The sequence below is a fragment of the [Chlorobium] sp. 445 genome (assembly GCA_002763895.1).
GTDB lineage: Bacteria > Bacteroidota > Chlorobiia > Chlorobiales > Thermochlorobacteraceae > Thermochlorobacter.
Genome location: NSLH01000004.1, coordinates 1 through 115,343 on the forward strand (window position 1 = coordinate 1; position 115,343 = coordinate 115,343).

Here is a 115,343-nt window from a genome sequence, read left to right on the forward strand (position 1 = left end):
GACTTGCGCGAAAACTGATAATCCTGAAAGCGTTGCCAAAAAAGCACATAACGACCTGACCGAGTGGTTTGAAGGAAATGTTATGAGCAATTGGCAAATCTGTCGTGAAATGCACAGCCGTATTCAGCACAGTAATTCAGTCATCTAAATTTCTAAACTACTAAAAGGAGGCGACTATGCCCATCAACTATTCATCACTGCAAACAGCGTTGCAGGAGTTCGTAACCTCAGTCAGCAATGTGCAAGGTGCAGCAATTATTTCACCTGACGGCTTGGCACTGGTATCATCCTTACCTGCCGGTATGGAAGAAGAGCGTGTGTCAGCAATGTCGGCGGCAATGCTGGCACTCGGCGAACGCATCGGACGCGAACTGGCACGCGGCGCAATTGAGCGCATCTTGGTGGAAGGAGAAAAAGGCTATGCCATTGTCAGCAACTGCACCGACGACGCCGTACTGATTGTGCTCACGGACGATAAAGCCAAATTGGGTGTCATTAACCTTGAAATCAAGCAACTGATTGCTCGCCTGCAGCCATCGCTATCGCTGACCAAAAGCAGCGTTGCCTAACATGAAGGAGCCTTAGCATGAGCCAAGCTCGCAAACAAATTATGCGCGTGGTGGTAACAGGACCAGTGGGTGCTGGCAAGACCACATTCATTAACACCATCAGTGAAATTGAGACCGTAGATACAGACCGACGTGCCACTGATGAGACCGCCGCTCTGAAAGCCTCCACCACCGTAGCGATGGACTTTGGGCGGCTTAATTTCGGACCAGATATGTCGCTGCATCTGTATGGCACACCCGGTCAAGAACGCTTCAATTTTATGTGGGATATTTTCTTGCGTAATGCGCACGGAGTTGTGGTCTTGGTGCCAGCGCATCGTCCGAAGGATTTTTATGCGGTGTCGCGGATTATGCGCTATGCCACACAGCGTGCGCCCAACGCCCCCATGCTGATTGCCGCCACACACAGCGATGTAGAGGAGGCTTGGCCCGTGGAGGATATTTTGCCTGCATTAGGGATAGACCCTGAGACAAGTAAAATTCCTACGCTGCCAATCAATGCAACTGCCATCAATGACGTTGCAAAAACGCTGATTGCATTGGTGCAAATGTATGAAGCAAATATGCTCTTGGCAAACTCCGCTTCGTTGCGTTAGGTTGATATGCCTGCGCATGAAGCCCGATTGCCGATAAAGTTAGGCACGGTTTGTATGCAAAGTTGAGGCGCAGGTGGCAGCCCGCTGCACCCTGCGCTATCCCAAAGAGATGTCCTCCCTGCAACAGGATGAGCACACTCTGCCTGAGCCCCATTCGCCGCGCAATGACACTTGCATCGTTCCCGTGTTGTATCAGCACATTTTGACTCCTTGACGAAGCCCTTTTGAATTTTATGCTAAAGCTGCTCAATGCTGTAGCACTTGCCTTATGCAACTGTTGCACATGCACAAATAGCTCATTGTTCAGCTACTGCTTTAGCAAAGTGTAAGAGTTTTTCAGCGACTTTCTCAACGAACACATCCGGCAAGCCGTTGTAGTGCCTCGACTTGATGCGCAGGTCAATCTGGTCATTGACATAATCAACTACCACCAGCCGTTCGTGGATATCAAGGACGATTTCGCTGGAAAAAAAATCCATCTCTGACACCTCTGCAATCCGTTGCATCACTTTCACCATGTCGTCAAATTTTATTCGTGGTTTATCGCTCTCGGAGAGCATGCGATAGAGATGTTGCTCATCATCCCACCATAGCACCTCAACTTCACCAAAGAGGTAGTACGCACGAAACCAGCATCGCCAGCCATAGAGATACTTCGGGTAGATTTTTTCCTGTGCAAGATATTTGTCCCACGGGATAATTTCGCGCCAGGCGGAGGCATCGTAGGGCGAGTAGACGGATTTAACCACGCCTTCGCCGCCACCACCATTTGCTGGCTTTAAGACGAAAGGGATTTGAAGTTTTGCAAGTTCTTTAATTAACACATTGTCGAGCTTGCGTGCTTCGTCAAACGCTGGCAGCACAATGGTGTAAGGCACATTAACATTTGCTCGTATCAATTCGTAGTGCATGAAGGCTTTGTCCATCGTGCGCTGTGAAATATGATATGGATTGATGATGCTTGTGCCATGCTCTGCCAGCAGTTGCTGCAACGGAAAAAACAGTTCATTGGTATCGCTGGCGCGGTCGAGCAGCGCATGAATAACTAGCGCACCTGACTTCAATGCGTCCAGTGTGCTTTCTAAGTTGTAAGCCGAAATATCCAGGAATTGTACGCCAAGTCGTTTGGCTTGCCGCTCCAAAATTCGAATAAAGTCATAATCATACTCCCAGTCCCATGCTACAGCAAGATGAACCTGTTTGCGTACGGCTGCTAATGATGTTTCAGGCATTCAGCAATTTCTTTACTTTCGTTTGATGCAAAGATAGGCGAGCTTGCTAAAAATTGCCTTTGATGCTAGGCTCGGTTGCAGTTCGCCCTGCATCGAACCAAAATAATGCTTGCAGCAAATAAAAAGCGCCGTGTGTAAGGGCTACAGCACGGCGCTCTTCCAATTAACTATGACAATGAGAAGTAAAGAACAGAAAGAACACTGCACAATTAGTAAGCAAAATTTCGGACTTTGCCAAATTTTGCGAGAAAAATTCACATAAACCTTAAAAAGTTAGCAACTTTTCTCAAAAAAAGCTTAAAAACTTAGCTTTTATGCCTAATTTTATTCATCTGCACACCCACACGCATTATTCCATGCTCACTAGCCCGATTTTGCCTGCCGACCTCTTTCACAAATGTCTAGACTTAGGTATGAACGCCGTAGCTATCACCGACCATGCTACGCTCTTTAACATGCCTGAACTTTTCAGCGAAGCTAAAAAAGTTGCGCAGGCTCGCAGTCAAGCATTTAAACTTATCATCGGCGCAGAACTTTTTATTGCACCTACTTCACGGCACGACAAATCCACCACCGAAGCACATCACCTTAATGTCTTAGTTAAAGATGCCACAGGCTATCGCAATCTCTGCAAAATTCTTTCTCTTGCTGCCAAAGAAGGATTCTACTACCGCCCACGCGCTGACAAAGAAACACTTTTCAAATATGCTGAAGGGCTCATTTGCACCACCTCATGCGACCGTGGCGAACTTGCTAAACTTGTGCTCAAAGATGATGAGCAGGGCGCTGCACAGTTTATCCAAGCCCATAAGGAAGTCTTCGGCGATGACTTCTACATTGAACTCGAGCGCCACCACGCTCCCGACGATTTACGGCTTAACGAAGGGTTGATTCACCTTGCTAAGAAGTTTGACGTCAAGCTCGTTGCTACGAACGATGTGCACTACCTTGAGCGAAAAGATGCAGAAATTCAAGAAGTGATGCTTGCTATGAAAAGCAAATCAACGCTCTCTACACCCAAGCGCATGCGCCTGCCTACCAATGAATTTTATCTCAAATCGCCTGCTGAAATGGCACTACTTTTCGACAACGCATACCACGAACTTTCTCACACGCTCGAGATTAGCGAAAAATGCACCTTTCAGTTCAGCGACAGTGCGCCACAATTGCCTCACTTCAAAATCCCTGACGGTTTCAAAGACGATTCAGATTATCTGCGATACCTTACCTATCAAGGGGCACGGCGCAAATATGGCGATCTTGATGCACTTGGCGAACGAGGCGAAAAAATTCGTAACCGCATTGAGTATGAACTGACCACCATTGCCAAAATGGGCTTTAGTTCCTACTTCCTCATTGTCAGCGACCTTATCGCCGCCTCACGCAAACAAGGCTACTCGGTCGGTCCCGGGCGCGGCTCGGTTGCCGGTAGCATCGTCGCCTACCTTACCGACATTACGCGCGTAGAGCCGCTTCAATACGACTTACTCTTTGAGCGTTTTCTTAACCCTGAGCGCATCTCCATGCCCGATATTGATATTGACTTTACGCCTGTTGGCAAACAGCGCGTCCTGGATTACACCATTGAGCGCTATGGCGAGCAGAGTGTCTCAAAAGTCGTGGCTATCTCGACCTTAGGTGCAAAAGCTGTTATCAAAGATGTAGGGCGCGTTTTGGAGATTCCGCTCGAGGACGTAGCGCGCATCACGAAGATGGTGCCCAGCAAACCGATTGGTGCTACACTGCGCGATTTTATCTATGGCAAGCGCGATAAACATGGCGGCTTTGAAATTGAACCCGTCAAAGAGTTGCAAGACTTGCTTAAGCACTCGGATGCACGCCTCAAAAAATTGATAGAGTATTCACTTGCTCTTGAAGGACGCGCACGCAATGTTTCAGTTCATGCCGCTGGCGTCGTGATTACCAATGGCAGTCTTGATGATTATGTACCACTCTACATCTCCGACAAAGTCGAGACCGAAGAGCGCCGCTATGCCGATGAAGATACTGATGAACCTATCTCTCGCATAGCCTTTTCCAGCAAAGGCAAAGATGACAAGCAGGTCGTTACGCAGTTTGATAAAGACTGGATTGAAAAAGCAGGTCTTCTCAAAATTGATTATCTCGGGTTGGAGACACTGGCTGTGATTGATGAAACGCTGCGTCTCATTGAAAAACGCTACAAAGTTAGGCTTGACTTAGAAAATCTTCCGACTAATGATGCCAAGACTTACAAGATTTTCCAAGATGGCAAGATGGCAGGCATTTTTCAGTTTGAGTCGCCGGGCATGCAAAGTTATATGATGCAATTGCGTCCGACGTGTATTGACGATATCATTGCGATGAATGCGCTCTACCGTCCGGGACCGATGGATCTGATTCCACGCTACATTGAGCGCAAGCATGGTCGTGAAGCCGTCGAGTATCCGCATCCTTTGCTTGAGCCGATTTTGAAATCCACTTACGGCATTCCAGTCTATCAAGAGCAAGTTATGCAGATGGCACAAGTGATGGCTGGCTATACGCTCGGCGGTGCTGATATTTTGCGGCGCGCAATGGGGAAAAAGGAAAAAGAAAAAATGGCGCAGGAGCGCGAAAAGTTCGTCAAGGGTGCTGCAGAGCGCGGGATTGATGCTGCTAAAGCCAATGAGGTCTTCGATATGATGGAAAAATTTGCAGGCTATGGCTTCAACAAATCACATGCGGCAGCATATGGATTACTGGCGTATTGGACAGCTACTTGAAAGCACATTACACAGCTGAGTTCATGTGCGCCATTCTTAACAGTGAAGCTGGCGACACTGAACGCATGCGGCACTTAACCGATGAAGTCAAATCAATGGGCATTAAAATTTTGCCGCCCAATATCAACAAAAGTGATGCACTCTGCACGGTTGAAGACCTGTCCAACGGCTCCAAAGCGATTCGCATCGGGTTTTCAGCTATCAAACATGTTGGCGCAGCTGCAAAAGAAATTGTTGCTGCACGCAAACGCAAGAAAAAATCGTTCAACAACCTCTTTGATTTTTGCGCCTCCGTAGATTTGAGAGTCGTCAATAAAAAAGCCTTGGAATCCCTTGTCGAAGCTGGGGCGTTAGATGAATTTGGCATTGACCGCGCAACGCTGCTGGCTAACCTTGAACGCGCTGTGGAATTTGGTCAGAGACAAAACCGCAGTGTTACACTCGGTCAAGAGGGCTTCTTCAATGATGAAAAGTTTGCACCCTTGCAGCAGCTCGTCTATCCTGAATTGCTCAACGCTGAGGCATGGAGCGATGCCGAAATCCTGCAGCGAGAAGTTGCTCTCTTGGGCTTCTATCACTCTCGCCATCCACTTGACGCCTACAAGCGTGATTGGGATGCCTTCGCTACGCTTAAATTGGGTAATAAATCCTTTGAGCCCAAACGTCTTTACCGTGTGATTGGCATACTGAGCGAGATTAAACAGCACTTTGACAAGAAAGGCAATACCATGCTTTTTGGCGTCATTGAAGATTTTGAAGGCAAAGCTGATTTCACGGTTTTCGCCAGCACTTATGAACGGTTTGAAAAAGACTTGCAAAAAGACGCTATTGTGATGCTGATTGCAGAAGCAGAGCGCAAAGACAATCAAACTAAACTTTTGGTTCAAGAAGTTATTCCAATTCGCAAAGTGCGCCACAAATTTATCCAGCGCATTGTGCTGAGCTTAGATGCCAATGATGCCGAGAGTTTGTCAAAAGCAAAGGCTATCAAGGAAATTTGCGACATGCACCGCGGCACTGTGCCAATTGATTTTGAACTCTCCTACCTTGAACACGGTCGCATAGAACGCCTGCGTCTCTTTGCGCGCAAAGCAACTATTGAGCCCGATAATGACGTCTTGGAGAAACTTGAACTGGCTTTAGGCGTAGACGCCGTGCGGCTTTTATCGTAATTTTACGATAAAGCAAGAAATCGTATCTTTGCTATAAACTTTTACAAACTCAAAAATCTAAACGCCCAACCATGTCAAAGTATGTTACTGCTACTGACGCAAACTTTGAAGCTGAAGTCATTAAATCAGACAAACCTGTTCTCGTGGATTTTTGGGCAGTCTGGTGTGGTCCCTGCCGCATGATTGCACCGGCTATTGAGGAACTTGCTGCCGAATACGAAGGTAAAGCCAAAGTGGCTAAACTCAATGTTGATGAAAACCCGCAAGTTTCCATGAAGTATGGCATTCGCAGCATTCCCACGCTTCTTATCTTCAAGAATGGTCAAGTGGTTGATCAAATCATAGGCGCTGTGCCAAAAGGCGTGATTGAAAGCAAACTCAAACTTCAACTCGCCTGAGAATGACACGACGCATCATCATGTATTCAACCAGCTGGTGCCCTGACTGCCGCCGTGCTGAACGTGTGCTCAGCGAACAAAACATTACTTTTGAAAAAGTCGATATTGAGCGTGTTGAAGGCGCCGCTGAACTTGTCATGAAGCATGCAGGTGGTAAGCGTGTGGTGCCCACTTTGGTTGTTGAAGAGAATGGCTCTGAAACCGTGCTTGTTAATCCACGCCCGCTTGAACTACTGGCTGCCTTAGGCGTCGTGTAACCTGATGCGCTTTTGCCATGCCAGCATTCTTCTTGCAATACTGAAAAACTGAAGTTGCCTATGTCAGAAATCACAGACGTTGCGCACCACGAAGTCGTCATAATGGGCTCGGGTCCTGCAGGTCTAACAGCAGCCATTTATGCTGCGCGTGCCCTCCTAAAGCCGTTAGTTATTGATGGCAATCAGCCTGGTGGGCAATTGATGACCACTACTGAAGTCGAGAACTTTCCCGGCTTTGTGCATGGGGTCATGGGACCCAAGCTCATGGACGATATGCGTGAGCAAGCCAAACGCTTTGGGGCGACTTTTCTCTACGGCGAAGTTACTGCCGCTGATCTGTCTGAACGCCCTTTTACGCTCATTGTTGATGACAAGAAGCGGATTTTAGCTGACACGCTGATTATTTCTGCAGGTGCACGTGCTAAACTGTTAGGCTTGGAAAATGAGCGCAAGTATATGGGCTACGGGGTCTCGGCATGCGCCACTTGCGATGGCTTCTTCTTTAAGGAAAAGCAGGTTTTTGTGGTTGGCGGTGGCGATACTGCTATGGAAGAAGCACTTTTTCTTACGAAGTATGCAGCCAGTGTAACCATTTTGCATCGCCGTGATGAATTTCGCGCTTCGAAAATTATGCTCGATCGTGCCAGACGACATCCCAAAATCAAATTCATTACCAGTGTGGTCGTCGATGATGTGCTCGGCGATGGCAAAGTGCTGACAGGCTTGCGCTTGCGATACCTTAAAACAGGGCAAATTACTGAAGTGCCTGCTGACGGGCTCTTCGTTGCTATTGGGCACGAACCGAATACCAAATTGTTTGTCGGTCAATTAGACCTTGATGAAGCTGGCTATATCATTACGAAGAAATCGACAATGGAGACCAGTGTTGAAGGCGTTTTTGCATGCGGCGATGTGCAGGATAGTCGCTATCGGCAAGCGATTACAGCAGCGGGCACAGGCTGTATGGCGGCAATCGATGCCGAGCGCTTCTTAGAGCGCATCAAAGCTGAAGTTGAACGCACAGCAGTTCAATGATGTTATTGTAGAGCGTCAGCATATACCAGCGCGAAAATCAGAGGACTTATTTCGATAAGTGCACAGTCTGCGCTATTTTCAGACTTACCTTTTTTGCTTCAAAGACAACGGATTAGAAAATGGAAAGTCGTGAGACAACAGGCACCACGCCTACTGATGCATCTGCAGGGAGCAACGGCACCACTGCTCGCACTCCACAACTTAGGGATTTGTTTCAGAAGTGCTACGACTTCACGATTGCAGATGAGGTTAAAGCCAAAGGGCTTTATCCCTACTTTCGCCCGCTTGAGGAAAACGAAGGTCCTGTGGTCATGATTGAAGGGCGCAAAATCATTATGGCTGGCTCGAATAACTATTTAGGTCTTACTGCAGACCCGCGCGTGAAAGAGGCGGCTAAGAAAGCCATTGACAAATATGGTACAAGTTGCTCAGGCTCACGCTACCTGACCGGCACAGTGAAATTGCATGTTGAACTCGAAGAAAAACTTGCCGAGTTTTTTGGCACCGAAGACTGCATGATTATTAGCACTGGCTATCAAGCTGGACAAGCAATTGTGCCCACTCTGGTGCAAGGACGTGGTGAATACGTAGTTAGCGATAAGGATAATCATGCCTGCATTGTGGTGGCTAACTTGATGGCACGCGGCGCGACAGCAAATGTCGAGCGTTACAAACACAACGATATGGAAGACTTAGAGCGCGTGCTGCAAAAAATTCCGCTTGAAGCTCCTAAACTCATTGCGACAGATGGTGTCTTTTCTGTCTCTGGTGCGATTGTCAATCTGCCTGAAGTTGTGCGTTTAGCCCGCAAATACAACGCACGCGTGATGGTAGATGATGCTCACGCTGTTGGTGTGATTGGCAAAGGTGGTCGTGGCACAGCCTCAGAGTTTGGTTTGGAAAAAGAAGTTGATCTTACTATGGGGACATTTTCGAAAAGTTTTGCTTCGCTTGGTGGATTTATTGTCGGCGAGCGCGCTGTGATTAACTACATCAAACATCAATCACCAGCCTTGATTTTTAGCGCATCACCGACGGCTGCAAGCGTCGCCGCAGCACTCAAAGCCCTTGAAATTATGCAGCAAGAGCCTGAACGTATTGATAGACTTATCAAGAATGCCAGCCGCGTGCGCGAAGGTCTTAAATCTCTTGGATTCCGTTTGATGGATGCACGCACCGCAATTGTCTCTGTTATCATCGGCGATCAAGACAAGACTTTGCTTTTCTGGCGGAAACTCTATGATGCTGGAATTTTCGTTAATGCTTTTGTACGCCCCGGTGTGATGCCCGGTCATGAGATGCTGCGGACAAGTTACATGTCGACACATGAAGAGTGGCAACTCGATAAAATCGTCTCAGAGTTTGGTCGAATTGGCAAAGAACTTGGTATCATCTAAACGCTTAGAGTTTTTCTTTACTCTTCTTTCTTGCTTTTTTGGTCTAAGTATTCTTGCAACTCATTCATCAATTGCTGAACACTCACCAGCAGTTGAATGCGCCGCTGTCTATCAATAGCGGCAGCGGTTTCAGGCATGGCGCCGCGCAAGAGATTATCTTCAAGTGTCGCAAGTTCTGTTGCCATATCGGTCATTTGTGCTACCAGATTATCTACCACTGGGTCTCGGAGCTGGCGAATTTCTTCACGCAGCAAGCGCATAATACATAGCAGATTGACTTCGGTAAGCCGTCGCATCAGGAGTGTTTGTTTATTGCAGTCCGCTGTATTGAAGGCGTTGATGGGACTGGGCGGCGTGGAGGGCAGAATGGTCTTTGGCGCCGAGACGCTGATGATTTGCGTTGCCAGTGCATTTCTGCCACGCTGTGCCAGTTGCTTTGTGTCGCGTAAGGCTTCACGATATTCTGGGCGTTCAGCCTCCACTACAACTTCTGGCGCAGCATAGACATAGAGCGAATCTTCTATGGTGCTTATCTTTCTTAACTTGCGTTTCTTAGGTTGATAGCCCAGTTTTCGTGCTAGGGTTGCATCGGCTAAACCTTCTTCTTTTCGTCCTATTTCAGTTTTGACTACGCCACGCATAAAGTACGCCTCTGCAAATGCCGGTCGCAATCGCAGTGCACGCTCTAAATCACTTAGTGCGCTGTTGAACTGCTTGAGTTTGCGATAGGCTAATGCGCGATGGTAGTAGGCTTCAGCTGTCTCTGCCAGCGAAAGCGATGCTGTGAAATCTTCTACCGCATCAAGCCATTTGTCTAAACTGAGTTTAGCGTAACCACGATAAAAATATGCTGAACTTGACTCTGCAACTTGCTTTAAGACTTCACTAAAATCCTCAATTGCAGCCGCAAATTCTTCAATTGCTAAACGGCTTCTGCCGCGCTGGAAAAAGTAGTCTGCGTTGTTTGCATTCAGAAGAATAGCACGCGTAAAGTCAACATTTGCGCGCGCATATTGCGCCATTTCATGACGAAGCAATCCGCGATAGTAGTATAGCTCCGCTTCGTTTGGAGCAAGTTCAATGGCTTTGGCATAATCTTGCATGGCGGCGGTAGTATCTTGCAAATAAATCCATTGCGTGTAGGCTCTGCCCCAATAAGCACGCCAGTAGGTCGAGTCTTTGTTGATTGCTTTATTAAAATCAATGAGTGCTGCACTGTAGGCTTCATTCGAGAGATGTGCGACACCTGAGGCGTAGAGTTCTTCAGCAGTTTGCGCCAGACTCGGCTGCATGCTTAGCAGCAGCACAAAAAAGAACGATGTAGCCATGCACTGTTTTGGCAGTCTATCACACTTCATAAGCTTCAAAAGTCTCAAATGAAAATGGCGCAACGGAGTGCTGCGCCATTTCAAGTTATCAAAGAAAGCAACTCACTACAAGATGGAGTTTCCGACCAATGCGGAAACGAGGTTGTCGTTATCTGCTGGCACATCTGGTCGACGCAAGCGTTCGTTGAGCGGATAGGTAAAGCGTAGCGGTGCACGTCCGCCGCCATCTGCACGTCGGGGCAAGGTGTTTGTGCGTCGCATATCGTGGTAGGCTTGCCCTTCGAGGAAGAGCGCAATGTATTTCTGACGCAGAATTTCGCGCACGACATCTAACTGCGTGTTGGCACCGCCGTAATTGCCCAAGCCTCCTGCAGCTCTCAACGTATTGAGCAAAGTTACAGCGTCATCAAGGCTACCTGTTCGGGCAAGGCACTCGGCACGAATGAAGGAGGTTTCCAGTGCGCTCATAATTGGGAAATCGGTGCCGATGTTGCCGTATCCTCCGGGTGCGCGATTCAAGAATGCTGCACCGGCTGGAGAACGCTCAGCAGAGTCGCGTTGTGTGTTACCTGTGCGTGCACTAAATCGGTTAGGCACGAGTGCAAAGCCAAAGAATGATCCGCGAGCTGGCGAAGAGGTTGGAGCTTCAAAGAAGCGTGGGATTCGTGTATCATTCTTTCTGTCATCGCCTGTGGCACGTGAGAGTGCATTGGGGCCCGAGATTTCATCACGGTTTTGCAAGATGTCCATAAAGTACTTGTCTGCACGCACGGGGAAGCCTTGCTCATTGGCAAGGAAGGTGCCGAAGAGTGCTTGCTCGTTAGCGTTTGCGGCATTTGCACGCGCTCTGACGCTGGGCACATTGCCTGAAAGCCCTGCATTCGCATTTGTCAAAGCGGCAGCATAATTTTTGACATGCAGGAAATAGCGCGCTTTGAGTGAGCGCGTTGCTGCAATCCAGTTGGCACGGTTCCCACCATAGATGAGGTCTTGCGGCAGTGCTGCGGTTCCAGCACTAAAGCGTGCAAGTGCAGAGTCCAAGTTTGCTTGTGCCTGTGCATAAGCTTCTGCTTGACTGACAAATGGCGGTGGGTCAAAGCGTTTGACAAAATCTCCCGCATCCTCCAAACTTTGAATTGGAATTGAGCCAAAGAGTGCAGCAAGTTCACCAAGCGCCAGTGCCTTGTACCAGAACGCAATCCCCATGTAAGTGTTGCGCAACTCTGCAGGCATGGAGACCGTTGGGGCAAGGCGCAAAATATCGTTGGCTGACTTAATCACCTGAAAGCCTTGTAGCCAAATGAGATTGAATTCTCGTGATGTGGATTCCACATAGTCGTTCCACTGCAAAATTTGTGCGCGTCCATCGGCATTGACAATTTGCCATGTCCAGATCGAGGCAAACATTGCACGGTCACCTGAATAGAAATCCCCACCACCTGAAATAAGTCCAACCGTCAGAGCGTTCAGGCCGTCGATTGTCCCAATCACACCTTCGTTTGGTGCATTGGGCGAGTTATTCAAATTTGGATCAATGGTGCATCCACTTTGCAAGCCAAGCACGATGGCAAGTGCAAAGCCTACAAGGCTAAGTTTGGGAAGCGTTTTGTGTTTGGTCATTGCTGTCTCAAAATTTTGTTGATTTGTGCTTGCCGTCTCTGTTGGAAGAGAAGGACAGGCGGATTTTCTCTTTTGTTTTTGTTGAATTTTAGTAGGTCAGTTGTACGCCAAAGCGCAGCGATCGAACTTGAGCGAACTGGAACCAGTCGATGCCGCGTGCATTTTGGTTGCCGAATGAGTTGACCTCAGGATCATAGCCTGTGTAGCTCTTGAAGAATGTGGCAAGGTTACGCCCAGAGAAGATGAATGAGATTTGGCTGATGCCAAAATTCTTCAAGATGTCCCAATTGTACTGCACCGTCACATCACGTAGGCGCAAGAAACTGCCGTCCTGAATGTGCGGCTCGGCAATGACAAAGCCGCTCAGGAAGCCGCGATATAGCACAGTTTTTTGCACTTGCTGTCCGGGCTGATAGGTTACGCCAAACGCGGTAAGTGGGGTTGTGCGTCTGGGGTCTACAATAATTGGTACGCCTTCAAATTCAGCAGGTTCTTCACGGTCGCGTGTCGGTCCCCATGTGCCAAAGTTGATGAGTCCGCCTTGTGTGCCGTTGAAGACACGATTGCCAAAGACCCCATCGAAGAGGATGCTCACAGAGAGATTCTTGAGGATTCGGAAATCATTGCGCAGCGAGAGTGTGTAAGCTGGCCATGGGTTTGCAAACCCGAACAGCGGTTGACCATCTTGTACAGGCGCTCCGACTAATCCATTGATTGCACCATTGTTTGCTACATCGCTTGGTCGGAAGGCACCTGACACCACCAGTCGAGAGTTTGGTGAATTTGGTGCCACGCTGATAACGCGTCCATTTTCGCGCACCATATTGCCGTTCGCATCCACTTGCACCCAGGTCTGACCCGAGCGCACAATGTTGCCATTTTGATCACGCAGCCAGCCTGAGACTTGCAATGCACCGTAGGGTTGCCCGGCGTTGATAAAGGCTTGCGAGCCGGCAAATCCGCCTAAAGAAATCGGCGCTGCACCCGAGAGCGTGTTGACAATGTTGTTGAGCCGTGCGTAGTTCAGTGTCGCATTCCAAGTAATTTCAGGCGTGTTGAGAATCGTGCCTTGAATCGAAAGCTCAAAGCCTTCGTTGGTCATTGCTGCAGCATTTCTTAGCACAGAGTTGTAACCTGTAGATGCTGGCACTGGAAATGACACAATGATATCAAATACGCTGGTCATGAAGTAGTTAGCCTCGACATTGATGCGATTGTTCCAGAAGCCCAAGTTGATCCCGACTTCACGCTCTACCAGCCGTTCTGGTGTTACATCTTGCGTTGCTCCTCCGACGGTTGAGGCATTCAGACCTGCATTGCCCAAGCGGTTCGACCATGTGCCACGTGCAAATGAAGCCACAATACCGCCCGTCGTGTAGAGGAAGTTTGTTGCATAAGGATCGGGTTGCTGTGGTGAGCCTGATTCACCATATGCAGCACGAATAATCACATTATCCAGAATGCCTTTCAAGCCTTCCATAAAGCTCTCTTGTCCCATGTTGTAAGACAAACCTGCTTTCGGGAAGAACGAGAAAGGCTGGCTTGTACCGAATGCAGATGAGCCATCACGGCGGATACTGGCTGTCAGTGCCACGCGGTCAAAGATGTCGGCAGTCAGTTGTACAAACTGTCCAATCAACACGGATTCTACTCTTGCCGATGAGGCAATCTGGGTTGCACCTGAATTGAGTTGGCTGAAAAAAGGCGAGATATCATTGGTTTGAACGTTGATTAAGTCGCGGCGCAGTGAAATGTACTGGCTACCAGCAATCAGCGTAGCACGAATGTCTTTGGTGAAATTATACTTTGCTGTCGCTGAGAGTTCCAGATTGAGTTGGTTATCGAAGCGTGGATCAGAGACAATCGCACCAGCACCGCCGGGACCAAAGTTTGCATCGCGTGCACCGCGTGCCAAAATATAGACATTGCTTTGATCATAGCGATCTAAGCCCAGCTGTCCTCTGACGCCTACAAATAGCCCGCTTGTTGGCTCTTGATAAATATCCCAATTGAGCGCAGAGTTGTGAATGAAGCGGCTTAGGCGTGAAGTGTAGGAGTTGTTTTCCTGCGTCCAAATCGGGTTGTCGTATGCGGCATAGCGTCGCTGTGTGCCATCAGGCTCAAGGTATCGTGTGTTATCGAAATCGGGCGGCGTACGCAAAGCAGAGAGGTAAATGCCTGAAATACTATTTGCTACCGTTGGAATCAGCGTCTGGGAGACAATGTAGTTATTCGTGGTGGTGTAACGCACACCGGGCAGCAGCGTGAAACCTACATTTGCACGAAAGTTATTGCGATTGAGATCAGAGTTACGAAAGACACCTTGGTTTTGATCGAAGGTGCCGCCGACATAGTAATCAAAGAACGATGTCGCCCCTGAAATGCTCACCGTTTGCTGACCGCTGTTGGGCGTGCGGAAAATCCCGTTGAGCTGATCATACACCGGCTGGTCAGGGCGCAGACGCGGTCCCCACGACAGCGTTGTACCGGGTGTCCCTCTGGTCTGTCCCGGTCCTGGTTCCCGATATGCGTTCGGACCACCGATGCCGTCAACACCTTGACCATATTCTTTTTGCAAATCAATGGAGCCGAGTGGACTTGAGGTTTCGTAGAATGCCGCTAGATTGATTTTGGTTGGGCGCTCACTGCTGTTGTATTTACCTTTCTTAGTGTTGATGATAATGACACCGTTACCGGCCACCGCACCGTAAATTGCAGCGGCTGCTGGACCTTTCAAGACCTCGATTGACTCAATGTCTTGTGGATTGATATCAATTGCACGAGAGCCGACATCTACAGCGGGTCTATTTGGACTTGAGGTCTCGTTGTCGATAATGACGCCGTCGACAATATAGACCGGTTCAGAGCTGCCTCGTGCCGACTTAGGACCGCGCACCGTGATAAAGGTTGAGCCGCCAGGAATCCCTGAAGCACGCGTGACTTGAATCCCTGTTACTTGCCCCGATAGACCGTCAATTGCAGCAGGTGTGGCAATGTTGTTGATGCGCTCACCAGCAACCGTTCCAACCGCTGCGCCTAACTTGCTACGGTCAATTTCTCCGGACAAGCCCAGCACCACCACTTCATCGGCTTGTGAAGCTTTGACCCTTAGAGAAAAATCCAGCGTCAAGGGCTCAGTCGCCGTGAGCGTAACGGTTTGCGACTTGGATTCATACCCAATGAGTTTGACTTCCACTGTGTGTGTACCCACAGGTGCTTTGAAGGAGTATTCACCATCAGCGTTGGTCGAGCTACCGATGCGTAACGCAGGAATAGAGACGACTGCACCTGCTAAACCTTCTTTTGTTTCTGCATCGAGTACTTTTCCAGAGATGGTTTGCGTTTGCTGTTGTGCTTGGCTAGATACACTAAGCCATAACCACGCTATACAGAGCAGTATAGGTTTCTTCATTGTTATTTGTTGTTTTGTTGATAGAAAGTATGACAGCAGCACTTCTCAGACCAGCCAGACTTTGCTTTGAAAATGTGAAGTGCGAAGAGTATAAGTAAAAAAGCAAAAGTTGCAACATGTTGGGCATTGAAGCAGGTGTCAGATTCGGCGAGAGCTCGGATAATTAAGTGCGCCCCGAGCACTGGTGAATAAATTTGAGTTCGTAGATTTGCACTTTTAATCAAACAGACGCACGGCAAGATGAGCCTTGACGAACACTACACCGAATTTCTCAAAGGCATTGAAGAATACAACGCCGCCATGTTCTTTGAGTGCCACGACACATGGGAAGAGATTTGGCATGAAATCTACGGAAGCGATAAAAAATTTTTACATGGCTTAATTCAAAGCTCAATCGGGCTTTATCATTTCACCAATCGTAATCCGAAAGGGGCTCGTTCGATGTTTGCTAAAGCATTTGCCAAGTTAGCACGCTATCAGCCTGTGTATCGTGGCGTTGCAGTTACAGATTTGATGCAGCACATTGAATTGCGATGCATACCGATCATTGAGCAAATGGAGCGTGGTGAGCCTGTCAAACTCTCTGCGGAGATACTGCCAAAAATTTATTTGCAACAGTAATTATGCCACTCAAAATCTACAATACGCTGACGCGTCAAAAGGAAGTCTTTGTGCCATTGGTGCCCGGTAGAGTTGGTATCTATGTGTGCGGTCCGACCGTCTACGGGCATTCGCACATTGGGCATGCCAAAAGTTATGTGTCGTTTGATGTCGTCGTGCGCTGGTTTAAGCACTTAGGCTACACGGTTAAGTATGTGCAGAACATTACCGATGTCGGGCATCTGACCGATAATGCTGACGAAGGCGAAGACAAGATTGCCGTGCAAGCTCGCCGCGAGAAGTTAGAGCCGATGGAAATTGCACAAGCCTATACGCGCTCGTTTTACGAGGATATGGATGCACTGGGGGTGCTGCGCCCAAACATTGCTCCTACGGCTTCAGGTCATATTCCCGAACAAATTGAAATCATCAAGACCTTGATTGCCAAAGGACACGCTTACGAGGTCAATGGCAATGTTTATTTTGACGTCAGTTCCTTTTCTGGGTATGGCAAACTCTCTGGCAGAACCAATCAAGAGGATTTGGAAGCAGGTGCACGTGTCGCCGTGCGCAGCGAAAAACGCAATCCGAGCGACTTTGCACTTTGGAAAAAAGCGGAGCCCAACCACATTATGAAGTGGCCCTCGCCTTGGAGCGTGGGTTATCCAGGCTGGCATATTGAGTGTTCTGCTATGTCTATGAAATACTTAGGCGAGACCTTTGACATTCACGGTGGCGGTTTGGAAAATCAGTTCCCGCATCACGAGTGTGAAATTGCGCAGTCTGAAGCAGCTACCGGCAAGCCTTTTGTGCGCTACTGGATGCATAACAACATGGTTACCGTGAACGGCGTCAAGATGGGCAAATCACTTGGAAATTTCACAACCATCAAAGACGCACTAAAAAAGGTTAGCCCACTTGTGCTGCGTTTCTTTATCTTGCAATCGCACTACCGCTCCACACTTGATTTTTCCGATGCCGCTTTGCAAGCCGCTAAGGCAGGCTTAGAAAAACTGCACGATACCTACGCCCGACTGCTTGATGCACCTCAAGGCAAATGCACTCTTGACCTAAAAAATTTGAGACCCGCTTCCATGACGCCATGAACGATGACTTCAACTCACCATTGGCTATCGCTACGCTCTTCGATCTTGCACGTGAAATCAACAGCGCACTCTCTGGCGATGGACTGACCGCAGAGAGCAAAACACAAACTCTTCAATTCTTGCATGATTACGGGCACGAAGTTTTGGGAATTCTGCCAACTGCTGCCTCAAGCCTTGCAAATGGGTCCACTGCAGAAGTCCTGCAAAAAGTCATGTCGCTCATCTTGGATATTCGCAAAGAAGCGCGTGCAAAGAAAGACTTTGCTACCAGCGACCTAATTCGCGACCGCTTAAGAGACGCTGGCATTGAGGTCAAGGATACGAAAGACGGGTCAACATGGAGACTCATAAAGTAGCGCTACAATTCAATTGCTGCAGCACGCGTAAAGTTGGCAAGTCGCAGAAAATCGTTATATTTGTTACTCTATTCTCAAAATTATTCACGAATTGCCATGTCAAAAGTTTGTTTGATTACAGGCAAGAAGCCGGTGTATGGAAATACGGTCTCGCATGCCAACAATCACCGCAGAACGCGCTTTGAGCCAAACTTGCAAGAAAAAACGCATCTGGTTGGAAGAGGAGAAGCGTTGGGTGCGCGTGCGTCTTTCAACAAAAGCCATCAGAACGCTGACAAAGAAAGGTACAGCCATGCTTGCAAAGGCGCTGAAAGCGCGTTAAGGCAAGCACCACTGCCTCGACATTTGCCATAGCAGCACTGCAACTTAACCTCACTCAGTATGACGCCTAAGACGCCTAAGAAAAAGGTTACCATCTACACCGATGGCGCGTGCAGTGGCAATCCGGGCAAAGGTGGCTGGGGTGCAGTGCTGCTCTATGCTGACAAGCAACTCGAACTCTCGGGCTTTGAAGCAGAGACGACCAACAACCGCATGGAACTGCTTGCTGCTATCAAAGCTCTCGAAGCCCTCAAAGAACCTTGCGAAGTTGATTTGTTCAGCGATTCTGCTTATCTCGTCAATGCGTTCGAGCAAGGCTGGATTGAGAGTTGGCAAAAAAATGGCTGGAAAACCGCCAATAAGAAACCTGTGCAGAATCAAGACCTTTGGAAGCGGTTAGTCGAACTCTGCAAGACACATCAGGTTCGTTTTCATAAAGTCAAAGGACACAGCGACAACGAGCACAACAATCGGTGTGATGCTTTAGCGACAGCAGCGATTCGCACTGCTGACTTACGCGCAGATTCATCGCCAGCAGGATTATAGGCCAAATTGATTGCGTCATGTTCATCTCGTAGTGTTTATTCGCTTATCTTGTGGCGTTTGATTGCGCGCTATTTTTTAGATTGCTCTTTTAGATGACTTAGCGCTCAACAAGCGCTTAACAAATAACCAAAGGTTTTACTTGTGCGTTGCGCCATCAAAGTACACCAAGTTGTAGAAGTTGAGCTAAAGGAGTTTTAGTATGCCTGAGGACATTAACAACGCCTCGTCTGCGGAGAATCCCGAAGATGCGTCGCAAAATGTGCCCGAAAACTTAGAGCCGCTGCCTGCCACAAGTGACCCCATGGCAGGGATGTTTCCCAAAAAAGGTCGAGGCATTGGGGCTTTGATTTTTGTTATCTGTGTCTCTGCACTTTTTGGCTATGCGGCGCTGCTCGCCAATTTGCCACGTGAGCGCCCACCAGCCGATGAATTGCCTGCATCAGTGCGCATGCGCCTTTCTGGCTTGCCGCTCAATGCGAATGTGCTGGTCTATCTCGGCTTGAAAGAAATTCGTCAGTCGGAGTTTTGGCAAACCTTTGTGCCCGATTCTCTTAAAGAACAATTGCTTGCCGATACTTCCACAGCTATCGGTCGCTTCGCTAACTTGATGCAATTTAACTTTGCACAAGATGTTGATACCGCTATCTATGCTGAAGTTAATCAGTATGGCGAAATCAATACCTCGCTAGCGATACTTATCGGGCGTTTCAACTCAGCACGCTTTAAGCATCTGGCTGCAACGGCGCTCGATAGCATTCGCTCTGGCGACAGACTCGCTTACCAACTTGACACTGTGCTCTGGTGTGCAAAAGTCAGCGAGAGCGAACTTGCCCTTTCAAGTCATGCAGATGTGCTTGCTAACTATCTTCAACCTAGAGCAAATTTTTGGACGACCGATTCCACGATGACGCCGCTTATTGAGCGCGTACAGCATAAATCTCACTTCTGGTTAGCCTTAGGCTCTGCACGCTGGGCATTTGGGGCTATGCGTGGGCTTACAACCGGCAATCAAGACATGCAAGGCATGGGCAACATTCGCAACATTCGCCAACTTGTGCTCTCGCTTCGACTTACGGATGGCATTGAAGGACAATCGGAATGGATTTATGAAAATCGAGCCGCTGCCTTCTTTGCAGGCGGCTTGATTGGCATCACACTCTGGGTTACAAAGAACTTCAGCCAGCGACAAAGTGAGAGTATTAAGCGCATCGTAGGCGCCATTGAGTTCAAACAAAATCTTGAAGCTCTGATGTTTAGTGCCAATTTTCCTAAAGCCTTGCTGGAAGAACTACGGCAAAGCAAACAAGACTGACTAGGATTTTTCATTTACTATTCAACACAGCTCATCACTAATTAACTTAAACTGCTTGCACATGTTATCAGTCTTTTCACTTCGCTTGCTTGTTAGCTCATTTGTCTTGCTTTACCTCACTGGGTGCGCTGCCAAACCTAATGATACCGCCTTGAAAGTTGGCGATATGGCACCTGACTTTGAACTCAAAGCAGACGATGGGCGCACTGTAAAGCTCTCTGATTACAAGGACAAAACCGTTGTGCTCTTTTTCTACCCCAAAGATGAAACACCGGGCTGCACGAAGGAAGCCTGTGCGTTTCGCGACACCTACGATGACTTCAAAGCTGCTGGCATTGAGGTCTTCGGTATTAGCGTCGATAACATCGACTCACATCAAGCCTTCAAGAAAAAGCAAAATCTCAACTTCACGCTGCTCTCCGATGAGACAAAAGACGTCTCCAAGAAGTATGGTGTCCTTGGTCTGATGGGCTATTCGCAACGCGTTACCTTTCTGATTGGTAAAGGTGGCATCATTAAGAAAATTTTCAAGGATGTCAACCCAGAGCAGCACGCCAAAGAAGTGCTGGAAATTGCAAAAGCGGTGTAACATTGGCGATGCTCTCTTCACATCCTCAATCCCACGGGCTTCAAATCACGCCAGTCTCTGATGCAACAACGGGCGCGAGCACTTACGCTGTTTTGAATGATCCTCTGGATGACACACTATGAGAAAAGTCATCATTTCAAATGGGCGCTTTGAGCTTATCGAAGTGCCTCTTCCTGACTTATGTGACGATGAAGTTGAAATTGAAGTCAAAGCAGCAGGCGTGAATTTTGCAGACATCAAAATCCGAAAAGGCTATACACCGAAACCTGACATTCCGCCGCCCGGCTTTGGCTACGAAGTCGCTGGCATTGTTACACGCACTGGACGCGATGCACATCGCTTTGCAATTGGCGACAAAGTCTTTGCAGTCTCGCACTATGGCGGCGGCTACGCAGAGCGCGTTGTGATGCCCGAGTTTAGCGTCTTTCGCTTACCTGTGCATATGAGTTTCGAGGAAGGTGCCGCATTTCCTGTTGCGTTTCAAACAGCCTATCACTTACTCAAGACTGCTGCACAGGTTCAGCCTGGCAACACCGTTCTCATTCATGCTGCGGGCGGCGCAACCGGCACAGCGCTGGTACAACTTGCCAAACTCTTCGGCTGCCGCATCATCGCACTCTCTAGCTCCGATGAAAAACTCACGCGCGTTGCGGCATTGGGCGCAGATTTTACACTAAATTCTACTCTAGCTAACCTTCATGACCGCATCAAGCAACTTTCGCCAGAAGGCGTGAATGTGATTTTTGATGGCAATGCTGGTGCACACTTTGCTCAAAATTTTGAATGGCTTGCTATGCGCGGTAAAGTGGTGCTCTTTGGTAATAGCGCTGGAATGCCACCGCCGTTCGATCCCTACGACCTTGTCTATCGCTCTGCGCACCTCATTGGGTTTTCCATGCGCTCAATCACCGCAGAACCTGAACTGTATGCACGCACCTACCAAGACCTGCTCTTGTGGCACAAAGAAGGAAAGTGGAAAGCGCAGATTGGTCATCGCTTTAACTTGGCGGATGTACAGCAAGCTCACGACTTACTGGAATCGCGCCAAAGCTATGGCAAAATTATCCTGATACCTTAGTCGTGCGCACCATCTATCGCAGTGGTAACAAAAAAGCCTCAGGATAACCTGAGGCTTTCTCGTTTCTTTTTCAGAAGCACTTCAAAATTCTCAATGCTTTTTATCGCCAAATTGGCAAGCAAAGGTTTGCTGCGCTTCACGACTGCATGTTGCACAGTCGATTTTGAAAAGTACTTCTCGTTGTCATAGTTGCCCTAACGCTTGAAAGAGCGCAAATGTGCGTACTGAAAATTAACAAAGGATTTGAAAAAACAAACGGACTTTGAAAAATTATGGCGCACTTTTGCTTATGAGCGCGCGGACTTTTTTTTAGATCTTCTGCTGTATCGACAGCTTGTGAATCGTGTGTTGTCAAAGCGCATTTAATCGCATACCCGTTTTCCAACAGCCGCAATTGCTCTAACCCCTCAATCTGCTCCAGCCTTGACGGACGCAAGCGGCTGAAGGCATGTAGCGTTTTGCGCGTGTAGGCATAAATTCCGATGTGCTTATAGAATTTTGCGTGTGCCATCACATGGCGCGGATAAGGAATTGCGCTGCGTGAAAAGTATAGTGCGTAACCATCTTTGTCCAGTACGACTTTGACGACACTGGGATTGTTCAGGAGCGTATTATCTCTGATTACCTTCACAAGTGTTGCACAGTCTGGCATCGGTGAAACAAGCATCTGTGCAATGACTTGGTCAATCATCTTTGGGTGAATGAGCGGTTCATCGCCTTGCACATTGACGATAATCTCCGCATTGAGTTCTGCTGCAAGAAATGCGACTCTATCCGAACCGCTTTTGAGACGCTTCGGTGTTAAGCGCACCTCACAGCCAAATGGAGACACCGCTTCAAGGATTTTTTTATCATCTACTGCCAGCACAACGGTGTCAGCTAGCTTTGCTTGCTTTGCGCGCTGATATGTGTGCACCACCAGCGGTTTGCCTGCCAGATCGGCAAGCATTTTTTCAGGTAAGCGTGTGGAGCGCAGGCGAGCGGGAATGACAATGGCAACTTTATGTTTCATTGCAAGGACTCGAGCAGAATTGTAACAGGACCATCGTTGATGAGTTCCACTTGCATTGCCGCACCAAACTTTCCTGTTTGAATGTTCAGCGGGGAGCGTGTGCGTAGGGTGGCAACAAAATGTTCATAGAGGGCTTCAGCATGCTCAGGACGTGCTGCATCTGTGAAACTTGGTCGATTGCCTTTGCGCGTGTCTGCATACAGTGTGAATTGTGAGACCACCAGCACGCCACCACGAATATCTACAACGGATAGATTCATCTTTTCGGCATTGTCCTCGAAGATGCGCAAGGCTAATGTTTTTTCTGCAAGCCGTTCTGCGTCGCGTCTCGTATCGCTATGTGTCACACCAAGCAGCACCAGTAAGCCCTGCTGAATCTGCCCTACACACTCACCTTGCACGACCACTGCAGCACGCCGAACGCGCTGAATTAAAGCTCTCATTATTCAATGCGAAATCCGCCCCTTTGACAAAAGGTTATGAATTTTTGCAGGTGTAGTTTTTCAGAGTGTGGCACTGCTCGAAGTGCAAGCGTCAGGGCATCGGCAAGTGTGCGGGCATCTCTGTCGGAAATGGTATAGCCATCGTTGGAAAAGTAGCAGCGTTCCCATTCCAAGCTCGGCGCATCAAGTGGTCGCCAGCCATGCTCTTTAGCAAGCAAGAGCGTCTCTTCCCAGTGATGATTTGAAAAGTAGAAGCGTTCGAAGTTTTGTACCAAGTCAATTGCCATCTGTCGCTTTATCGTCGCAACTGCCGAAGAATTGCACGTTCGTCTAATTCTTCTACCAAGTTGCCTTTGTCATCATAGCGCTTGACGTGAATTTTCTCACCCTCGCGGTAAGTGTTGATTTCCTCGAGTTTGCCCTCCTCAGAGTAGATGTACTCTTCACCATCACGACGCCCGTCTTTATAAGTTCGATAGATTTTCATCAAACCATTGGCAGCATACTGCCGCCATTCTCCTGTGCGCTCGCCGTTCACATAGTTTTCCTCGATTTCCAGTGCACCGCTGTTGTGGTAGGTTCGCTTGGTACCTTCAAGCAAGCCTCTGGCATTGATTGCTGTCTCCTCGCGCAGGCGACCATTAGGGTGATAAAAGTAATACTTCACAAAAGAAATCAGTGTGTCGTTGCGGTAGGTTGCGCATGATTGAATTTTGCCATTTTCATAGAACTCGCACACTTTGCCCTGCCGTAGCCCATTGCGAAAGCGTGCTTCCGACTTTAACTGTCCACTCTCATAATACTCACGGCGCACACTATCCATCTTGCCATTGATGTAGTATTCTTCTATGCGTACTTGTCCTTTCTCTGTGTATTCACGAAAGAACCCGCTCGGGGTCTCACCGATATAAACCATCTCAGCACGAAGTTTGCCATTCGGATAGTAAAGTTTTTTCACCGTAGGCTGCTGCGCCAGCACCAAGTCGTAGAGAAAGAAGCATAGCACAGCCAGAGCTAAAGTCCTCATTGGTCGTCAAAATTTTGTGCAGCGCGTCTATTCCGATTGAGCAATGACTTTTGGAACTTTAAAGAATCGATCTTGAAAATCAGGTGCGTTTTTGAGTGCCTCCTCATTCGAGATAGACCCCGTAGGCACGTCATCACGCAAGACATTGATACGCTCATTCATGTTTTGAAGGGGCTCAACATGCGTTGTATCAATCTCATTGAGCTTCTCAACATATTTGAGAATCGTATTGAGCTCAGCTGTCATTTTCTCTTTCTCTGCCTGCGAGAAAGAGAGCTTTGCAAGCATTGCAATGTATTCTACATCCTTTTTTGATACCGCCATATGCTCTGAATTTTCATAAAGCTACACATTTGCGCCTTTTTGCAAAAGTGCTCTAAGACAACATTACACGCAACAACTTATACGTGCAGTGCACAAAACGTTTGAGCAGCGCCGTGCCGTTAAGGGGCAAAAGAATAAAACATGAAGTATGCCTTTTCTCTCATCGCAGTTCATGGCAACGGCGGTGGTGGATTTCGCTTTGAGCGCATTCAGCCCTTCATTCCAAGTGAAGTGAAGTTTCTTGCGCCCACACTGCCCGGGTTCGACCATGTAGCGCAAGATTACTCGCTGCGTACGCTCAAAGATTACGCTTTCAAATTGCATGAGATGATATACCATGCTCCGCGCCCTATTGTCATGCTCGGCACTGGCATCGGCGGCTCTATCGCTTTGGAATTTGTACAACACTTCGAATCCGACGTGCGCGCCTTGATTCTGCATGCACCAGTTGGCACGCGCCTCAAAACGCGGCTTTTTCCAAACTTGATGAAACCTCTGTGGATACGACGCCTTGGACAGCAGTTGTTTTCGTCAAAACTGACTCGCCCGATTTTCTCCGCCCTGCTGTTTGAATCACCACAAAACATTCCACCTGACTATGTGCAGCGATTTTTCGAAGCCTATCGGCACTGCGCTGCCTTCGCACAAATGTTTGACATTATTACCGATGAGTGGTTTCGTTCGCTGCGCCCTGTGCAGATACCCAGTGCACTGCTTTGGGGCGAAAAAGAGCGCGTCCTTACGCCTGACCAAGCCGCAGACTATCAAAAACTCTTGCCCAATAGTGTGATTCGACTCGTGCCAAACTGGAATCACTTTCCTATGATTGAACAGCCTGAGGCATTTTCACGCCAAACGCTTAGTCTTGCGTATGAACTGCTTCGTAAGTAAAGCCAAAGTTCTCGTCTGCTATTGTCTGACCGAAGTGCGTTTTGAATTTGCTTTTCTAATGCTTGCACTATTGCGCTGCACCGCCGAGTCACGATAACAGAGAAAATCTCGACGGGAGTTATCTTTGCACTTCATTTCAATTTCGTTTCCTTCGGGCATTTGCTCGAGACACTATTTTGTAGGATAATTTCATTTTTTTTATGCCAGAGACTTACAAAGTTGCCGTGTTAGGCGCAACAGGCTTGGTTGGTCGCACCATGCTTGCCTGTCTATCAGAGCGTCATTTTCCTATCAGCGAGCTCGTACTGCTTGCCAGTGAGCGTTCGATAGGTCAAACGCTTGACTTCAACGGAAAGTCCTATCAGGTTCAGACGCCCTCTGCGGAAGTCTTTGCCAGTGTGGATATTGCACTTTTCTCTGCTGGTGCAGCCGCTAGCAAAGTCTGGGCGCCAATTGCTGCTTCACAAGGCGCAATTGTTATTGACAACTCTTCTGCGTTTCGCTTGCAGCCTGAGGTTCCGCTGGTTGTGCCCGAAGTCAATGCAGAAAAGATATTTGATGCTTCTGGGCGCGCTGCGCCTATCATTGCCAATCCAAATTGCTCCACGATACAACTTGTCGTGGTCTTGAAGCCTTTGCATGAGCGCTACAAAATTTGCCGCGTTGTGGTCTCGACTTATCAATCCGTTACAGGAAAAGGTAAGAAAGGCTTAGAGGCACTTGAAGCTGAACTTGCTGGAGCAAAGCCTGAGCAATATGTGCACTTTCACCCAATTGCGTTTAATGTTGTGCCGCAAATCGATGAGTTTGTGGAGCATGGCTATACCAAAGAAGAGATGAAGATGATTAACGAGACCCAAAAATTATGGGCGATGACTCGATACAAGTTTCGCCGACAACTGTGCGCGTACCCGTTTATGGCGGACACAGTGAAGCGGTCAACATTGAGTTTGAACATGAGTTTGAGCTTGACGAAGTGCGCTCACTGCTTGCCTCTGCACCGGGTGTTGTGCTCAAAGATAACCCTGCCGAGCGGCTCTATCCGATGCCCATTGACTGCTACGGTCGCGATGAAGTTTTTGTCGGCAGAGTGCGGCGCGACCTCTCACAGCCGAAGAGTTTGAACCTGTGGATTGTTGCTGATAACCTACGCAAGGGCGCTGCCACCAATGCTGTGCAAATTGCTGAACATCTTGTCGGAAAGTTGAAGCCAAAATCACAGTTAGATTAAACTTGCACACGATGATGCACGACGCATGAATTTGCTGCACACTTCTGCACACTTATAGTTGTCGTTCTGCCCACAGGTAGCCTGCGGCTATTACAAATAGCATGAAGAACCACCACTGTGGCACAGCTCGACGCACCTCTACCACATCAGTTTGAACGCTCTGCCGCCCCTGCGTTTGTGCAAAGTCGTGTGTTGCATTTTGCATTTCCGCTCGACGGCACGAGAGCCATTCGCCACTTGTGTGCACATAAAATGCAACCGAAGCACTATCAGACTCACCTATGCGCCAGATGCGATGCCATCCTTGTTCGCGTGGCCAAAATACCGTCTCCCAAAGTGATGACTCTACAAGCGATTGCTTGAAGAATACGCTATCGCTTTTGCCACTCGGATACGCAATGAGCCCAATTGGTTTCGGTGAGTGCGTGCGCAGTGTCAGCTTGCATGGTAAATCCACTGTTGGCAGTGATGTTACCATTCGCCACATGTCTGTTTGTGCTTGCGCTCGTGAGAGGTGTCTCAGGGTGTAACTCCAATACTCAGCGTAGAGCGAGCTTTTGCCTTCTAATGCCCAACGAAAGGTCTCTTCGACAATGCTTACAGCTACTTTGCCCAGCCCTCTTGTCCCCACTATCACTAACGGATGGCTTGCTTCATCGCGTATCCAGACTTCAGTGGCAAATCCGGCTTGCAGTCGAACTGGTGCAACTGGCAAGGCTGAACTTACCGAGACCTGAGATGACAAGCCGTGCAGTTTTGCAAAACGCGCTTGATTTTTTGCGGGCGTACTTTCAAGAATCCTAAGAAAAAATCATTTGCTTTGGCTTGACCTGCTGTTGGCGGTTCAGAGAGTGCAATCAAAAGTCCCAATCCATTTTCAATAGCTTGTTGCAATGCTGTTTGCTCTCTTGCACTGAGACTTGCAAGTGTCTCAAAATCCACAATTGCGACATCGAACTTATCGAGCACTGCTGTGCTCAAGCGCTCGAGTGCAAGAGGAGACATGTTCAAAAATTCGGTAAGTGCCTTGCCACGACTGATGGTGCTGCGCAGTGCCAACGCATTACCTGTTGCAGCTGCCCACTGTTTCAAGGTTCTGGTTTCAAAATTTGGTGCGCGCTCCACAATCAACATGCGTATTGGCGCTGGCTTGCGTACGCTGATGGGGATACTCTCTGCGCAGAGGGTATCACGTGCTGAGCGAATGGCATAAAGTGTGTAGCACCACTCACCAGCTTGCTTTGGCGTGGTTATAAGCTCAAATGGTAACTTTCCTTCACCTACAAGTAGCAGGGAATCGCTGCGCATGCCACTGCCTTCAAGATATAGCCAGAGTGAGTCGTAGCGCAGGGCGTGCCAAGTGCCTTGAATTTGTAGCTGCTCTCCGAGCGCAATGTGCTTCGGAAATGATACAAAGACCATCCCTTCTGGTAACGCATTCAGATGCAGTGTCAATGTAACAGTCTCAAGCGTCTCTAGTTCATCGGGACGCAAGCCGTCACCGAAGAGGTGTAAGCGCTGAAGTTGTGGATACTGACGTTGCAGCATCGCTACATTCGGGAGCAGTTTCACACCTGAAAGTTCATCTGTACTGCTTGCACGAGGAAGCATAAAAACGCTCTGCAGGTCGCAGTGAATCGGTAGCAGCTTGAACGTGCTTTGCTGAAACATGAGATGTCAGTAGAAATGCATCGCGCGGGCGTTCTTGGGTAAGATACATTGGTTCTAAACACAGCAGTGCCAGTGAGAGTATTGCTGTAAAAGTTGCTGCAAGACGCCATAGTAGTTGGCGCTTGTTTTCGCGCCGAATTTCTAGAAATGCAAGGTATGCAAACAGCATGGCTGCTATGAGCCAAATTGTCGACTGCCACATGCCGTTCAATACAAATTCCACAGCACTCACGGTGTCAGCGTCAGCTGTTGAAAATAGGATTTTGCGAGCAAAGAGTATGGTGAGGGTAGCGCTTCAGGACGGGCTTCGGCATCAGGCAAAAGTTCAAGCCATGCGCGCTCAACCGGCTCAAGATGCGAGAGCCTTGCACTGCCTTGTCGCTCTGCTTCATCAAGAAATCGGCGCAGCGCTTGCAGTGCATGCAGGTAACGCAGGGGTTCATTTTCAGCAGCATGCACCAGTGCCGTTGCACCGCGCTCTAACTGACGCAATGCTTGACCTGTAACATGCGCCTGTCCTGAGCGCAGTTTCATTGCTGTCGCAAGTGCTTGTCGCACATCGGCGTATTCATCTGGCAGTGCAACTGTGCGTGTATCGGTGCGCGATGCAACCTTTTCTAACTTGCCTGTAAGGCGTTTTTCATCAGGCTTCAAGGTTGGCGGTTCAAAGCCCATGCGTTGCACATACATTCTTGATTTTTGTTGCAAGTCTTTAAGCAATTTCAAGGCTTTGAGTTCATAAGGCAAGGCTTCTTCAGGTTTGTGCATGCGCAGATACAGTTCAGCATCCCACATTTCTGCCAGCGCTGCTTTGAGTTCAGCTTTAATAGCATCGGAGTAAAATGTTGCGCCTTCTTCGCTGTCGTGTTTGTGCACAAACTGGCTCATCAATTTTTCTACTGTCGCGTCATTTGGATTCTTTTCCAATGCGGCAATCGAGTGCTGCGAGAGATGCCCACAGTTTTCATCATGCACATGGCGCACAAATTTCAGTAGCGGATGCGGCGCAGAGTCTTTTGGTACAAGTTCCTTTTCAATTTCCTCGATATCGCTGCCACCAATTGCTGATTCGAATTCTTCGCCTAAAAATTTGCCGTAGCGCAATCTCAAGACTTTCTGCTCGACACCCAAGGCTTCAGAGCGGGCTTGGAAGTCAGCTACTGAAAGCGTTTTACGCTCACGCAAAAGCTTTTCTGTATCAATGATGATTTGCCGCTGGCTGCGAAAGTAATCAGGCTGCGCTGCTACAGGTAGCGACATGCTGAAATCGGTCTCAACTTCCGCTGTGTCTTTAATAGCAATGAAAATCGTCTCGGAGCGACTGCGATTTGGCTTTGGCTCTCGATTGTCGTGCGCTTCAATGGTGAGATAAAGTTCATCGCCGGGCTGAAGTCCTAAAGCAAGCACATCGAGTGTTTTAGCGTAATGTTCAGTGTGCGTGTGCTCATCAAAGTTCAGCATCAGCGTCTTGAACCGCACATTTTCACCTTTGCCTTGTGCCAGTGTTGCTTGCAACTGAGCGTGTGGCACAGCAAAATCGTCATGAATCTTTGCTAACACTTTCAGGCGCGACTGTTTGAGCACATTGACTTCTGCGCGCTGATTAGGCTCAAGAATCTCGATTGCAGGCGGCTCATCGCGCACAAGCGAAATTTTGTGATACTGGCTTCGCTCTACGCCTTGCTCAGTTTCTATTTCCAACACGTAGAATCCGCTACGCCAGAGTGTTGTTTGTGCCTGAAATGTGCCGTCTTGCGCAAGACAGTGCAGTGTATCGCGGTCGTTGAAGATAAAGCGAGCAGCGCGGGCTTGTGCTGAAAGTTCCATCATCCAGTGTGCTTGTGTGTGCTCAAAGGCGTTTAGGTCAAGTGACGATTGTGTTACTGGCACGCGCCCTGTGTAGCGCGGAGGCAAGAGTTTTACCTGCACACGCGTGATGAGCGGTGAGAGTATGTTGTTAGAAGAAACTGCAACTTGTTGCACAGCGCTCTCTTCACTGGTCTGTCCTTTTGGTACAAGCCAGAGCAGCAAGAGTGCACACAGGATGCTTGCTGCCGATAGTTTCCATGCGTGACGAAGTGGATTTGGCAAAATTGATGCTATTTGCAACGCACGCACCTTTTCTTGCACGCGCTTCATTTGCATAGCTTCCACAAGAGAGCATTCACTCAAAGGTTTAAGCAAAAGTTGTGCGCTTTCTTCAAGCTCAGGCACTATGCGGTTAAGATGCTCCGCAATCCTTTGCGCTGTTGCTAATCTGTGTCGTCCCACAATGAAGCTTAGCACGAAAATTACGCTCCATAAGACCAGCCAGAGTGAAACAATAGCCCAGATATCAAGCGCAAAGATTTGGGCAATTGCCACGACAAGCAGCAGTGCTATTGCTGCACTTGAGAGCGCAAGGCTTGCTGTCCAGAGTCGATTCCAGAGTGTTGCAAGTTGGTGCAGTAATGAACCTTGATTCACAGTAAGATGTGCAAAGTCAGATAGCTTATCACTTTGTAGTCCGTGTGCATTGTCGTGTGACATTGCTACGGACTTTTCGCTGCGCGCGTGCGTTGATGCGACACCATGCGCTCAATGATAAACAAAATTGCCACGAAAATCCATAGCGGCAAGTGTAAGGGAGTCATTGCCACTGGCTCTGGCTTGTGCGCATGTGAAGCATGAGTGCTGTCGTATTGAGGCTGGCGTTGAAGTGCTGTTGCTGCGCGTAGGTCTGGCACATTAAGCCATTGCTCATCGAGCACAAGTGTAGCCATCCATTCAGGGAAACTTGGTGAGAGTACAAAGTTATTCCATTCTGGCGCAAAGCGGCTGTAAAACACATACTCGATCGAGGATGATGAGGCTAAGTGCATATTACTGTGCTTTGTCAAAATCGGGTTGCCGAAGCCATCACGCCAAATTGCGCTATGATAAGACGGTGCCACAATACGGCGTTTGCACAAAAAGCTTGCGCCATCAGGCAGCACAACCATGCTTTGTGTGTCGGAGAATGCGCCTCGGGCATAACGCAAAACAAAGTGTGTTGAGTCAAGCCACTTTGGAATATCGCGCTCTGAAAGCCAGAAGAGCATATCCGGTGCCGCCGATTGTGTCGTTGTATCACGGCTGGGCAGTAGCGTCAGTTGCAGGTTTGCAAAAAATTTTTCTTGCACAGCCTGCAAGGCATAGCGAAGATAGTTGGCATCACGCTGCGTGGTTTCATCAAAGAAAATGGTGATACGCTTCGGTGGTGATAGTGGTGCTAGAGCTATGCGTTGTTGTGCAGCGTCGAGTGTATGCATGAGTTTGCGCTGAAAGTGCGTGCTCTCTCTTTGGCTTTCGACGGCGAGTGCAAGCACACTATCCTGACCCACTTGCTTTGCGGTGAGCACTTGTTCAATCCTGTCGTAATTTGGAACCGTGTACCATTTAACCTCATGAGCCAGCGTCGGACGCTGACCATGCAGTAAGTCTAAGCGCTCGCTTGTGAGCACTGTCAGATGCATTGCTTGTGGTAGTGTGTTATCGAGCTCTTCCAGCATTGACCATGCATTGACAAGTTGATTCTCGACACTATCCCTAGGCAAGGGTGGAAAATTTTTGGCAAGCAGTCGCAACTCGTAGCCTGCAGTGCGCAGTGAATCTGTTAGAGAATAAACTCGCGCATCTGTTGTGCGTTGCCAGAGATCGGGACTGACCAGTGCCCAGCCTTGTGCGGCAGGTTTGCTCGAGTGTGTGCGTAGAATCGGTTGTGATAAGGCAAATGTTGCCACACACAGCAGCAGTGCGCGTAGCAGAAATAGCCACCACTCTGAAAGTGCAGTACGGCGAAAGGTAGGTGTTTCTGTGGCTTTCAGGAATTTTATCGTTCCTACTTTAATCAGGCGTGGCTCACGCTGACTTAGCAGATGAATGATAATTGGCACAGCCAGCGATGCCAGTGCCATCAGCGCCAGTGGTGAAAGTAATTCAAGCATCGTTTGAAAAATGCGTGAGACTACACTTTAATGCAAGCTAAGACAGTTGTGTGCGTGGCGCTTGCTGCAGCATGTGTTACCTTGATTTTCAGTTCAAGATCAGTGTATTTTTTGCAAATTGTCCGAGCAGCAAAAACGGCTAATCTTGTTCGTTGTAACTGTATGATTCACATTGCGTAAGACAGCGCGCTATCTTAAGCCATCTCAAAAAGCCATGCATGCTAGAGCGCATTGACTCAGACATAGCCTCGCGTCTGAGACTGATAAGCCTGTGGATTGACACGCATCGTCAGTCTATACTGAAAGTGATTAATGTGTTTCTTGTTTTTTTGGCAATTGTAGCTGTCTCCTCACTCATTGCACGCCTTGGATTTTTTCTTTCTCCTGCAGAAGAACAGTGGGCGCAAGCCTTGGAGCAAATGATGCTTTATCTGTTCGCACTTCAAGCATTTTTGAAACTTGCACTTGCGCCGAACAGACTGCGCCATCTCAAAGAACGCTGGTTGGAGCTTGCTATCTTCACTGTAATTCTGCTCTATCTTATTTTTCCTTTTGCTGTCGAGCGCGTGCTGACTTCACTCAATCCACAACTGACCCCTGAAAACATTACGAGTCTTTACCTTGTCGTAACACAGTTTCTGGTAATTTTGGCACTCCTGCCTGCCACGCTGCGATACAGCGGACGCGTGATGACTGCCAATGTACAACCTGCCACAGTTCTACTTGTCAGCTTTATCCTTCTGACTATCCTCGGCACAGGATTTTTGCTCTTGCCGAAAGCTACCGCCGGCAAATCCGTTGCACTCGTCGATGCGCTCTTCATGGCAACCAGCGCCGTGTGTGTAACGGGTCTTTCAACAGTTGATATTACCACGACATTTTCTCACACTGGGCATTGGATTTTACTGGTGCTGATTCAGATTGGCGGTTTAGGCATTATGACTCTCACCACGTTTTTTGCAGCAGCTGCCGGCACAAGTGCGCGGCTCAAAGAATATATTGCACTGCGCGAGCTTATTGGTGAAGAAAGTCTGGGAAAAATTCGCACGATTTTGTTTCAAATCGGATTTTATACCATGGTCGTCGAAGCACTTGGTGCCGTGCTGATTTACTACACCTTAGAGCTTGACTCATCGCTGTTGCCCTCTTCGCCGGTCTTTTTTGCAGTGTTTCACGCTATCTCGGCGTTTTGCAATGCAGGATTTGCTTTGCTTTCAGATAATCTCGCTGCGCCCATGTGCAAATATAACTTTGCATTTCTCTATGTCGTGATGCTGCTTGTCGTTATTGGTGGCTTGGGTTTTCCTGCACTGTCGAGTCTGTCTGGATTTGTGCATGCCAAAATTTTGCGTAAACCTAATGCACGACTCTCCGTTCATGCTAAACTTGTCTTTTTCACATCAGCTATTTTGATTGTGTTGGGTGCAATTGGATTCTATGCGCTTGAATTTTCGCATGTGATGCATGGCATGACGCACAGCGAAAAAGTGATGTCTGCGTTCTTTCACTCTATCGTGGCGCGTACAGCGGGGTTCAATATGCTTGAGATTGGTGCGCTCTCTACACCGACACTCTTTTTACTCATTGCGCTCATGTGGATTGGTGCTTCGCCGAGTTCTACAGGTGGTGGTATCAAAACCACAACGGCAGCACTTGCACTTATGAACATCTGGGCAATTGCTTCGGGCAAAAACAAAATCGAACTTTTTCGCCGCCGCATTCCTGACCGTGTCGTTACGCGCGCATTTAGTACAGCGCTGCTCTCCTTACTCTATATCGCAATTGCCCTATTTTTACTGCTCATCACTGAACAAGAAAAAAATTTTAAGTTCGAAGCCTTGCTCTTTGAAGTCGTGTCAGCTGTCAGTACCGTTGGTCTATCGACAGGCATCACGGCTGAACTGAGCGATGCTGGTAAGTTGGTCATTATAGCTTCTATGCTGATTGGGCGTGTAGGATTTCTGACAGTCATCATTGCTTTGATTCGACCGCAAAACCATGGTGTGTATGACTATTCAGAAGAAAACGTTCTGGTCTCATAGGTTTGTGTCCCACTACCGCACTTGATGGCATCAGTCCGAGAATTGTCTGGTGCCGGTTTTCAATTTGTTAATGCAACCCAGCAGAAATGACTAAAAAAGTTGCCGTTATCGGTATCGGTAATTTTGGCTCGCACCTTGCAGTCACGCTGGCACATCAAGGCGCTGAAGTCTTGGCGATTGACTCCTCTATGGACCGTTTAGATGATGTCAAAGATAAAGTTACCTACACGGTTCGCTTAGATTCAACGGAGGAAAAAGCCCTGCGTGATCAAGGCTTGACGGAACTCGATGCGGTGATTGTTGCTATTGGCGATGACTTTGAAGCCACGCTGCTTACTGTTGCTGCTTTGCAAAACATTGGAGTAAAACGCATCATTGCACGCGCCACTACACAAACGCATGAGCGCATTTTGCGACACTTGGGCATCGAGGAGGTTATCTCTCCTGCTGTGGAAGCAGCAGAGCGACTGGCTGATAGCCTTATGTATCGTGGTGTCATTGATTCGCTTGAGCTTTCCTCAGATTACTCTATTGTGGAAGTTAATGCTCCTGAGTCCTTCATTGGCAAATCGCTAGGCGAACTGAAATTGCGTGAAACATTCGATGTCAACCTTATTACCATCAAACGCATCGAGCAAGAGCCACGACTCTTAGGTCTGCGCTCTCGCACAGTCGAAAAAATTCTCGGTATTCCAACGCCCGATATGATTGTGCAACGCGGCGACGTGCTCGTGCTTTTCGCCACTAAACCTGCTATCAGCAAAATGTGCAACGATAGTCTGGAGTAGCCTTATCAGATTCTTAGATACCCTGAGAGCGTTCCATCGCTAGGCCATAACGACCTCATGAAAGTAGCTTGAAACTTTTTCAATTTACATAGAGTTACTATGGCAACTCTCGCATAGCTTCTTACTGCTTGAGTCAAAGTTCTAGCACTCTACAACTCAGCATACATATTATGAAGGTAGCCGATTTGAAACAGGTAGGTTTAATTGCTTTTTGTTTAGTCTTTTTGCTTTTATCAAATGCAGCTGCACAGACCGTTACGCTTAGCGGTTATGTGCGCGATGCAAAGACAGGTGAGGAGCTCGTCGGTGCAACGGTTCAGCTTAAAGAAATTGCTAAGGGCGCCGCCACTAACGCTTCTGGATTCTACTCCATTACAGCTGAGCCAGGGGTTTATACGATCATCGTACGCAGCATAGGATATAACGAACTGCAGCAGAAAATCTCTCTTACCAGTAATCTTACCAAGAATTTCCTCTTGGAGCCAACTGACATTCAAGCCGAAGAAGTTACAGTATCTGCAGAACGCGCTTCGTCAAACGTTAGCAGTACAGAAATGGGCGCAACGAAAGTTGATGTTGAGACGGCCAAGCGCGTACCCGTTGTGCTCGGCGAGACAGACATTTTGAAGACGTTACAACTTTTGCCCGGTGTCTCTGCGCCTGAAGGCTCAACAGGATTCAGTGTGCGCGGTGGCAGCGCTGACCAAAACCTTATTCTGCTTGATGAAGCCACGATTTACAATGCGTCGCACTTGCTTGGCTTTTTTTCCGTTTTCAACTCCGATGTGGTCAAAGATTTCAAACTCTACAAAGCCTCAATTCCTGCTAATTTCGGTGGTCGGCTGTCATCCGTACTCGATGTACGCCAACGCGATGGGAATCTTAGCGAATTCGGCTTGACTGGTGGCATCGGTTTGCTGAGCAGCCGTCTGCTCATTGAAGCTCCTATTGCAAAAGACAAGGGATCTTTCCTCATTGCAGGTCGTCGTTCTTATGCCGACCTCTTTCTAAATCTCTCACCTAATTTCCGTGGTACTGTACTCTATTTTTACGATATCAATCTTAAAGCTAACTACACTTTTAGCGACAACGATCGCCTCTTTGTCTCTGGCTATCTCGGACGCGATGACTTTGGTTTAGCTGACTTTTTTGGAAATGCATACGGCAATGTGGCTTTCACTATGAGCTGGAATCATCTCTTTAGCCGTAGACTGCTTTCAAATTTTGCATTTCTCTACAGCAATTATGACTATGAACTGCGTATTTTTGCACCTGGCTCTGAAGTGCAAGTCACTTCCCGAATCCTCTCACCGAGTTTCAAAACAGATTTTGCTTACTTCATCACTGAAGACAATCAGATTGATGTCGGTGCTGAAGTTATCTACTATCGCTTTGTGCCCGGCAGAGTGCAACCGCTGAAAGATTCGCCTATTCGCCCCACCGCACTCGACGAAAAGTATGCGATTGAACCCTCGTTTTATGTTCGGCATGAATTTCCTCTAACAAAAGAATTGAGCTTAGACTACGGCGCACGCTTCAACTTCTTCTACCGCTTTGGTCCAGAGCCCATTCGCCAATACATCGATGGCAAGCCCCTCGTGTTCAGTCAAGTCACGGGACGCTATGAAAACGGTAGAGTTTTGCGCACTACTCAATTCAACCGCGGTCAATTGATTAGCTCATTTTTTGGTATTGAGCCGCGCATTGCCATCCGCTGGTTACTTGATGAGAGCACATCTCTCAAAGCCAGTTACAACCGCACACGCCAAAACTTGCATCTTGTCTCAAATACCGCTTCACCCACACCGCTTGATTTATACACGCCGAGCGGTCCCTTCTTCGAGCCGCAGGTTAGCGACCAGTTCTCCGTTGGTCTCTTCAAAAATTTGTTTGGCAATGACATCGAGATATCGCTTGAAGCGTACTACAGAGACTTGCAAAATCTCATTGATTTTGTCGATGGAGCTGACCTCTTCGGCAACAACAATATCGAAACCGAAGTACTCAGCGGCATCGGTCGCGCATATGGGGTTGAACTCTTTGTGCGTAAAAATTTAGGTAACCTTACTGGCTGGATTAGCTACACGCTCTCGCGCTCTGAAAGAAAAGTCGCAGGTGTTGATGGTGGACCAGGCATCAATCGTGGCGAGTGGTATCTTTCGCCGTTTGACCGTACGCACAACCTCAATGTTGTTGGCATCTACAAACTTAGTGATGCGTGGACGGTCTCAGCCGACTTTGTCTTGCAGACGGGTATTCCGTCTAATTTTCCGATTGGAGCATACGAAATCTCCGGGGCTATTATTCGGCAATTTCCCGATACACGCAATGCGGAACGCTTGCCGCTTTATCATCGCCTTGATGTCTCCGTGCGTTGGGATGCCAGTGCGCCTGATGCCCGCTTTAAATCTGCATGGGTATTTGGACTCTACAACATCTACAACAGACGCAATGCTGCCTCTATCACGTTTTCGTCAGAATCGTGAAAACCGTTTCCAAGGCGAAGCTGTACGCTTAGCATTTTTTGGTATTGTACCGAGCGTATCATGGGAGTTTAAGTTCTGAAATCCTTTCACTATTGAGCATGACTGGAACATCACTGCAAATTACGTATATTTCAAGAATCTGGCTTTCTCTTTCTCTGCTGCTGTCGCTGGCACTCTCAGCCTGCCAAGATGTCATTGATGTTACCTTGCAAAGTGAGCCGCCTCGTCTTGTGATTGAAGGCATTATTGAACGCAAGGCTGGTGAACCAGATTCTGCTTTTCAACGCATTAAGCTGACCAAAAGCATTGAATTTTTTGCAGGCGTACGCCCGCCGCTTGTACGTGATGCTGAAGTTCGCGTGATTAGTTCAACTGGTCGGGAGACGCGCTTTGTATTTTCAGAGCGTGACAGCGCGTTTATCACTAATGATCTTGTTGTCCAAGAAAATGTAGGCTATAAGTTGCAAGTTCGTTACAACGGTGACATCTACGAGACCGGATTTGACAGTGCACGACGTGGCGGTACCTTGGATTCTATCTATGCGCGCCCGCGCCGATCTTCACCCTTTGACACCACGCGTGGTCTGACTATCGCTGCAGATTTCACTGACCCAGCCAATACAAAGAATTTCTATTTCATCAAGCTCTTCAAGAATGGACGAGATGCACTTGAAATTCGCCCCGGCAATCAATTTGCAACCATTCGTGAGGATAGATTTTTCAACGGTGAAACTCTGCGCGGATTGGAGCCCCAAGCCAACATTGTCTTTCAGCCCGGTGACACTGCACTGGTGAAGGTCATCTCAATCGGCGAATCACTCTATGAGTATTTGCGTGCGCTCTTCATTCAAACACAAGGTGGCGGCGGCGGCATATTCAATCCTCCTCCCGCACCCATACGCTCGAATATCCTTAACCTTACCGATCGCGACCGCTTTCCACTCGGATATTTTGGTGTTGGCTGGACATCGCAGCGCAAACTCATTGTCCGAGAACCTTAACTATCTGCTGTGAGTGTAGCCTACTTCAGCACAGCGTAACGCGCACCGCGCCAGTCAGTTAGCGTATCCAGCGCTGCTGAATTTTGCCCGTTGCCCAGAGGTAATCACTAATAGCACGCAAGTAATCTGCTTGTGCGTTGACTAGGCTTTGCATTGCTGAGGCAGTTGCACGCTCACGCAAGTTCAAGATCAGCAGGGAGCTTTCACCTGCCAGAAATCGTATTCGCTCACCTTCTTGCACCAGATAAGCATAGCGTGTCTCGCGCTCTGCGGCTTCAATGCGTTCCAAAGCACGTCCGATAGCGGACAGTGCATCATCAATATCAGCTTGAATTTTGCGCTCGACTTCCAAGCGCTTGAGTGAGGCGCGTGTCGCTTTGATTTGTGAGAGCTGCAACTGTGCATTCGCCTCTCGGAAAAAAAGCGGTTGTGAAATCGAAAGACCGATGCGGTAGTCAAAACCTGATGCACCGCCGAAATACTGCAAGGCTTGAAATTGCGCTTCCAGATTCGGTCGCAAAAATTCGTAGGAGAAACGTACATCAACATCGGCAGCACGCTGCTCTACATCAATCTGCAACACTTCGGGACGATTTCTTAAGGCTTGCATACGGTCAAACTCAATCTGCGCTGGCGTCAGTGTGGGTGCAGGTGGCAGCGAGTACGGTACGGCGTTAAGTGCTCGTGGCGTCCCATCTTGATTCCACAGCAGCACACTAGCTTTGATGCTGCTGGCTTCATACTTGCGCTGCGCTTTCAGCACATCGCCTAAGCGTTTGGCAACTTCTTGCATTGCCTCAACGCTATCGAGTGCTGCGGTCTCGCCTCGTTTGACGCGCTCAGCAAGTGCTTGTGCGCGCACTACCGCAATCTCATAGACTTGCTGCGCTACACGAAGTTGCGAATAGGCTTCTGCCCAGTCCCAGTAGAGTTCCGAGGCAGTGAGCAGCAAATTGTTTTTGATTTGTATTTCGTTAGCACGCGAAAGGTCGGGGCGCAGCGCGGCTTTTTCGAACGTTGCACGGCGCTTGTCTAAAAAGATACCTTGCAAGAGTGGGACTTTTTACCCCAATCTCAGCTTCACCCTCAGCACCAGTCAGATCGACCGAACTGAGTCGTGAACCCGTGCCGCGTTTATATTTGGCAACGAATTTTGGACCGAAAAGTGAGCCAATAGGAAGTTCTAGCCCAGCACTCAAAAAATCCACTGTCGGTAAGCCGCTTTTCGTTTTACGCTCAATCTTGCCTTCAAAAATGGGATCGAATTCACCATAGGCATTGCGTAGGGTTGCTTCCGCTACATCGGCTTCGAGTTCTGCAGAAATGGCTGTGGGATTGGCGGCAAGCACAAGGTCTAAGTACTGTTCCAGCGAGAGTGAGTCACGCGTAGATGCGTCTCCTAACGGGCGCATCTGTGCTTGAGCACTTTTGTGCAATATCTGCAAAAAAAGAAGGTGAAAAGCAAAAAGAACTTTAATGGTCGCGCAATGCGCATGCTCCTTCATTCAGAGTTGATTTTAAACGAGAAATCTGCCTTACTTCTCATCACTGTCAGACGTATTTGATTTGCCTGACTTTTTCTCTTTATCAGCTCCACCTTTCTTTTTATCCATGCCGCCGGTGCGTACGGGAATAATCGGTGGGAAACCACAGAGCTGTCGCCACGCTTCATAAGCTAAGCTCACTTCGTTAAGCAAGATCCAGCCTGTTACCTCAGTGCCTTGACGTAAGTAGGAGCGGTTTGGCCATGGTTTGTCATTCGGGTCGGGGACCACGAGGACGCGGTATTTTCCAGATCCGTCATCGACAGCATCTACGACAGCGACTTTTCCGCCAAATGTACCCACTGACAGGTTTGGCCAGCCACCGCCCCAGACTTGAATTGCAGGGAAACCTGCAAATTGTAGCCGTACAGGGCGCCCCGTATCAATAATTGCAGCATCTAAACTGCCGACAAAAATCTCGGCCGCAATATCTTCTGAAGCGTTCGGTGTTACAATGCAGAGTGTCTCTCCTTTCTTGACAGTTTGACCTGGTCCAGCTTGAGCAATGCGTGTAATCTGGCCATCAATTGGACTCATCACTATGCCTAAGTTGCGACGCGTAGAGACATTACCAAGTTCCAAATCTGCTTTTGCGATTATGGCTTCCGCTTTGCGTTGTTTTGCTGCAAGTTCTGCGTTAGCATTACGCACGGCTTGTATTTCCACTTGCAAATCCGCCGCAGCTTTCGCCGAATCAGCAATAGACTTTTGAAGTTTAAGCGTCGCAGTTTCCAAATCTTTACGCGCCACAAGACCTTGTTTTTCAAGTTCTACTGCTCGCCAGTATTGGGTACGCGCAATTTGCACATCAACGTTGGCTTGCTCTACGATCTGCTTTGCGACTTTGAGCTTTTGTTCAGCTTGGCGCACTTTGTTTTCAGCTTGCACAATTTCAAGTTCGGCTTCTCTTGCTGTGTTATCGCGTACCGCTCTCTGATACTCCACAAAGTTCTCTGCAAGAAATTTGGTATCAATATCACGCAGCGTGGCAATTGTGTCGCCCGCCTTGACGATTGCACCTTCGTTGACATACCACTTGATGATGCGTCCATCAATTTGTGCATCAATCGTCTGCGGGCGTGTTGCTGGCACAAACGAAGTTACAGTACCTGAGCCTGCAATATTTTGCTGCCAAGTATTGGGAATAAACGCAATAAGAATGATTGTAAGAATCGTGATGCTAAATCCACGCGCCAATGGCTCCGCTGTCTTTGGCGTACTTGCCATGCGGAGTGCAGTCGTGTAGTAATATGGCACGGTCTCTTCAATAACGATTTTCTTACCATGTCCATTACCATGCCCATTTGTTGTGGCAATCTCCGTTTGGACTTTGACCATCTGAATTTTTTCTGCTGCCATCTTCTCCGTCTGCTAAAAGGTTATGTATTGCCATTGGTATCAGGACCAATACGCAGTTGAATCGTTTTGTCTGCAAGGTCCATCGCTTCTTTTTCGGAAATGACTTGACGCACAAGGTCAGGGAAAAGTTCCGCAAAACGGCTATTGGCGTGGAACGACAGTTCTCGTGGTGAGCCTTGTTCACAAATGATGCCTTTGTCGAGCACGAAGACCATCTCGGAGCGGCGAATGAGTTCCGCATCATGTGAGATATCAATAATTGTCCAGCATCGCTCTGCGTATAGCGACTGGATGAGCTGTAACTTTGTGCGTTCTTCCAAGCCACCAAAGGCTTCGTCTAAAATCAAGATGCAAGGCTTTGCGATAATGACGCGTGCAAAGATAATGCGGCGAATCAATCCTAGCGGGAGGTTGTTGCCCGCAGAGTTGAGCATCGTATCCAGTCGGTCAGGTAAGGCGCGAATAGCCTCGTAAATCTGTGCGGTTTTTAGTGCCCAGTCAATCTGCTCTTGCGGAAAGTGACGTCCCATCAAGATGTTTTCAGCTATGGTGCCATCAAAAATTTCGTTTTCCGGCATTACAATGCCGACCGTCCTACGAATGTCGCGCAAATCAAGGCGTGTAATATCGCTGTTATCAAACTCTATGATACCTTTGTCTGGCGGATAGATGCCGACAAGCAATGAGGCTAAGGTCGTCTTTCCTGCTCCACTTTCACCCACGAGACTGACTCGAGAGCCGCTTTTGATGAACAGCGATAAGCCTCTAAAAACTTGATGTCCATCAGGATAACTAAATGAGAGATTGGTGATTTTGATATTAGGTGGCACAGGTCTTTTCTCGAAGCTCTCGCCTTCTTCGCGCTCAAGGGGTTTGTCAACAAGGTAAGACAGTTTGTCAATGGCTGTGAGCAAATCGTAATGTTCGGCAAATTGCGAGACAAGTTTCTCAATAGAGCTTAGCATGGCAATAATAATCAACTCAGCAGCGACTAGCTGCCCAATCGAGAGTTGACCTTGAATGACCAAAGAACCACCAACGCCGAGTACGCCTACAATAGCCACGGCTCTAAAAAAGACTGAGCCTGCAATTTGACGCGCCAACACCATGAAGTGCTTGTGCCGTGCTTTGATATACTCTACAGCAATGCTATCGACACGCTCGTAGATGTACTCAGGTGTACCAAAAAGTTTGAAACTTGTCTGACAGCGCCCGACCTCTTCAAGCCACGAGGCTAATGCATACTTTTTCTTTGATTCTTTGATACTTGACACCAAACCACCGCGTCCTAAGACAAAAATCAGCACAGGCACAAACGCGATGAGACTGAGGTTAAAGAGAATGAAGAAGGGATGATAAATCGCAAGCAAAAACAGTCCAATCACCATCACCAGTGTTGCGCTGACGCCGTCGAGCAAGAATTTACCCACCGTCTTTTGAATCGTCAGCACATCGAAGAATCGATTGACCAATTCAGGTGTGTATTCATTCTCAAGTGAGGATTGCTTCATTCTGGGCAAGCGATGCGCAATTTCAAACGCCGTACGCACGAAGATGCGCCGCTGCAAGACATCGACCACATACTGCTTCATCACATCAAAGATGCCCACAATCAAAAGCCCAATAGCAACAATGATACATAGCCACACCAACTGGTTGGTAAAGACACCGAGCATGACAGAGTTTACAATTGCCGATGCCGAGAGCGGTACGACCAGCGAAAGCACACCTACAATCATTGCATAGGCGATCACGACACCAAAGTCGCGCCTTTCCTCTTTAAGCAGTTCGATAAGCCGATTAAATATCACGCTAAAATGATCCTTATGCTCAAACCCAATGCTGTGCGCATCTTGTGGCTTTTTGCCATGAACACTATAATCGTGCAGACTGTGCTTTGAGCGACGAGTTATGAAGGTTTGCAATGCACCATCAAAGGCAAGAATTTGAATTACATCTTTCCCTTGAAAAATTTCAGCTACAGAAAGTTCACTTTCAGTGTTGGTGCGAAAGTTCAGCAGTGTTACGCGCTCATTTTTGGCAATCTTTTTAACCAGCAGCAGATCGTCGTTATACAGCATAAGCGCATTGACTGGCAGGTGATGCACGAAATCTTTTGCAGAAATGCCCATTCGGCGCAGCGATAATCCATGCACTTGTCCTTCACGCTCCAATTCTTTCAGCACAGTCTCGCGCAAGAGGCCTACATGATGAAAGTGGTGGTGAACATCCGCCGCACTGATTGCTAAGTCAGCTTGTTCAGCAAGATACTCGAGTGCCCGTATCGCTTGTAGTTCAAGGTTGGCTTCTTGCATGTTCATGTCTCTATCTCTCACTCAATTTTCAATGTTTAGACTCAAGTTCAATGTGTAAAATCATTGTCTAGCACTGCTCTTCGCTAGAGCATATTGTTGCATATCCTAACTACAATTTTGGCTACAACTACAACAGAGTATAAGTGCAGGGAAGACAGTATCTGCCTTACTCGGAAACTATTCCAGAGAATAAGAAATTCCAAAAAAAAGTTTAATAATCTGACACTTTCTTTTTCTACGCGCCTTTATGAAGGTCGGAGACAAGTAAGTATTATTTTAAGGATTTTGGAATCTACCCAAAAATGCATATCATATCTACTAAATGCCTCGGCTTGTTCTTTTACAAAATTACTAACTAGGCGTCATCAAGAAAGGCAGAGGGACACACCCAATGAAGCCTTAGCAACCGCTTGATTTTGAGTACCAGGGTCCCTAGAAACTAAACTCAACAAGGGTAGTGCTCAGACTGCTTAGAGCTTAGGCTTAGAGCTTAGGTTAAACCGGGGCTAATTTGCACCTATCACTTCTCGATGGGAAAGATGCCAGAAAGCCTGCCAACACGCATGTTTTGAGCTACTTTCTGAACCTGTCAAAAAACGCTCAAGACATTTTTCGCTGTGCTACTCCTGCCTGTTTCATCCTTGAATGCGCACAAGCAAATTCAATGCAAATGGTACGTAAATGGTGACACACTATCCCTGCTCATCTTGATGCCGTCATCTTCCGACCTTTTGAGTTGTCTTTATTCATTTTCGTTTTTTTCTTTAACCTAAACACGGGAACGCTATGTCGCAAGCAAACGGTAAAACTCGTCAATATCGCTTCGAGACCCTGCAAGTTCACGCCGGTCAAGTGCCAGACCCAACCACCAACAGTCGTGCTGTACCTATCTATCAGACTACATCGTATGTGTTCAACAGTCCAGAGCATGGCGCAAACTTGTTTGCACTCAAAGAGTTTGGCAACATCTACACGCGTATTATGAACCCCACAAATGATGTCTTTGAGAAGCGAGTGGCTGCCCTTGAAGGCGGGGTGGCGGCACTGGCTACTGCCAGCGGACAAGCCGCACAACTCTTGACGATTGCTACACTTGCACAGGCTGGAGAAAATATCGTTTCTACAAGCTACCTGTACGGTGGTACATACAATCAATTCAAAGTCTCACTGCCCCGTCTTGGCATTGCGGTAAAGTTTGTAGAGGGCGACAATCCTGATGATTTCAAGAAAACTATTGACTCGAAAACGAAAGCTATCTATCTGGAGACCATTGGCAATCCAAAGTTTAATGTGCCCGACTTTGAAGCTATTGCCAAAATTGCCCACGATGCAGGCATTCCGCTCATCGTCGATAACACGTTTGGTGCAGCAGGGTATCTTTGTCGTCCAATTGAGTGGGGTGCCGATATTGTTGTACAATCTGCCACGAAGTGGATTGGTGGGCACGGCACCAGCATCGGCGGCGTCATTGTCGATTCAGGCAATTTTGATTGGGGCAATGGCAACTTCCCTATTTTCACTGACCCCAGTCCCGGCTATCATGGCTTGAAGTTCAACGAGGTCTTTGGGAAAGGCAATCCAAACGGGTTTCCAAACATTGCGTTTATCATACGCGCCCGCGTAGAAGCCCTGCGCGACTTAGGTCCTGCACTCTCACCATTTAACGCTTTTCTTTTCTTGCAAGGTCTAGAGACACTCTCGCTGCGCGTTGAGCGCCATTGCCAAAACGCCCTTGCACTTGCTCGGTGGCTCGAAAAGCATGAGGCAGTTGAGTGGGTAAGTTATCCCGGGCTTGAATCGCATCCCTATCATCACAATGCAAAGAAGTATTTGCGTAATGGATTTGGCGGCGTGCTGTCGTTCGGCGTCAAAGGTGGCTTTAATGGCGCCCAAGCTGTTATCAACAACTTGCAACTTGCAAGCCATCTGGCTAATGTCGGCGATGCAAAAACACTGGTGATTCACCCGACAGCTACTACGCATCAGCAACTCTCTGAAGCCGAGCAACGCTCTGCTGGCGTTACACCCGAACTTATCAGAGTCTCCGTTGGCATCGAACACATCGATGATATCATCGAGGATTTTGATTATGCGCTCTCTAAAGTTAATGTCTTCGCTCAGTGATGAAGTCTGCATCAATCCCTCTTTCAGTCTCGAAGGAGGGATTGTGCTTTGATCCAGATGCTTCAAGAGCAAAGACGCAACCGCGTTGTGCAAATCTGCACTGCTGTAACATGTATCTTTGAACGATTGAATGAATTACACTAAAATAGTTAGCATTTGAGAATTGACTTTGTAGACGATTATCTTCTTTTTCTAAGATAGCTTGACTACTGCCAGAGATAACACCGTCCCTGCGGCAAATCGCACTTCAAGGCTTGTGCCTCCTAGCAAGCCTGCTGTATCTTTTGCAGAACAGTTGCTTTCCAAAATTTATGCGCCGCATACCTTCCATGCTTTACCCGCAGAACCTTTTGCCTCACTGAATTATGCCGAAGAGCTTGCTCTTAAAAATGAGTCTCTTGCTGAGTTCTGGACTGTGCATCAACTCGATCATAAGCCACTACCGATTCTTCCATCACCAAAATCAAGGCAGTACCGCGCCACCACCAAACGCCGCGTTATTACGCAGCGCAGAGTTACCAAACTTTCAGTGAGCAGTGCTTATGCGCCTAAGTCTACCCCCGAGACTTACAGTTCCATTTTAGAGCCCGATACTCATCAGAGTCTCTATCAATTTCTTGAAGCCAAGCTAAATACTTCTGCTTATCGACAACTGGCTGAGCATCTGAACTTTGTTATTGTACGGAGCAGTGACGGGGCGCTTTCCGTTATCTTCAACATTGATTTTCTCAATGCTGAACTGACACGCAAACTCAAATTGCTTTCAGAGGCTTTGCAAGCGCTGCCACAGAAGATTGTATCGGCATTTGTCTTTCAAGACCCCTCACGCTCGCGCTACAGTTTTGAGCAAAAGCGTCCAGAAACGCAAGTACCTTTCAAACGGCTTTTTGGTCCTGAGAAGCTTTATCTAAAAATTTTAGGTAAAAAGTACAGTTATCACCCCACCGCCTTCTCGCAAGTCAATGTCTCTATGCTACCTACGATGTTGCAAACAGCAGAGAACATGCTTGCTCCTTTTGCTTCACGCCTGCTTGATTTGTATTGCGGCTATGGCTTGTTTGGCTTGTTTCTTGCGGAAAAATATGATGAAGTGCTCGGCTATGATGCGGAGGCGTTGCCATTCAATCTGCAAAGGAAAATGCGCTGCACTTCAAAGTCAAGAAGCGTATTGGGTTTTATGCCTGCCGTATCACTGGCGAAACGCTCCTGCGACGGCTGCCTGCTGTACATTCACATGAGCATATCATTTTAGATCCGCCACGACAAGGCACGCAAGCAGGCGTCTCACACATCTTAGCCATGCGCCAGCCTGAGCGTGTGTTACACATTTTCTGCGGGGTCGATGAAATTCCGCGTGAGCTTAAAGCGTGGAAGCAACACGGTTACAACCCTACGCACATTCAACCGCTCGATATGTTTGCAGGCACACCAAACTTGGAAGTCATGATTTTGCTTTCGCGCTAAATCGAAGATAATTAGCTTTGCGCTTGCATTAGAACATGTTGTATTCAAACCCATTTTTCTGTGACAATGAGAACCTACAAACTCAAACATATTGACGCCTTTACAGACCGTGCCTTTACAGGCAATCCAGCTGCAGTGATTATGCATGCCGAGGGACTTTCTGAAGAAGAGATGCAGAAAATCGCACGCGAGATGAATCTATCGGAAACAGCATTTGTGCTGCCGCCACAAGATGCCTCTCACGACCTGCAGCTGCGCTGGCTGACACCACAGGCAGAAGTGGACCTTTGTGGTCATGCGACCATTGCGGCATTTCACGCTCTGGCTGAAGCTAAGCTCTACGACTTAGATCAGGACAGCGAACATGCTCTGCGTGTGAAGACGCGCAGCGGCATTTTGCCCATTCGTGTGCGCCAAGAAAATGGCAAAGTACGCGTAACCATGGGTTTACCGTTGCCAAACTTTGTGCCTTACAAAGGGCAAAAATTTGAACTCTGTCAAGCCTTGACTTTGCCGATGGAATTGCTCGATAACACCTTACCGATTTGGCTGTCAGATTTAGGGTATATTTTCATTCCTTTCGTTAGCCGAGAGCCGCTGTTGAAGATGAAGCCGAGCATTCTGGACCTTAAAAATTTGTCGCAGAAATATCACATCAGTGGATTTTGCACTTTTACAACGGATACGAAATACGAAACCAGTGCTGCCCATTCACGATTTTTTGCACCGATGCTGGGCGTTGACGAAGACCCCGTAACAGGCTCTGCACAAGGTGCACTTGCCGTCTATCTCTATCAGAATGGTCGTGTTAAGGGCGAAGGACGAATTCCCATTACGCTCGAGCAAGGCTACGAAATGGAGCGTGGTGGCAGAGTGTGGGCAGAACTCGATGTGCAAGATGGAAAGCTATGCGCACTTTGGATTAGCGGTTATGCCGTAACCGTCATGAACGCTGAACTCTACATCTAGTTATGCTCTACATCGTTCGGTCGGTTCATCTTTTCTGCGCGCTCATTTTATGCATTTGCCTCAGCGATACTTCACTTGCTGTTGCGCAAGAAAGTGATGCCTTACCCCCAGAATTTCACCGGCGCAACCGTGAGCGCTTCATTGAGCAAATGCCCGACAGTGCACTTGCGCTTTTTTTTGCAGCTGATGTCAAAAATCGCAGCAATGACACTGACTATCTCTACCGTCAAGACAATGCGCTCTATTACCTTTCTGGCTTACGCGAGCCTGCCGCTGTACTCATCCTCTTCAAGCACCCTGTGTCAGTTGGCACTGTGAAAACACAAGAATTACTCTTTGTGCAACCGCGCAACCCCAGTGAAGAAATCTGGACAGGACGACGCCTCGGCAAAGAAGGCGCACGCGACGCCCTGCGACTTGCGGCAACAGAAACCTCCGATCACTTTGACACTTTTCTTGAAGCCTTCTTCAAAGCTGAAGGTCAGCAGTTCAAGACCGTTATGTTTCCCTCTGGTCAGCGTGGCGCTATACCTGAGGCGCAACGTAAAGCAGAGGCACTTTTCAGAAGCAAGGGGTTTTTCGTGCAAAGTGCCTTTCCATTCTGGCAAAGATGCGTGTAACTAAATCGCCAGAAGAAGTGCGTCTTATCCAGAAAGCTACAGAGATTGCTATTGCAGCACATTTGCAAGCAATTATGTCTTGTGAGCCCGAAATGCATGAATACGAACTTGCTGCAGTTGCAGAATATGTCTTCAAGAAAATGGGATGTGCTTACACGGCATATCCTTCTATTGTGGGCTCAGGTGAAAACAGTGTGATTTTGCACCACAACGCCTCACATAAGAAAATGAAAGCTGGCGAACTTGTCGTGATGGATATGGCTGGGGAGTACCTTGGCTATGCCTCTGATATCACGCGTACAATCCCTGTCAGTGGTAGCTTCACCAAAGAGCAGCGAGAAATTTACGAACTTGTCTTGGCAGCACAGACTGCAGCAATTGCCGAGTGCAAAGTTGGTGCGCCGTTTCATGCGCCACATCTCAAAGCTGTTGAAGTCATTGCCGATGGCTTAGTAAAACTTGGCGTAATTCAAACCCGCAATGAGTATCGGCAATACTTTATGCATGGCACGAGCCATCATGTTGGGCTTGATGTGCATGATCCGAATTTTGGTACATTAGGTGAAAATCAAATCATCACGGTTGAGCCCGGTATCTACATTGCGCCAGGTTCGCCATGTGACAAAAAGTGGTGGAACATCGGTGTGCGCATTGAAGATGTGGTGCTTATCACGAAAGAGGGCTGCATCGTGCTCTCAGCGGCTTTGCCAAAGACAGTACCTGAACTTGAAGCCTTGATGCAAAAAAAAGGTATTGGGAATTTGAATGTGCAGACACCGCCTTAAAGCCTTGCAGCGTTGCAAATTGCTCACGCTATGATATTTTGCGATATTAGATGTGCTAAAATGCTCTGCGTCGATGAACTGGTTAAATCAACTCGCCACGCGCTTAGGACTGCTTCGTGCTGAGGTACTTGTGTTATGCTTCGTCATGCTATTTTTTCTCTCTGGTGTTGCCTTCAAAGTCTTTGTTGGCTACCGCGAGCGCAGTGAGTTAATTGAGAAAGCGCAAGTTCAACTTTTCACTGGCACAGAGTCAGATAGCCTGCTTGCAGCAGAAGAGCAACTCTACGAGCAGAGTCTTACCAGCGTTGAGCGCGTGCTGAAAGGTCACACAAAACTCAATTTTAACGCTGCTACGGCTGAAGAACTTGAAGCCTTGCCTGAGATTGGCGCGCTGCTTGCAGATCGGCTTGTGCGTTTTCGTGCATACAAAGGTGGGAAATTGCGCTCCCTCGATGAGCTTTTAGAAGTAAAAGGTATCACGCCTGAGCGGTTATCTATCCTGAAAACCTATCTTACAGTGGAATGATGCCAAGATGAGCGACATCAACGCTGGCTTCGACGTGTACAACTTTGCAAGTCTGCAAGGCATCTTGCCTTGAAAATTGACTGTTCGCTGTTGCACAGTTGGCAGGCTTGGCTGGCGTTCCTGCTCCTACGCATTCTGCGGTGTTCATTTACAATGAACAAGCACGTGCTACTTCAAAGCATTTTGGTATAACCAAACACAGAGACAATGTCTCAAATCGGAATTTCAATAGAGCATACCTCCATTTATCTTGTACATCTCAATCGTGGTGAAGGCGGATGGCATCATGTGCAAGCGTCCAGTGAACTGACATTCAATGTCAATCTTTACAGCGATTTGCTCGACAAAGGGCATCCTAAGCTCGTCTCAGAAGTTACGCAGAAATTGACCCAAGCGCTCTCACGGCTTGCGCCTAAGAGACTTGCCGTGGGCTTGAATATGACAGGCGCTAAATGCTTGCCCATCCAGGTAGAAAAAAACATGCCTGCAGATATGTTTGAGGAAGTCTGCCAGGCAGAAGCTGCGCTCTTTCTGAATGAGCCAGAGGACTATATTTGGCAGCCTGTGTCAGTAGGGAATGCACTCCACAGCAAGTTTGAGCACTATGTTTTGATTTTTTTGCCCAAGCGCTATCTCACGCGTCTCAAGATGCTGCTTTTGCCTTCGCAGAAAGAGATTAACCTGATTGATGTGGCACATATTGCACTGCATCACTTGCAAGTTCATCCCAACATGCGTACTGCACTTTTGGAAATTGAGTCTGATTATGTAGCATTCAGCTCACTGCTGATGCCTAACCTTGAGACGCTTACCTACACTCCGCTGGAAGTGGAAACCGATGCGGCTTATTTTGCGCTGTCTGCAATTCAGACACTCTCTGCATCATGTCCAATTAGCGTCATCGGCAGCGCTGCTAGCAACGAAGTGATTTCATTTATCGCTGATGCCGCAAAGCTCCCCGTTGCACGTGCGACCTTACCTAAAAACTTTGTTGTTAGCTCGCAAGTTGACAGCCCTGAAAAATATCTCAAAGCAATCGGTTGCGCTGTAAAAGCGATGAGTTTAGGATAAACAAAGCGCGGGCAACCTCAGTCGGTTTGTCTCAATAGCAGGCTTGTAGGCTCAGAATAGCTTTTAGAGTTTCTTGAAACCTAGACTTGAAGCCTAGAACCAAGCCATGCGTACTTTACCCTGAGAAACGTTATTGTGTGCGTTATTGTGTGAAAAGTTTCTAACCTGAGAGAAAGATTATGCCTAGCGTTGCAATTATCGCTCAACCCTCTGTACAAGCCACTTTCCTGATGCGCATCATTACCTTGCAGTCTATGAAGCTGAGCTTTTCACGCCCGATTTTGTTGATGCTATTGATCCAAGTATTGACATTGCCTATGTGGAAGTGCTTGATGAAGAAAAATGCTTAGAGATCATTGGGCAGTTGCATGAAAAATTCTGGTCTATGCCTATCGTTGGGTTTTTGCCCAAACCGCGCATGGATTTGGTCATTGAGGCATTTCGTGCTGGGGCAAATGATGTGCTGATTTACTCAGGCGACATGATGCACGACAGCATAGAAGCTGCAGATTCCGTGCACCGCGCCCTGCGGCAACGACAAAAAATGCTGCTGCGTCAAAACATCTTAATCAACTCGCCAAATCTGCCGCCTACTACAGCCCCTGTTCAAAATGGCTTTATCTATCAATTGCCCCAACCTGTCATCGTGATGGATAAACACTTGCGCATTGCTTCGCTCAATCACGCTGCCGAAGATATCATTGGTCTCAATGAAGCCAATGCATGCGGCAAAGATGTTTCACTCTTTTTTAGTATCTCGGTCGAAGAACGCGAGAGAATTCTCTCGGGACAGAGCTTCAGAAGTGAAATGCTGGTGCAGCACGGCGATGATGTCAAGACCATCGGCTACTCTATTTCGCCGCGTGTGCGTGACAATGGCGAACTCGATGGCGCAGTGATGATTTTCAAGGACATCACCGAAGACCGCCGCAAACGTCAGCAAGCTGAGAAAAACGAAAAAATGCAGACGCTGGGCGAAATTGCTGCCGCTATCTCGCACGAAGTTAAAAATCCATTGGCTGGCATTAAATCCATGGTGCAAGCGGTGCTCATTGACTTAGATGAAAAATCTGAGCCTTATCAATATCTCAAACGTGTTTTGCAAGAGGTTGACCGCATCAACAATTTCATTGAGAGCACGTTTGCATTTGCGCGCCATCGCCGTCCACGCATCATTCGCAGTGCTATTCCTGAAATTCTGGAGTCCGTCATTGCCTTGATGTCCGAAAACCTTAAGCGCCACAATATTGAACTCGTGCGCGAGTATGCTGAAGATTTACCTACCTTACGCGTCGACCCTGACCAAATCCGGCAAGTCTTCTTGAACATCATGCTCAATGCTATTGAAGCGATGGCTGACGTAAATATCGAAAAGAAAAAACTGAGCATCTCGGTCAAACCTATTACACTCAAACATGGTAAAGAGGAAATCCGATACTTAGATATTCAATTTCAAGACACAGGACCGGGTGTACCCGAAGAAGTCCTGACAAAAATTTTTGATCCTTTCTTTACCACAAAGCCCAATGGTACAGGGCTTGGGCTTGCTATCTGCTTCAAGATTGTCAGCGAACACGGTGGTCGAATTGATGTGAGCAACGCTGTGGAAGGCGGCGCTATTGTCTCTGTCAAATTGCCACTTATCTTTAGAACCAGTTACGAAACTTCACCTATTGTGGACGCTTTGCAGCACGAGCGTTAAGCACGATAACTTTGGGAAAAGGAGCAAGATGATGACACAAGAGTTGGCGACCACGACAGCTTCACCACAGTCTGCGCGCCCCGATCTTGCCGCCAAAGCCTTAGCCGTGCTCAAAAATGTCTTCGGCTACGATGCCTTTCGTGGCGGACAAGAAAGCGTGATTCTGAGCTTGCTTAGCGGGCGCGATACGCTCGGCGTTATGCCCACAGGTCAAGGCAAATCGCTCTGTTACCAAGTGCCTGCGTTGATTCTGCCCGGCGTTACACTCGTAATCTCTCCACTCATCGCATTGATGAAAGATCAAGTCGATTCGCTTCGCGTGCGCGGCATACCTGCTGCTGCCCTCAACAGCCAAACCAGTCCGGGTGCTGCACAAAAAATTTTCCTTGAACTGCGTCATGAGACACTCAAGTTACTCTTCATTGCACCCGAACGCTTGCAAAGCCCCTTATTTATTCAAGCCATGCGTGGCGTGCAGGTTTCTCTTGTTGCCGTCGATGAAGCACATTGCATTTCCGAGTGGGGATATGACTTTCGTCCAAGTTATCAGAAAATCACCGCTGGACTTGCGCAGCTGGGCTTACCTAAACGCCCGACCATGCTGGCACTGACTGCAACGGCAACCGAAGAAGTCCTCGAAGACATCAAAACCTACCTTGAACTGCAACATCCACATCTCTACATCGGTAGCTTTGAGCGTCCTAATCTTAGTCTTTCCGTCTTTCAACTTGAAAATAAGCGCCAAAAACTCCTTGAAATTTTGCAGAAAGTGAGCGGTCCTGCCATGGTCTATACCATGAGTCGCCAACTTGCTGAAGAGACCGCAAAATTTCTTTTGCAGCACGGTATTTCCGCCACATATTACCATGCTGGACTGCGCGATGAAGAGCGCACGCGTATTCAAGAGGCGTATTTCAAAAACGCGTATCGTGTGATTTGTGCTACGAATGCTTTTGGCATGGGCATCAACAAGCCTGATGTGCGCGTCGTTGTGCATCTTGAGCCTCCCGAAACACTCGAAGCTTACTATCAAGAAGCTGGTCGTGCTGGACGCGATGGGGAAAAATCATTTGCCGTCTTGCTCTTCTCCAAAAGCGATCTTGAGCGCAGGCGCTACTTTTTGGAAAACAGTTTTCTTTCGCGTGAAGAGGTTGAAACGGTCTTTAAGGAATTGCGCACACTAGGCTCGCATATTGAAATGGCTCATGAGACATTTCTTGATATGCTCTACGAAAAATATGGCAAGACCTTCAACCGTATCAAACTTGATGCTGCGCTTGAGCTTTTGGAACAATATGGCATTGTGCACAATCGTTCTAGCGAAGTCGGCTCTGAGAGCCTTCGCGTGCGCATCAGCCGCAGCGACTTTGATGCGTTGCGCCATCGTTCAAAAGACAACGCAGAGAAAAAAGTCTTAGAGCAAATTTTGCGCTCATTTGGCAGCGTGAGTTTTGACCGCACGATAGCATTTTCGCTTGATACTTTGCGCAAAAAGCAGGCATGAGCACAGCCGAGACTTTACATGTCTTTCAAACGCTGCATCAACGTGGTATTTTGGAATTTTCTTCAAAAGACTGGCTTTCACTGACCGTGCTGGCAGCGCAACTTCTGCCTAAAAAACTTCCCATAGATTGGGAGTTGCTCGCTCGCCGACGTCAGGCTGCACTCAAACGCTTTCGCAACATTGAGCGCTATCTGCACTATACTCTCTGCCGGCGCAATTTCATCCTTGACTATTTCGGCGAAGCACGCTACACAGAAAAAATGTGGTATCTGCGATAACTGCTTGGGGCGTCATCAACGCACTTAAGTACGCCGTAGGAACGCCACATGCAACAATCAGGTTTGAAGTTGCGAAAATACCACCGGTTCCATCTATCTGCATGTGCATGACCTAACCGCAATATGCCAAAATTCACAGCTCTTACTTTTTTGCTCTACATTAGCTTGCATGTTGCTACAGGCTTTTACATCTACCGCAAATTTGCACGTCTGCTTGAACGCTATGCCATAAAAGACCTTAAGCGCCGCCAACGCCTTGCTGCGATTGTTATCGCACTGCTCATGTCTCTGCCAACCTTGGGCTTTATACTTAATCGCTTTGAAGTGCTGCGTGATTCGCTGCTTAATCAGACGGTTTTCTTTATTGGCAGTGCATGGATTCTGTGGCTACTTATTGCTTTTGCGATTTTCATCCCCGCTGATGGGATTGCCGCACTCTTCAAAGGTGTGGCGTGGCTTGTAAATCGCTGGCTCAAGCCGTGGTATAAGCGGGTTTTCTTGCCGACGCGCGAGCCAACACCTGTTATCACAGCGCTACCTGATGCGCCAACATCAGAACGCAGCAAAGAAAGTAATGAGAGTTTTCAGCGCTCACGCCGAGAATTTTTGAAAAAGGTCGCTCCGCTCACACTAGGTTTTGCTGCGCCCAGCGTTATTACAGGATACAGCATCATCAACAATCGCACAGATTTTATTGTCAATCAGATGACGCTGCGCTTTCCGAATTTGCCTTCCGCATTGCGCGGTTTGAAGATTGCACAAGTCAGCGATATTCATTCAGGTCCATATATGACGCAGCGACAGATGGAAGAGATTGCTGAAGCCGTCAATGCGTTTCATCCTGACCTTGTTGCGCTCACAGGTGATTTTATTGCCAGTCAGAAAGAAGAAATTGAGCCATTTGTGAAAGGCTTTCGAGGCTTAAAATCCACATTTGGCACATTTGCCTGTGCGGGCAACCATGACGAGTGGGTCGGCATTGACTTTTTCACAGAAGCTATGGCAGCGCATAAAGAAATTTTACTACGCAATGAAACACGTGTGCTGACCATTAGCGGTGAGAAACTCAATGTTATCGGCATTGACTTTGCGCGCTCTAATCCCGCTCTGTTAGAACATGCCTTAAAGAGTGCCAATCCTGAAGGGTTTAACTTGCTCCTTTGCCACTACCCTGACTATTTTACTACCGCAAAAGCTGCTGGCATTGATCTGATGCTTGCAGGGCACACACATGGCGGACAAATTTCGTTAGATGCCGCTGGTCTTGAGTTCTATCCGATTGATTTGTTCTACAAGTATCCGCGCGGGCTATATGAGGAAGGTAAAGAGGGTGGTCAGAAGCTCTATGTCAATCTTGGCGTTGGTTTTTCAGCGACGCCTATCCGCACAGTTTCACCTGAAATTGCAGTAATTACGCTAGCTTAGGTGAAGGCGTCAGAGGAGCTGTGCGCCTGCGCACAGACTTGAAATTTTCCACAAAATTTTGTAAAACTTTTTTGAGGCAAGTTTCGTTACATATAGTGCCCTGCAGTTTATGGTTTCTGCAAGGCTTTTCATAGAGCACCTCCTTAAAGGTCGCCGATCCCAAAATCGGCGGCCTTAATTTTTTCGAGCGCTTTGAAGTAGTTTTTTATCCCAACTTCATTGTTTCGCGCACTTCTTGCATAGTCTGGCGAGCTACGCTGCGGGCGCGCTCTTCACCGGCGAGCAAAATTTCATGCACTGTTTTTGGTTTGGCAGCAAGTTGCGCGCGGCGTTCTAAAATCGGCTCCAGAAAGGTTGAAATACTGGATGCACACATTTTTTTGCAATCCACACAGCCTAATGCACCGCTGCGACAATCGCGTGCAATTTCAGCGGTCTGTGTCTCTTCGGTAAATTTTTTGTGATAGGCAAAGACCGTGCAGACCTCAGGATTACCTGGGTCACCTTTGCGCACCTTCTGTGGATCAGTTACTGCAGAGCGCATTTTTTCATCACCTCATCGGGTGTGTCAGAGAGCAAAATCGTATTGCCCAGCGATTTGGACATCTTTGCTTTGCCATCAAGACCGACAAGGCGCGCAAACTTTGTGATTTTGCCTTCAGGTTCCGGAAAAACGCTCTTGCCATTTGGCTTCGGATATTGCTGGTTGAATCGTCGGGCAATCTCACGCGTGATTTCAATATGCGGCAGTTGATCTTCACCGACGGGCACGATTTCACCTTTGTAGAGCAGAATGTCTGCGGCTTGCAAGACCGGATAGCCCAAATGACCATAGACCACAGTTTCTAATGCCAAATCTCGCACTTGCTCTTTGAGCGAGGGATTGCGTTCCAAGCGTGAGCTTGTAATCAGCATTGAGAAAATGAGGAACAGTTCGGTGTGCTCTTTGACTTGCGATTGCCGAAACACGGGGCTTTTTTCAGGGTCAATGCCACAGGCAAGCCAATCAATGATCATCTCAATCGTGTTCTCGTAGAGGTGTGTCGTATCTAGGTTTGTGGTCAGCGAGTGGTAATCGGCGATGAGATGAAAGTTTTGGTAAGCAGGTTCACCGTTCGGCAGCCGTTCATTTTGCAGCGCCACCCAATTTTCTAGTGCCCCAGCGTGATGTCCCAAATGCAATTTACCGGTGGGACGCATACCGCTAAGAATGCGTTTGCTCATTTGGTTAAAACTGTTTTGTTGAGAGCACGGCTGCGCTGCATGTCAAAGCGTAATGTGGCATCAGGTTCTTCATTGAATGACCTATTGGTTAACGTGCAAACTGACCGAAGGTAAAGATAAAGTTCCATCCTTGATTAGCTTGTCCTGGGCGTGCAATCACGGGATCGAAGCCGAAGCCGTAGTCGAGACCGACAAGACCAATGATAGGCAAGAAGAGGCGTACGCCTACACCGACCGAGCGTTTGAGGTCTGCCAGATTTACATCGCCGAAGCGGCGCCAGACATTGCCACCTTCTGCAAAGAGCAGTGCGAACACTGTTGCCTGTGGATTGAGTGAAATCGGATAGCGAATTTCAGCAGTGAATTTGGAATAGACATTACCGGTTGGGATTTGTAAGCCCTGCTCAAAGTTACCAATAGTTTGGTCAAGGTAACCACGCAGTGGAATGGTTGGAATGAAAGAAATTCCACTGCCGCCCATGAAGAAAAAGTTTTGCGGAAAGACAAAGTCGCTTTCGTTGAATCGTCCTAAGTAGCCAAACTCACTATTGAACATAAAGACAAGGTTACCGACGATTGGTGCAAACCATTGATTTTTGAAGACGAACTTGTAGAAATCCACAGTGCCGGGCAGAAACGGACCGCCCGAAATTTGTGTGGAGAGTGAGACATCGGAGCCACGGCGCGCGAAAATGGGATTGTCTAAACTATTGCGGCTAATGACTTGAATAATCGAGAATTCATCGGCAACCGATGGCTGATTAGCGATTTGGATAAAGCCGCCACGGTTGAGTTGATAGCGCAGCGTGTAATCAATGCGGAAGTAATCATCGGGCCAAGTCAGGCGGCGACCGATTGAGAGCGAAGCGCCGGTTTGTTGGAATTCAAATCCGAAGTTTTGGCGCTGGTCGAAGATGCTGAAGCCCAGTGTAGTTGGTGTACCAAACGCCCACGGTTCTGAGAATGAGAGCGAGAGCACGTTGAAGTTGAAGCGACCAAATTGCCATTGCAAATCAAGCCGCTGTCCATCGCCGTGGGGCAAGGGCGTGTAAGCATCGCCGCGCGTGATATCTTGCAGAGAAAAGTTATTGAACGTAAAGCCAATGGCGCCTGTAAAACCTAGCACTGCGCTGAACCCAGCTGAGGCGTTGAAGGTGTCGGTTTGCTTTTCTATGAGTTCATAGGTGATGTCGACTTCTTCGGTCTGCGGAATCGGCTGTACGTCGGGATTGATTTTCTCTGCATCAAAGTAGTTGAGTTGTGCAAGTTGGCGTACGCTGCGAATAATATTTTCGCGGCTGAAGAGGTCGCCCGGCACCGTATAGAGTTCACGGCGCACAACATGATCCTTTGTCTTCGTATTGCCCTTGATATTCACATGGCGCAAACGAAATTGATTGCCTTCGCTGATATAGATGCGCAGATCGACCGAATCGCCTTCGACGACGGTTTCTTCCAAATCTGGGCGCATTGCAAGGTAGCCTCTATCGAGATACAGTGAGCTGATATCGCCACCTTCTTGTGAGAAGCGCAAGCGTTCTTCCAATTTCTTTTGGTTATAGACGTCGCCTTTTTTTACGCCAAACACTGCTTCTAAAAACTCTGACGGATAGACCGTATTGCCCTCAAACTTGACATTACGAATGACATATTTTGGTCCTTCCGAGACCGTGATATCAATGAAGAGTTTAGTGCGATCTTCGGAGTAATACACTGAATCTGAGATGATGCGGGCGTCACGATACCCATTGGCGCGGTAAGCATTGTTGATGAGTTTTTGTTTGTCTTCCTCAAACTTCTTTCGGTCGAAGCGCGGTCGTCCGAAGATGTTGCGCCACCAGTTGTTTTCTTTTGTTTCTTCAAGATACCAGTTGAGCGACCAGTTATCGAAGGCTTTATTGCCTTTCCATGTGATGCGTTCAATTGTTACATACGAGCTTTCGCGGATGTAGAAGTACAGGGTCGCTCTGCCACCTGTCGTCTCTTTAACTTCGTAGCGAATGTCGGTCAAAAGAAAGCCTTCTTCTTCGTAGAAGCGTTTGAGGCGTTGATAAGCACTTTCAATGGCTTGGTCGGTGAGTGTTGCACCGCGTACAAGTTGGACCTTCTTAAGTAAGTCTTCAGTGCTGTAAGTGCGGTTGCCTTCGAAGACGATTTCAGCTAAGACAGGATACTCGCGCACCGTTACCACGAGAAAGACGCCCTCGAAGGTCTTCTGCTCGATTTCGACTTTGATGTCGCTAAAGAGCTTCTGTCGCCAGAGCCGTTTGATGGCATCACTGAGTTCAGGTCCGGGCACGGTCAGCGTTTTGCCAATTTCGATTGGGAAGCGTGCAAGCACATCGCGCTCTTCAATGGTGGAGAGCCCTTGTACGCGGATGCCTAGCACGCGGTATTGTCGTGGTTCGCTGCCTTCAAATTCAGGTTCTTTGATGAGCAGTGTATCCAGAGCATGTGCGTAAGTCTTGCCCACAAAAGCCAAAAAGAAGAGACAGCTGAGCACTGCAGAGATATGAAGTAGGTGTCGCATCATCGGGTGCATACGCTAGAGAGCCCCGCTATGTTGAGGTTGCAGCAGGCGCTATTGTTACAGACGAACTGCTATTGAGTGCAGCCAGTTGTTCGCTTGTCATACCGAAGCGCCGTTCACGGCGTTGAAAATCCATGATTGCCTCATAAAGTTTTTGGCGGCGAAAATCAGGCCAGTAGCAATCACTGATATGAATTTCTGTGTAAGCCAGTTGCCACAACAGGAAATTGCTAATGCGAAATTCTCCGCTGGTACGAATGAGCAAGTCAGGATGTGGCATGCCATAGGTCGCCAGATTTCTTTCGAAGATTTCGTCAGTGATCTCTTCAGGTTTGAGCTCGCCTCGTCGGACAGCTTCAGCGATGCGGCGTGTGGCTTGCGTAATTTCCCAGCGCCCGCTGTAACTGAGCGCCAGTGAGAGCGTCATGCGCTTGTTGTTTTTGGTCAGTTCCATGGCTTCGGCAAGTTCCATGCGCACTTTGGGCGGCAAATCCATCACGTTGCCAATCGCATTGAGGCGGATATCATTATCATGCAAGGTTTTGGTCTCCTTGCGCAGGGCTTGAATGAGCAATTGCATCAACGCCAGCACTTCTTGCTGTGGGCGTTTCCAATTCTCTTTGGAGAAGGCATAGAGCGTGAGAAATTTAACGCCTAATTCTGCACACGCCTCGACAGTATCGCGCACGGATTCTACACCCGCGTTGTGCCCTGAGACGCGCATCTGACCACGATTTTTCGCCCAGCGACCATTGCCATCCATGATGATCGCAATGTGCGTCGGAATCTCCCCTGACGCTTTCAGCGCTTCTTGCATCAAGCGGTCATTGGGGTCTTTGTGCGTATGGTTGCGGCGTAGCGTCTCCGACGCTAGTCTCGACTTGAGCGGCAATTTGGTTAGCGTCTTCACGTCTATGGTTTAATCAAGGCTTGAGAATTTATTGGAACACCAATGAAAAAGCAAGATCGTCATCTTTGCCAAAGGCTGATGCTAAACGCTCTTCTTGTGCCGAAGGCGGGACTCGAACCCGCACGTTCATTGCTGAACACAGGATTTTAAGTCCTGTGCGTCTACCAATTCCGCCACTTCGGCGTAGCGGCGTCGGAAATAGAGACTGTAAATTTAACACTCGCATGCGGTTTCACCAACTTTGAACTTTACGCAAAACCTTTAGCGCTCGCAACAGGCTCAGCACATGAGACGATAAAAATCAAATTGTGTAAATTTGTGTGATGAAAGCTTTTGCCAAAATTAATCTCGCGCTCTACCTTATTGACCGTCTGCCAAGTGGATACCACTTGCTTGAGACTATCTTTGCGCCAATTCATTGGTACGATGAACTCTTCTTCGAGCCCTCTGACATGCTCGAACTGACATGTGATGATCCTGAAATTCCAACAGATGAGACAAATCTTTGTCTCAAGGCGGCGAAACTTTTGCAAGCTTACACGGGCATAAAAGACGGTGTCAAGATTCATCTCGAGAAGCGTGTGCCTGTGGGCGCAGGACTTGGTGGCGGCTCAAGCGATGCCGCACTCACACTCAAGGCGCTCAATGAATTTTGGCAATTAGATATTCCAACCGAAAAGTTGCAAGACCTTGCAGTCTCGCTGGGTGCTGATGTCCCCTATTTTCTTGCGCAAAGTGCACTGACCTATGCGACCGGCATTGGAGAAAAACTCACGCACTTAGGCACCACATTTCCAGCAGCCCTTGTGGTTGCCTATCCGCACGTGCCGATTTCAACAGCATGGGCATACAAAAATTTGAAGTTGAATTTTCCGCGTTCTGCACCTGACCTCAAAACACTCACCCTTAAACTGTGCGACTCACGCGACTTGGAGATTCTACGCTATTTTGCAAATGACTTTGAGCCAACGGTCTTTGCTGCTTATCCTGCCGTTAAAGAATTGAAGAATATTTTCTATTTTGACTTTCGTGCTGACTTTGCGTTGATGTCGGGCAGCGGGTCTGCTGTCTTCGGTGTCTTTGAGCATGTATCTTGTGCTGAAGATGCCATGCGCCAATTGTCGTCGCGCTACGCTGTCTCGCTCACGCCACCCAATTTCTCACCGCAAACTGCCCAAAACAAAGCCGATTGAAAGGATTTTTTTTATCTTCAAGGCTAAACTTCTAGAACAAGCCAATGAGTTTCTCTCAAAAAACCTTTGAGCAGCTGCAGCAGGTAAAGGAGCGCAAGGGGGCAGGCTTTCTCTTGCTCATTGACCCCGACAAGTACTCGCAAAGCGAGGTTGTCTCTCTTGCCAGTCACGCTGAAGAATGTGGTGCTGATGCCATTCTCATTGGTGGCAGTGTGATGGTTACTTATAGGTTGGATGACTACATCCGTCGTATCAAAGCTGCTGTATCGCTCCCGATTATCATTTTTCCGGGCAGCGTGATGCAAATCTCACGCGAAGCCGATGCGATACTGTATCTCTCACTCGTGAGCGGACGCAATCCCGAATATCTCATCGGCAATCATGTCATTGCAGCGCCTGCACTGTATCATCTTGGCTTAGAGCCTATTTCAACGGCGTATATGTTCATTGAATCAGGCACAGCGACTGCCGCCAATTTTATTGCGCAAACGCTGCCGATTCCACGCCACAAGCCTGAAATTGCAGTGGCGCATGCGCTTGCGGCTCAATATATCGGTATGAAAGTCGCTTACTTGGAAGCTGGAAGTGGCGCTGCACAGTCCGTCCCTGAAGAGATGATTCAAGCCGTGTCGCAAACCGTCTCAATACCTGTTATTGTGGGCGGCGGCATACGCTCTCCGCTCGAGGCACGCGACAAGGTAGAAGCTGGGGCAAGTTTTGTCGTTGTCGGCAATGCCTTTGAGCAGCGGCGCGATAAGCTCTACCTACGTGACATGATTGACGCCGTGCACATCAAAGCTCCAAAAGTCGTTTGAGTTGCGCCACCACTACCCTGGCGACCAGCGTGCCGCATCAAGAATTGACCAGAGATGAATGATCCAGCCCAGCCAAATTACCCACAGTGCCGCTGCAAGCACGAAATGTATGAGCGCCATCAGCAAGCGACCTTGAATCAACTGCCCAAGTCCCGGAATAAAAAAACTACACAGTGCCGCAATCACATTGCCTGCTGAACCCTGCCCCGGCATTGGTTACATGAGAAGTTTTTGAGTAAGGTATGTTTTAGCCTGACTGATATTGATGCGCTCTTGCGCAGTCGTATCACGCTCGCGTACAGTGATAGTGTCATCTTTGAGTGTCTCATGATCAATCGTGAAGCAGTATGGTGTGCCGATTTCATCTTGACGTCGGTAGCGACGACCGATAGAGCCTGCATCATCATACTGTACTTTGACATGCCGTTGCAAGTCTTTGAATAGCTTTTCGGCAACTTCGGGCAAGCCATCTTTTTTTAACAACGGCAGTACTGCAGCTTTGACTGGTGCAAGTGTCGGATGCAGACGCAGCACCACACGCTCTTCATCCTCGACAATATCTTCGCTATAGGCATCGCAGAGCACTGCCAGAAAGACACGGTCGCACCCTGCCGATGTTTCTACGACGAAAGGAATGTAACGCGTTTTGCCATCGGGCTCGACATACTCCATGTTTTTGCCGGAATACTCTTGATGACGGCGCAAATCATAATCGGTGCGCGAGTGTATACCCTCAATTTCTTCTGTACCAAAAGGAAACTTGTATTTGATGTCGTAAGCAGCGTCGGCATAGTGCGCAAGCTTATCGTGCTTATACCACGATAGATTTTCTGGCTTCAAGCCTAAGCGTTCTGCATACCATTTCATGCGCCGCTCTTGCCACATCTCAAACGCCTCGAGTTGCACACCCGGCTTGACAAAATACTGCATCTCCATTTGCTCAAACTCAATCATTCGAAACGTGAAGTTGCCCTTGACGATTTCATTGCGAAAAGCCTTACCGATTTGAGCAATACCAAATGGGATTTTGAGTCTGGACGACTCGCGCACGGTGTGAAAGTTGACAAAAATGCCTTGCGCAGTCTCTGGGCGAAGATAGATAATAGAGGTATCGTCAGCCACTGCGCCAAGTTCCGTTTTGAACATCAGATTAAACTGTCGTACTTCCGTCCAATTAAACGCACCAGAATCAGGGGACTTTATCTGCTCTTTGATGATAAGCTCGTAGAGCGCTTTGGTCATATTCTCAGCGTTCTGTGCTGCGATAAATTCAGCTTGCACGCGTTCTGCTTCACTATGCTTTCCTTTCTTTTCAAGTGAGGCAATATAGGCTTCAATCAAGTGGTCGGCACGATAGCGTCTCTTGCTTGTCTTGTCATCAATCATTGGATCACTGAAGTTGGCAACATGTCCAGACGCTTCCCAAGTGCGCGGGTGCATCATGATTGCCGCATCAATGCCGACAATGTTGTCATGCTCTTTGGTCATAGCGTCCCACCATGCATCTTTGATGTGGCGCTTGAGTTCCACACCCAGCGGACCGTAGTCGTAGCAGGCGCCTAAGCCGCCATAGATTTCTGAGGATTGAAAGACAAAGCCACGCCGTTTGCAAAGTGAGACGATTTTTTCCATCACTTTCTCAGGCGTCTCCGTTTTTGTTTTTACCGCTGATTTGGATTCTGACATAGCCAAGTTGAGCTTAAATCTAGAAAACGAATATACAAAAACCGCTTTGCTTCTTGGACACCACTCCACGCTGCGTTGCTCATCCTTTCTTTACCCCCTTAAAAGCTATTTGCGTAAAACTTCCTTCATTGTAAATTCCAACGAACTCAGTGGAATGTCTATGGCAGAAAGAGATTACAATAGCATATCCAAGTTTCTTCGGAAGAATGTTTTTGGTAAAATTTGGTTTGTTGGGCTGTTTATCGCACCGCTCATTGTGCTCTTTTCTTTTCTTATCTCGCGCCTTGATATTCTGAACAATCTTGAACTTAAATTATTAGATGCAAAGTTTAATAGCCGCCCCATAGACGCGACATTCAAACAACACTCCCAAGTTGTGCTGATAACAATTACAGACCAAGCTCAGCAAGCAGTGCAATCCTTTCCTTGGTCTCGCGATTACCACGCACGCATCATCCGCAATTTGCATCGTGCTGGCGCAAAAGTGATTGCCTTCGACTTGATGTTCGATGAGGTAGATAAAAGAGGTGGCGATGAAGCATTTCGTGCCGCTGCAGCTGAAGCGCAAAATGTGGTGGTCGCTGGGCGTGAGCCAACTTCCATGACGGAAAACAAACAAGTCGAATACACGTCGCTCAAGAAAGTAGACTATGTTACCATTTTTGATGGCTCGCCGGGCACAGTTGTCGGCAATGTCTATGTGCGTCAAGACAACGACGGGGTCTTGCGCCGCTATCACCCTGCCAGTGCCAATGTCTTGGGCAATCAATTCCCCTCTTTTGCTTATGCTATCCTAAAAGTCTATCTGAACACAAGTGACTCTGTGCACAGCACCAGGAATGAATTCATTTTTGCCGGCAAATCTATTCCGAGTTTCGACGGTGAATCCGTCTTGCTCAATCCTTACGGTCCAAGCCATGCCTTCCCTGAAATTTCTGCTGAGAATATCTTAGATGACCGAGAGTTCATGACCAAGTTTGAGTATGAACAGTTTAAGCAAGTGATGAAAGAAACAGGGCTCGACTCACTCTCCCTTATACACAATGAAGACTTGCGCGACCTCTGGGCACTTGATCTTTTTGATGATCCACTTAGCGGCATCCAAGAGCAAGTGAAAGGCAAAATCTGCATCATCGGACCGATGTTCCCTGAAGCCAAAGACGATTTTCCTACGTCCATGTGGACAGACGGTCGCCCCGACCAAAACAAGATGTATGGAGTAGAAATACACGCTACTGCGGTACAGAACTTTCTCGATGGCAAGTTTATTCGCCTTGCTAATCCATTTGCAGTGATTGGGTTCTTAACTGTTGTAAGTTATGCGCTCTTTGTTATCGCTGTCTTCATCAAGCGCATTCGTCTTTTTAATCAAACTGTGCTGTTAGGCATTACGATTACGGTTACGCTCTTTGCAATTTTCAGCTTAAGCATGCTTTTTGTCTATGTGTTGGACGTTGATCCGATTGCGTACTTCTTCTCTCAATCTCTTTCAACGCAAGTTATTTTTATTGCTGGCGCACTGCTTGTTGCTGTGCTTGTTACACTCGGCTTCAGACGCGCAGGCTCTATGCAAGAGTTCAGCGCAGAAGTCATTTCTCTTTTGCTTGCTGTTGGCGCATTCGTCGCAGCCTACCAATACTCTATGAATCGTTTCATAGAAGACAGCGTGCTGGTTTATGTCATTCCATTTGCCAGTACGATTTCGCTCTCGTACATCGCAAGTATTTTCTACCAATACTTCACGGAATCGCGCCAGAAGAAATTGATTAAAGGCTTCTTTAACGCCTATGTACCGCCTGTGCTGGTCGACCAGATGATTGCCAATCCTGACTCGTTCAAACTTGGTGGCGAGCGACGTGAACTTACCATGTTTTTCAGCGACATTAAAGGCTTTACCAACATCTCCGAAAGCTATAAAGATAACCCTGAGCAACTTGTCGAGCTGCTCAATGAGTATCTTGGCACGATGACAGATATTATCTTCAAGTATGGCGGCACACTCGATAAGTACATTGGCGATGCGGTTGTCGCATTCTGGAATGCCCCCATTCCCGTTGAAGATCATGCCAAGCAAGCCTGCTGGGCAGCCCTTGAAATGCAAGAGACCTTGAAGAAACTGCGTGAAAAGTGGGCAGCCGAAGGTAAGCCAGCGATTTATTCACGCATGGGTATCAATACCGGTACCGTTATTGTGGGCAACATGGGCTCACAATCCCGCTTTGCATACACTGCAATGGGTGATGCTATGAACCTTGCAGCGCGTCTTGAAGCTGCTAATAAAGCCTTCGGCACCTCAATTATGATTTCGCAGTTCACATACGAGCGCGTAAAAGACTATTGTCTCTGCCGCGAACTTGCCACCATTACGGTGCAAGGCAAAGCCGAGCCCATCAAAGTGTATGAATTGGTTGGACGCAAAGAGCCGGGTAAAGTCTATGAAGAACTTCCACCTGCTGAAACCGCTTCAAAAGGCGTGTTGGCAATTGCAAAAGAATAGTGGCTCTCTGCTCCCTTTTCACGCTTAGCATTCCTGTTCTTGCTTTCGATCGTATTTGTTTGTCTAAAACTGATGGTACTTGCACTGTTTGCGCACATTTTTTTTTTACCTGAAGCTCGAATACCTATGGCACACCGACAACCCGATTACTCTTTGACGCCTGACATTTTGCTTTATGGCTACTCTACAGGCATTTTTCCAATGGCAGATTCTATCACCGGTGAAGTGCAATGGTATTTGCCAAAACAACGGGCAATCATTCCCATTGAAACTTTCAAGCCGCCACGCTCCCTGCGTCAGATTATCAAAAAAGGAATCTTTGAAGTGCGCATCAACACCGCCTTCGAACGCGTCATGCGCGAGTGTGCCACAGAACGCGGTGATGGCCTCGGCACATGGATTTCTGAAGAAATGATTGAGGCTTATACCGAACTACATTACTTGGGCTATGCACACAGTGTCGAGACCTTCAAAGATGGCGTCCTTGTCGGTGGACTCTATGGTGTCGCACTTGGCGCTGCTTTTTTGGTGAGTCTATGTTCTATCGAGTCTCTAATGCCTCGAAGGTTGCTTTTGTTACGCTCATGGAGCGCCTACGCGAGCGCGGTTTCACGCTGCTTGATTCACAATTTATGAACGACAACGTCAGACGCTACGGCGCAATTGAAATCCCGCATCAAACCTATCTGGAACGCCTGCGAGAAGCCTTGCTTATTCCAGCCTCTTTCGTGTAGGCTTGCTTTTCACACCATTCATTCGTTACTGTTCTTTCAGCAAGTGACAACAAAAAAGGCGAGCATCGTGCGCTCGCCCTGTCTTTCTAACTAATTAACTTAGTCTCTACGGATTACTTCACCAGCATCATCTTCTTCGTTTGCACGAAATTGCCTGCCTGCAAACGGTACAGATACAGACCCGACGCCAACCCGCTTGCATTAAACCATGCTTGATAGCGTCCCGCCTCCTGTCTCTGATTGACCAGCGTCATCACTTCCTTGCCGAGCACATCATAGACTTTGAGCGAGACATCGCTTGCCACAGGCAGTTGATAACTGATGACCGTTGTTGGGTTGAATGGATTGGGATAGTTTTGCTCCAACGCAAAGGTCTTCGGCAAGCCCGCATCGACTTCAATCACATTGGAATACTCAAACTGTCCGTCAAAGTCAATTTGCTTTAAGCGATATTGCACTTTGCCTGATGCGCTTCGATCTAAGAACGAATACGATTGCGCTTCGCTCGTTGTGCCGTTGCCACGCACAAAGCCCAAGATTTGCCACGCCTCGCTACTCACTTCTCGATTCACGCTTCTTCTTTGCACTTCAAAGCCTGCGTTGTTTTGCTCTGATGCCGTTGTCCAGCGCAATTGCATACCGCGCACAACATTTTGCGCCTCGAACAAGGTAAGCTCAACGGGCAAGGCGGTTTGTATGCCAGTTAGTGGTGCGCTCTGCAGGTAGTTGATATTTGCACCTGATCCGTTGTAAGCATAAACTTCATAGATGTAGGTCTGATTGAACACCACTGTATTATCGCCGAATGTTACACCGCTGCCCAGTGCAATGACGGTTGAGGTGCCAAAGGTTTGACCGACGGTGTAGGTCGTACCATCAACGGGTGGCGTTGAGGTCGGCGAAGTGCGGCGCAAGACGATGTAGCCAGTTGGCACAGGCGATGCTGCAGTGAATTGTCCTGTAATCAAGGTGGGCTGCACTGTTGGGAAGATCAACCCTGTGGGCTGTGCAGACGGCGATTGGAAGAATTGATTGGTCAGTGAAAAGTTAGTGCCAGATGCACCGTTCGCTGTAGCAGCTACGGTATAACTGCCCAGCGTGTTATTCGCCGTGGGCGTTACGATAGCATCACCGTTGGTATTAAGCGTAATACGAACCGGGTTTCCTGATGGGAAGGTGCAACTTGCGCCAGCAGTAGGCGCTGTAAATGTAACGACACCACCAGCTACAGGCTCTCCTGCCGAGGAATTTGCGCCGCACACCAGCGGAGCTGGGAATGGCGTGTTGAGTGCGCATTGCTGTCTGTTTCCGCTTTTCATAGTAAGTGCAAAGCCTTGTGATTCAAATGCGCCGATATCTGTTGCGCCAACACGGGCATTGCCACGTTGGTCTCTTGCTGGGATGCCTGCGCGAGTTGTGCCAGCATTGATAGCCGGGCTTGCGGGCAACAGGGCGAAGGTTTGCGTAGGACCGGGCTGATTGCCCCAACTGCCGAGTGTGGAAAGAAGCGGCTCGCGTGGCGCAGCAGTTGTACCGATAAGATTACCGTTCACGGCGTCGGTGATGCCAGTTAGCCCTGTGCCGATACGCACAAGGTTATTTGTGCTACCATTTGTGATAATAACGCCTGAAATGTCGGGGGCTGTTGGTGCAGTGTTGTTTGCGACAATCGTGTTGCGCATCAGTCCGATTGTCTCACTGGGAATACCGTAAATACCGCCGCCGGTACCGGTTGCGTTATTGCCTACAATAGTACAATTGGTCAGCGTGAGTGCAGGGTCGTCGCCATCATCAAAAATCGCTCCACCACGACCGGGTATGACTGCAGTCATGCTTCTTCCCTGTGCAAGATTATTTGCAAACGTGCAATTGATGAAAGCGGAAGAACTGGTTTCCATCAAAAAGACTGCGCCACCGTCGAATGCTGTATTGCCCTCAAATGTGCTGTTCGTTACGAGCAAGGTGCCCGTGTCCAGCACACGAATTGCGCCGCCATTGCCAGAAGCGTAGTTATTACGAAATGTGCAACGATCGATTTTGGCGTTGCATGTGGTGAGTTCAATGCCGCCACCGATGTTGCCACCCGAAAGGGTTAAGCCTGACATGACGAAAAATCCGCTGAACAAATCCAGCGTCGGGACATTGGCCGTCGTCATACTCACTTCAATTGATTGGTATGGTTCGCAGACGACAAGATTGCGCGGCGTGATTTTGCTGCCCGAAAGTAAGATCGTACCAGTCAGTGTGCGATTAAAGGTTACTGAGCCGCTATCGGGGACGCTAGTCGTCAGCGCCTCTCTGAAGCTAAATGCGCCCGTTGCGTTTAAGTTACGCACAGCCTCACCGCTGGAGTTATCATAGACATGCAGGTTTCGAATCGAGCCGATAAAGTAGCTGGATGTTGCTGCGATGTAGGCTGTGCGAAACTGGCGTGTTGTGCGCGAGGGCAGTGATGTTACTGGCATCACGGCTGCACGGGTACCGTTCAGATATAAGTGTGCCAGTGTGCCGTCAGATGAGAGGGTGACATTGTTGAACTCATTGAGTGGCACCGTCAGCGTGCTTAAGGTGAAATTACTCCCACCATCTAAAAGGGAAATTGTGCCGTTGGATTCCACGAATGCCCCGAGGTCATTGTTGGATTCGACGATAATCGGTCGGCGCGTGCCAGGGCTCGGATAAGCTGTAATCTTAAACCATACGCTGACAAGAATGTGCGTGCCGCTTGTCATTGTGATGGCATCAGTTTGCAAGTTAGGCGTCGCACCGCTAATTGCATAGGCGCGCTCTGACGGCACATAAGTCGCCGTGCCACCCGTGAAGGTCATTGGACCTACGCTGCCTTGCGTGGCGATATAGCTGCCGTTAAGCGGGTAGTTTGCCAGCACACTGAACGCACGCGCTTGTTCCGAAATTGCAACAGAGAAGGCAATGCCGCAGAGCAAGAAAGTCACGAACCGTTTCATAGGCGCTCGTGTTTTGAATTGAAAAAATTTGACCCTTCACTTACCGAAACGTGCTCACGCGTGGTCTCCAAAAAGTCTCCGTTGCATGGCGTGTCAATTTGGATGATATGCCTCTTAGGTGTTATCAGACCGTGTATGCCAGCACCTCGTTATGATTGCATTTGCAGAGCGCTGACAGGACTTTTTACTGATAGAATCAGTAATGCTGTGTTGTCATGCAAGAGATTGTTTTGCCGCTCACTTTGTTATGCAAACGATTGAAGTTAAGCAGACGACTGTGGGAAACAAGGTACATTTTCAAAAAATGTGGCTGATAGAAAAACTGCAGCAACAGGCAGCGTGTAGCTCAAACATTATCGCCCCACTTGGAAGAGGGCGCTTAAAAGGAAAGAGACGGCGCTAATCAAAAGAGACCCCAGCACTGCTGTGAAAAATCCTTTCACTTCAAATCCAGGCAGAACCGCTGAGGCAAGCAGCAGCATCAGTGCATTGATGACAAGTAAAAAGAGCCCGAGCGTTACGACAATCAGTGGAAGCGAGAGCAACATCAAAATCGGACGAATGAAGGTATTGACCAGCCCCAAAACCAGCGCCGCAAGCAACGCAGACCCAACGTTCTTGACCGTAATGTCTGGCACAAAGGTCGCAGTAGCATAAACTGCCACAGCGTTAATGAGCCAAGTAATCAGAATTTTTGTCAGCATAGAGGCATGTCAGCAGTCTGTTTATCGTGGCATGTTTTCGTGCTGCATGTGTTACCTTCAGCGCGTGGTTACTCCATAGCCAGAAAGGGATATTCCGTTGCCAGTTCTTCGCCTGTTATGGCATCAATGTAAATGCGTGCAATTGGTTTTTGTATTTGATGTCGATTTCGACTTCGTAGGCAAGGTGCACTTTAGCGCGTTTTAGCTGCATCTCTGTTAGCCCATCTTTGAGCGTGCGCGTGTTAATCTCTTTATCTTCATAGACACATAAGAGCGCCGGCTTGATGACATCAATGCGGTCGATTTCATAGCGCACGAATTTGTCGTCAATCGTGAAAGTGAGTTTTTTGCCTATCAACATTTTTATAAATTTTCTCGACGGGGACTTTAGCTTTTTGTGGTAATCCTGTCAGAATGCGTGTTGCCGTGCAGACCAGCACAGCAATTTCGCCTTGTCGATTGATTACGAATTCTAATTGTCCGCGCGTCTCTCCGCCTGCACGCATTTTGCCGTAGGTGGCGCGCTCAAAGCGTACGACAATTGCCCCTTCAGCTTCGCGCAGCGAGACCAAAGCGATATCGCGTGATGTGGCATTGAGCAGTGCTGCGCTTTCATCAATGAACGTGCGCAAGGCGGTTAGAATCGCTGCCATTGTATCCGCACTGGCTGTACCTGAAAGATACCTCGAGAGCGGCAGTTTGATTGGGTGCACTGCATAGGCAAGCAAGCCAACGGTGCAACTGACAGTATCTATTGTCTCATGCAGATAATTGAACTGATATTTTTTCTTGAACGCCTCGTAATTCTTTGCAAACGTGCGGAACGCGTTTTTGTCGTAGGACAGCGTTAGTGGGTAGGACGATTGTTGCGCCAGTAGCGGCGCACTTATCAGCATCGCACACAGCGATAGTGCACAGACCGCAGTGCGTATTGAGAGACTTTTCATCAGGGTAATTTGCATCTTTCACATGGCTTGAAGTACCGCGCGCTGCACGAGTGATTCAAACAGTCGTCGCCCATCTGTTGAACCCAGCAAACTTTCAGCAGCGCGCTCCGGATGCGGCATCATACCTAACACATTTCTTTCTTTATTTACAATGCCAGCGATGTTGTGCGCTGACCCATTTGGATTGGCGTCATCTGTAATCTCACCGTGAGCGTTACAGTATTTGAAAATAATCTGTCCGTTATCCTCCATTTCATGAAGCACTTCAGGCGAAGCAAAGTAATTTCCATCGCCGTGTGCAATTGGCATTCTCAAGACTTCGCCTTGGTGATAGTTAGCTGTAAATATCGTATCGTTCTGCATCACTTTGAGTGTTACAGTTTTGCAAATAAAGCGTCGATGGACGTTGCGCAAGAGCACACCTGGTAAGAGTCCTGCTTCGCAAAGAATCTGAAAGCCATTGCAAATGCCGAGGACAGGTTTGCCTAATTTAGCGTGGCGCATTACTTCTGTCATAATTGGTGAGAAGCGTGCAATAGCACCAGTGCGCAGGTAATCGCCGAAGGAAAAGCCACCGGGCAAGATGAGAATATCGCTTTCTTCCAGGTCGGTGCTTTTGTGCCAGAGCAGTTTTGCCTCCGCATTTGGGAGAGATTGGCAGACATGCAGCGCATCGTGGTCGCAGTTAGACCCTGGGAAAACGACGATTCCAAATCGCAATTTTGTCATAGCACTATTGTGTAGAGGCTTGCGTGAGTTCTTCGACTTCGACCTCAAAATCTTCCATGACAGGATTTGCTAACAATTTTTTGCACGCAGATTCTGCAAGAGTCAAGGCTGCTTCACGTGTCTGCGCCTCTATTTCAAGTTCAATATACTTGCCGATGCGCACTGATTTGACTGCGCTGTATGCAAGACTCTTTAGCGCATGCAGAACGGCTTTGCCTTGCACATCCAGAATAGACTTACGCAGTGTTACAATCACTTTAGCTTTGAAGAGCATCGCTTGTAAATTTGATTACTTTCTTATGCACATTGCTTCTGCCTGATGAAAGCGATCATGCAACGCTGTTAATGCCGCTTTGATGTCGTTGTCGGCTGCATTCTTTGCAATCATCTCCGCAAGTGCTTGAGATTCTTTTACGAGCGAATCCATCACCGCCTTGAACTCAGGTTTAGTGACATAATTTTCAGGTATTGGCGAGTCAGCCCAGTCTTTGGCGCGTGCAGCAAGCTCACCTGCGCGTGCCCGAATCGGCTTGAAGTCCCCATCTTCTAACGGATGGTAGGTTTCTGCCATCACATTGTGAAACGCATCCAAGGCTTCCCAGGTCTTCAACGTCTTCGAAGACACTTGGGCATCGGATTTTGCTACTTCTGGCTTTTGTTCAGTGGTTTTGGAATCAGATTTCGGCTGCGTGCAGGCAGCTAGCCCAATCACTGAAAAAAGAAGGATAAGATGTTGCCACATAGCACATTGCGATGATTTGTTACGAAGGTTGTTTTTTGGAAAGTTCGGTGTTTGTCAGTGTATTTGACTCTGAGAGTTTTTCATTAGGCATTTCTTCGAAAAAGAAATCGTAGAGTGAGCGCACAATGCCTACCACGATGTAGCACAGCATTACGATAAGTAGACCTTTGGCTTGAAACATCAGTATCATCACGCTTGCAAGAATCACCAGCGAGAATTTGACTGGGCGCTCTCGAAATTCTTCTTGTGTAGGTTTTGGCAATTTTTCGTAACGCACCTTGCTAATCATCAAGAGCGAAAGTGTCAGCGTCAGCGCAATCAGCGCGCCGAGTTTTTGTTCACTCGTCAAGACGTTTTCGCTTACCAGCCACACTGCAAACGCTGCAATGGTCATGGCTTGAGATGGTGTCGGCAGACCCGAAAAGTAATCTTTGTAGCCTGTAAGTTGCACATTGAAGCGCGCAAGACGCAGTCCACTGCCCACCATGAGCATCGCACTGATGAGCAAGCCTACAATGCCCAGCGTATCCAATCCTGATTTGTAAGCTAAAAAGGCAGGCGCTGCACCAAATGAGACCAAGTCGGAGAGCGAATCCAATTCTACACCGAAATCAGAAGCAGAGTTTGTGAGGCGTGCAATAAAGCCATCGATCGTATCGAAGAGCGCTGCGAAGATGATAAACCAGCCCGAGGCGACAATGTTACCATCACTTGCCGTAACGATTGATGCATAGCCACACACCATATTCATCACGGTGAATGTCGAAGGGACAGCCGAGCGAGAGACGCGTGGCATTTCCACGCGCCGTATCTTGAAGCGCCGCTGCGAGCGCGGCTTACGGCGTCTCTCAAACTCGCGCACATTAGTAGGTGGCAACTCTTTCAAATCAAGCGCTGGTCTAAATTTTGTTTTGCAAAGATAGAGATTTTCCTTACAAAATGGATTGGCTTGTGAGCATCGGCGCACATTCTTCTGCCAATGCTTCTTCAATGGCTTGTTTGAGCTGCGCAGAGTCAGGCGCCACACGGCTCTCAAAACGCGCGCGAATCGTGCCGTCTTTACCAAGCAGAAACTTCTCAAAATTCCACTTTACTTTGCCCGGCGGATTTGCGTGGGTCGTCAACCACTTGTAAAACAGATGCGCACCCTCACCATTGACATCAATTTTATCCATCATATCAAACTTGACGCCATAGTTTGTCGTGCAAAAGCGCAAAATTTCTTCATTGCTGCCCGGCTCTTGCGCACCAAATTGATTGCACGGGAATCCAACGACACTTAACCCCTTTGGCGAATAGGCTTCATGCAGCGCTTCCAAGCCGCGGTACTGTGGCGTGTACCCGCACCTGGATGCGACATTAACAACCAGCATCACACGACCCTTGTAGTCCGAGAGTTTCTTCGTCTCTCCTGTGATGGTTTTGAAGACAAAGTCCGTCATCGTAATAATGATTTGTTGTTTTTTTCGTTGTAAAAAACTCAGCAGTGTGTGAATCTACACGCAGAGATACATGTGGCTCACACATTAAGTTCAGCACCTTTTAATCTTTTAGTTCAGCAGTGAAGTCTGCAACAGGTAAGTAAATGTGAAAGGTTGTGCCTTTACCTACCTCACTGTCTACTTCAATCAGTCCTTGATGCTTTTTAATGATTCCATAGACAATCGATAACCCCAGTCCTATGCCTTTGCCCACTTCTTTTGTGGTGAAAAACGGCTCGAACACTTTGGCTTGGAATTCTTTTGGAATCCCGACACCATTGTCAGAGACTTTGAGGTGTAGATAATTTTTGTTCTTGTCCAGTGCAGAGCGCGCACGCACGGATTCATCTTGCAGAAGCAAGGTGGCAAACGTGATGCAGGCGCTGTCGTTCTCAATGAGATATTTTGGAAAAGCGTCGCACGCATTTAAGGTAAGGTTGATGATGACCTGTTGCAGCTGGGTGAGGTCGCCATAAATCTCTGGTAAGTCTGGCGTAAGTTCTTTATGAATCTTGATGCGCTTGTCAATCGTGTGCTCAAGAATCTCTAACGCATTCAGGATCGCTTGATTCAGTGCGATGCGTTTTGGCGTGAATTTGCCTTGTCGGGCAAACGCCAACAGTTGCTGTGTTAGTGCGGCGGCGCGGTTGGCGGCGGCTTCTGCACGCTCCAATGGTTTTTGCACCACTGTGCTTTGTGCCACATGCTTCTTAATGACTTCAAGATTGCCAAGTATTGCACCAAGCAGATTGTTAAAATCATGCGCAATACCACCCGTGAGTGTGCCAATAGCTTCCATTTTTTGTGCTTGAATCAGTTGATCTTGCAGCCTTTCACGCTCCAGTTCAGCACGATGCTTTTCTGTGCGGTCAATTGCAACCCCTAACACGCCGATTATCTTTTGCGCATCATCATACAGCGGGGAGAGATGATAGTCGAAGAACACGTCATCAAACTGCGCACTATGATTAAACTTTTCACCGGACATGGCGCGACCAATATCTTGCAAAAAGATCGTGTTCTGCGAAAAGAGTTGATAGACCGACTTGCCAACCAGTGAAACTGAATCGTAGCCCAATAGCTCTAATCCTTTGCCAAGTGCTAGTGAGAAAATGCCTGATGTATTAAGCGCAAAGAGCACAATCGGTGCATTCTCAATAATCTCACGCAATTGCACCTGCGATTTTTTTAGTTCAAGTTCAGCTTGGCGTACTTCTGTTACATCTTCTAGCACGCAGAGCAAGCCATTTGGTTTTTGCTCATCACTATAGAGTTTGCCCAAATACAGCGAAACAATACGCTCTTTGCCACTGTGATGACTCAAATAAATCACGTCGCCTTGCCAATGTCCTTCTTGCTCTAATGCGGCTTTAGCAGCTTGATGAATTTGCTTAGTTGGATACTTGTATCGCATAATCACTTCGCTGCGTATGCCCAGCATCTCCTGCAATGATTTGCCATGAAACACTTCTGCGGCACGGTTGCAATACTTTACTCGCCCTGTAGCATCGACTGCAATTACAGCTTCTTTCATTTCGTAGAGCACACGGGCTTGGAAGCGTAGCTGCTCTTCTACTGCCTTACGCTCAGAAATGTCTCCCAACACCACACAAATGCCAATGATATCTTCGTTGGCATTGCGCACTGGTGTGATGCGCACTTCGTAGCAGTGCGTCTCTGCACCATGCGTAACTGTTGTCTCAAAGTGCACGTGCTCACCTTGCAGGGCAGCGTCAAGATACTTTTGCGACAGCGGCAAATGCTGATTTTCTTTCGCCAAACTCAAAACTGATTCACCGATACGCAATGGCTGACCATACAGTCGCTGGCTATCTTGAATAGCTTTCAGATTGAAAGCACGCACATGATAATTGTGATCGAGCAGCAGCAGAGCATACGGTACGCTGTTGAAGATGGCTTTGAGTTCTGCTTCAGATTGACGCAGCGCCTCCTCAAAGCGTTTCTTTTCTGTGATGTCTCTGACCGTGCCAGTTGCCGCTCGCTTGCCCAGATAGGTTGTTACAGCAAGTGTTGCAATAACTAAAATGCGCTCGCCATTTTTGCAGATTAGTTCTATCTCAAATTCACTGGCTGTCAATTGTCCTTGCTGAAATGCCGCTGAGATTTCCTCAATCTTTGCATGATATTCAGGGGCAATGACTTCAAGGCAAGACTGTCCAATCACCTCCTCTTTCGTATAGCCCAACATGTTAAGAAATGCACGATTGACGAAGACAAACTTCATATCTTGCACCAAATACACACCATCTTTGCTGCTGCTGACCAGTGCGCGATACTGTTCTTCTGACTGCGCCAAGGCAAGTTCACTCATCTTGCGCTCTGTGATATCGCGCGTCACACCGACAACTAACCAGCAGTTTTGTTCTGCCTTAAAACTCGGCGAAAGTGTCGCTGCAAGCCAGCGCAACTCACCATCTTTGCGCCAAAAGCGATATTCTACTGAAGCCACTCTGCCTTCAAAAATGTTCTTGAAACTCTTTTGCCATATTGCTTCTCTATCTTCTTCATGAACATGATTCAACCAGAGGAATTTATCGCGCTGCATCTCTTCGACTGTGAAACCAAAAACTTTTTCACATGAAGGCGAGAAAAAGTCATACTCAAATTCCTGATTTGCATACACACAAAAGCGATAGACACCATCGTTGATAGTGCCCAAAATCATCGAGAGTTTCGCATTGGATTCTTCCAAGGCTTTAGCTGTACGTAGCGCCTCCGTGATGTCTTCAACTTCAGCAACGAAATACGCAGGACTGCCATCTGCATTTTTAGCCAAGCCAACTTGCACGCGCACATTAACAGGCTCACCGTTTTTATGCAGATAGCGCTTGAGCAACGTATAGCGTTCTATTTCGCCACTCAGAAGTTTATTGTCTTGCTCAACAGAAATGGCTAAGTCATCAGGATGGGTGATGTCCTGAAAGGTCATCTCGAGCAATTCTTCTGCTGAATAGCCCAGCATAGCGCAGAAAGCTGGATTGACATCACTAAATCGTCCATTGAGCCAGCAGGTGAAGATACCAATAGTTGCCGTGTCAATCGTGCGGCGCAGGCGTTCTTTGCTCCAACGCAACTGCTCTTGCATTTCTGTACGCTCAATTGCAAGGCTTGCGACTTTTGCTGCTGTTTCCATGAACTCAACTTCCAAGCTATCTGGGCGGTGTGGCTCGTTGGAATACAGTGTCAAGACACCAAGTACCTTGCGAGCGTTGTCAAAAATGGGCTGCGACCAACACGCAGCAAATCCAAAGTTTTGTACCAGGTGTGGATAGCTTCCCAAAGCGGATCGGTTTGCAAATTCTCTGAAGTCACACGTGTTTTGAGATGCGCCGCGGTCCCAAACGTGCAGCGCTGCATTCCAATGTCCATGCCATCTATTTCCTTAGCGAAGTCATCTGGCAGACTGGGTGCTGCCACAAGCCGCAGTGATTCTCTCTCCACAAGATGCACACTGCATTGCAGGTCGGGCAAATATTGCTCAATGCTCAAACACAGTTCGCTCATCACTTCATTTAGTGGCGCTGAACTTGCTATCAGCTCAAGCACACGGGATTGCATTTTGCGCATCTGACTCTGATGACGCCGCTCGGTAATCTCACGCACAGTGAGAATGATGGCACGCACCATAGGATTGTGCAGCTCATTACGCTCGCGTATAGAGATCACACGCGGTGTTGAGCCTGAATGCAAAAGACGCAGTTCAAGCGAGTTTGTAAAAGTCTGCGCAGGATGCTCAATGCTTTCATCGAGCCTATCGCGTAGTGCTGGACGATCATCGGGATGCACAAGTTCAAGGAAGTTTTTGCTGCTTAGTTCCGAGAGCGCACACTCGAAAATTTTTTCAGCCGCAGGGCTAGCATAGCGAATTGTGCCTTGCGTGTCAATGAGCAAAATTGCGTCGGAGAGTTGCTCCACGATTGCTCGAAAATCCACAATTTCTGTTTGCGCAACCTCTGACAGTTTTTCAGGTGGTGTTACTTCCGCTTCAGATTCGACATCATGCGCCTCAAGTATAGGCTGCACTGGCGCAGCATCACTTTCTTTGTCTTCTGCTGAAACCGTTGGAATCGTCTCCTCATCCAAAAACGGACTTTGCACGGCGGTCTCTGTTTGCACTGCTGCATCTTCAATTGATGGTGCAGGGCTGTCTGTGTCAGCAAGCTCACTTTCCAAGAAGGGACTTTCAGGCGGCGCTGCAACAAGGGAACTATCTGTTGTGTCAGGCTCGTCCACGAAAGCGGGTGCACTCTGATTCTCAGTCGGCGTTGAAGTCGCCGGTGAATTTCCGGAGACGGGTGATATTGGCGCTTCAGGTTGCAGTGCAGTTGGTGCAGGTGATAGCGGTTCAGGCTGCGGTGCAGTCAGCGTCGATGAGGGAAATTCAGCAGGCGTTGTTGCTGGCGTCGATGACAGCAGTTCACCAGATGTTACAGTCGGTATAGATGTCAAAGGTGCAGCTGGTGCTGGTGATGGCGCTTCAGGTTGCGGTGCAGCTGGTGCTGGTACAGTTTGACGCAGCGTAGAGACTCTCTGCAATGCTTCTTGAATTGCACTCGGCAAATGTTGACGATGCTCTTTGAAGACATAATCTGCAGCGCCTTTTTCAAGCATTTTTAAGGCAACGGCGGTCTCACGCACTGCAGACAGCACGATAAAGGGCACACTGGGACGCTGACGACGCAAGAGTTTAAGTGCTTTGTCTGCTGTGCCATCAGAGAGTTGATATTCAGAGACAACGACATCGAAGCCATTATCTTCTAACTCTTCTTCAAATTCTTTTAGCGATACGATACGCTCGACACTGCAGTCAGGGAAAGCCGTTTTAAGGGTTAAGAGTGTTAGAGCGGCATCAGAGAGACTTGGCTCGAGGTGAAGTATGCGTATCGGCATTGCACGTTTAGACAATCTTAAGTATAGTAATAAAATGCAATCTAAACATTCACAATTTGTATCTCAAAATAGGAAAGCCCGTGGCTTTCTTGTCTGATTTCCTTCTTCATGCTTTTTCTTTTTGGCGGCTCAATTCTTGCTGATTTGACTGTAAATTTGCATCAACTTTGAAGCAACGCCATGCTATGTCAGAGATGCACACCGTTCAGTTGCAAGATCATTTAGAAAATATTGAGAGCGATATATCGCCGACGCTGCGCGAAAAGTTGCAAAATTTGCCGACTTCAAGTGGCGTGTATCAATTCAAAGATAAAACGGGTCAAGTGATTTATGTCGGCAAAGCAAAAAACTTGCGTGCGCGTGTGCAATCCTACTTTCGCAGTTGCTCAGAGCACAATCGTAAGACTGCACTGCTCGTGAGCAAAATTGCAGACCTTGAACTCATTCTCACCTCCTCTGAAGTCGAAGCACTCATTCTTGAAAACAATCTGATTAAGCAGCTCAAGCCGCGCTACAACATCAACTTGCGCGACGACAAAACCTATCCCTACATTGTCATTACAAATGAGCCATTTCCGCGCATTTTTCCAACCCGCACCGTTGTACGCGATGGCTCAAAGTATTTCGGTCCTTATACCGATGGCAAACAGATGCGAGCACTGCTTGATGCGATTAGCGAGATTTTTCAAGTGCGCAGTTGCTCACTCAAACTCACTGAAGAGAACATTCGCGCCAAAAAGTTCAAGGTGTGTTTAGACTATCACATCAAGAAGTGTCAAGGTCCATGCGAAGGCTTGCAGTCCGAAGCCGATTATGATGCAATGATTAGCGAAGTGCGCAAACTGCTTTCAGGCAAAACACGCGATGCTATTCGCTCGCTTGAAGCACGTATGAAAGCCTGCGCCAGTGCCCTACAATTCGAACAAGCTGCTGGACTCAAACGCCAGCTCGAAGCGCTCAAACGCTACACAGAAAAACAGCGTGTGATGACCATCGATGACATCGACCGTGACATCTTTGCGATTGCTGCACAAGATGATGATGCTTGTGGCACCGTCTTCAAAGTGCGTGATGGCAAACTCATTGGCTCCATGCATTACTACTTTTCCAACATTGAGGGCGTACCTATGCCTGAGTTGCTCACACGCCTGCTCGAGAAATACTACCTTGAGACCACCGACACCATACCCGATGAGATTTTCACAGCTGAAGCCCCTGCACATCTTGATGCTCTTCAAGCCTTGCTAAAGACACGCTTAGCTGAGCAAGGGGAGAGCAAGACCGTTGAGTTCATTGTGCCACAAATTGGCGACAAAGCAAAACTTGTCTCCATGTGCGAAACCAATGCGCGTCATCTTTTGAGTGAATACTTATTGCAAAAGCAAAAACGCGGTGAAGCCTTAGCCATTCCTCGCAGCGTTTATGCCTTAGAGCGCGACTTGCGTTTGCCAAAATTGCCACGCCGCATCGAGTGCTTCGATAACTCGCACTTTCAAGGCGCAGAGAGCGTTTCAGCAATGGTGTGTTTTGTCGATGGCAAACCCAAGAAGTCGGACTACCGCAAATTCAAAATCAAGAGCGTGGAAGGCATTGATGATTTTGCCGCTATGGCAGAAGTCATTGAGCGTCGCTATTCGGGCTCGCTTGCAACAGAATTGCCGCTGCCTGATCTGATCATTGTTGATGGCGGTAAAGGACAACTCTCCGCTGCCTATGAGGTCTTAACACGCTTAGGTCTTCAGATTCCGATTATTGGGCTTGCCAAGCGCTTAGAAGAAGTTTTTTTTCCGAATGAGTCGCTGCCACACAATTTGCCCAAGACGTCTTCTTCACTCAAACTCTTGCAACAAGCACGAGATGAAGCTCATCGCTTTGCAATTACATTTCATCGGCACTTGCGAGATAAGCGCACACTCTCAACAGAGCTTACTGAAATTGATGGGATTGGCAAAGCCAAAGCTGAAAAACTCCTGAAGACCTTTGGCTCACTTGCGCAGATTGAATTAGCAAGCGTAGAGCAACTGGCGGAAGTCGTGGGCAAAAAAGCCGCTGAGACAGTGCGCCGATACTTCGACCAAAAACGCAATCAAGCGCAGTCTGCCGATACCGATGCGCCATCGCTTTCTGATGAAGTGAGCCACTAAGGCGTGTTGCGATAAATCATTCGTGGATATGGCGAAGTCTCGCGAATATGCTCCAGTCCGCAAATCCATTTGACCGTGCGCTCCAAGCCTAAGCCAAAGCCTGAATGCGGCACACTGCCATAGCGGCGCAAGTCTAAATACCACTCAAACGGTGCCATAGGCAAATGATGCTCCCTGAGGCGTTCCACAAGTGCGTCATAATTGTCTTCGCGCTGCGAGCCGCCAATGATTTCGCCTGCGCCTTCAGGTGCAAGCATATCCATTGCTAAGGCAAGCTGTGGATTTTCTGGATCGCGCTTCATGTAGAAGGCTTTAACTGCCGCAGGATAACGGTGAATGATGCAGGGCTTATCGAATTGCTCCATGAGCGCTTCTTCTTGCGGCGCACCAAAATCTTCACCCCAAGGAAAATCTATTTGAATCTCACTGCCGTCTTCTTGTTTCTTGATGAGCTTGATATTGTGCTCGTTGAGCCACTTGACGGCATCCGTGTAGGACATTCGGTAAAAAGGACGCGTAATGCGCTCTAATTTTTGAATATCGCGCTCCAAAATTTTGAGTTCTTCCTTTCGCCGTTCCACCGTGCGCTGCACCACATACTCAACGAGTTCTTCTGCCAAATTCATGTTCATTTCAAGGTCGTAGTAAGCCATTTCAGGCTCAACCATCCAGAACTCTGTCAGATGCCTGCGCGTCTTGGATTTCTCGGCACGAAAGGTCGGTCCGAAAGTGTAGACTTTGCCAAACGCCAAGGCTGCTGCTTCAGCATAGAGTTGCCCAGATTGTGTCAGGTACGCTTTGCCCAAATCGAAGTAATCCATTTCAAAAAGTGTGGTCGTACCTTCCACAGCGTTAGGCGTGATGATTGGCGCATCGACCAGAATAAATTCTCGAGTATTGAAAAATCACGAATGGCACTGATGACTTCATGACGGATTCTCATAATTGCCCATTGACGCTTGGAGCGCAGCCAAAGATGACGGTGGTCAGAGAGAAATTCAATTCCATGCTCTTTGGGAGTAATTGGATAGCCTTTTGAGAGCTGCACGATTTCTATGTCTCTGACTTGCAGCTCATACACATCAGCAAGTTTGGGGTGCTTGCTCACCTCGCCTGTGACGATGACAGAACTTTCCTGCGTAAGTTTTTCGAAGGCTTGCCAGACACTTTCGCTGACTTGGTTTTTGACCACAATGCCCTGCACAATGCCCGAGCCATCGCGAATTTCTGGGAACATCAATTTGCCCGAGGAGCGAATGTTGTAGAGCCAGCCCTTGATGGTGACCAGTTCGCCCACATGCTCTTTAAGGTGCGCCACAGCAACATGTGCTGCCGGGGCACTTGTTTTAGACGGTGTGTCGATGTGCATAATTCTATGTGATAGAAGTGAATACAATGAACTTGGAAGATAGCGATTAGTCAGCGTTTTGTTCAACGCTCAGCACGAGTTTTCGGCTAAAGACTGCTTCAAACATATCGCTCATTTGTGTGGCTGCCCAAATTTCAATTTCTGGGTCGGAGATGGCTGTAAGCCTAAGTTCTATTTTCTTTGGATGAATAATTGCCTTGACGCTTTTGACATTTTGGCGATGTCCTCTATCGAGCGCATTAGCTAAGCGCAGCAGGCTTGCCAGCACACGCACCACGTGCTTATTGCGAGGCGAGAGCGATTGAAATGCGACATGCTCAACTTTTGGCGGCGACTTGCGGTGATAGCGCGCCACGTTTGCCATAATTTGAATTTCTTCAGGCGAGAAGCCTTTGAGCCCTGCATTTTGAATGATGTATTGGCTATGCTTGTGATGCGCTGATGGTGAGATGAAGTAACCAATGTTGTGCAAATACGCTGCGTATTGCAAAAGTTCGCGTTCGACTTTACCAAGTTCATGCAGCGACTCGAGCTGGTCGAAGAGTTGAAGCGATAAATGTGCAATATGGCGCGAGCGACTCTCATCCCACTGACAGCGGCGTGCCAGTTCTAAGACACTGCGTAGGCGCGGACCTTCAATCTCTTTTGTAAGAGAGATTGGCGCAAGATGACGTGAAAGATAATCCAGTACGATGCCTTCGCGCAGGGCATATTCAGAGATTGTAATCTCCTTGAGGTCAAAAAGGCGCATCATGACATCAAAGAGGACCATGCCGGGCACGATGAGTTCAGCGCGCTGCGGGTCTAAGCCAGAGATTTGGCGCCGCGCTTCACTAGGTATTGCAAGCAGTTTCTCGTAGAGTTTGAGAAACCCACGACGTGAGAAACTGCTGCCATTGAGCGCCTCGAACTCTTGACCGCGCTCGGCAAGTAAAATCATAGCCGCAATGTTTTCCGCTGTACCGCTCGAGGCAATCGCAAAGTCAAAGCCAATTGCTTTTGCGGCTTTTGCAACAGGACGAATTTCTTCGACCAGATGTCCTTCGAGCGCACTTAGCTCACGGTCGCTAATCGGGTCTGTCGTTACGAAGCGTTCTAAAAGCCGAGCAACGCCTAACTTCTTACTTTCGACAAAGTAAAGATTTTGCGCATCCCCAATCATAAATTCCACTGAACCACCGCCGACATCAATCATCAATGCCTTTCGCTTGCCGATGTTGATGGCACGACGAATCGCCAGATAAATCAGTCGCCCTTCTTCTTCACCAGAAATGATGCGCGTGCGAATCCCTACGCGCGACGCAATCATCTCCATGAACTCCTCACCATTTTTAGCTTCGCGTATTGCGCTGGTAGCAAACGCCACAATATGCTGCACATCGACCCCACGCTGTTCAGCAAGTTTGCGGAAACGCATCAGTGTATCTAAGCCTTGTGCCATCGCTGCTGCCGAGAGTTGCTTGGTCATCATGCTGCCTGCACCAATGCGAATCATTTCCTTGGCGCGGTCAATCATCGTAAAGCTCATATCGGGCAAAAGCTCCACGATAATCATATGAAAAGAGTTCGTGCCTAAGTCAATTGCGGCAAGACGCAACGGCGAGGCGGAACGCGAGGATGAAGTCATTTCTAGCAACTCTTGTTGATATCTGGCAAGCCTGCATTACAAAGGTATTTGTTTTTCAGAGGTGTGTCAAGCATAAGCTTATCCTGAAAAAATTTTGGCTGAGGACGGCTTAGCCTCACTTAATGCTTGAAATGGCGCGTGCCTGTAAAGACCATTGCCAAATTGCGTTCATCGGCAGCTTTGATGACTTCTTCATCGCGCACCGATCCTCCAGGTTGAATCACGGCACTTGCACCCGACTCTGCAGCAGCAATCAGTCCATCGGCGAAGGGGAAGAATGCATCGCTGGCGACCGCTGCTCCTCTTAGATCGAAGCCAGCTTCTTCGGCTTTCCAGCGCGCAATACGCGAAGCATCCACGCGCGACATCTGTCCTGCGCCAATTCCTAAGGTTTGCAAATTTTTTGCATAGACAATTGCATTAGATTTGACATGCTTGCAGACAATCCACGCAAAGAGCATATCGTTGAGTTCCTGCGCTGTAGGCTGACGCTGTGTTACCACACGCAGTTCATCTTTCAGCACAGTTTTGATATCGCGCTCTTGCAGCAGCACCCCCATCGCTGTGCCGCGCATCTCCCAGCCGGCGCGTCTGACACTCTTTTTCTGACGAATCAGCCGCCGATCTTTTTTCTTCATCAAAAACTCCAGCACACCCTCATCGAAATCAGGGGCAATGATAATCTCCGTAAAAATCTCATTCATCACTTCCGCCGTTTTCATATCCAATGGACGATTGACCGCAATAATGCCGCCAAATGGCGCTTGCGTATCCGTGGCAAAGGCTTTGCGATAGGCTTCCTCTAAACTCAGCGCTTGCGCAACACCGCACGGATTAGTATGCTTGATAATCGCCACAGTTGGTGGGTCGTTCTCAAATTCATTGATTAGTGCTGCCGCCGCTGAAATATCTAAGATATTGTTGTAGGAAAGGTCCTTGCCATGCAGTTTCTCAAAAAACTCGCTGAAACTGACTTCACCTTCTTTAGAGCGAAGTTTGTAAAAGCCTGCTTGCTGATGCGGATTTTCACCGTAGCGCATGTCGATTTCCTTTGTCAGGGTCAGTGCGTAACTGGCTTCAGGCACAGAGCTTGCGGCGTGACTTTTACCATCTGTTAGGTTTTCCAAGTATGAAGAAATTGCTGCATCGTAGCGCGCTGTAAGTGCAAAGACTTTTTTGGCAAGTTCAAAGCGCGTTTGCTCACTGACTGCCCCTTTACGCTTTTTCATTTCCTCAATGATACAGCCATAATCACCGATGTCAGTGACCACCGTTACAGCTTTGTAGTTTTTTGCAGCACTGCGTAGCATCGCTGGTCCGCCGATATCAATGTTTTCAATTGCATCTTTGAGTTTGACTTTCGGGTTTGCTACCGTTTGCTCAAACGGATAGAGATTTACAACCACTAAATCGATGTACTTAATTTTGTTGCGTTTAATTTGCTTTTCGTGTTCCGCATTGCCGCGAATTGCCAGCAATCCACCATGAATCATCGGATGCAACGTTTTGACTCTCCCGTCCAAAATTTCCGGGAAGCCGGTCAGCGTAGAAATAGATTTAGCTTTGATGCCTGCATCTAAGAGCGTTTGCAGTGTGCCGCCCGTTGAGAAAATTTCTACTTTGAACGTCATCAGGGCTTTTGCAAACTCTACAATGCCTGTCTTATCGGAGACGGAAATGAGAGCACGCTGAATTTTTGGATTTTTTGGCATAGATTGGTCGGCTTAAAAAATTTGAGAGCACATTACTTGAGAGTAAGTTTCTGCATACCGCAGTAGATTTGCCTTTGAACTTGTGCTCAAATTTACAGCAATGAAAAACATCAAAAAACTTGCTGTGTTTTGTTCAGGTCATGGCTCAAACTTCCAAGCCTTGCATCGCCACATTCAAGAGCGACACTTGCCCTGTCAGATTGTGCTCTGCGTCTCGAACAATTCACAATGCGGCGCCATGCAGTTTGCCCGTGAACAAGGCATTGCTACACTGCACCTATCTTCAAAGACTCATCCTGACGAAACTGCTTTTACGGACGCCATGCTCAGTGCCCTACATGCACATGCCATCGATTTGATTTTGTTAGCAGGGTATATGAAAAAAGTGCCCCCCGCCGTTGTAGCAGCTTATCCCAAGCGGATTCTTAACATTCACCCCGCACTTTTGCCGAAGTTCGGTGGTGAAGGCATGTATGGCATGCATGTGCATCAAGCCGTTATTGCTGCTGGCGAAAAAGAAAGCGGCGCTACCGTGCATTTCGTTGACACTGACTATGATACAGGCGAGATTATTTTGCAACGCGCTGTGCCGGTCTTGCCTAACGATACACCTGAAACACTTGCCGAGCGCGTGCGCATACTTGAGCATGAGCTTTATGCCGAGGCTTTAGAAAAAGTGCTTGCTTGCTTGCCTAGCTAATTTGTCTCTTTCTTTTGATTGCATGCCGCATACACTCCTCATGCCGCATCTACGGTTCTACAGCCAGTGCACAGACAAGCATGCCTGCTACAAGAAAATTTTGTGCAATACCGTTGTACCACACATCGCGTGTGCGCGGCGATTCTATAAAGCGCAGTTGCAACCACACTTGCGGTAGGATAAACACCAAGATAAGTACGCCATTGACCCACTTTCCAAGTGCAAACATGTAGGCGGCGGCACAGATTTGACCAATATCAATAAGTAATGCCGCAATGATCGCCGCTTTTCGTTCTCCATACACCACAGGCAGTGTACGAATTCCAACGCGCTTATCGCCCTCAATAGATTTAAAGTCGTTGACCGTCATGGTGCCTGTGCTCGCAAAAGCATAGCAGAGTGCGATGATAATCGACTCTGGTGTCAAGCTACCACGATAAACCACTTCGCCGGAAAGCCAAGGATAGACCAGATACGAGAACGCCACGATGATATTGCCCCACCACAGTCGCTTTTTGAGCTTGATAGGATTAGCACTGTAGAGATGGGCATTAATGATACCTAAAATCACGTGCGCCAGCACGAACGGGTGCAACAGTGCTGCAACAACCACCGTGATGAGTGTCCAGACGCTGATGAGAATTGTGGCATCACGCAGGGAAATATCACCAGCTGGAATAGGACGGGAGGGCTCGTTGATGGCATCAAGATCGCGATCAAAGTAGTCATTGAGCATTTGGCAGACACCTGTGGCTAAGGGTCCAGTGAGCAAAATGCCAAGCCAGAACTTTGCATCCAGTAGGTTTGACCAGCCGAAGACGCCGCTGGCAACTGCGCCGCACACAAAACTCCACATCACGGGAATCCATGTAATCGGCTTCAGAAATTTGAGCAACAGCTCAAACTTGGTCAGTTTGACTTGCTTTGCACGATTTTGAACCGACTCACGGATGCCAGAAGTGCGTGCCAGACGTTCGTCAAGCGTAAAGTCAGCCTCTTGCATTTGCAGTCGCCGTTTCTGCGTCAGGTCTTTTTTGTCAGCTTGGCGCTGCGGCTCAATATGTTCGGGTGTCTCTGGCATTATTGCGATGACAGTTGTGAAATCATGGCGAGCATCTCTTGATTATCAGGATGTCGGAAAAATGGGCTGGGTATTTCTGTGCCACTCACAAATTGAAATCGAATCACACCTTGCTTATCGAGCAGAAATTGTCCAGGCATTGGTGCACCTAATGCTGCGCCCAGTCCATATTGCTTGAAGACCGTCCACTCGGCATCGCTCAGCACGGGGAACTTGAAGTCTTGTTCTTGCACAATGATTTTTGTCATCTCGACGCGCGTGGTATTGACGAGCACAATTTCTGCGCCTAGTTCTTGAAAGAGCGGATAGTCGTTGCGTAAAGCAAGCAAGTGCGGATAGCACACAGGACAAAAAATCTTGTCTGTGAAAATGCGCGTGAAAACTAGCAGCACGGGCTTGCCTCTGAATTCGGAGAGCCGGCGCAACTTGCCTTCGCTGTCAGGCAGTTCAAAATCAGGAGCCACATCACCAATTTGAAACATCAATACGCTCGCTTTCGGCGCAAAATTGGCGATGAATTTTCGTGAATGGGCATAACGGAGTCGAAGAGACTGGGCATGGTGCACAACAAGGTTTAGTTTAACTTATTACTTTTGCTCGCATCTTGCAGCGCTTGCACTTGTCGCTCTTGCTCGAATCTGCTTCTGATGTAGAACCGACAAGCCACGCATGCTGTTAGTGATTGCGGCATTTCCATTAAGTTACATCGCAAAGTCATGAAAACCGAAAATGTTCGATACACCAAATCTAATTTGCCTGAAAAACTTTGCGCGCACTGTCAGAAGCCTATGCTCTGGCGCAAGGCATGGGCGAAGAATTGGGAGAATGTGAAGTATTGCTCTGAACGATGTAGCAAAGAAGCCAAGCGCAACCGTAGAAGACTTACACCTTAACTTTTGCATAGCGACATAACCACACTATCCATGGAACATCCTTTTGCAAAGCAGCCCACAGCAATGGAACTTGAGAATCTCATCTATGAAGTTGCTGTCAACCGCACTCTTATTTTGATTTTGCTCAGTGAGTTAGAAAAGCATCTTCCGGGCATCACAGAATCTGTTCAAGATGTACTTCATGCAGAGCCGCGCCGTGTCTATGGCTTGGTCTCGCAGTTTGTTGAAGTGCCATCGCCGTACTACGAACCGATGCTCAATGCGCGACAGGATTACGACCATGCCAGCAAAGCTGCTGAAGCCCTCAAAGCCTTGCTTAATTCTCCACGCCGTTGGCGTAAAGATGATGATACTCAGCACGAATAATTCTCTCGCCCTTCTTTGCTTGCCTCTCTACCCTTAGAGTGCAGATTTCACTGCGGCAATAAGTTCCTCATTGGTGCGACTGTCTTTGAGTTCATTTTCAATGTGCATCCACTTAATCTTGCCGTCTTTGCCGACAAGGAAATATGCGCGTTTGCTACAGTTGAGCGGCTCATAGAGAATGTCGTACTTCTTCGTTGCATCACGATGGATGTCAGAGAGTAGGTGATGCGAGAGTTGATACTTTTCGCGAAACGCTGCATGAGCAAATTTGGAATCTACACTAATTGGCAAGACCTTAACGCCCAGTGCTTCAAACTGTGCATAGTCTTGTGAGTAGCCACAGTTTTGCGCAGTGCAAACAGGTGTGAAATCCAGTGGGTAGAACGACAGCAGCACAGGCTGTTTATCTCTGAAATCTGAGAGTTTCACTTTTGTGCCGTCTGTACTATCGAGTTCGAAGTCAGGGGCTTCATCTCCAACTTTGAGCATGGCTTTTTTCTCCTGTTGAGATTGAGTTAGGTTTTGAGTTATTGGTTCTGCCGCTGTCTTATACTTAGCGGCTAGTTCAGCAAAATTTATTGTGTGCGCCATTTGAATTTGCCCCAGCTTAACCTGTCAGTCTTCTCAGCATCAAGCGCTTGATAAACAGCCGTGCTACAGGCTTACCGTTTTTGAAATGACTTTCCACAAGTTCTGCAACATCATCTGGCGTGACAGCGCCGTACCAAGTTGTATCACTATGCACAAGCATGGTGCAGCCGTTTTCACATGCGCCTAAACATGTGGTGGTTTCTATCTCGAGCTGCTCACTCAGACCTTGCTTTTCTACTTCGGCTTTGAGGCACTCGAGCACTTTTTCAGAGCCACGCCTTGCGCAACTGGGCTTTGAGCTGCCTTCTGCGCGCAAATTGGTACAAACATAGACCAAATGTTTCATCGCTGCTGTTGGCTAATTTTAAGATAAACACAAGGCTAACATCCTCGCGTTTTAAGTTGTTTCAGGCGGTGGGAAGAGTGCTCTTGCTTTATAGAGCAACAGTAAAATCAGTGGCGTAAGCACCATAGCAACCACAGAGCGAATGCTTATCCACGAATCATAAATCACCATACTGGTTACGAAACTATTGAGCAATAAGCCAACAGTTACAAAGAATCCAGCTCGCCATCCTAAGTAATTAAGCCGAATCGTACCAAAGGCACAAAGCACTTCAAAGATGCCGAAGCCAAGTGTAACAAACGCTGATGAGGTTACGCGCTCTTTATTGTAGCCAAAAACTTGCGTGAGTGTTTCGCTATCGCCAAAGAGTGTTGCAAGACTTTCATAAGCGTTGCTGAATCCGAACAGCATCATAAGCAACGCTGCAAGGAATGTAAATGCACGCAGTCGCTGAAACTTCTGATAGAGAGCTTTGTCTTCTTCAGAAAGTTCTTTGCGTGCTTCAATGTTCTTATCATCGGACTCCGACATACTACCTCTGGCTTGCAAGATAGCGGTGTAACTCGTTTTTTGATTCCCGCCCCTATTCTTGCTTTAGTTTGGTAATCTTGGTTGATTTCGTCTTGGCTTTTGCGGCACCATTAGATTTGCCATTCGCCGTCGTTTTTTTCTTTTCAGCAAGTTGTTCCTTTTTGCGATCAATGGCTTGCAAAATTGCACGCTCGGCTACAAAGAAGTCATGCCAGCCAAAGCTTTCGACTTGCTTGCCTTCAAGTTGCTTATAGACACTGAAGAAGTGCTCAATTTCACTTGGCAAGTGCGGCGGCACATCTGCCAGCCTGCGGATATTGTTGTAAATCGGATCGTTGATGGGCACGGAGAGCACTTTGTCATCCATGCCTTTATCGTCACGCATCTTGAGCAATCCTACAGGGCGCACTTCTATCAAGCAGCCTGTAAAAATTTCGCCGTGCGTCAGCACTAACACATCTACAGGATCGCCATCCTCAGCGAGCGTATTTGGAATAAATCCATAAGCAGCAGGATAGTGCACTGACGAATACAGCACACGATCGAGCTTGAAGACGCCAAGTTCAGGATCAAACTCATACTTGTTGCGCTGTCCTTTTGGCACCTCAATGATGGCGTTCACTTCTTTCGGCGGGTGCTTGCCCACAGGCAAACTTTTGTAGTCAATCATTAGCTTGCGATTTTTTCGATGGTTGGGTTTTCTTGGCTTGCAACATTTGCGCTTTACGCTTGGCTTTCATTCGCGCAATTGCTTTACGATGCTTCTTAGCAACTTGTCTACCGCGCTTGTTCATCTGCTTTATTTTGCTTCGTCTTATAGAGTTAAAGAGATGCGTAAAAAGTATGCAAGTATAATGTTTTTGTAGCGCTGCTTCAAGTCGAAACTGTTGATTTATGCTCTTGCTTCTCAAGGCAGCAGTAGCTTTTTTTGCTGCGAAATTTTTATGCGTTTTTTTAACTTCTCTTGCAAGACTCGTGCCCAAGCGAGCCAGCTTTGAGAAAGCAAGCCAATTAACTGACAAAACTGCAAAGGAGTATTTATGCCAACCGCTAAGACAACCCAGCGAAAATCTTCTTCAAAGAAAGCCATATCGTCGAATGGCACTGCGCATACCAATGGCGCTGCACAAAATCACACACCGACAACTTCGCCTGAAATCAATTCTGTGCTCAACGAGCGGCGCGTCTTCAAACCCAGTAAAGCATTCTCTCAAGCCGCACACGTCAAGTCTATGGCAGAGTATGAACAGCTCTGTAAAGAAGCCGAAAAAGATCCTGAAAAGTACTGGGCGAACTTAGCCTCGCAATTTTATTGGTTCAAAAAGTGGCGCAAAGTGTTTGAGTGGAAGTTGCCCTATGCCAAATGGTTTATCGGTGGCACCACCAACATCTGCTACAACGCAATTGACCGACATCTCACCACATGGCGTAAAAACAAAGCTGCAATTATCTGGGAAGGTGAACTCGGTGAGCAGCGCGTGCTGACCTATATCCAACTGCATCGTGAGGTCTGCAAACTTGCAAATGCGCTCAAAAAGCGCGGTATTAAGAAAGGCGATCGTGTGGCAATCTATATGGGCATGTGTCCTGAATTAGCGATTGCTATGCTGGCTTGCGCGCGCATCGGCGCTGTGCATAGTGTCATCTTCGGTGGTTTCTCTGCGCAAGCTGTAGCTGACCGTATCAACGATGCCCATGCTAAATGGTGATTTGTTCCGATGGCGTACACCGACGCGGCAACATTCTCAATCTGAAAGCCGTAGTCGATGAAGCACTGGTTAATACACCCTCCGTTGAAAATGTCATTGTCTATCAACACCTCAAACATGATGGCGCCATCTCCATCAATATGGTCGATGGGCGCGATCACTGGTGGCACGATTTAATGAGCCTTGCAAATGACGACTGTCCCGCCGAACCTGTTGATGCTGAACATCCTCTCTTTATTCTTTACACCAGCGGCTCAACGGGCAAACCCAAAGGCATTTTGCATACCACAGGTGGCTACATGGTTCATGTTGCTACCTCACACAAAATGGTCTTCGATATCAAAGACGAGGACATCTACTGGTGCACTGCCGACGCTGGCTGGATTACTGGACACAGCTATTTTGTCTATGGACCGCTGTGCAACGGAACGACCTCACTGATGTACGAAGGCGCGCTCAACTATCCTGACTGGGGACGCATCTGGGATATGATTGAGCGGCATAAGGTTACTATTCTTTACACAGCGCCAACGGCAATTCGCTCTTTCATTCGCGCTGGTGATGAATGGGTCAATAAACACAATCTCTCTTCGCTGCGTCTCTTGGGCACTGTCGGTGAGCCAATTAATCCTGAAGCATGGATGTGGTACTACACCGTTGTCGGCAAAAAGAAATGTCCTATCGTAGATACATGGTGGCAAACTGAAACGGGCGGCATCATGATTTCGCCGCTCCCAGGTGCTACTCCGCTCAAACCGGGCACTGCCACGCGTCCTTTGCCTGGCATCTCTGTCGATGTTGTCAAAAAAGATGGCACACCGTGTAAAGCTAATGAAGGCGGTTTCCTTGTCATTAAGCGCCCATGGCCCTCGATGCTTCGCACCATTTTCGGCGACGATGCACGCTACGAAAAAGTCTACTGGTCAGAGATTAAAGGGGTCTATTTTACGGGCGATGGCGCACGCAAAGACAAAGATGGCTATATCTGGATTATGGGTAGAGTCGACGATGTGGTCAATGTCAGCGGACACCGTCTCGGCACCAGTGAAGTAGAAAGCGCACTTGTCTCGCATCAAGCTGTCGCAGAAGCTGCTGTGGTCAGTCGCCCTGATGAGATTAAAGGCAATGCGCTGGTGGCGTTTGTTACCTTGCGCGCTGGGTATGAAGGCAATGCTGCACTGCGCGAAGAGCTACGCAATCATGTTGCACGTGAAATTGGCCCTATTGCAAAGCCCGATGAAATTCGTTGGGCAGAAGCCTTGCCTAAAACACGCAGCGGTAAAATTATGCGCCGCTTGCTACGCGAACTGGCAACCAATGGGGTAATTTCAGGCGATACTACCACGCTCGAAGACTTTAGCACCCTCGAGAAACTGCGTCAGCAAGAAGAAGAAGAATAAGCCGCTTTGGCATGACGGCGATATTCTTGAAAGGCATAGGCGGAGTGATTTCCGCCTATCGTTTTTTTAAGAGAGTAGCGCTCTCGATGCTTGAGATGTGGAAGTTTTTGCGCTGCGGCTTAACTTTGTTAAAGTTTTCCACTGTTCAATGCTAAACTTCTTGTAGTTTATGTCGCGCTCCAAAACGGTCAAGCATATCTTTGTAACAGGCGGTGTGGTCTCATCGCTCGGCAAAGGCATTCTTTCAGCATCGCTTGGTGCGCTGCTTAAAGCACGTGGGTTACGCGTTACGATTCAAAAGTATGATCCTTACATCAACGTCGACCCGGGCACCATGTCACCCTATCAACACGGCGAGGTTTATGTTACCGATGATGGCGCAGAGACCGATTTGGACTTAGGCTACTATGAGCGTTTTCTTGATGTTGTAACCTCACAGGCAAATAATGTTACGATGGGACGCATCTACAAAGATGTGATTGACAAAGAGCGGCGAGGTGATTACTTGGGTGCAACGGTACAAGTTGTGCCGCACGTGATTGACGAAATCAAGCATCGAATGCTGGAACTTGCTGAGACAGGCAAGTATGATGTGATTATTACAGAAGTCGGCGGCACTGTCGGCGATATTGAAGCCTCGCCTTTTATGGAAGCCATGCGTCAACTCAAGTTACAACTTGGCTCAAAGAACCTCATTAACATTCACCTGACGCTGGTGCCGTTTATCAAATCGGCTATGGAACTCAAAACCAAACCCACACAGCACAGCGTGCGCATGCTTCTAGAGATTGGGGTGCAGCCCGATATTCTTGTCTGCCGCAGTGAAAAAGGACTCTCCAAAGAAATCAAGCACAAAATTGGTCTGTTCTGCAACCTCTCTGATGCAGATGTGATTGGCTTGCGCGATGCGGAGACTATCTACGAAGTGCCTTTGCTCTTGCACGAGGAAGGCTTAGATCGTCTTGTCCTGAAAAAGTTAGGCATTCGTGGTGCCGAGCAATGCGATTTAACGCTCTGGAAAGACTTTTCGCACAAGGTCAAATTTCCGAAAGATGGCACGGTGCGCATTGCCCTCGTTGGCAAATACACAGAATATCCTGATGCTTACAAATCCATTTTTGAAGCCTTTGTTCATGCTGGCGCTTCAAACGATGTGAAAGTGCTGGTCAAACTTATTCGCTCCGAAGACATTGAAGATGGCAAAATCACAATCGATGAAGCCTTGTCTGATATCTCTGGCTTGCTGGTTGCACCCGGCTTTGGACAACGCGGTATTGAGGGCAAAATTGAAATCATCAAACATGTGCGTGAGCGCAACATTCCTTTTTTCGGCATCTGCCTTGGTATGCAGTGCGCTGTCATTGAATTTGCACGCAATGTCTGCGGACTTGAAGGCGCGCACACCACTGAACTGCAAAAGAAAACGAAGCATCCTGTCATTCACTTAATGGAATCGCAGAAGCAAATCACGGAGAAAGGTGGCACCATGCGCCTCGGCAGTTACCCCTGCGTCTTAGAGGAAGGCACAAAGTCGTTTCGAGCTTATGGCAAAAATTTGATTACGGAGCGTCATCGTCATCGCTATGAGTTCAATAATCAATACCGTGAATTGATGCAGTCCAAAGGGATGTGCTTAGCGGGACTTTCTCCTGATGGTGAATTGGTAGAAATTATTGAACTGCCTTCACATCGCTGGTTTGTTGGCGTGCAATTTCACCCCGAACTCAAATCACGCGTGCATAAAGTTCATCCGCTCTTCAACGCGTTTGTTGCCGAAGCCAAAGCCTTTCGCGATGAACGCTTGCAGGCGGAAGCACACAGTGCCCTACTTGCAGTACCGAAGTAACTTCATTTATTTGTGGAATGCTCAAAAAACGAGTATGGGAAATTCTCGATGTTGCGCCTGAAAGTGATCGGGTGAGCCAAATCGAGAGCACAATCATGTTCTCTTTGATTTTGCTCAATGCCACGGCCCTGATTCTCTCAACGGTCGAATCCCTTAACGAAAGCTATAGTGTGTGCTTTACCTTGCTTGAAGATGTTTCCGTCGTGCTCTTTACGCTCGAATACCTTGGACGCCTGTGGTCGTGCACCGTTTTGCCCGAGTACCGCTCACCATTTTTAGGTCGACTTCGGTTCGTCTTTACGCTGGAATCCTTGATTGACTTACTGGCTATCTTACCTTTTTACCTCTCATTTGCAGATTTAGACTTGCGCATACTTTGGCTACTTAGGCTCTTACGCATTTTCCGACTGCTCAAACTTGCACGCTACTCTACTGCGGTTTCACTTCTTGGTGCTACGATTTACGCACGACGCGCCGAATTGATTGCAACTGGACTGCTCATGTTTCTTATCTTAATGATTGGCTCCACGCTGATGTTCTTTGCTGAGCGTGAAGCTCAACCCGACAAATTTCCTGACATTCCCACAGCTATGTGGTGGGCAGTGATTACGCTAACCACAATTGGTTATGGGGATGTTTTTCCTATTACCACGCTGGGCAAAGTGATTGGTGGCTTTATTGCTATCTTCGGCATCGGCTTTGTTGCACTGCCGACAGGCATCATTAGCGTTGGATTTGTTGAAGAGTTGCGTGCTTTCAAAGAAAGTCAGAAACAAAAATCCGCTGAAAAAGCCACAGACACACAAGACCCTGTTTCAGTCAAGTATGTTTGCCCACACTGTGGTAAAGAGATTGAAGTTTCGCTGCTCTCCAAGCCGAAGACAGAATAAACACTCTTACGCCTTAGCGCAGCAAGTCCTCCAGACTTGTCGCCTTATCTGTTTTTTCATCCCGGTATTTGATGATAATCGGCGTATAGATTGAAAGTCCATGGTCTTCAGCAAACGCATTTTTGATCGGACGCGAGCCGGCTACGACCACAGCACCTTTCGGAATAATCAGCGGCGTCTCTGCAGTTTTACGCAAAATGCGACCATACACCACGTCGTAGACCGGTGTAGAACCATTAAGAATTACGCCTGTACCGATGACGGCTTTTTCTTCGACAATGGTGCCTTCGTACACACCACAATTTCCACCAATCATGACGCCGTCTTCAATGATGACCGGCATTGCGCCGATGGGTTCGAGCACGCCACCGAGTTGCGATGCTGCAGAGAGATGCACATTCTTTCCTACTTGAGCACAACTGCCAACAAGCGCATGTGAATCAATCATTGTGCCAGCATCAACATAGGCGCCCACATTGATGTAGGCTGGCGGCATGACCACAACGCTTGGCGCAAGATAGGCACCGTCGCGCACAGTCGTGCCGCCTGGTACAATGCGTATTTTTTCGCTTCCGCTAAACTGGCGAGTCGGATAAGTATCTTTATCGACAAAACTGAACGGTGGTGAGGACGGCATCACCTTCATCTCGCCCAAACGAAACCCTAACAAAATGCCCTGCTTGACCCAATGGTTAACTTTCCAGACCCCATCAAGTTTTTCAGCAGCGCGAATCTGACCGAGATTGAGCTTATACTTGAACTCAGCAAAGACTTCCCGCGCTTTGGCATGTGCTTGCAACGCTTCTGTTGAGAGCGTGGCAAGTTGCTCAATATGCGCCTGCAATTGAATGTCCATTTTGAAGGAATTTAGAGCGAGCTGTATTCTTGTGTGATATCTTGTGTTGTTCCACGAATGAAAAATCGGAAGTCATCACTTCGCAGTGTATCGTCCACTTTGATACGCACAAGTAGCAAATGCTGTAAAAACCATTTCCATTCAGGCTGCATGTCTTGACTACGCAGCGGCTCTAAGATAGTAGGACTGATAAGCAAATCTAATTTGGTGAATGGGCGCTTTGTATGCCACGCATATTTGCGTAACCATCGCTCAATCTGATGGATGGTCGTCTGCCGCGCTTGAATGACGCCTGTGCCGCCGCATGCTGGGCATTCATCGCCCATGCGTTGCATCAAACTTGGGCGAATGCGCTCACGTGTAATTTGCATAATGCCAAAGTCAGACATCGGCAGCACATTTGATTTTGCACGGTCGCGTTTGAGTTCAGCTTTCATGGTCTCGTAGACTTTGCGCGCGTTGCGTTCATCGAGCAAATCAATGAAATCAATGACGATGATGCCACCAATGTCGCGCATACGCAATTGCCGAGCGATTTCTTTTGCGGCTTCAAGATTGGTGCGCAGCGAGTTTTCCTCTTGCTCTTTTTTTGCAGCGTAGCGCCCGCTATTGACATCAATGACCACCATGGCTTCAGTCTGCTCAATGATCAGGTAGCCACCGGACTTTAGCCAAACCTTGCGCGAGAAAATTGACTCGACATCTTTGGCAATGCCATAACTTTCGAAGAGTGGTAACCTCCCCTTGTAGAGTGTTATTTTTTTTTCCATTTCAGGCGCTGCCCAGCGCACATAATTCAGCGCTTCACGGTGAATGACTGGCGAATTCGTTGCGACTTCCGTTACATCTTCTGTAAGAAAATCACGTAGCGCGCTCGCCGTGATTGTATCATCTTTGAAAATCAGTTTCGGCGGTTTTGCCGTTTTGACGCTCTCTTCAATTTGCTTCCACTTGTTGAGCAAAATTTCCATATCGGTGCGTAGCAGTGCTTCTTCTTGCTCCTCTGCCACTGTACGTACAATTGCGCCAAAATCTTTTGGAAGCATTGAGCGCACAATCGTCTTTAAGCGTCGTCGCTCTCGGCGGTTGATAATGCGCTTTGAGACCGCAATGTGCCCTTCACCAAATGGGAGCAAGACAATAAAGCGTCCAGCAATGGTAATGTCGGAAGTCAAACGCGAACCTTTTGTGCCAATAGGCTCTTTGATGACTTGAACCAAAATGCTATCGTTAGGCTTGAGTTTGCTTGCAATCATCTGCGTGTAGGATTGCCTGCGTTCTGGCTGAGCTATCGCTGTCTCCTGTTTGTTTGCAGTTTGAGCGATGTTACCATTGTCTCGTGGTCCTTGTTTGATTGCAGCAGGCGGCACCGCCACATTGCCATTGGGCTCATTTTCTGCGCTCTCATCCTCTTCTTCATCCTCTTCTTCAAAGTCTTCGTCAAGCATCGCGCGGTAATCTTCACCTGTTGTCCCAACGTCGGAAAAGTGCAAGAATCCATCTTGTTCCTGACCAATATCAATGAACGCAGCTTGCAAGCCTTCGACCACTTTTTGTACACGCCCAAGGTAGATATCGCCGACCGACCGTGAGCTGTCTGGGCGCTCAATGAGGAGTTCTGCTAATCTACCATCTTCCACAATTGCCACCTGAATCTCGTCGCCTTGTTGATTCATCAAAATTTGCCGTTTCATTCTTTATCACTTTAGAAGTTCTTCAAGAGTTTTTTGCATAGAGCATTATCTTTCAATTTAGCGAGAGTTTATTGCACTCGCAACATGGTCTTTGCTGCCCAAGGTCGTGTATTTCTTTTGGTTCTTAATGCACTTTGACATGTATGCAAACAGAAAAAGCCTTGCTTTTGTCAAGCAAGGCTTAGCTTTGCACACTTTGTGGTGTCAATGCGCTTAGCGGGCAAAGAACGGCTTATCGTACAGTTCCAGACGCTTTTCAGGTGTGAAGCGGAAATCCAGAATGTCGCCTTCGGGACGCACTTCAATGAGCGCGCCAGAGGGGCACGCATCTGCATCGAAGCACAGTTGGCATGAAATGCACGCCTTCTGGTCAATGTAGTAGCGGAATCCTCCTTCTTGCACATCTCCGTAAAGTTTAACGCCAATTGCATTGACTTTGGGCGGGCATTGGTCCAAGCAGAACCCGCAGGCAATGCAGAGGTTCTCAATGATGTCGTATTTGTTCTTTACCCGCTTTTTGACTTTTGCTTCTGCCATCGGAAGACCTCCGTTCGAGAGTTTGAAAGTTTTAGAAGTTTGATTTACTGAATAATAAAACTCTTTTTTTCGTTCCGCAAACTCTTCGAGAGATAAAAAAGGGGACTTGGACGCGCCGTCCAGTCCCCCAAAAGTCTCGTGCTGCGAGAAAGAACTACGCAATCAGTTTCAGCAGGAAGTCCACCATCTGTGCGAGCATATCGCTGCCAGCACGGGCGGCATCGCTCACTGGCGGTGGCGCTGGTTGATTTGTAGCATAGAATCCATTAGCTACATAGAGCCAGACCAGCATAAATGTACCGCTGAAATAGAGAATCGTGCCTGCAAACTTCGAGTCAGACAGGTTCAGCACTGGGAAGCGGAACTTGACGTCGCGTCCGAGGAAGGTCTTACCCAGCCAGCGAATCGTGCGGGTCTGGATATCTGCGCCTTCCAAGCGCGAACCTCTGTCTTTGAACCACACAGCAAAGCTAATGAACCAGACCAGGTGTCCGAGCAGCAACACCACTGTCAGGTGCGAACTTGCCCAGATTGCTTGGGTTTCTGTCCACATGTAGTAGAAGATACCACCGGTATAGTGATGCGAAAGTTTCGCAATACTATCCCAAGCGTTGCAGTCTGCTACTGCCATACCGTAGTTCATTGAAGCCAGCCATCCGCCATCAATGTACCATTCAATGACAGAGAGCGGTTTCACCGACCAAAGAATTGCAAACCACATCTGGTCTTGAATCGAGACACCGCATGTGCCGCCATAGACCGGACCGATGCACGGGAACGAGAAGGAGTTCTTCTTCAGACCCAAGTCATCCCACAGTGCAGAGGTATGCGAGAAGAATGCAATTCTCGAGGTTGCGACGGATGCAAAGAGCCACCCTGCGACAATGGCATGCCATGCGCACCAGTCATTGATGCTGGGGTCGGTGAACATCCATGCAAACATCGGCGTCGGTTTCAACCAGTAGAAACTCATCGTGATGTTTGCCCCCATCATATTGAGTTCGCACAGCGAGTTCCAGCAAATCACGGCATAGACGGAAATCATCGTCGTAAAGCACATCACCATGATGGTGCCGACAAATTTCACTTGGAATTCCTTGTCGCGTCCGAGCGCAATCCACTTAGACTTCAGTTGATTGTACAGACCCGACATTTGAATCTTCAAGAGATATTGTCCACCATGGAACACGCCTGAGAACACATAGAGGAAACCGCAGATGATGTGGTTGAATGCCACGAGGTTAATCACCACCTGCGCCATACCGAACACACGACCGTCTTTGGGCAGAATCGCATAGGGTGGATATTCAGGATATTCGATCTTGGTCAAATCGGTGTTGCCATTCGCATCAAAGCCGACACGGTTGAAAGGTTCACCGTAGATGTAGTAGACCAAATCATTGAGTTGGGTATAGAAGAACTGCGGTCTATCGGTAAAGGCTGCGAAGGCAAACCAACCCAATGCGATATTGACGTAACCCATTGAGGTCAGGTGCACAGAGAAAATCGCTTTCAGATCATCGTTCAGATGCTCTGCAGCGCGTGGAGGATTTGCACGCCAGTAGAAGCCCAATGCTAGCCAGACGGCACCCCAGATGAAAGCCATAAAGGCTTCGGAGTTAATCTTCTGGAAGTCAGGCTCCGGCGTAATCCCCAGAGCGAACCACATTACAAAGCCCCAAGCCAGGAAGAGGAAGCCTTGATAGATGGTGTGAGGTCCAAGCGCTTCAGAGTAATTCTTTGCACTCGGTCCGCCAATGCCACCTGGAATGATACTTCCGAACATGCGGAAATCGCGGAAGTTACCTGGCACGCTGGCTTGTTTGTAGTTCCAGAAAAAGAGGAAGGCAAGTGGGTTCGAGAGGTTGCTTGTCCAGTGCCGCCAACCGCCGAAGATCAGGAAGGCGCCCACTACAAAGTGAATGCCTGCCCACCAGAGCAGTTTGCGTGCCGCTTCCATTTGAGCAGCGGGATCAGCACTGTAGGTGTCAATACCCAGTGACACCATACGCGGCTTAATCGTCAGATAGAACCAGTTGTCGTAGAACCCTGCTGCGCCATTTGGGAAAATTTGGATACCCGAGATGTAGTAGATACCCATCACGATACCCAAGCACCCTAACAGCGCGAGGTGTCCACCAAACACCTGTTCATCAGTGAGTTTATCCGCGTCAAAGGCTTGAAACCATTTGGTTGTTCTGGTTTCAGTGCGCTTTAAGAGGAAGCGCTTCATTTCGCTTACGTCTGCTTCCATCACAACAGGCTTGCCAGACGCAGCGGCCGGCTTTGCTTCACCTGCTTTAGGTGCGGCTTTTGCCGCTGCGGCAGGTGCCGCTGCCGGTTTCTTAGCCGCAGCTTGAAGTTTCCCTGCTTGCGAAGGCGCAGGCTTCTTTTCGCTGCCGCCGCCACCTGGCGTTCCGCCAGTCGGTTTCTCTTGATCAGCCATAGTCTTCTCCTTTAAGTTTGAAACAAGGTGATGATCATTTTACCTCTGTTCGCCTTACCTAATCGTTCATTTTAAGCGGCGAACAAACGCGTGAAGTTTGACCAGCAGCCTATTTGCGTCAGAATAGACTGCCTTTGGTACTGCTTCAAACTTTTCAAAGAACAGAACAGAACTCTCTGTTGCAACTTTACTACTATGGTACGACTTTTTACTGCGCCTCCTTACGCTAGGAGCGTCTCTGCGTCGAGGCCAAACCCAGAGAGCGATACTGCATTTGACTTGAAAGAACAGGTGATAAGTTCATTTTTGAATCAGTAAAGAAAGAACACTTAAACTCTCTGCTTTTAATTCTTGAGCATACGCTCGTTACGTGTTTTATAGATGACTTCGAAATTTTCGCGCAAATACTGCTCAAGTTCTGTTAGGGTTCTTGCACGAAAATCCGCCTTAAACATCTGAGATTTACGCTCACCAATAAATTGCCCACCTAAGATGAACCGCACGCCACGCTTTTTCAGGAATCGTTTGAAGAGCTCGAAGCGTCGATATGTTGTTGCACTTACTTTTGCGACGGTTACCGACATACAGACAATCGTAGGCTTAACTTCTTCCACAACATGCTCCAAATCTTTGAAGGGTACCGCCGCGCCGACATAACTGACATCCATCCCTAAACTCTGACAGACAAGCGAGACCCCTAACAGTCCAACTTCGTGATACTCAGATTCAGGACAAGTACAAACCACAGCCACTGGTTTTGGAGTAGGCAATGCCATGGGCAACACATCATCAGTCTTTCGCGTGCCATGTTGTGCCGTGCCATTCATCGTCAAGTTTACATTGATGCCTGCTGCTTCTCGTGTTGAAAACCGCTCGGCATCTAACAGTCCTTTTTCATAGTGTGCTTTCACGGCGAGCACCGACTCAATCATGATATTCGTGATAATGTGCTCTTCGCCCACACCCAGTTTTTTTGCCGCCCATAAATCCCCGATGCGATGCATGGCTGGCGCAATCATCTTGTCAAAGAGCGTTGCAAACGAGATGCCTTGTTCAACTGCTTTGCTGAGCAAGGCTTCGACCTCCTTTTTGCGGAAGGCTAAGAGCAACTCCGTGAGCTTGTTTGCTAAACTTTCAACATCGCCGCGCACCAACAAAATCTCACTGCTAATATCAATGCTTTCAGCATAGTTCTTTTCGAGATTCAGTCGCTCTAATTGCGCTGGTGGAATTTCAATGTTGTTCTTGCTGATAAATTCCAGAACATCCTCGAGCTTGAACTTACGATGCCCACCGAGTGTCTTGTGATGCTTAATCAAGCCCATATTGGACCAGCGCTTGACAGTTGTTTCGCCAACTGCGCACAATTCTGAAAGCTCTTTGGTCGAGAAAAACTGCGTCACCATACTTCGGCGCTCCTCGTTTTATTGCTGTTACTTTCGCACGGCTTGAAGCCAATGAACCATTTTTTTGCATAACTAACATACAAAAACTGCTCGCGCTATGCAACTCATTGCCTTCGTATTCCATAGAAGAATGTTCCGTTTTTCGCAACTGCTAAGATTCCATTTTCTTGTGTCTTAGATTAGAAAACGGCTTTTTCGTCTCCCTCAGTAAGTCAATGCCCTGCAGTGGCGTCTGGACATCGTCTCTGGCTTCTTTTGCGCAAGAGCCTCGAAATAAAAAAGCCCATCGTCATACGATGGACTTTTTGCTCTGCTACGATATTGAGAGACGCTTACTTATTGACCGCATTTTTCAATGCTGTACCCGGACGAAACCGAGCAATTTTCTTGGCTTTAATTTTGATGGTTGCGCCAGTCTTTGGATTGCGCCCTACACGAGCAGCTCGCTTTCCTACAGAGAATGTTCCAAACCCGATCAGCGTAACGGTCTGACCTTTCTTTAATGAGTTCGTTACGGCTTCAATAAATGCGTTGACTGCCTTCTCTGATGCTGCTTTTGAAATGCCTGCATCTTTGGCAATCTTGTCTACGATGTCGGCTTTAGACATATTGCGTCTCCTTTGGAGTTTTAATTGTTGAAGTCTACTCGGCTGATGCCAAGATGCAACAAATTTACGAAAAGAATCACGCTTTTCAAGTGTTTGCCACCTGAAACCCCTAATAAAATCAAGTCTCCTCGGGTGATGCTTTTTGCTCAAGCACTTTTGAAAATCGCATGTAGCCTGTTATATTATGTTTCTCTAATCAACTTAACCGCAAAGGTTGTTACAAACGCAAACTAACATCTACGCATTCAACGCTATGGCAACCACGAGTGATTTGGCAAAAGGCGTGATTCTTCGCTTCAATGGCGAACTGCATGTTCTCGAGGAAGTGCAGCATCGCACACCGGGTAACCTGCGTGCATTTTATCAAGCCAAGATGCGCAACCTTCGCAATGGCAAAATCGTTGAGAACCGCTTCCGCTCAGGCGAGGAAGTTGAGATTGTTCAAACCGAACGCAAAACCTTTCAATATCTCTACCGTGATGGCGATGATTTCGTGCTGATGGACAACGAGACTTACGACCAAATTAACATTCCTTCCTCTGCTTTTGGCGAGCCGGCCAAGTTTCTCAAAGAAAGTATGCCAGTTGAAGTCGTCTTTTCTTCCACAAATGAAATCGTGCAGGCTGAAGTCCCAACTTTCGTTGAACTTACCGTCACAGATACTAGTTCAGTTACGAAAGACGACCGTGCGACTGCTGGTACCAAGCCTGCAACACTTGAAACGGGCGCTGTCATTCAAGTCCCAATGTTTGTGCTCACTGGTGATGTTGTGCGCGTGGACACTCGTACAGGCACCTATGTGGACAGGGTCAAAAAGTAGTAGCCAAGCATCTTGGCTTTATACAACAAAAACCGGAGTCTCGTCTATGAACCTTGATGATATTCAAAAGCTTTTGAAGATGCTCGATGACTCAGGCTTAGATGAAATGACGATTGAAGAGGGCGACTTCAAGCTTACCTTGAAGCGCAAGAGCGATAGCGCACCAAGCGCAAGTGCGCCATCGCCGATCTTCATGCCTCAATTTATACCGCCGTTCTCACCTTCTGCACTCCCTTCACCTGCGCCTCCTACACAAGAGCCCAGCACGCCTGCGCCTGCACCGCCAGCAGACAGCGCTGCCACACAGAAAAAATATAAAGAGATTCGCTCACCTATGGTCGGTACATTCTATCGCGCACCTTCTCCAGAAGCCAATCCTTACGTGCAAGTCGGCGATCACATCACCAAAGGCAAAGTACTTTGCATCATTGAAGCCATGAAACTGATGAACGAAATCGAAAGCGACATTGATGGCAAAATCGTTAAAATCATGGTCGAAAATGCCCAACCTGTCGAGTATGACCAGGTGTTGTTCCTCGTCGAGTAGTCCTCTATCTCGGGTAGTGCAATTTTTTTAATATTGCCTGCAACTGTTTCTCAAATCTGACTAACGAACCTTGTTCAAGAAGATTCTCATTGCTAATCGTGGCGAAATCGCCATGCGCATTATTCGCACTTGCCGTGAAATGGGCATTCATACCGTTGCTATCTACTCCACTGCGGATTCTGAATCTCTGCATGTCAAGTACGCGGATGAAGCGGTATGCATCGGGGCACCCCCCAGCAAGGAAAGTTACCTCAATATCCCACGCATCATAGCTGCTGCAGAAATCACCAATGCCGATGCGATTCATCCCGGATATGGGTTTCTTTCTGAGCGTGCGGAGTTTTCTGAAATTTGCGCCCTCTCGGGGATAAAGTTCATTGGTCCTTCACCCGAGATGATTCGCAAAATGGGCGATAAAAATACAGCAAAAGACACCATGAAAGCGGCGAATGTTCCGACCATTCCGGGCAGTGATGGCTTGGTCGAGAAAGTCGAACACGCTCGCGAGATTGCACGTGCGATGGGCTATCCTATCATCATCAAAGCCACAGCAGGCGGTGGTGGTAAAGGCATGCGTGTCGTGCAGCGCGAAGATGATCTTGAAAAACTCTTCACAACAGCGCGTACGGAAGCTGAAAAAGCCTTTGGCAACCCCGGTGTCTATATCGAGAAATTTCTTGAAGAACCGCGTCATATTGAAATTCAAGTCTTAGGTGACCAATACGGCAATGTGGTTCACTTTGGGGAGCGTGATTGTACGGTTCAGCGCCGTCATCAGAAACTCATTGAAGAATGTCCCTCCCCTATTATTAGCGATGCGATGCGAGCTCAAATGGGAGAAGCGGGTGTAAAGGCTGCTAAAGCTATCAACTACGAAGGTGCAGGGACAGTTGAATTTCTCGTCGATAAGCATCGTAATTTCTACTTTATGGAGATGAATACACGCATTCAAGTCGAGCATCCCATTACCGAAGAGATTTATGACATTGACCTAATCAAACAGCAAATTCTTGTAGCAGCAGGCAAAAAAATTTCTACCAAAAAGTTTACCTCGCGTGGTCATGCGATTGAATGTCGCATCAATGCTGAAGATCCTGAAAATGACTTTCGTCCTTCTGCTGGCGAGCTAAAAGTCTTTCATGTGCCTGGTGGACACGGTGTACGCGTTGAGACACATGCCTACGCTGGCTACCGCATTCCGCCTTACTACGACTCCATGATTGCCAAACTCATCGTCTACGCACATACGCGTGAAGAAGCGATTGAGCGCATGCTCCGTGCGCTCGATGAATTCATTGTTGAAGGCATTAAGACCACGATTCCCCTGCACAAAAAAATTTTGCAGTCAGAACTTTTCCGCAGTGGTAAGTTTGACACAAGTTTCATTGAGAAAACACAGATTTTGAAGACACTCTCTGCAAAATAACGACTGTCCCTCTGTGCGTGGGTTCTCATGCTGATATGCCGCACTCTGAGTGTTGCATATCTCACAATCGTGGCGTATCTATCGTATTATCTTTCTGTGTTAGTTGTGACTACGCTGCTGCTTAGCGCAAGATATATCTAATCAACGCCACATGCATAACAATACATGAACACCATTCCCCCTCTTATTGCACTACTTAGCCTCTCCGCCCTGCTTTCTCTTTTCTTAACCCCTTATGTTGGCATTCTGTGGCATCTTCTGTGCCTTTCAGACTTGTCGCCTGTGCGTCGTCATCTTTATCCAGAGAGAATTCCTCGCATTGGCGGCGTGGCTATCGTCATTGCATTTGCACTCTCGCTACTTGCGACAGGATTACTCTTACCAGAGTTAGGTGAGTTTATTTTTACACATTTTTGGACGGTGCTCATCGGTAGCATGATTATCTCGATTACAGGGCTTGTCGATGACCTCTACAGTCTTGATTTTAAGCGTAAGTTTTTCATGCAAGCGGTGGCTGCTGCTATTGTTGTCTATGGCGGCTCCTATCGTATCACTTTTCTTCACCTTCCTTTCATGAGTCAGCCTATTGTGCTTCATGAATGGCTCTCTGTAGGGCTTTCACTTATCTGGATTATCGGTATTTGCAATGCCATCAACCTCGTCGATGGCTTAGACGGCTTGGCGGGCGGAGTTTCGATTATCGCTTTATTTGTAATGTTATTTTCTTCGCTGATTAACGCTAATAACTCCACCGCACTTATCTATGCTGCGCTACTCGGCGCTATTTTTGGATTCCTGCGTTATAATTTTTATCCAGCATCCATCTTTATGGGCGACACTGGTGCGCTGTTCATCGGATTCATGTTTGCCTGTCTTTCTCTCTCGCCTGAGCAAGCTACGCTTCCTGTCTTTACACCTGTTCCCATCTTGGCGATGATCTTCCCGATTTTGGATACGCTACTTGCTCCTATGCGCCGTCTGCTGACAGGCAAACATCCATTCAAGGCTGATAAACTGCACCTGCATCACCGCCTGATGGCTACATTCAATCTCTCTCAGCGTGAGACCACCCTGCTTATTTATCTCTTTTCCCTGATATTTGGCATCGCTGCACTCGCCCTTCACTTCTCGCAGAGCGCAGCACTTTGGCTTACAATTATCGTTACTCTTATGCTTTGTGTTGTTTGCTTCCTCATTCTCTTCTATGGCAAGAGATGGTCTACCGAGTTAGAGAATCGAGATGAGCAGTATACCTCGCACTCGCGGTATTAATCCCCTCAGTTATGCCCCAAAGTAAAAAGGCGACTTTGTGTCGCCTTTTTACTTTCTTTGCATCTTTTTTTAGTCGCCAATTTCAGTCTCTTCGTGCTCTTCGTCTTGACCATTTGTTGCCGAACTGATTTCCATGTAGCGCTGCTCGGTTGATAGCCGCATCGTTCGATACTTCTTCAAGCCCGTGCCTGCGGGAATCAGTTTGCCGACGATAACATTTTCTTTCAATCCTAAGAGATAGTCTTCCTTGCCTTCGACCGCTGCGTCAGTTAACACTTTAGTTGTCTCTTGGAATGAGGCAGCAGAAATGAAGCTCTCCGTTTGCAGTGCAGCATTGGTAATACCCAGCAACACAGGTTGCGATGTGGCAAGTTGTGCTGGCTCAAACTTAATTTGCTCCTTGCCGTTTTTCTTTAAGTCACGGTTGAGCTTGAGAATCTCATCTTTGGGATAAAGCTCACCTTCTTTGATGCTACGCGGCGCATCGCCTTTGTCTGTAACGCGCACTTTAGTTGCCATCTCATCATTGACTTCCTTGAAGTAGAATCGGTCGACCACATCACCGGGCAAGAGCGAGGTATCTCCTGGTTCTTCTACGCGTACTTTCTGCAACATTTGACGCACGATGACCTCAATATGTTTGTCATTGATTTCCACGCCCGCATTGATCTGATAGACTTTCTGGATTTCATTGACAAGATATTGCTGTACCGCATTGGGTCCCTGAATGGCTAAGATGCGTTCAGGTGCAATTGCGCCATCAGTCAGGGCGTCCCCTGCGCGGACTTCATCTCCATCATTGACAAGAATATGCTTGCCAATTGGAATGAGATACTCGCGCTGTTCACCGTACTCGGTTACTACGAACACTTGCTTGTTATTGCGCTTTTGCGTGCCAAACTTGATGACACCATCGATTTCGGATACGATAGCTGGATCGGCTGGATTTCTTGCCTCGAAGAGCTCAGTTACACGCGGTAAGCCTGCGGTGATATCGCCGCCAATGCGGGCAAGGTCTCTTGGCACTTTAGCCAGCACATCACCTGGCTTCACCGTTTCGTTTTCATAGACAATCAAACTGGCTTTGATTGGGATAGAGTAGGTTGCCAGCACCTTACCTTCCTCACTTACAATTTGAATACGCGGTTCGCGCACATCGGTCGCTTTGAGCTTAGAACGCCAGTTGACAATGACGCGCTGCACGTAGCCTGTTTGCGGATCAATTTCTTCCTTGTAGGTCGTCCCCTTTTCAATGTCAATGAATTTTGCTGTGCCTTTATACTCCGAGATAATTGGGGTACTGTTTGGCTCAATGGTATAGAGCAGCATCTCTTTTTTGACCTTCATCCCATCCGTGCAGTGCAGCTTTGCGCCGTAAGGCACCGTGTATTTTTTGAGTGATTTACCCGTTATTTCATCAACAATGTTGATGATGCCATTTTTGCGTACTACGACGAATACTTTCTCTTCTTCGCCTAATTCATTGAACTGTGTGGCTTCTACAAAGCGCAAGTTCTCGAACTCAACGCGTCCATCATACATAGCTTTGATGTCGGTTTCAGAGACACCGCCTTGTGCCGCACCACCTTGGTGGAAGGTACGCAAAGTTAGCTGCGTACCTGGCTCACCGATTGATTGCGATGCAATGACGCCGACGGCTTCACCGACTTCAACCAGGCGATTTTTGGCAAGGTTTGTACCGTAGCACTTTGCGCAAATGCCACGTCGCGTTTCGCAAGTGAGCACAGAGCGGATCTCAACTTCATTTACACCCATTCGATCGCGAATCATATCAGCAATGTCATCTGTAATGAGTTCGCCGGCTTTAAGAATCACACTGTCGTCATTGACATCAATGATATCGCGCGCTGCCACTCGCCCACGAATACGGTCGTGGAACTTCATCTTATTGCCCGATTCTTCTTCCATCTGGCGCGTAATCACAATGCCGCGTGTCGTGCCGCAGTCTTCTTCAGTGACAATCACATCTTGAGCCACATCGTGCAAGCGTCGTGTCAGGTAGCCTGCATCGGCTGTCTTTAGCGATGTATCCGACAGTCCCTTTCTTGCACCGTGCGTTGAGATAAAGTATTCCAGTACAGACAAGCCTTCTTTGAGGTTGGAGATAATCGGGTTTTCAATAATTTCTCCGGGCTGACCTGACATTGATTTTTGTGGTCGTGCAATCAAGCCTCGCATTCCTGTAAGCTGACGCACTTGCTCACGCGAACCGCGCGCTCCAGAATCCAGCATCATAAAGAGCGGATTGAACCCATCACGGTCTTTGCGCAGCGTTTGATACGACTCCTCAGCCACGAGATTCGTTACCTTCTGCCACACATCGACAATTTTGTTATACTTCTCGTTTTCTGTCAGTGTACCTGCATTGTATTCTTTAATCACTTTGAGGTTATCCTTTTGCGCACCTTTGATGAGCTCTTCCTTCTTACTTGGCACAATGGCATCGGAGAGTGCAATAGATAACCCACCTTTCGTGGCATACGTGAATCCTGCCTCCTTAATAGCATCAAGAAACTCTACCGCTTTCACATTGCCCGCCTTGTTAATCACTTGCGCAATTAAATCTTTTACGGCTTTCTTATCGAGCACCTTGTTGATATACCCTACTTCTGACGGCACAATTTGGTTAAACAGTACTCGACCTACTGTCGTTACGATAACTTTCTTATCTTTAAGTTGCTGCTCAAGCCACTTTTTCTGTTCATCTGTCTTTACAATCTCCAGTGCACGCGAAAGATCGATTTTTTCGTCGCGCGTGCCTTCATAACGCAAGATGATACGCGCATGCAGATCGACCTTGCCTTCATTGTAAGCTACGATGACTTCACCCGGGTCGCTGAAAATTTTGCCCTCGCCGCGCTTTCCTTTGGCTTCTTTGGTAAGGTAGTAGATACCCAAGACCATATCTTGTGAGGGGACCGTTACCGGCTTTCCAGACTGTGGCAAGATCAGGTTGTGCGAGGAAAGCATCAGCACCATAGCTTCCATCTGTGCTTCTTGCGAGAGTGGCACATGCACAGCCATTTGGTCGCCGTCGAAGTCTGCATTGAAAGCGGTGCAGACCAGTGGGTGAATTTGAATGGCTTTACCTTCAATGAGCACAGGCTGGAAGGCTTGAATGCCTAAGCGGTGCAGCGTAGGGGCTCGGTTGAGCAGCACAGGATGCCCATCAATGACCTTCTCTAAGACATCCCAAATCGCACGATCTTTGCGGTCAATCATCTTCTTTGCAGATTTGACCGACTTTGCTAAACCACGCTCTACGAGGCGACGAATCACGAAGGGCTGGAAGAGCTCGATAGCCATGTCTTTTGGCAAACCACACTCGTGCAGTTTGAGCTCAGGTCCTACTACAATCACAGAGCGACCGGAATAGTCGACACGCTTACCAAGCAAGTTTTGACGGAACCGCCCTTGCTTGCCTTTGAGCGAATCTGAGAGCGACTTTAGCGCGCGATTGCCTTCGCCTGCCTTAACCGCATTCGCTTTACGCGAGTTATCGAACAGTGCATCAACGGCTTCTTGCAACATTCGCTTTTCATTTCTCAGAATCACTTCAGGGGCACGAATGTCAATGAGCTTCTTTAGGCGATTGTTGCGAATGATGACACGTCGATAAAGATCGTTTAAATCCGATGTTGCAAATCGCCCACCCTCGAGCGGCACAAGCGGACGGAGTTCAGGCGGAATGACGGGGATTACATCCATCACCATATACTCTGGCTTATTGCCCTCATACACATAGGGCTCTGGCGGCTCTAGTGAAAATTCATCCCTCTTTTGTTTTTCTTTTGAAACTGGCTGATAGCTATTGCGAAACGCTTCAATCACTTTGAGTCGCTTTAAGGCATCGGCACGCTTTTGCTCCGACTTCGTCTCTTTCAAGATTTCACGCAACTTCTTGGCTTCTTCATTGAGATCAAGTTTCTTCAACAGCGCCTTGATTGCTTCACCGCCCATTTTTGCCACGAACTTCTTTGGGTCTTTGTCATCGAGATCTTGATTATCTTCATACTCACTGATAATTGTGTAGTACTGCTCTTCGGTGAGGCGATCCATAAACTTCAAGCCTTGCTTTTCGCCCGGTTCTCCAGGATTGATCACCACATAGACTTCGTAGTAAATAATTCGCTCTAATTCTTTTGTCGAAAGATCGAGCAGTGCGCCGAGCTTGCTTGGCACAGAGCGGAAAAACCAAGTATGCACCACAGGCACAGCCAGCGAGATATGTCCCATTCTCTCTCGTCGGACCGACTTGGTCGTCACTTCCACACCGCAACGATCGCAGATGATGCCTTTGTAACGCACGCGCTTATACTTACCGCAGTAACATTCCCAGTCTTTTGTAGGCCCGAAGATTTTCTCGCACATCAAGCCGTCGCGCTCAGGCTTGTAGGAGCGATAGTTGATCGTCTCAGGCTTCAAGACTTCTCCACGCGAACGCGCCAAAATGCTCTCTGGTGAGGCGATGCTGATTTTGATTTTTGAGAAGTCTCGCTTAATCGTAGTTGTGCCTAACAATGCCATAGCGTTAGCTCCTTTTCTTCTTAGAAGGTTGAAATAAGCTTTGATGACCTACTTTTTTGTTCCCCAGCTGCCTTTGCTGACCTGTCATTGTAAGCAGGGCACTGCTGCTGACCTTTGCAAACGCATTAGCTTATCTTTGCCTTTGCTTCTACACTTTTGCTTATTTGGAAATGGATTTTTCTGTCGCCGCACTTCACATTTAGAATATCCTTTCAACAGTTTAGCCTCATGCTCGGCATGCAGTCTCGCTATCAAGGTACCTTATCGTCAATGCGAATCTCAAGACCCAGACCTTGCAACTCGCGCACAAGCACGTTGAACGACTCAGGAACGCTGGGTTCAGGCAGATTTTGCCCCTTTACGATAGCTTCATAAGTTTTCGTTCGCCCTTGCACATCATCGGATTTGACAGTCAGCATTTCTTGCAAGATGTGCGATGCGCCGTAGGCTTCCAGCGCCCAGACTTCCATTTCACCAAATCGCTGACCACCAAACTGTGCTTTTCCACCCAGTGGCTGCTGTGTAATCAGCGAGTATGGCCCTGTGGAGCGCGCATGGATCTTATCATCGACCAGATGTGAGAGTTTCATCATGTAAATGACGCCGACGGTTACTTCTTGATCGAAGGCTTCGCCGGTGCGCCCATCGTAGAGTTTGATTTTGCCATTGACAGGCAAGCCTGCTTCTTTGAGTTTTTCTTGTACCTCTTCGTAGGTTGCCCCATCAAAGATGGGTGTTGCGAATTTGACGCCGAGTTTTTCTGCTGCCCATCCGAGCGAAGTCTCAAAGAGTTGCCCGATGTTCATTCGGCTCGGCACGCCGAGTGGGTTCAGCACAATGTCAACGGGCGTGCCATCTTCCATAAATGGCATATCTTCGATGGGCACGATCTTGCCAACCACACCTTTGTTGCCGTGCCGGCCCGCCATCTTGTCACCCACTTGCAACTTGCGCTTCTGCGCAATATAAACCTTTGCTAACTCCTCAATACCGGGCTGCAACTCATCGCCCACATTGATTTTATACTTTTCGTTTTCCAGTTCATCGTCAAGGTCCTTCATGCGACGGCGATATTCTTCAATCAAGCGTCGAACCAGATTGTTTGTTTTGGTGGCTTCTACAAAGCCGTGTTCAAGATCCAACTTCTCGAGCTTGTTGAGCGCAGTGTAAGGCTCTAAGTTATCTTTGCTAAACGCGTCCCTTTTCGGATTTCTGTGTCACCGCGCAAGTTTTTGACCCCAATAGATTCCTTATCACCCAGATAATGCACAAGACGCGCAAGGAATTTTTCGCGCAACTCAAGTTTTTTCTTATCAAATTCTTTCTCGAGTTTTGTTAGGCGCACTTTGACATCTTCGCCGAGTTTCTTTTTACGACTGAAGAGCTTGGTCTTAATTACCGTGCCTCGCATGCCCGGCGGTGCGTGCAGCGAAGCATCTTTCACATCGCTGGACTTTTCGCCGAAGATAGCGCGCAACAGTTTTTCTTCGGGTGTCGGATCGCTCTCTCCTTTCGGCGTAATTTTGCCGATGAGAATATCTTTTTCTTTCACTTCCGCACCGACGCGAATAATGCCATTCTCATCCAGATTCTTTAAGGCTTCTTCACTGACATTGTAAATATCACGCGTGAATTGTTCTTCACCTCGCTTGGTATCACGCACGGTGAGCTCAA

The 115,343-nt window shown here is 48.0% G+C and carries 90 protein-coding genes, 1 tRNA gene, 9 pseudogenes and 1 riboswitch (1 of these 101 running past the window's edge); of the genes and pseudogenes, 46 read left to right on the forward strand and 54 right to left on the reverse strand.

Annotated features, from left to right (window positions below; genetic code table 11):
• Positions 1-176 precede the first annotated feature (176 nt).
• Positions 177-569, forward strand: coding sequence for a diacylglyceryl transferase (locus CMR00_02505; GenBank protein ID PIO48759.1), 393 nt, complete (start codon positions 177-179; stop codon positions 567-569).
• 17 nt (positions 570-586) lie between these two features.
• Positions 587-1,165 (forward strand): GTPase, encoded by a 579-nt coding sequence (locus tag CMR00_02510; protein PIO48760.1) that lies wholly within the window; start codon positions 587-589, stop codon positions 1,163-1,165.
• Between the two features lie 296 nt (positions 1,166-1,461).
• On the opposite strand, the gene CMR00_02515 is transcribed toward CMR00_02510, so the two are convergent.
• The gene (locus CMR00_02515) at positions 1,462-2,397 is read right to left on the reverse strand and encodes a hypothetical protein (protein PIO48761.1); all 936 of its coding nucleotides are present in this window, start codon (positions 2,395-2,397) and stop codon (positions 1,462-1,464) included.
• A gap of 314 nt (positions 2,398-2,711) precedes the next feature.
• Between CMR00_02515 and CMR00_02520 the strand changes: the two are divergent.
• The 5 genes and pseudogenes from CMR00_02520 (at position 2,712) to CMR00_02540 (ending at position 9,400) form a co-directional block, all read left to right on the forward strand.
• Positions 2,712-6,313 (forward strand): annotated as a pseudogene (locus tag CMR00_02520) (DNA polymerase III subunit alpha).
• Positions 6,314-6,384: 71 nt separating this feature from the next.
• Entirely contained in the window at positions 6,385-6,711 is a 327-nt protein-coding gene (gene trxA / locus CMR00_02525) for a thioredoxin (GenBank protein ID PIO48762.1), read from the forward strand.
• A gap of 2 nt (positions 6,712-6,713) precedes the next feature.
• Positions 6,714-6,968 (forward strand): NrdH-redoxin, encoded by a 255-nt coding sequence (locus CMR00_02530; protein ID PIO48763.1) that lies wholly within the window; start codon positions 6,714-6,716, stop codon positions 6,966-6,968.
• 60 nt (positions 6,969-7,028) lie between these two features.
• Complete coding sequence (gene trxB, locus CMR00_02535) at positions 7,029-8,003, forward strand: thioredoxin-disulfide reductase (protein ID PIO48764.1); 975 nt, start codon at positions 7,029-7,031, stop codon at positions 8,001-8,003.
• A 119-nt stretch (positions 8,004-8,122) separates the two neighbouring features.
• Complete coding sequence (locus CMR00_02540) at positions 8,123-9,400, forward strand: 8-amino-7-oxononanoate synthase (GenBank protein ID PIO48765.1); 1,278 nt, start codon at positions 8,123-8,125, stop codon at positions 9,398-9,400.
• Between the two features lie 17 nt (positions 9,401-9,417).
• Here CMR00_02540 and CMR00_02545 read toward each other — a convergent pair whose 3' ends face one another.
• The 4 genes from CMR00_02545 to CMR00_02560 form a co-directional block, all read right to left on the reverse strand.
• On the reverse strand, positions 9,418-10,758 hold the full coding sequence (locus CMR00_02545; protein ID PIO48766.1) for a hypothetical protein: 1,341 nt from the start codon (positions 10,756-10,758) through the stop codon (positions 9,418-9,420).
• Between the two features lie 75 nt (positions 10,759-10,833).
• Positions 10,834-12,348: a hypothetical protein gene (locus CMR00_02550; GenBank protein PIO48767.1), complete on the reverse strand. Its 1,515-nt coding sequence runs from the start codon at positions 12,346-12,348 to the stop codon at positions 10,834-10,836.
• An 88-nt stretch (positions 12,349-12,436) separates the two neighbouring features.
• Positions 12,437-15,760 carry a hypothetical protein gene (locus tag CMR00_02555; protein ID PIO48768.1) on the reverse strand — a complete coding sequence of 1,108 codons (3,324 nt, stop codon included), beginning with the start codon at positions 15,758-15,760 and terminating at the stop codon, positions 12,437-12,439.
• Positions 15,761-15,762: 2 nt separating this feature from the next.
• Positions 15,763-15,942, reverse strand: a complete 180-nt coding sequence (locus tag CMR00_02560; GenBank protein PIO48769.1) for a hypothetical protein — start codon at positions 15,940-15,942, stop codon at positions 15,763-15,765.
• A 58-nt stretch (positions 15,943-16,000) separates the two neighbouring features.
• Here CMR00_02560 and CMR00_02565 point away from each other — a divergent pair, with 58 nt between their 5' ends.
• The 7 genes and pseudogenes from CMR00_02565 to CMR00_02595 all read left to right on the forward strand — a co-directional run bounded on the left by CMR00_02565 (position 16,001) and on the right by CMR00_02595 (position 21,668).
• A complete protein-coding gene (locus tag CMR00_02565; protein ID PIO48770.1) occupies positions 16,001-16,381 on the forward strand; it encodes a hypothetical protein in 381 nt (126 codons plus the stop codon).
• A 2-nt stretch (positions 16,382-16,383) separates the two neighbouring features.
• Positions 16,384-17,822 (forward strand): annotated as a pseudogene (locus tag CMR00_02570) (cysteine--tRNA ligase).
• A 96-nt stretch (positions 17,823-17,918) separates the two neighbouring features.
• Positions 17,919-18,144: pseudogene (locus CMR00_02575) on the forward strand (50S ribosomal protein L28).
• Positions 18,145-18,203: 59 nt separating this feature from the next.
• The gene (locus tag CMR00_02580; GenBank protein ID PIO48771.1) at positions 18,204-18,689 is read left to right on the forward strand and encodes a ribonuclease HI; all 486 of its coding nucleotides are present in this window, start codon (positions 18,204-18,206) and stop codon (positions 18,687-18,689) included.
• Between the two features lie 199 nt (positions 18,690-18,888).
• A complete protein-coding gene (locus CMR00_02585) occupies positions 18,889-20,001 on the forward strand; it encodes a hypothetical protein (GenBank protein PIO48772.1) in 1,113 nt (370 codons plus the stop codon).
• 61 nt (positions 20,002-20,062) lie between these two features.
• Positions 20,063-20,590 carry a thioredoxin-dependent thiol peroxidase gene (locus CMR00_02590; protein PIO48773.1) on the forward strand — a complete coding sequence of 176 codons (528 nt, stop codon included), beginning with the start codon at positions 20,063-20,065 and terminating at the stop codon, positions 20,588-20,590.
• A gap of 118 nt (positions 20,591-20,708) precedes the next feature.
• Positions 20,709-21,668 (forward strand): hypothetical protein, encoded by a 960-nt coding sequence (locus tag CMR00_02595; GenBank protein ID PIO48774.1) that lies wholly within the window; start codon positions 20,709-20,711, stop codon positions 21,666-21,668.
• A 136-nt stretch (positions 21,669-21,804) separates the two neighbouring features.
• Here CMR00_02595 and kdsB read toward each other — a convergent pair whose 3' ends face one another.
• Genes kdsB through CMR00_02620 form a run of 5 tightly spaced genes read right to left on the reverse strand, consistent with a single transcriptional unit; the run spans position 21,805 to position 24,474 of the window.
• Complete coding sequence (gene kdsB, locus CMR00_02600) at positions 21,805-22,680, reverse strand: 3-deoxy-manno-octulosonate cytidylyltransferase (protein PIO48775.1); 876 nt, start codon at positions 22,678-22,680, stop codon at positions 21,805-21,807.
• Positions 22,677-23,123, reverse strand: a complete 447-nt coding sequence (locus CMR00_02605) for a D-tyrosyl-tRNA(Tyr) deacylase (GenBank protein PIO48776.1) — start codon at positions 23,121-23,123, stop codon at positions 22,677-22,679. Before CMR00_02605 ends, kdsB begins: the two co-directional genes overlap by 4 nt.
• Positions 23,123-23,410 carry a hypothetical protein gene (locus tag CMR00_02610; protein PIO48777.1) on the reverse strand — a complete coding sequence of 96 codons (288 nt, stop codon included), beginning with the start codon at positions 23,408-23,410 and terminating at the stop codon, positions 23,123-23,125. Before CMR00_02610 ends, CMR00_02605 begins: the two co-directional genes overlap by 1 nt.
• An 8-nt stretch (positions 23,411-23,418) precedes the next feature.
• Positions 23,419-24,150, reverse strand: a complete 732-nt coding sequence (locus tag CMR00_02615) for a hypothetical protein (protein ID PIO48778.1) — start codon at positions 24,148-24,150, stop codon at positions 23,419-23,421.
• A gap of 27 nt (positions 24,151-24,177) precedes the next feature.
• Entirely contained in the window at positions 24,178-24,474 is a 297-nt protein-coding gene (locus tag CMR00_02620; GenBank protein ID PIO48779.1) for an Asp-tRNA(Asn)/Glu-tRNA(Gln) amidotransferase GatCAB subunit C, read from the reverse strand.
• A gap of 141 nt (positions 24,475-24,615) precedes the next feature.
• On the opposite strand from CMR00_02620, the gene CMR00_02625 reads away from it, so the two are divergent.
• Together CMR00_02625 and CMR00_02630 are read left to right on the forward strand one after the other, a co-directional pair.
• The gene (locus CMR00_02625) at positions 24,616-25,365 is read left to right on the forward strand and encodes a hypothetical protein (GenBank protein ID PIO48780.1); all 750 of its coding nucleotides are present in this window, start codon (positions 24,616-24,618) and stop codon (positions 25,363-25,365) included.
• A gap of 200 nt (positions 25,366-25,565) precedes the next feature.
• Positions 25,566-26,596 (forward strand): annotated as a pseudogene (locus CMR00_02630) (aspartate-semialdehyde dehydrogenase).
• Between the two features lie 52 nt (positions 26,597-26,648).
• Here the strand turns inward: CMR00_02630 and CMR00_02635 are convergent.
• From CMR00_02635 to CMR00_02655, 5 genes are read right to left on the reverse strand one after another with little or no spacing between them, the layout of a single operon-like run.
• Positions 26,649-27,341, reverse strand: coding sequence for a hypothetical protein (locus CMR00_02635; GenBank protein ID PIO48781.1), 693 nt, complete (start codon positions 27,339-27,341; stop codon positions 26,649-26,651).
• Positions 27,320-28,207 carry a hypothetical protein gene (locus CMR00_02640; protein ID PIO48782.1) on the reverse strand — a complete coding sequence of 296 codons (888 nt, stop codon included), beginning with the start codon at positions 28,205-28,207 and terminating at the stop codon, positions 27,320-27,322. Before CMR00_02640 ends, CMR00_02635 begins: the two co-directional genes overlap by 22 nt.
• Complete coding sequence (locus CMR00_02645) at positions 28,179-28,499, reverse strand: hypothetical protein (GenBank protein PIO48783.1); 321 nt, start codon at positions 28,497-28,499, stop codon at positions 28,179-28,181. Before CMR00_02645 ends, CMR00_02640 begins: the two co-directional genes overlap by 29 nt.
• Positions 28,496-30,796: a hypothetical protein gene (locus tag CMR00_02650; GenBank protein ID PIO48784.1), complete on the reverse strand. Its 2,301-nt coding sequence runs from the start codon at positions 30,794-30,796 to the stop codon at positions 28,496-28,498. Before CMR00_02650 ends, CMR00_02645 begins: the two co-directional genes overlap by 4 nt.
• 2 nt (positions 30,797-30,798) lie before the next feature.
• A complete protein-coding gene (locus CMR00_02655) occupies positions 30,799-32,232 on the reverse strand; it encodes a hypothetical protein (protein PIO48785.1) in 1,434 nt (477 codons plus the stop codon).
• Between the two features lie 218 nt (positions 32,233-32,450).
• On the opposite strand from CMR00_02655, the gene CMR00_02660 reads away from it, so the two are divergent.
• The 4 genes from CMR00_02660 to CMR00_02675 all read left to right on the forward strand — a co-directional run bounded on the left by CMR00_02660 (position 32,451) and on the right by CMR00_02675 (position 38,549).
• Positions 32,451-34,274 (forward strand): ATPase, encoded by a 1,824-nt coding sequence (locus tag CMR00_02660; protein PIO48786.1) that lies wholly within the window; start codon positions 32,451-32,453, stop codon positions 34,272-34,274.
• Positions 34,275-34,360: 86 nt separating this feature from the next.
• Entirely contained in the window at positions 34,361-35,062 is a 702-nt protein-coding gene (locus tag CMR00_02665; protein PIO48787.1) for a potassium transporter TrkA, read from the forward strand.
• A 170-nt stretch (positions 35,063-35,232) separates the two neighbouring features.
• Complete coding sequence (locus CMR00_02670; protein PIO48788.1) at positions 35,233-37,548, forward strand: hypothetical protein; 2,316 nt, start codon at positions 35,233-35,235, stop codon at positions 37,546-37,548.
• 98 nt (positions 37,549-37,646) lie between these two features.
• Positions 37,647-38,549, forward strand: a complete 903-nt coding sequence (locus tag CMR00_02675; protein PIO48789.1) for a hypothetical protein — start codon at positions 37,647-37,649, stop codon at positions 38,547-38,549.
• 58 nt (positions 38,550-38,607) lie between these two features.
• On the opposite strand, the gene CMR00_02680 is transcribed toward CMR00_02675, so the two are convergent.
• From CMR00_02680 to CMR00_02695, 4 genes are read right to left on the reverse strand one after another with little or no spacing between them, the layout of a single operon-like run.
• Positions 38,608-39,600 carry a hypothetical protein gene (locus CMR00_02680; protein ID PIO48790.1) on the reverse strand — a complete coding sequence of 331 codons (993 nt, stop codon included), beginning with the start codon at positions 39,598-39,600 and terminating at the stop codon, positions 38,608-38,610.
• Positions 39,524-40,054 carry a hypothetical protein gene (locus tag CMR00_02685; protein PIO48791.1) on the reverse strand — a complete coding sequence of 177 codons (531 nt, stop codon included), beginning with the start codon at positions 40,052-40,054 and terminating at the stop codon, positions 39,524-39,526. The genes CMR00_02680 and CMR00_02685 overlap by 77 nt, the downstream gene beginning before the upstream one ends.
• A 30-nt stretch (positions 40,055-40,084) precedes the next feature.
• Positions 40,085-41,452 (reverse strand): hemolysin secretion protein D, encoded by a 1,368-nt coding sequence (locus CMR00_02690; GenBank protein ID PIO48792.1) that lies wholly within the window; start codon positions 41,450-41,452, stop codon positions 40,085-40,087.
• A 20-nt stretch (positions 41,453-41,472) separates the two neighbouring features.
• Positions 41,473-43,773 carry an ABC transporter gene (locus CMR00_02695; protein PIO48793.1) on the reverse strand — a complete coding sequence of 767 codons (2,301 nt, stop codon included), beginning with the start codon at positions 43,771-43,773 and terminating at the stop codon, positions 41,473-41,475.
• Positions 43,774-44,126: 353 nt separating this feature from the next.
• Positions 44,127-44,313, forward strand: a riboswitch (SAM riboswitch).
• A gap of 240 nt (positions 44,314-44,553) precedes the next feature.
• Between CMR00_02695 and CMR00_02700 the strand changes: the two genes are divergently transcribed.
• The 11 genes from CMR00_02700 (at position 44,554) to CMR00_02750 (ending at position 56,235) form a co-directional block, all read left to right on the forward strand.
• Positions 44,554-45,891, forward strand: a complete 1,338-nt coding sequence (locus CMR00_02700) for an O-acetylhomoserine aminocarboxypropyltransferase (GenBank protein PIO48794.1) — start codon at positions 44,554-44,556, stop codon at positions 45,889-45,891.
• Between the two features lie 256 nt (positions 45,892-46,147).
• Positions 46,148-47,143: a hypothetical protein gene (locus CMR00_02705; protein ID PIO48795.1), complete on the forward strand. Its 996-nt coding sequence runs from the start codon at positions 46,148-46,150 to the stop codon at positions 47,141-47,143.
• Between the two features lie 278 nt (positions 47,144-47,421).
• Positions 47,422-48,324 (forward strand): hypothetical protein, encoded by a 903-nt coding sequence (locus tag CMR00_02710; protein ID PIO48796.1) that lies wholly within the window; start codon positions 47,422-47,424, stop codon positions 48,322-48,324.
• A gap of 2 nt (positions 48,325-48,326) precedes the next feature.
• The gene (locus CMR00_02715; protein PIO48797.1) at positions 48,327-48,944 is read left to right on the forward strand and encodes a hypothetical protein; all 618 of its coding nucleotides are present in this window, start codon (positions 48,327-48,329) and stop codon (positions 48,942-48,944) included.
• Positions 48,935-49,729, forward strand: coding sequence for a hypothetical protein (locus CMR00_02720; GenBank protein PIO48798.1), 795 nt, complete (start codon positions 48,935-48,937; stop codon positions 49,727-49,729). The genes CMR00_02715 and CMR00_02720 overlap by 10 nt, the downstream gene beginning before the upstream one ends.
• Before the next feature lie 73 nt (positions 49,730-49,802).
• Entirely contained in the window at positions 49,803-50,255 is a 453-nt protein-coding gene (locus CMR00_02725; GenBank protein ID PIO48799.1) for a hypothetical protein, read from the forward strand.
• Between the two features lie 207 nt (positions 50,256-50,462).
• Complete coding sequence (locus tag CMR00_02730) at positions 50,463-51,326, forward strand: hypothetical protein (protein PIO48800.1); 864 nt, start codon at positions 50,463-50,465, stop codon at positions 51,324-51,326.
• A gap of 319 nt (positions 51,327-51,645) precedes the next feature.
• The gene (locus CMR00_02735) at positions 51,646-53,028 is read left to right on the forward strand and encodes a hypothetical protein (protein ID PIO48801.1); all 1,383 of its coding nucleotides are present in this window, start codon (positions 51,646-51,648) and stop codon (positions 53,026-53,028) included.
• 28 nt (positions 53,029-53,056) lie between these two features.
• Complete coding sequence (locus CMR00_02740) at positions 53,057-54,532, forward strand: recombinase RecQ (protein PIO48802.1); 1,476 nt, start codon at positions 53,057-53,059, stop codon at positions 54,530-54,532.
• Positions 54,529-54,810 carry a hypothetical protein gene (locus CMR00_02745; protein ID PIO48803.1) on the forward strand — a complete coding sequence of 94 codons (282 nt, stop codon included), beginning with the start codon at positions 54,529-54,531 and terminating at the stop codon, positions 54,808-54,810. Before CMR00_02740 ends, CMR00_02745 begins: the two co-directional genes overlap by 4 nt.
• A gap of 123 nt (positions 54,811-54,933) precedes the next feature.
• Complete coding sequence (locus tag CMR00_02750) at positions 54,934-56,235, forward strand: hypothetical protein (protein PIO48804.1); 1,302 nt, start codon at positions 54,934-54,936, stop codon at positions 56,233-56,235.
• A gap of 205 nt (positions 56,236-56,440) precedes the next feature.
• On the opposite strand, the pseudogene trpS reads toward CMR00_02750, so the two are convergent.
• The 4 genes and pseudogenes from trpS to CMR00_02770 all read right to left on the reverse strand — a co-directional run bounded on the left by trpS (position 56,441) and on the right by CMR00_02770 (position 61,082).
• A pseudogene (gene trpS / locus CMR00_02755) lies at positions 56,441-57,459 on the reverse strand (tryptophan--tRNA ligase).
• 88 nt (positions 57,460-57,547) lie between these two features.
• On the reverse strand, positions 57,548-60,001 hold the full coding sequence (gene bamA, locus CMR00_02760) for an outer membrane protein assembly factor BamA (protein ID PIO48805.1): 2,454 nt from the start codon (positions 59,999-60,001) through the stop codon (positions 57,548-57,550).
• A 16-nt stretch (positions 60,002-60,017) separates the two neighbouring features.
• Complete coding sequence (locus CMR00_02765; GenBank protein ID PIO48856.1) at positions 60,018-60,806, reverse strand: di-trans,poly-cis-decaprenylcistransferase; 789 nt, start codon at positions 60,804-60,806, stop codon at positions 60,018-60,020.
• A gap of 187 nt (positions 60,807-60,993) precedes the next feature.
• Positions 60,994-61,082 (reverse strand) — tRNA-Leu (locus CMR00_02770).
• Positions 61,083-61,222: 140 nt separating this feature from the next.
• On the opposite strand from CMR00_02770, the gene CMR00_02775 reads away from it, so the two are divergent.
• Positions 61,223-62,092, forward strand: coding sequence for a 4-(cytidine 5'-diphospho)-2-C-methyl-D-erythritol kinase (locus CMR00_02775; GenBank protein ID PIO48806.1), 870 nt, complete (start codon positions 61,223-61,225; stop codon positions 62,090-62,092).
• Between the two features lie 44 nt (positions 62,093-62,136).
• A complete protein-coding gene (locus tag CMR00_02780; protein ID PIO48807.1) occupies positions 62,137-62,907 on the forward strand; it encodes a geranylgeranylglyceryl/heptaprenylglyceryl phosphate synthase in 771 nt (256 codons plus the stop codon).
• 12 nt (positions 62,908-62,919) lie between these two features.
• Here CMR00_02780 and CMR00_02785 read toward each other — a convergent pair whose 3' ends face one another.
• The gene (locus CMR00_02785; protein PIO48808.1) at positions 62,920-63,120 is read right to left on the reverse strand and encodes a hypothetical protein; all 201 of its coding nucleotides are present in this window, start codon (positions 63,118-63,120) and stop codon (positions 62,920-62,922) included.
• 3 nt (positions 63,121-63,123) lie between these two features.
• A complete protein-coding gene (locus CMR00_02790; GenBank protein PIO48809.1) occupies positions 63,124-64,593 on the reverse strand; it encodes a glycine--tRNA ligase in 1,470 nt (489 codons plus the stop codon).
• A 154-nt stretch (positions 64,594-64,747) separates the two neighbouring features.
• Between CMR00_02790 and CMR00_02795 the strand changes: the two genes are divergently transcribed.
• A complete protein-coding gene (locus CMR00_02795; protein PIO48810.1) occupies positions 64,748-67,090 on the forward strand; it encodes a hypothetical protein in 2,343 nt (780 codons plus the stop codon).
• A 126-nt stretch (positions 67,091-67,216) separates the two neighbouring features.
• Positions 67,217-67,824: pseudogene (locus CMR00_02800) on the forward strand (leucyl/phenylalanyl-tRNA--protein transferase).
• A gap of 113 nt (positions 67,825-67,937) precedes the next feature.
• Here the strand turns inward: CMR00_02800 and CMR00_02805 are convergent.
• The 11 genes from CMR00_02805 to CMR00_02855 all read right to left on the reverse strand — a co-directional run bounded on the left by CMR00_02805 (position 67,938) and on the right by CMR00_02855 (position 80,304).
• Positions 67,938-70,790 (reverse strand): hypothetical protein, encoded by a 2,853-nt coding sequence (locus CMR00_02805; GenBank protein ID PIO48811.1) that lies wholly within the window; start codon positions 70,788-70,790, stop codon positions 67,938-67,940.
• Positions 70,791-71,143: 353 nt separating this feature from the next.
• The gene (locus tag CMR00_02810; protein PIO48857.1) at positions 71,144-71,491 is read right to left on the reverse strand and encodes a hypothetical protein; all 348 of its coding nucleotides are present in this window, start codon (positions 71,489-71,491) and stop codon (positions 71,144-71,146) included.
• Positions 71,492-71,609: 118 nt separating this feature from the next.
• Positions 71,610-71,855 carry a hypothetical protein gene (locus CMR00_02815; protein PIO48812.1) on the reverse strand — a complete coding sequence of 82 codons (246 nt, stop codon included), beginning with the start codon at positions 71,853-71,855 and terminating at the stop codon, positions 71,610-71,612.
• Positions 71,821-72,441, reverse strand: a complete 621-nt coding sequence (locus tag CMR00_02820) for a hypothetical protein (protein PIO48813.1) — start codon at positions 72,439-72,441, stop codon at positions 71,821-71,823. Before CMR00_02820 ends, CMR00_02815 begins: the two co-directional genes overlap by 35 nt.
• Before the next feature lie 18 nt (positions 72,442-72,459).
• On the reverse strand, positions 72,460-73,161 hold the full coding sequence (locus CMR00_02825) for a phosphoribosylformylglycinamidine synthase I (protein ID PIO48858.1): 702 nt from the start codon (positions 73,159-73,161) through the stop codon (positions 72,460-72,462).
• 13 nt (positions 73,162-73,174) lie between these two features.
• Positions 73,175-73,444, reverse strand: a complete 270-nt coding sequence (locus tag CMR00_02830; protein PIO48814.1) for a phosphoribosylformylglycinamidine synthase — start codon at positions 73,442-73,444, stop codon at positions 73,175-73,177.
• 15 nt (positions 73,445-73,459) lie between these two features.
• A complete protein-coding gene (locus tag CMR00_02835; GenBank protein ID PIO48815.1) occupies positions 73,460-73,912 on the reverse strand; it encodes a hypothetical protein in 453 nt (150 codons plus the stop codon).
• Between the two features lie 19 nt (positions 73,913-73,931).
• Positions 73,932-74,708, reverse strand: coding sequence for a CDP-diacylglycerol--serine O-phosphatidyltransferase (pssA, locus tag CMR00_02840; protein ID PIO48859.1), 777 nt, complete (start codon positions 74,706-74,708; stop codon positions 73,932-73,934).
• A 136-nt stretch (positions 74,709-74,844) separates the two neighbouring features.
• A complete protein-coding gene (locus CMR00_02845; GenBank protein PIO48816.1) occupies positions 74,845-75,354 on the reverse strand; it encodes a glutathione peroxidase in 510 nt (169 codons plus the stop codon).
• Positions 75,355-75,454: 100 nt separating this feature from the next.
• Entirely contained in the window at positions 75,455-78,601 is a 3,147-nt protein-coding gene (locus tag CMR00_02850; GenBank protein PIO48817.1) for a hypothetical protein, read from the reverse strand.
• Positions 78,598-80,304, reverse strand: coding sequence for a hypothetical protein (locus CMR00_02855; GenBank protein ID PIO48818.1), 1,707 nt, complete (start codon positions 80,302-80,304; stop codon positions 78,598-78,600). The genes CMR00_02850 and CMR00_02855 overlap by 4 nt, the downstream gene beginning before the upstream one ends.
• Positions 80,305-80,498: 194 nt before the next feature.
• On the opposite strand from CMR00_02855, the gene uvrC reads away from it, so the two are divergent.
• A complete protein-coding gene (uvrC, locus tag CMR00_02860) occupies positions 80,499-82,448 on the forward strand; it encodes an excinuclease ABC subunit C (GenBank protein ID PIO48860.1) in 1,950 nt (649 codons plus the stop codon).
• Here uvrC and CMR00_02865 read toward each other — a convergent pair.
• From CMR00_02865 to purH, 3 genes and pseudogenes are all read right to left on the reverse strand, one after another.
• Positions 82,445-83,817, reverse strand: a pseudogene (locus CMR00_02865) (asparagine--tRNA ligase). The gene uvrC and the pseudogene CMR00_02865 sit on opposite strands and share 4 nt — an antisense overlap.
• A gap of 46 nt (positions 83,818-83,863) precedes the next feature.
• A complete protein-coding gene (locus tag CMR00_02870) occupies positions 83,864-85,444 on the reverse strand; it encodes a phosphatase (GenBank protein ID PIO48819.1) in 1,581 nt (526 codons plus the stop codon).
• 119 nt (positions 85,445-85,563) lie between these two features.
• Positions 85,564-87,156, reverse strand: coding sequence for a bifunctional phosphoribosylaminoimidazolecarboxamide formyltransferase/inosine monophosphate cyclohydrolase (purH, locus tag CMR00_02875; GenBank protein ID PIO48820.1), 1,593 nt, complete (start codon positions 87,154-87,156; stop codon positions 85,564-85,566).
• 100 nt (positions 87,157-87,256) lie between these two features.
• Here purH and CMR00_02880 point away from each other — a divergent pair, with 100 nt between their 5' ends.
• Positions 87,257-87,856, forward strand: a complete 600-nt coding sequence (locus CMR00_02880; GenBank protein ID PIO48821.1) for a phosphoribosylglycinamide formyltransferase — start codon at positions 87,257-87,259, stop codon at positions 87,854-87,856.
• A gap of 49 nt (positions 87,857-87,905) precedes the next feature.
• Here CMR00_02880 and CMR00_02885 read toward each other — a convergent pair whose 3' ends face one another.
• Positions 87,906-88,859 carry a bacteriochlorophyll/chlorophyll a synthase gene (locus tag CMR00_02885; protein ID PIO48861.1) on the reverse strand — a complete coding sequence of 318 codons (954 nt, stop codon included), beginning with the start codon at positions 88,857-88,859 and terminating at the stop codon, positions 87,906-87,908.
• Positions 88,860-88,936: 77 nt separating this feature from the next.
• Positions 88,937-89,419 (reverse strand): alkyl hydroperoxide reductase, encoded by a 483-nt coding sequence (locus tag CMR00_02890; protein PIO48822.1) that lies wholly within the window; start codon positions 89,417-89,419, stop codon positions 88,937-88,939.
• Between the two features lie 234 nt (positions 89,420-89,653).
• Between CMR00_02890 and CMR00_02895 the strand changes: the two genes are divergently transcribed.
• Together CMR00_02895 and CMR00_02900 are read left to right on the forward strand one after the other, a co-directional pair.
• Complete coding sequence (locus CMR00_02895) at positions 89,654-89,830, forward strand: hypothetical protein (GenBank protein ID PIO48823.1); 177 nt, start codon at positions 89,654-89,656, stop codon at positions 89,828-89,830.
• A 30-nt stretch (positions 89,831-89,860) separates the two neighbouring features.
• On the forward strand, positions 89,861-90,196 hold the full coding sequence (locus tag CMR00_02900) for a hypothetical protein (GenBank protein PIO48824.1): 336 nt from the start codon (positions 89,861-89,863) through the stop codon (positions 90,194-90,196).
• Between the two features lie 33 nt (positions 90,197-90,229).
• Here CMR00_02900 and CMR00_02905 read toward each other — a convergent pair whose 3' ends face one another.
• Genes CMR00_02905 through CMR00_02925 form a run of 5 tightly spaced genes read right to left on the reverse strand, consistent with a single transcriptional unit; the run spans position 90,230 to position 92,647 of the window.
• Positions 90,230-90,787, reverse strand: coding sequence for a peroxiredoxin (locus tag CMR00_02905; GenBank protein ID PIO48825.1), 558 nt, complete (start codon positions 90,785-90,787; stop codon positions 90,230-90,232).
• Between the two features lie 16 nt (positions 90,788-90,803).
• Positions 90,804-91,133 carry a 2Fe-2S ferredoxin gene (locus CMR00_02910; GenBank protein PIO48826.1) on the reverse strand — a complete coding sequence of 110 codons (330 nt, stop codon included), beginning with the start codon at positions 91,131-91,133 and terminating at the stop codon, positions 90,804-90,806.
• 51 nt (positions 91,134-91,184) lie between these two features.
• The gene (locus CMR00_02915) at positions 91,185-91,664 is read right to left on the reverse strand and encodes a hypothetical protein (GenBank protein ID PIO48827.1); all 480 of its coding nucleotides are present in this window, start codon (positions 91,662-91,664) and stop codon (positions 91,185-91,187) included.
• Between the two features lie 52 nt (positions 91,665-91,716).
• A complete protein-coding gene (locus tag CMR00_02920; protein ID PIO48828.1) occupies positions 91,717-92,334 on the reverse strand; it encodes an inorganic pyrophosphatase in 618 nt (205 codons plus the stop codon).
• The gene (locus tag CMR00_02925; GenBank protein ID PIO48829.1) at positions 92,327-92,647 is read right to left on the reverse strand and encodes a hypothetical protein; all 321 of its coding nucleotides are present in this window, start codon (positions 92,645-92,647) and stop codon (positions 92,327-92,329) included. Before CMR00_02925 ends, CMR00_02920 begins: the two co-directional genes overlap by 8 nt.
• A gap of 57 nt (positions 92,648-92,704) precedes the next feature.
• On the opposite strand from CMR00_02925, the pseudogene acs reads away from it, so the two are divergent.
• The 3 genes and pseudogenes from acs to CMR00_02940 all read left to right on the forward strand — a co-directional run bounded on the left by acs (position 92,705) and on the right by CMR00_02940 (position 97,509).
• Positions 92,705-94,773 (forward strand): annotated as a pseudogene (gene acs, locus CMR00_02930) (acetate--CoA ligase).
• Between the two features lie 169 nt (positions 94,774-94,942).
• On the forward strand, positions 94,943-96,619 hold the full coding sequence (locus CMR00_02935) for a CTP synthetase (GenBank protein ID PIO48830.1): 1,677 nt from the start codon (positions 94,943-94,945) through the stop codon (positions 96,617-96,619).
• A 17-nt stretch (positions 96,620-96,636) separates the two neighbouring features.
• Positions 96,637-97,509, forward strand: a complete 873-nt coding sequence (locus CMR00_02940; protein ID PIO48831.1) for a potassium channel protein — start codon at positions 96,637-96,639, stop codon at positions 97,507-97,509.
• A gap of 13 nt (positions 97,510-97,522) precedes the next feature.
• On the opposite strand, the gene CMR00_02945 is transcribed toward CMR00_02940, so the two are convergent.
• From CMR00_02945 to CMR00_02970, 6 genes are all read right to left on the reverse strand, one after another.
• The gene (locus tag CMR00_02945; GenBank protein ID PIO48832.1) at positions 97,523-98,365 is read right to left on the reverse strand and encodes a 2,3,4,5-tetrahydropyridine-2,6-dicarboxylate N-succinyltransferase; all 843 of its coding nucleotides are present in this window, start codon (positions 98,363-98,365) and stop codon (positions 97,523-97,525) included.
• A gap of 11 nt (positions 98,366-98,376) precedes the next feature.
• Positions 98,377-100,059 carry a ribonuclease gene (locus CMR00_02950; GenBank protein PIO48833.1) on the reverse strand — a complete coding sequence of 561 codons (1,683 nt, stop codon included), beginning with the start codon at positions 100,057-100,059 and terminating at the stop codon, positions 98,377-98,379.
• A 213-nt stretch (positions 100,060-100,272) separates the two neighbouring features.
• Positions 100,273-100,596, reverse strand: a complete 324-nt coding sequence (locus tag CMR00_02955) for a hypothetical protein (GenBank protein PIO48834.1) — start codon at positions 100,594-100,596, stop codon at positions 100,273-100,275.
• Positions 100,597-100,750: 154 nt separating this feature from the next.
• Entirely contained in the window at positions 100,751-103,042 is a 2,292-nt protein-coding gene (locus CMR00_02960) for a photosystem I reaction center subunit IX (GenBank protein ID PIO48835.1), read from the reverse strand.
• A 344-nt stretch (positions 103,043-103,386) separates the two neighbouring features.
• Positions 103,387-104,448, reverse strand: coding sequence for a hypothetical protein (locus CMR00_02965; GenBank protein ID PIO48836.1), 1,062 nt, complete (start codon positions 104,446-104,448; stop codon positions 103,387-103,389).
• A 332-nt stretch (positions 104,449-104,780) separates the two neighbouring features.
• Positions 104,781-105,056 (reverse strand): DNA-binding protein HU, encoded by a 276-nt coding sequence (locus CMR00_02970; GenBank protein PIO48837.1) that lies wholly within the window; start codon positions 105,054-105,056, stop codon positions 104,781-104,783.
• 253 nt (positions 105,057-105,309) lie between these two features.
• On the opposite strand from CMR00_02970, the gene efp reads away from it, so the two are divergent.
• The 4 genes from efp to CMR00_02990 all read left to right on the forward strand — a co-directional run bounded on the left by efp (position 105,310) and on the right by CMR00_02990 (position 109,121).
• The gene (efp, locus tag CMR00_02975; protein PIO48838.1) at positions 105,310-105,876 is read left to right on the forward strand and encodes an elongation factor P; all 567 of its coding nucleotides are present in this window, start codon (positions 105,310-105,312) and stop codon (positions 105,874-105,876) included.
• Between the two features lie 46 nt (positions 105,877-105,922).
• Positions 105,923-106,423, forward strand: a complete 501-nt coding sequence (gene accB, locus CMR00_02980; protein ID PIO48839.1) for an acetyl-CoA carboxylase, biotin carboxyl carrier protein — start codon at positions 105,923-105,925, stop codon at positions 106,421-106,423.
• Between the two features lie 70 nt (positions 106,424-106,493).
• Positions 106,494-107,849, forward strand: coding sequence for an acetyl-CoA carboxylase biotin carboxylase subunit (gene accC / locus CMR00_02985; GenBank protein PIO48840.1), 1,356 nt, complete (start codon positions 106,494-106,496; stop codon positions 107,847-107,849).
• 165 nt (positions 107,850-108,014) lie between these two features.
• Positions 108,015-109,121: an undecaprenyl-phosphate alpha-N-acetylglucosaminyl 1-phosphate transferase gene (locus CMR00_02990; protein PIO48841.1), complete on the forward strand. Its 1,107-nt coding sequence runs from the start codon at positions 108,015-108,017 to the stop codon at positions 109,119-109,121.
• A 69-nt stretch (positions 109,122-109,190) separates the two neighbouring features.
• Here CMR00_02990 and rpoC read toward each other — a convergent pair whose 3' ends face one another.
• Together rpoC and rpoB are read right to left on the reverse strand one after the other, a co-directional pair.
• Positions 109,191-113,669, reverse strand: coding sequence for a DNA-directed RNA polymerase subunit beta' (rpoC, locus tag CMR00_02995; protein PIO48842.1), 4,479 nt, complete (start codon positions 113,667-113,669; stop codon positions 109,191-109,193).
• 251 nt (positions 113,670-113,920) lie between these two features.
• Positions 113,921-115,343: pseudogene (gene rpoB, locus CMR00_03000) on the reverse strand (DNA-directed RNA polymerase subunit beta) (it continues 2,480 nt past the right edge of the window).

What these genes read in the sequence shown, in the direction of transcription:
- CMR00_02505 (PIO48759.1), top strand. Translation starts at nt 177, where the DNA reads ATGCCCATCAACTATTCATCACTGCAAACAGCGTTGCAGGAGTTCGTA.
- CMR00_02510 (PIO48760.1), top strand. Translation starts at nt 587, where the DNA reads ATGAGCCAAGCTCGCAAACAAATTATGCGCGTGGTGGTAACAGGACCA.
- CMR00_02515 (PIO48761.1), bottom strand. Translation starts at nt 2,397, where the DNA reads ATGCCTGAAACATCATTAGCAGCCGTACGCAAACAGGTTCATCTTGCT.
- trxA (PIO48762.1), top strand. Translation starts at nt 6,385, where the DNA reads ATGTCAAAGTATGTTACTGCTACTGACGCAAACTTTGAAGCTGAAGTC.
- CMR00_02530 (PIO48763.1), top strand. Translation starts at nt 6,714, where the DNA reads ATGACACGACGCATCATCATGTATTCAACCAGCTGGTGCCCTGACTGC.
- trxB (PIO48764.1), top strand. Translation starts at nt 7,029, where the DNA reads ATGTCAGAAATCACAGACGTTGCGCACCACGAAGTCGTCATAATGGGC.
- CMR00_02540 (PIO48765.1), top strand. Translation starts at nt 8,123, where the DNA reads ATGGAAAGTCGTGAGACAACAGGCACCACGCCTACTGATGCATCTGCA.
- CMR00_02545 (PIO48766.1), bottom strand. Translation starts at nt 10,758, where the DNA reads ATGAAGTGTGATAGACTGCCAAAACAGTGCATGGCTACATCGTTCTTT.
- CMR00_02550 (PIO48767.1), bottom strand. Translation starts at nt 12,348, where the DNA reads ATGACCAAACACAAAACGCTTCCCAAACTTAGCCTTGTAGGCTTTGCA.
- CMR00_02555 (PIO48768.1), bottom strand. Translation starts at nt 15,760, where the DNA reads ATGAAGAAACCTATACTGCTCTGTATAGCGTGGTTATGGCTTAGTGTA.
- CMR00_02565 (PIO48770.1), top strand. Translation starts at nt 16,001, where the DNA reads ATGAGCCTTGACGAACACTACACCGAATTTCTCAAAGGCATTGAAGAA.
- CMR00_02580 (PIO48771.1), top strand. Translation starts at nt 18,204, where the DNA reads ATGACGCCTAAGACGCCTAAGAAAAAGGTTACCATCTACACCGATGGC.
- CMR00_02585 (PIO48772.1), top strand. Translation starts at nt 18,889, where the DNA reads ATGCCTGAGGACATTAACAACGCCTCGTCTGCGGAGAATCCCGAAGAT.
- CMR00_02590 (PIO48773.1), top strand. Translation starts at nt 20,063, where the DNA reads ATGTTATCAGTCTTTTCACTTCGCTTGCTTGTTAGCTCATTTGTCTTG.
- CMR00_02595 (PIO48774.1), top strand. Translation starts at nt 20,709, where the DNA reads ATGAGAAAAGTCATCATTTCAAATGGGCGCTTTGAGCTTATCGAAGTG.
- kdsB (PIO48775.1), bottom strand. Translation starts at nt 22,680, where the DNA reads ATGAAACATAAAGTTGCCATTGTCATTCCCGCTCGCCTGCGCTCCACA.
- CMR00_02605 (PIO48776.1), bottom strand. Translation starts at nt 23,123, where the DNA reads ATGAGAGCTTTAATTCAGCGCGTTCGGCGTGCTGCAGTGGTCGTGCAA.
- CMR00_02610 (PIO48777.1), bottom strand. Translation starts at nt 23,410, where the DNA reads ATGGCAATTGACTTGGTACAAAACTTCGAACGCTTCTACTTTTCAAAT.
- CMR00_02615 (PIO48778.1), bottom strand. Translation starts at nt 24,150, where the DNA reads ATGAGGACTTTAGCTCTGGCTGTGCTATGCTTCTTTCTCTACGACTTG.
- CMR00_02620 (PIO48779.1), bottom strand. Translation starts at nt 24,474, where the DNA reads ATGGCGGTATCAAAAAAGGATGTAGAATACATTGCAATGCTTGCAAAG.
- CMR00_02625 (PIO48780.1), top strand. Translation starts at nt 24,616, where the DNA reads ATGAAGTATGCCTTTTCTCTCATCGCAGTTCATGGCAACGGCGGTGGT.
- CMR00_02640 (PIO48782.1), bottom strand. Translation starts at nt 28,207, where the DNA reads ATGCTTCCTCGTGCAAGCAGTACAGATGAACTTTCAGGTGTGAAACTG.
- CMR00_02650 (PIO48784.1), bottom strand. Translation starts at nt 30,796, where the DNA reads ATGTCACACGACAATGCACACGGACTACAAAGTGATAAGCTATCTGAC.
- CMR00_02655 (PIO48785.1), bottom strand. Translation starts at nt 32,232, where the DNA reads ATGCTTGAATTACTTTCACCACTGGCGCTGATGGCACTGGCATCGCTG.
- CMR00_02660 (PIO48786.1), top strand. Translation starts at nt 32,451, where the DNA reads ATGCTAGAGCGCATTGACTCAGACATAGCCTCGCGTCTGAGACTGATA.
- CMR00_02665 (PIO48787.1), top strand. Translation starts at nt 34,361, where the DNA reads ATGACTAAAAAAGTTGCCGTTATCGGTATCGGTAATTTTGGCTCGCAC.
- CMR00_02670 (PIO48788.1), top strand. Translation starts at nt 35,233, where the DNA reads ATGAAGGTAGCCGATTTGAAACAGGTAGGTTTAATTGCTTTTTGTTTA.
- CMR00_02675 (PIO48789.1), top strand. Translation starts at nt 37,647, where the DNA reads ATGACTGGAACATCACTGCAAATTACGTATATTTCAAGAATCTGGCTT.
- CMR00_02685 (PIO48791.1), bottom strand. Translation starts at nt 40,054, where the DNA reads ATGAAGGAGCATGCGCATTGCGCGACCATTAAAGTTCTTTTTGCTTTT.
- CMR00_02690 (PIO48792.1), bottom strand. Translation starts at nt 41,452, where the DNA reads ATGGCAGCAGAAAAAATTCAGATGGTCAAAGTCCAAACGGAGATTGCC.
- CMR00_02695 (PIO48793.1), bottom strand. Translation starts at nt 43,773, where the DNA reads ATGAACATGCAAGAAGCCAACCTTGAACTACAAGCGATACGGGCACTC.
- CMR00_02700 (PIO48794.1), top strand. Translation starts at nt 44,554, where the DNA reads ATGTCGCAAGCAAACGGTAAAACTCGTCAATATCGCTTCGAGACCCTG.
- CMR00_02710 (PIO48796.1), top strand. Translation starts at nt 47,422, where the DNA reads ATGAGAACCTACAAACTCAAACATATTGACGCCTTTACAGACCGTGCC.
- CMR00_02715 (PIO48797.1), top strand. Translation starts at nt 48,327, where the DNA reads ATGCTCTACATCGTTCGGTCGGTTCATCTTTTCTGCGCGCTCATTTTA.
- CMR00_02720 (PIO48798.1), top strand. Translation starts at nt 48,935, where the DNA reads ATGCGTGTAACTAAATCGCCAGAAGAAGTGCGTCTTATCCAGAAAGCT.
- CMR00_02725 (PIO48799.1), top strand. Translation starts at nt 49,803, where the DNA reads ATGAACTGGTTAAATCAACTCGCCACGCGCTTAGGACTGCTTCGTGCT.
- CMR00_02730 (PIO48800.1), top strand. Translation starts at nt 50,463, where the DNA reads ATGTCTCAAATCGGAATTTCAATAGAGCATACCTCCATTTATCTTGTA.
- CMR00_02740 (PIO48802.1), top strand. Translation starts at nt 53,057, where the DNA reads ATGATGACACAAGAGTTGGCGACCACGACAGCTTCACCACAGTCTGCG.
- CMR00_02745 (PIO48803.1), top strand. Translation starts at nt 54,529, where the DNA reads ATGAGCACAGCCGAGACTTTACATGTCTTTCAAACGCTGCATCAACGT.
- CMR00_02750 (PIO48804.1), top strand. Translation starts at nt 54,934, where the DNA reads ATGCCAAAATTCACAGCTCTTACTTTTTTGCTCTACATTAGCTTGCAT.
- bamA (PIO48805.1), bottom strand. Translation starts at nt 60,001, where the DNA reads ATGCACCCGATGATGCGACACCTACTTCATATCTCTGCAGTGCTCAGC.
- CMR00_02765 (PIO48856.1), bottom strand. Translation starts at nt 60,806, where the DNA reads ATGCAAGAAGCGCTGAAAGCGTCAGGGGAGATTCCGACGCACATTGCG.
- CMR00_02775 (PIO48806.1), top strand. Translation starts at nt 61,223, where the DNA reads ATGAAAGCTTTTGCCAAAATTAATCTCGCGCTCTACCTTATTGACCGT.
- CMR00_02780 (PIO48807.1), top strand. Translation starts at nt 62,137, where the DNA reads ATGAGTTTCTCTCAAAAAACCTTTGAGCAGCTGCAGCAGGTAAAGGAG.
- CMR00_02785 (PIO48808.1), bottom strand. Translation starts at nt 63,120, where the DNA reads ATGCCGGGGCAGGGTTCAGCAGGCAATGTGATTGCGGCACTGTGTAGT.
- CMR00_02790 (PIO48809.1), bottom strand. Translation starts at nt 64,593, where the DNA reads ATGTCAGAATCCAAATCAGCGGTAAAAACAAAAACGGAGACGCCTGAG.
- CMR00_02795 (PIO48810.1), top strand. Translation starts at nt 64,748, where the DNA reads ATGTCTATGGCAGAAAGAGATTACAATAGCATATCCAAGTTTCTTCGG.
- CMR00_02805 (PIO48811.1), bottom strand. Translation starts at nt 70,790, where the DNA reads ATGAAACGGTTCGTGACTTTCTTGCTCTGCGGCATTGCCTTCTCTGTT.
- CMR00_02815 (PIO48812.1), bottom strand. Translation starts at nt 71,855, where the DNA reads ATGTTGATAGGCAAAAAACTCACTTTCACGATTGACGACAAATTCGTG.
- CMR00_02820 (PIO48813.1), bottom strand. Translation starts at nt 72,441, where the DNA reads ATGAAAAGTCTCTCAATACGCACTGCGGTCTGTGCACTATCGCTGTGT.
- CMR00_02830 (PIO48814.1), bottom strand. Translation starts at nt 73,444, where the DNA reads ATGCTCTTCAAAGCTAAAGTGATTGTAACACTGCGTAAGTCTATTCTG.
- CMR00_02835 (PIO48815.1), bottom strand. Translation starts at nt 73,912, where the DNA reads ATGTGGCAACATCTTATCCTTCTTTTTTCAGTGATTGGGCTAGCTGCC.
- pssA (PIO48859.1), bottom strand. Translation starts at nt 74,708, where the DNA reads ATGCCACGCGTCTCTCGCTCGGCTGTCCCTTCGACATTCACCGTGATG.
- CMR00_02845 (PIO48816.1), bottom strand. Translation starts at nt 75,354, where the DNA reads ATGACGGACTTTGTCTTCAAAACCATCACAGGAGAGACGAAGAAACTC.
- CMR00_02855 (PIO48818.1), bottom strand. Translation starts at nt 80,304, where the DNA reads ATGCCGATACGCATACTTCACCTCGAGCCAAGTCTCTCTGATGCCGCT.
- uvrC (PIO48860.1), top strand. Translation starts at nt 80,499, where the DNA reads ATGCACACCGTTCAGTTGCAAGATCATTTAGAAAATATTGAGAGCGAT.
- CMR00_02870 (PIO48819.1), bottom strand. Translation starts at nt 85,444, where the DNA reads ATGACTTCATCCTCGCGTTCCGCCTCGCCGTTGCGTCTTGCCGCAATT.
- purH (PIO48820.1), bottom strand. Translation starts at nt 87,156, where the DNA reads ATGCCAAAAAATCCAAAAATTCAGCGTGCTCTCATTTCCGTCTCCGAT.
- CMR00_02880 (PIO48821.1), top strand. Translation starts at nt 87,257, where the DNA reads ATGAAAAACATCAAAAAACTTGCTGTGTTTTGTTCAGGTCATGGCTCA.
- CMR00_02885 (PIO48861.1), bottom strand. Translation starts at nt 88,859, where the DNA reads ATGCAAGAGGCTGACTTTACGCTTGACGAACGTCTGGCACGCACTTCT.
- CMR00_02890 (PIO48822.1), bottom strand. Translation starts at nt 89,419, where the DNA reads ATGTTTCAAATTGGTGATGTGGCTCCTGATTTTGAACTGCCTGACAGC.
- CMR00_02895 (PIO48823.1), top strand. Translation starts at nt 89,654, where the DNA reads ATGAAAACCGAAAATGTTCGATACACCAAATCTAATTTGCCTGAAAAA.
- CMR00_02900 (PIO48824.1), top strand. Translation starts at nt 89,861, where the DNA reads ATGGAACATCCTTTTGCAAAGCAGCCCACAGCAATGGAACTTGAGAAT.
- CMR00_02905 (PIO48825.1), bottom strand. Translation starts at nt 90,787, where the DNA reads ATGGCGCACACAATAAATTTTGCTGAACTAGCCGCTAAGTATAAGACA.
- CMR00_02910 (PIO48826.1), bottom strand. Translation starts at nt 91,133, where the DNA reads ATGAAACATTTGGTCTATGTTTGTACCAATTTGCGCGCAGAAGGCAGC.
- CMR00_02915 (PIO48827.1), bottom strand. Translation starts at nt 91,664, where the DNA reads ATGTCGGAGTCCGATGATAAGAACATTGAAGCACGCAAAGAACTTTCT.
- CMR00_02920 (PIO48828.1), bottom strand. Translation starts at nt 92,334, where the DNA reads ATGATTGACTACAAAAGTTTGCCTGTGGGCAAGCACCCGCCGAAAGAA.
- CMR00_02935 (PIO48830.1), top strand. Translation starts at nt 94,943, where the DNA reads ATGTCGCGCTCCAAAACGGTCAAGCATATCTTTGTAACAGGCGGTGTG.
- CMR00_02940 (PIO48831.1), top strand. Translation starts at nt 96,637, where the DNA reads ATGCTCAAAAAACGAGTATGGGAAATTCTCGATGTTGCGCCTGAAAGT.
- CMR00_02945 (PIO48832.1), bottom strand. Translation starts at nt 98,365, where the DNA reads ATGGACATTCAATTGCAGGCGCATATTGAGCAACTTGCCACGCTCTCA.
- CMR00_02950 (PIO48833.1), bottom strand. Translation starts at nt 100,059, where the DNA reads ATGAAACGGCAAATTTTGATGAATCAACAAGGCGACGAGATTCAGGTG.
- CMR00_02955 (PIO48834.1), bottom strand. Translation starts at nt 100,596, where the DNA reads ATGGCAGAAGCAAAAGTCAAAAAGCGGGTAAAGAACAAATACGACATC.
- CMR00_02960 (PIO48835.1), bottom strand. Translation starts at nt 103,042, where the DNA reads ATGGCTGATCAAGAGAAACCGACTGGCGGAACGCCAGGTGGCGGCGGC.
- CMR00_02965 (PIO48836.1), bottom strand. Translation starts at nt 104,448, where the DNA reads ATGGTGACGCAGTTTTTCTCGACCAAAGAGCTTTCAGAATTGTGCGCA.
- CMR00_02970 (PIO48837.1), bottom strand. Translation starts at nt 105,056, where the DNA reads ATGTCTAAAGCCGACATCGTAGACAAGATTGCCAAAGATGCAGGCATT.
- efp (PIO48838.1), top strand. Translation starts at nt 105,310, where the DNA reads ATGGCAACCACGAGTGATTTGGCAAAAGGCGTGATTCTTCGCTTCAAT.
- accB (PIO48839.1), top strand. Translation starts at nt 105,923, where the DNA reads ATGAACCTTGATGATATTCAAAAGCTTTTGAAGATGCTCGATGACTCA.
- CMR00_02990 (PIO48841.1), top strand. Translation starts at nt 108,015, where the DNA reads ATGAACACCATTCCCCCTCTTATTGCACTACTTAGCCTCTCCGCCCTG.
- rpoC (PIO48842.1), bottom strand. Translation starts at nt 113,669, where the DNA reads ATGGCATTGTTAGGCACAACTACGATTAAGCGAGACTTCTCAAAAATC.